This window comes from Dyella sp. 2RAB6, assembly GCF_052115385.1.
Taxonomy (GTDB): domain Bacteria; phylum Pseudomonadota; class Gammaproteobacteria; order Xanthomonadales; family Rhodanobacteraceae; genus Dyella_D.
On the sequence record NZ_JBFRGP010000005.1, the window covers coordinates 167,579 to 281,366 of the forward strand.

Annotated in this window: 95 protein-coding genes, 1 pseudogene and 1 riboswitch; of the genes and pseudogenes, 45 read left to right on the forward strand and 51 right to left on the reverse strand. The window is 67.5% G+C overall.

The window, feature by feature from the left end; translation table 11 throughout:
• Window positions 1-6 precede the first annotated feature (6 nt).
• Window positions 7-2,214, forward strand: coding sequence for a DNA helicase II (uvrD, locus tag AB4083_RS10705; RefSeq protein ID WP_441607785.1), 2,208 nt, complete (start codon window positions 7-9; stop codon window positions 2,212-2,214).
• A gap of 114 nt (window positions 2,215-2,328) precedes the next feature.
• Here uvrD and AB4083_RS10710 read toward each other — a convergent pair whose 3' ends face one another.
• Window positions 2,329-2,547 carry a hypothetical protein gene (locus AB4083_RS10710; protein ID WP_441607786.1) on the reverse strand — a complete coding sequence of 73 codons (219 nt, stop codon included), beginning with the start codon at window positions 2,545-2,547 and terminating at the stop codon, window positions 2,329-2,331.
• 42 nt (window positions 2,548-2,589) lie between these two features.
• Window positions 2,590-4,200, reverse strand: coding sequence for an alpha-glucosidase (locus AB4083_RS10715; RefSeq protein WP_441607787.1), 1,611 nt, complete (start codon window positions 4,198-4,200; stop codon window positions 2,590-2,592).
• A 449-nt stretch (window positions 4,201-4,649) separates the two neighbouring features.
• Between AB4083_RS10715 and AB4083_RS10720 the strand changes: the two genes are divergently transcribed.
• From AB4083_RS10720 to AB4083_RS10745, 6 genes are all read left to right on the forward strand, one after another.
• A complete protein-coding gene (locus AB4083_RS10720) occupies window positions 4,650-7,520 on the forward strand; it encodes a TonB-dependent receptor (protein WP_441607788.1) in 2,871 nt (956 codons plus the stop codon).
• Window positions 7,521-7,804: 284 nt separating this feature from the next.
• Window positions 7,805-9,319 carry an alpha-amylase family glycosyl hydrolase gene (locus tag AB4083_RS10725; RefSeq protein ID WP_441607789.1) on the forward strand — a complete coding sequence of 505 codons (1,515 nt, stop codon included), beginning with the start codon at window positions 7,805-7,807 and terminating at the stop codon, window positions 9,317-9,319.
• Window positions 9,320-9,405: 86 nt separating this feature from the next.
• Window positions 9,406-11,646 carry a glycoside hydrolase family 31 protein gene (locus AB4083_RS10730; protein WP_441607790.1) on the forward strand — a complete coding sequence of 747 codons (2,241 nt, stop codon included), beginning with the start codon at window positions 9,406-9,408 and terminating at the stop codon, window positions 11,644-11,646.
• A 147-nt stretch (window positions 11,647-11,793) separates the two neighbouring features.
• Window positions 11,794-13,797, forward strand: coding sequence for a glycoside hydrolase family 13 protein (locus AB4083_RS10735; protein WP_441607791.1), 2,004 nt, complete (start codon window positions 11,794-11,796; stop codon window positions 13,795-13,797).
• A 42-nt stretch (window positions 13,798-13,839) separates the two neighbouring features.
• Window positions 13,840-16,032 carry a Six-hairpin glycosidase-like protein gene (locus AB4083_RS10740; RefSeq protein WP_441607792.1) on the forward strand — a complete coding sequence of 731 codons (2,193 nt, stop codon included), beginning with the start codon at window positions 13,840-13,842 and terminating at the stop codon, window positions 16,030-16,032.
• Complete coding sequence (locus AB4083_RS10745) at window positions 16,029-17,507, forward strand: MFS transporter (protein ID WP_441607793.1); 1,479 nt, start codon at window positions 16,029-16,031, stop codon at window positions 17,505-17,507. The genes AB4083_RS10740 and AB4083_RS10745 overlap by 4 nt, the downstream gene beginning before the upstream one ends.
• Here AB4083_RS10745 and AB4083_RS10750 read toward each other — a convergent pair whose 3' ends face one another.
• Together AB4083_RS10750 and polA are read right to left on the reverse strand one after the other, a co-directional pair.
• Window positions 17,508-18,542: a LacI family DNA-binding transcriptional regulator gene (locus tag AB4083_RS10750; RefSeq protein ID WP_441607794.1), complete on the reverse strand. Its 1,035-nt coding sequence runs from the start codon at window positions 18,540-18,542 to the stop codon at window positions 17,508-17,510. It lies immediately after the preceding gene.
• 330 nt (window positions 18,543-18,872) lie between these two features.
• A complete protein-coding gene (gene polA / locus AB4083_RS10755; RefSeq protein ID WP_441607795.1) occupies window positions 18,873-21,599 on the reverse strand; it encodes a DNA polymerase I in 2,727 nt (908 codons plus the stop codon).
• A gap of 162 nt (window positions 21,600-21,761) precedes the next feature.
• On the opposite strand from polA, the gene AB4083_RS10760 reads away from it, so the two are divergent.
• Complete coding sequence (locus AB4083_RS10760; RefSeq protein ID WP_441607796.1) at window positions 21,762-22,214, forward strand: DUF2782 domain-containing protein; 453 nt, start codon at window positions 21,762-21,764, stop codon at window positions 22,212-22,214.
• 7 nt (window positions 22,215-22,221) lie between these two features.
• Window positions 22,222-22,653, forward strand: a complete 432-nt coding sequence (locus AB4083_RS10765) for an EamA family transporter (RefSeq protein ID WP_441607797.1) — start codon at window positions 22,222-22,224, stop codon at window positions 22,651-22,653.
• 114 nt (window positions 22,654-22,767) lie between these two features.
• Here AB4083_RS10765 and AB4083_RS10770 read toward each other — a convergent pair whose 3' ends face one another.
• Together AB4083_RS10770 and AB4083_RS10775 are read right to left on the reverse strand one after the other, a co-directional pair.
• Entirely contained in the window at window positions 22,768-23,472 is a 705-nt protein-coding gene (locus AB4083_RS10770; RefSeq protein WP_441607798.1) for a glutathione S-transferase, read from the reverse strand.
• A gap of 43 nt (window positions 23,473-23,515) precedes the next feature.
• Window positions 23,516-24,430, reverse strand: coding sequence for a LysR family transcriptional regulator (locus AB4083_RS10775; protein ID WP_441607799.1), 915 nt, complete (start codon window positions 24,428-24,430; stop codon window positions 23,516-23,518).
• Window positions 24,431-24,525: 95 nt separating this feature from the next.
• Here AB4083_RS10775 and AB4083_RS10780 point away from each other — a divergent pair, with 95 nt between their 5' ends.
• On the forward strand, window positions 24,526-25,527 hold the full coding sequence (locus AB4083_RS10780; protein WP_441607800.1) for a bile acid:sodium symporter family protein: 1,002 nt from the start codon (window positions 24,526-24,528) through the stop codon (window positions 25,525-25,527).
• A 100-nt stretch (window positions 25,528-25,627) separates the two neighbouring features.
• On the opposite strand, the gene purH is transcribed toward AB4083_RS10780, so the two are convergent.
• The 12 genes from purH to AB4083_RS10840 form a co-directional block, all read right to left on the reverse strand.
• Entirely contained in the window at window positions 25,628-27,238 is a 1,611-nt protein-coding gene (purH, locus tag AB4083_RS10785) for a bifunctional phosphoribosylaminoimidazolecarboxamide formyltransferase/IMP cyclohydrolase (protein WP_441607801.1), read from the reverse strand.
• Window positions 27,239-27,298: 60 nt separating this feature from the next.
• Window positions 27,299-27,748 carry a GNAT family N-acetyltransferase gene (locus AB4083_RS10790; protein WP_441607802.1) on the reverse strand — a complete coding sequence of 150 codons (450 nt, stop codon included), beginning with the start codon at window positions 27,746-27,748 and terminating at the stop codon, window positions 27,299-27,301.
• Window positions 27,749-27,799: 51 nt separating this feature from the next.
• On the reverse strand, window positions 27,800-28,087 hold the full coding sequence (locus tag AB4083_RS10795; RefSeq protein ID WP_441607803.1) for a helix-turn-helix domain-containing protein: 288 nt from the start codon (window positions 28,085-28,087) through the stop codon (window positions 27,800-27,802).
• Between the two features lie 167 nt (window positions 28,088-28,254).
• Window positions 28,255-29,049 (reverse strand): zinc-ribbon and DUF3426 domain-containing protein, encoded by a 795-nt coding sequence (locus AB4083_RS10800; protein ID WP_441607804.1) that lies wholly within the window; start codon window positions 29,047-29,049, stop codon window positions 28,255-28,257.
• A 184-nt stretch (window positions 29,050-29,233) separates the two neighbouring features.
• A complete protein-coding gene (gene prmA / locus AB4083_RS10805; RefSeq protein ID WP_441607805.1) occupies window positions 29,234-30,136 on the reverse strand; it encodes a 50S ribosomal protein L11 methyltransferase in 903 nt (300 codons plus the stop codon).
• A 243-nt stretch (window positions 30,137-30,379) separates the two neighbouring features.
• Window positions 30,380-31,741, reverse strand: a complete 1,362-nt coding sequence (gene accC, locus AB4083_RS10810) for an acetyl-CoA carboxylase biotin carboxylase subunit (protein ID WP_441607806.1) — start codon at window positions 31,739-31,741, stop codon at window positions 30,380-30,382.
• Between the two features lie 19 nt (window positions 31,742-31,760).
• Window positions 31,761-32,213: an acetyl-CoA carboxylase biotin carboxyl carrier protein gene (accB, locus tag AB4083_RS10815; protein WP_441607807.1), complete on the reverse strand. Its 453-nt coding sequence runs from the start codon at window positions 32,211-32,213 to the stop codon at window positions 31,761-31,763.
• Window positions 32,214-32,277: 64 nt separating this feature from the next.
• On the reverse strand, window positions 32,278-32,727 hold the full coding sequence (gene aroQ / locus AB4083_RS10820; protein WP_441607809.1) for a type II 3-dehydroquinate dehydratase: 450 nt from the start codon (window positions 32,725-32,727) through the stop codon (window positions 32,278-32,280).
• Window positions 32,728-32,877: 150 nt separating this feature from the next.
• Entirely contained in the window at window positions 32,878-33,423 is a 546-nt protein-coding gene (locus AB4083_RS10825) for a peroxiredoxin family protein (protein ID WP_441607810.1), read from the reverse strand.
• A complete protein-coding gene (locus AB4083_RS10830; protein WP_441607811.1) occupies window positions 33,423-35,606 on the reverse strand; it encodes a protein-disulfide reductase DsbD family protein in 2,184 nt (727 codons plus the stop codon). Before AB4083_RS10830 ends, AB4083_RS10825 begins: the two co-directional genes overlap by 1 nt.
• A gap of 103 nt (window positions 35,607-35,709) precedes the next feature.
• The gene (locus AB4083_RS10835) at window positions 35,710-36,609 is read right to left on the reverse strand and encodes a DMT family transporter (RefSeq protein WP_441607812.1); all 900 of its coding nucleotides are present in this window, start codon (window positions 36,607-36,609) and stop codon (window positions 35,710-35,712) included.
• A 169-nt stretch (window positions 36,610-36,778) separates the two neighbouring features.
• A complete protein-coding gene (locus AB4083_RS10840) occupies window positions 36,779-37,483 on the reverse strand; it encodes a glutathione S-transferase N-terminal domain-containing protein (RefSeq protein WP_441607813.1) in 705 nt (234 codons plus the stop codon).
• A 109-nt stretch (window positions 37,484-37,592) separates the two neighbouring features.
• On the opposite strand from AB4083_RS10840, the gene pdxR reads away from it, so the two are divergent.
• The 3 genes from pdxR (at window position 37,593) to AB4083_RS10855 (ending at window position 40,611) form a co-directional block, all read left to right on the forward strand.
• Window positions 37,593-39,050 (forward strand): MocR-like pyridoxine biosynthesis transcription factor PdxR, encoded by a 1,458-nt coding sequence (gene pdxR / locus AB4083_RS10845; RefSeq protein WP_441607814.1) that lies wholly within the window; start codon window positions 37,593-37,595, stop codon window positions 39,048-39,050.
• 98 nt (window positions 39,051-39,148) lie between these two features.
• Window positions 39,149-40,162, forward strand: coding sequence for a TlpA family protein disulfide reductase (locus AB4083_RS10850; protein ID WP_441607815.1), 1,014 nt, complete (start codon window positions 39,149-39,151; stop codon window positions 40,160-40,162).
• 11 nt (window positions 40,163-40,173) lie between these two features.
• Entirely contained in the window at window positions 40,174-40,611 is a 438-nt protein-coding gene (locus AB4083_RS10855) for a cupin domain-containing protein (RefSeq protein WP_441607816.1), read from the forward strand.
• Here the strand turns inward: AB4083_RS10855 and cutA are convergent.
• The gene (cutA, locus tag AB4083_RS10860) at window positions 40,560-40,898 is read right to left on the reverse strand and encodes a divalent-cation tolerance protein CutA (protein WP_441607817.1); all 339 of its coding nucleotides are present in this window, start codon (window positions 40,896-40,898) and stop codon (window positions 40,560-40,562) included. The genes AB4083_RS10855 and cutA overlap by 52 nt on opposite strands.
• Window positions 40,899-41,126: 228 nt before the next feature.
• On the opposite strand from cutA, the gene groES reads away from it, so the two are divergent.
• The 3 genes from groES (at window position 41,127) to AB4083_RS10875 (ending at window position 44,581) form a co-directional block, all read left to right on the forward strand.
• Window positions 41,127-41,420 (forward strand): co-chaperone GroES, encoded by a 294-nt coding sequence (gene groES / locus AB4083_RS10865; protein WP_026634928.1) that lies wholly within the window; start codon window positions 41,127-41,129, stop codon window positions 41,418-41,420.
• A gap of 57 nt (window positions 41,421-41,477) precedes the next feature.
• Complete coding sequence (groL, locus tag AB4083_RS10870; protein ID WP_441607818.1) at window positions 41,478-43,121, forward strand: chaperonin GroEL; 1,644 nt, start codon at window positions 41,478-41,480, stop codon at window positions 43,119-43,121.
• Window positions 43,122-43,378: 257 nt separating this feature from the next.
• Window positions 43,379-44,581, forward strand: coding sequence for a Fic family protein (locus tag AB4083_RS10875; protein WP_441607819.1), 1,203 nt, complete (start codon window positions 43,379-43,381; stop codon window positions 44,579-44,581).
• A gap of 167 nt (window positions 44,582-44,748) precedes the next feature.
• On the opposite strand, the gene AB4083_RS10880 is transcribed toward AB4083_RS10875, so the two are convergent.
• Window positions 44,749-45,135: a hypothetical protein gene (locus AB4083_RS10880; protein WP_441607820.1), complete on the reverse strand. Its 387-nt coding sequence runs from the start codon at window positions 45,133-45,135 to the stop codon at window positions 44,749-44,751.
• Window positions 45,136-45,352: 217 nt separating this feature from the next.
• Complete coding sequence (locus AB4083_RS10885) at window positions 45,353-47,245, reverse strand: LTA synthase family protein (RefSeq protein ID WP_441607821.1); 1,893 nt, start codon at window positions 47,243-47,245, stop codon at window positions 45,353-45,355.
• Between the two features lie 238 nt (window positions 47,246-47,483).
• On the opposite strand from AB4083_RS10885, the gene glnE reads away from it, so the two are divergent.
• Window positions 47,484-50,333 carry a bifunctional [glutamate--ammonia ligase]-adenylyl-L-tyrosine phosphorylase/[glutamate--ammonia-ligase] adenylyltransferase gene (gene glnE, locus AB4083_RS10890; protein WP_441607822.1) on the forward strand — a complete coding sequence of 950 codons (2,850 nt, stop codon included), beginning with the start codon at window positions 47,484-47,486 and terminating at the stop codon, window positions 50,331-50,333.
• 110 nt (window positions 50,334-50,443) lie between these two features.
• Here the strand turns inward: glnE and AB4083_RS10895 are convergent, their stop codons facing one another.
• Complete coding sequence (locus AB4083_RS10895) at window positions 50,444-51,427, reverse strand: mitochondrial fission ELM1 family protein (RefSeq protein WP_441607823.1); 984 nt, start codon at window positions 51,425-51,427, stop codon at window positions 50,444-50,446.
• Between the two features lie 132 nt (window positions 51,428-51,559).
• On the opposite strand from AB4083_RS10895, the gene AB4083_RS10900 reads away from it, so the two are divergent.
• Window positions 51,560-52,156 carry a malonic semialdehyde reductase gene (locus AB4083_RS10900; RefSeq protein WP_441607824.1) on the forward strand — a complete coding sequence of 199 codons (597 nt, stop codon included), beginning with the start codon at window positions 51,560-51,562 and terminating at the stop codon, window positions 52,154-52,156.
• Between the two features lie 52 nt (window positions 52,157-52,208).
• On the forward strand, window positions 52,209-52,793 hold the full coding sequence (locus tag AB4083_RS10905) for a YceI family protein (protein WP_441607825.1): 585 nt from the start codon (window positions 52,209-52,211) through the stop codon (window positions 52,791-52,793).
• Window positions 52,794-52,883: 90 nt separating this feature from the next.
• Here the strand turns inward: AB4083_RS10905 and AB4083_RS10910 are convergent, their stop codons facing one another.
• Entirely contained in the window at window positions 52,884-54,134 is a 1,251-nt protein-coding gene (locus AB4083_RS10910) for a Yip1 family protein (protein ID WP_441607826.1), read from the reverse strand.
• Window positions 54,135-54,329: 195 nt separating this feature from the next.
• On the opposite strand from AB4083_RS10910, the gene AB4083_RS10915 reads away from it, so the two are divergent.
• The 4 genes from AB4083_RS10915 (at window position 54,330) to AB4083_RS10930 (ending at window position 58,038) form a co-directional block, all read left to right on the forward strand.
• Entirely contained in the window at window positions 54,330-54,539 is a 210-nt protein-coding gene (locus AB4083_RS10915) for a zinc-finger domain-containing protein (RefSeq protein ID WP_441607827.1), read from the forward strand.
• Between the two features lie 98 nt (window positions 54,540-54,637).
• Window positions 54,638-55,765 carry a glycosyltransferase gene (locus AB4083_RS10920; RefSeq protein ID WP_441607828.1) on the forward strand — a complete coding sequence of 376 codons (1,128 nt, stop codon included), beginning with the start codon at window positions 54,638-54,640 and terminating at the stop codon, window positions 55,763-55,765.
• Between the two features lie 226 nt (window positions 55,766-55,991).
• The gene (locus AB4083_RS10925) at window positions 55,992-57,257 is read left to right on the forward strand and encodes an O-antigen ligase family protein (RefSeq protein ID WP_441607829.1); all 1,266 of its coding nucleotides are present in this window, start codon (window positions 55,992-55,994) and stop codon (window positions 57,255-57,257) included.
• Complete coding sequence (locus AB4083_RS10930; RefSeq protein WP_441607830.1) at window positions 57,247-58,038, forward strand: glycosyltransferase family 2 protein; 792 nt, start codon at window positions 57,247-57,249, stop codon at window positions 58,036-58,038. The genes AB4083_RS10925 and AB4083_RS10930 overlap by 11 nt, the downstream gene beginning before the upstream one ends.
• Before the next feature lie 8 nt (window positions 58,039-58,046).
• On the opposite strand, the gene AB4083_RS10935 is transcribed toward AB4083_RS10930, so the two are convergent.
• Together AB4083_RS10935 and lpxL are read right to left on the reverse strand one after the other, a co-directional pair.
• Window positions 58,047-58,961 carry a VirK/YbjX family protein gene (locus AB4083_RS10935; protein WP_441607831.1) on the reverse strand — a complete coding sequence of 305 codons (915 nt, stop codon included), beginning with the start codon at window positions 58,959-58,961 and terminating at the stop codon, window positions 58,047-58,049.
• A gap of 67 nt (window positions 58,962-59,028) precedes the next feature.
• Window positions 59,029-59,955, reverse strand: coding sequence for an LpxL/LpxP family Kdo(2)-lipid IV(A) lauroyl/palmitoleoyl acyltransferase (gene lpxL, locus AB4083_RS10940; RefSeq protein WP_441607832.1), 927 nt, complete (start codon window positions 59,953-59,955; stop codon window positions 59,029-59,031).
• Between the two features lie 116 nt (window positions 59,956-60,071).
• Between lpxL and waaA the strand changes: the two genes are divergently transcribed.
• Window positions 60,072-61,337: a lipid IV(A) 3-deoxy-D-manno-octulosonic acid transferase gene (waaA, locus tag AB4083_RS10945; RefSeq protein WP_441607833.1), complete on the forward strand. Its 1,266-nt coding sequence runs from the start codon at window positions 60,072-60,074 to the stop codon at window positions 61,335-61,337.
• A 70-nt stretch (window positions 61,338-61,407) separates the two neighbouring features.
• Here waaA and AB4083_RS10950 read toward each other — a convergent pair whose 3' ends face one another.
• From AB4083_RS10950 to AB4083_RS10960, 3 genes are all read right to left on the reverse strand, one after another.
• A complete protein-coding gene (locus tag AB4083_RS10950) occupies window positions 61,408-62,724 on the reverse strand; it encodes a TolC family outer membrane protein (RefSeq protein WP_441607834.1) in 1,317 nt (438 codons plus the stop codon).
• A gap of 41 nt (window positions 62,725-62,765) precedes the next feature.
• On the reverse strand, window positions 62,766-63,425 hold the full coding sequence (locus tag AB4083_RS10955) for a protein-L-isoaspartate O-methyltransferase family protein (RefSeq protein ID WP_441607835.1): 660 nt from the start codon (window positions 63,423-63,425) through the stop codon (window positions 62,766-62,768).
• A gap of 168 nt (window positions 63,426-63,593) precedes the next feature.
• Window positions 63,594-63,929, reverse strand: coding sequence for a hypothetical protein (locus tag AB4083_RS10960; protein ID WP_441607836.1), 336 nt, complete (start codon window positions 63,927-63,929; stop codon window positions 63,594-63,596).
• Window positions 63,930-64,018: 89 nt separating this feature from the next.
• Here AB4083_RS10960 and AB4083_RS10965 point away from each other — a divergent pair, with 89 nt between their 5' ends.
• From AB4083_RS10965 to AB4083_RS10975, 3 genes are all read left to right on the forward strand, one after another.
• Window positions 64,019-64,669, forward strand: coding sequence for a TetR/AcrR family transcriptional regulator (locus tag AB4083_RS10965; RefSeq protein ID WP_441607837.1), 651 nt, complete (start codon window positions 64,019-64,021; stop codon window positions 64,667-64,669).
• A 63-nt stretch (window positions 64,670-64,732) separates the two neighbouring features.
• A riboswitch (TPP riboswitch) is annotated at window positions 64,733-64,827 on the forward strand.
• Window positions 64,828-64,907: 80 nt separating this feature from the next.
• On the forward strand, window positions 64,908-66,788 hold the full coding sequence (gene thiC / locus AB4083_RS10970) for a phosphomethylpyrimidine synthase ThiC (protein WP_441607838.1): 1,881 nt from the start codon (window positions 64,908-64,910) through the stop codon (window positions 66,786-66,788).
• Window positions 66,789-66,931: 143 nt separating this feature from the next.
• Window positions 66,932-67,942: a DUF2333 family protein gene (locus tag AB4083_RS10975; RefSeq protein WP_441607839.1), complete on the forward strand. Its 1,011-nt coding sequence runs from the start codon at window positions 66,932-66,934 to the stop codon at window positions 67,940-67,942.
• Between the two features lie 96 nt (window positions 67,943-68,038).
• On the opposite strand, the gene AB4083_RS10980 is transcribed toward AB4083_RS10975, so the two are convergent.
• The gene (locus AB4083_RS10980) at window positions 68,039-68,929 is read right to left on the reverse strand and encodes a LysR substrate-binding domain-containing protein (protein WP_441607840.1); all 891 of its coding nucleotides are present in this window, start codon (window positions 68,927-68,929) and stop codon (window positions 68,039-68,041) included.
• A gap of 117 nt (window positions 68,930-69,046) precedes the next feature.
• On the opposite strand from AB4083_RS10980, the gene AB4083_RS10985 reads away from it, so the two are divergent.
• Both AB4083_RS10985 and dkgB read left to right on the forward strand, forming a co-directional pair.
• Window positions 69,047-70,258: an MFS transporter gene (locus tag AB4083_RS10985; protein ID WP_441607841.1), complete on the forward strand. Its 1,212-nt coding sequence runs from the start codon at window positions 69,047-69,049 to the stop codon at window positions 70,256-70,258.
• 27 nt (window positions 70,259-70,285) lie between these two features.
• A pseudogene (gene dkgB, locus AB4083_RS10990) lies at window positions 70,286-70,963 on the forward strand (2,5-didehydrogluconate reductase DkgB); the annotation flags it as partial.
• Between the two features lie 178 nt (window positions 70,964-71,141).
• On the opposite strand, the gene AB4083_RS10995 reads toward dkgB, so the two are convergent.
• Both AB4083_RS10995 and AB4083_RS11000 read right to left on the reverse strand, forming a co-directional pair.
• Window positions 71,142-72,044 (reverse strand): SDR family oxidoreductase, encoded by a 903-nt coding sequence (locus AB4083_RS10995; protein WP_441607842.1) that lies wholly within the window; start codon window positions 72,042-72,044, stop codon window positions 71,142-71,144.
• A 32-nt stretch (window positions 72,045-72,076) separates the two neighbouring features.
• On the reverse strand, window positions 72,077-72,814 hold the full coding sequence (locus AB4083_RS11000) for an SDR family oxidoreductase (protein WP_441607843.1): 738 nt from the start codon (window positions 72,812-72,814) through the stop codon (window positions 72,077-72,079).
• 138 nt (window positions 72,815-72,952) lie between these two features.
• On the opposite strand from AB4083_RS11000, the gene AB4083_RS11005 reads away from it, so the two are divergent.
• The 3 genes from AB4083_RS11005 to AB4083_RS11015 all read left to right on the forward strand — a co-directional run bounded on the left by AB4083_RS11005 (window position 72,953) and on the right by AB4083_RS11015 (window position 75,807).
• A complete protein-coding gene (locus AB4083_RS11005) occupies window positions 72,953-73,861 on the forward strand; it encodes a LysR family transcriptional regulator (RefSeq protein ID WP_441607844.1) in 909 nt (302 codons plus the stop codon).
• Window positions 73,861-74,676, forward strand: a complete 816-nt coding sequence (locus tag AB4083_RS11010; protein ID WP_441607845.1) for a methyltransferase domain-containing protein — start codon at window positions 73,861-73,863, stop codon at window positions 74,674-74,676. The genes AB4083_RS11005 and AB4083_RS11010 overlap by 1 nt, the downstream gene beginning before the upstream one ends.
• A 252-nt stretch (window positions 74,677-74,928) precedes the next feature.
• Window positions 74,929-75,807 (forward strand): TolB family protein, encoded by an 879-nt coding sequence (locus AB4083_RS11015; protein ID WP_441607846.1) that lies wholly within the window; start codon window positions 74,929-74,931, stop codon window positions 75,805-75,807.
• Window positions 75,808-75,824: 17 nt separating this feature from the next.
• Here AB4083_RS11015 and AB4083_RS11020 read toward each other — a convergent pair whose 3' ends face one another.
• The 8 genes from AB4083_RS11020 to AB4083_RS11055 form a co-directional block, all read right to left on the reverse strand.
• On the reverse strand, window positions 75,825-76,424 hold the full coding sequence (locus AB4083_RS11020) for a DedA family protein (protein WP_441607847.1): 600 nt from the start codon (window positions 76,422-76,424) through the stop codon (window positions 75,825-75,827).
• A gap of 7 nt (window positions 76,425-76,431) precedes the next feature.
• Complete coding sequence (locus tag AB4083_RS11025; protein ID WP_441607848.1) at window positions 76,432-77,019, reverse strand: class I SAM-dependent methyltransferase; 588 nt, start codon at window positions 77,017-77,019, stop codon at window positions 76,432-76,434.
• A 54-nt stretch (window positions 77,020-77,073) separates the two neighbouring features.
• The gene (locus AB4083_RS11030) at window positions 77,074-78,432 is read right to left on the reverse strand and encodes a sensor histidine kinase (protein WP_441607849.1); all 1,359 of its coding nucleotides are present in this window, start codon (window positions 78,430-78,432) and stop codon (window positions 77,074-77,076) included.
• The gene (locus AB4083_RS11035; RefSeq protein ID WP_441607850.1) at window positions 78,429-79,100 is read right to left on the reverse strand and encodes a response regulator transcription factor; all 672 of its coding nucleotides are present in this window, start codon (window positions 79,098-79,100) and stop codon (window positions 78,429-78,431) included. Before AB4083_RS11035 ends, AB4083_RS11030 begins: the two co-directional genes overlap by 4 nt.
• Window positions 79,101-79,194: 94 nt before the next feature.
• Window positions 79,195-80,964 (reverse strand): chloride channel protein, encoded by a 1,770-nt coding sequence (locus AB4083_RS11040; RefSeq protein WP_441607851.1) that lies wholly within the window; start codon window positions 80,962-80,964, stop codon window positions 79,195-79,197.
• A 344-nt stretch (window positions 80,965-81,308) separates the two neighbouring features.
• Entirely contained in the window at window positions 81,309-82,028 is a 720-nt protein-coding gene (locus AB4083_RS11045) for a hypothetical protein (RefSeq protein ID WP_441607852.1), read from the reverse strand.
• A gap of 96 nt (window positions 82,029-82,124) precedes the next feature.
• The gene (locus AB4083_RS11050) at window positions 82,125-83,234 is read right to left on the reverse strand and encodes an S-(hydroxymethyl)glutathione dehydrogenase/class III alcohol dehydrogenase (protein ID WP_441607853.1); all 1,110 of its coding nucleotides are present in this window, start codon (window positions 83,232-83,234) and stop codon (window positions 82,125-82,127) included.
• Window positions 83,235-83,289: 55 nt separating this feature from the next.
• Window positions 83,290-83,565: a metal/formaldehyde-sensitive transcriptional repressor gene (locus AB4083_RS11055; RefSeq protein WP_441607854.1), complete on the reverse strand. Its 276-nt coding sequence runs from the start codon at window positions 83,563-83,565 to the stop codon at window positions 83,290-83,292.
• A 191-nt stretch (window positions 83,566-83,756) separates the two neighbouring features.
• Here AB4083_RS11055 and AB4083_RS11060 point away from each other — a divergent pair, with 191 nt between their 5' ends.
• Window positions 83,757-84,305, forward strand: coding sequence for an ester cyclase (locus AB4083_RS11060; protein ID WP_441607855.1), 549 nt, complete (start codon window positions 83,757-83,759; stop codon window positions 84,303-84,305).
• Between the two features lie 93 nt (window positions 84,306-84,398).
• Window positions 84,399-85,190: an SDR family NAD(P)-dependent oxidoreductase gene (locus AB4083_RS11065; protein WP_441607856.1), complete on the forward strand. Its 792-nt coding sequence runs from the start codon at window positions 84,399-84,401 to the stop codon at window positions 85,188-85,190.
• A gap of 69 nt (window positions 85,191-85,259) precedes the next feature.
• Here AB4083_RS11065 and ppa read toward each other — a convergent pair whose 3' ends face one another.
• From ppa to AB4083_RS11095, 6 genes are all read right to left on the reverse strand, one after another.
• Window positions 85,260-85,799, reverse strand: coding sequence for an inorganic diphosphatase (ppa, locus tag AB4083_RS11070; protein WP_441607857.1), 540 nt, complete (start codon window positions 85,797-85,799; stop codon window positions 85,260-85,262).
• A gap of 115 nt (window positions 85,800-85,914) precedes the next feature.
• Window positions 85,915-86,751 carry a 2OG-Fe(II) oxygenase gene (locus tag AB4083_RS11075; RefSeq protein ID WP_441607858.1) on the reverse strand — a complete coding sequence of 279 codons (837 nt, stop codon included), beginning with the start codon at window positions 86,749-86,751 and terminating at the stop codon, window positions 85,915-85,917.
• A 109-nt stretch (window positions 86,752-86,860) separates the two neighbouring features.
• A complete protein-coding gene (locus AB4083_RS11080) occupies window positions 86,861-88,969 on the reverse strand; it encodes a prolyl oligopeptidase family serine peptidase (RefSeq protein WP_441607859.1) in 2,109 nt (702 codons plus the stop codon).
• Window positions 88,970-89,141: 172 nt separating this feature from the next.
• The gene (locus tag AB4083_RS11085; RefSeq protein ID WP_441607860.1) at window positions 89,142-92,264 is read right to left on the reverse strand and encodes a TonB-dependent receptor; all 3,123 of its coding nucleotides are present in this window, start codon (window positions 92,262-92,264) and stop codon (window positions 89,142-89,144) included.
• Window positions 92,265-92,696: 432 nt separating this feature from the next.
• Window positions 92,697-94,748: a sodium-translocating pyrophosphatase gene (locus AB4083_RS11090; protein WP_441607861.1), complete on the reverse strand. Its 2,052-nt coding sequence runs from the start codon at window positions 94,746-94,748 to the stop codon at window positions 92,697-92,699.
• Window positions 94,749-94,939: 191 nt separating this feature from the next.
• Window positions 94,940-95,407, reverse strand: a complete 468-nt coding sequence (locus AB4083_RS11095; RefSeq protein WP_441607862.1) for an RcnB family protein — start codon at window positions 95,405-95,407, stop codon at window positions 94,940-94,942.
• Between the two features lie 231 nt (window positions 95,408-95,638).
• On the opposite strand from AB4083_RS11095, the gene AB4083_RS11100 reads away from it, so the two are divergent.
• From AB4083_RS11100 to AB4083_RS11110, 3 genes are all read left to right on the forward strand, one after another.
• Window positions 95,639-97,243, forward strand: coding sequence for a methyl-accepting chemotaxis protein (locus tag AB4083_RS11100; RefSeq protein WP_441607863.1), 1,605 nt, complete (start codon window positions 95,639-95,641; stop codon window positions 97,241-97,243).
• Between the two features lie 67 nt (window positions 97,244-97,310).
• Entirely contained in the window at window positions 97,311-97,850 is a 540-nt protein-coding gene (locus tag AB4083_RS11105) for a hypothetical protein (protein WP_441607864.1), read from the forward strand.
• Window positions 97,851-98,618: an alpha/beta hydrolase gene (locus AB4083_RS11110; RefSeq protein WP_441607865.1), complete on the forward strand. Its 768-nt coding sequence runs from the start codon at window positions 97,851-97,853 to the stop codon at window positions 98,616-98,618. It abuts the gene before it with no gap.
• Window positions 98,619-98,772: 154 nt separating this feature from the next.
• On the opposite strand, the gene gcvA is transcribed toward AB4083_RS11110, so the two are convergent.
• Window positions 98,773-99,672: a transcriptional regulator GcvA gene (gcvA, locus tag AB4083_RS11115; protein ID WP_441607866.1), complete on the reverse strand. Its 900-nt coding sequence runs from the start codon at window positions 99,670-99,672 to the stop codon at window positions 98,773-98,775.
• A gap of 83 nt (window positions 99,673-99,755) precedes the next feature.
• On the opposite strand from gcvA, the gene AB4083_RS11120 reads away from it, so the two are divergent.
• Window positions 99,756-100,475 (forward strand): FMN-dependent NADH-azoreductase, encoded by a 720-nt coding sequence (locus AB4083_RS11120; RefSeq protein ID WP_441607867.1) that lies wholly within the window; start codon window positions 99,756-99,758, stop codon window positions 100,473-100,475.
• Here AB4083_RS11120 and AB4083_RS11125 read toward each other — a convergent pair.
• Window positions 100,465-101,736 carry a 6-phosphofructokinase gene (locus tag AB4083_RS11125; protein WP_441607868.1) on the reverse strand — a complete coding sequence of 424 codons (1,272 nt, stop codon included), beginning with the start codon at window positions 101,734-101,736 and terminating at the stop codon, window positions 100,465-100,467. The genes AB4083_RS11120 and AB4083_RS11125 overlap by 11 nt on opposite strands.
• A gap of 198 nt (window positions 101,737-101,934) precedes the next feature.
• Here AB4083_RS11125 and AB4083_RS11130 point away from each other — a divergent pair, with 198 nt between their 5' ends.
• On the forward strand, window positions 101,935-102,519 hold the full coding sequence (locus tag AB4083_RS11130) for an adenylate kinase (RefSeq protein WP_441607869.1): 585 nt from the start codon (window positions 101,935-101,937) through the stop codon (window positions 102,517-102,519).
• A 95-nt stretch (window positions 102,520-102,614) separates the two neighbouring features.
• On the forward strand, window positions 102,615-103,985 hold the full coding sequence (mpl, locus tag AB4083_RS11135; RefSeq protein ID WP_441607870.1) for a UDP-N-acetylmuramate:L-alanyl-gamma-D-glutamyl-meso-diaminopimelate ligase: 1,371 nt from the start codon (window positions 102,615-102,617) through the stop codon (window positions 103,983-103,985).
• Window positions 103,986-103,988: 3 nt separating this feature from the next.
• On the opposite strand, the gene AB4083_RS11140 is transcribed toward mpl, so the two are convergent.
• On the reverse strand, window positions 103,989-105,401 hold the full coding sequence (locus AB4083_RS11140; RefSeq protein ID WP_441607871.1) for a hypothetical protein: 1,413 nt from the start codon (window positions 105,399-105,401) through the stop codon (window positions 103,989-103,991).
• Window positions 105,398-106,321, reverse strand: coding sequence for an ABC transporter ATP-binding protein (locus tag AB4083_RS11145; RefSeq protein ID WP_441607872.1), 924 nt, complete (start codon window positions 106,319-106,321; stop codon window positions 105,398-105,400). The genes AB4083_RS11140 and AB4083_RS11145 overlap by 4 nt, the downstream gene beginning before the upstream one ends.
• Window positions 106,322-106,428: 107 nt before the next feature.
• Between AB4083_RS11145 and AB4083_RS11150 the strand changes: the two genes are divergently transcribed.
• The 5 genes from AB4083_RS11150 to AB4083_RS11170 all read left to right on the forward strand — a co-directional run bounded on the left by AB4083_RS11150 (window position 106,429) and on the right by AB4083_RS11170 (window position 111,796).
• Complete coding sequence (locus tag AB4083_RS11150; protein ID WP_441607873.1) at window positions 106,429-107,022, forward strand: LON peptidase substrate-binding domain-containing protein; 594 nt, start codon at window positions 106,429-106,431, stop codon at window positions 107,020-107,022.
• Between the two features lie 129 nt (window positions 107,023-107,151).
• Window positions 107,152-107,970: an SDR family oxidoreductase gene (locus AB4083_RS11155; RefSeq protein ID WP_441607874.1), complete on the forward strand. Its 819-nt coding sequence runs from the start codon at window positions 107,152-107,154 to the stop codon at window positions 107,968-107,970.
• Between the two features lie 12 nt (window positions 107,971-107,982).
• Window positions 107,983-108,405 (forward strand): VOC family protein, encoded by a 423-nt coding sequence (locus AB4083_RS11160; protein ID WP_441607875.1) that lies wholly within the window; start codon window positions 107,983-107,985, stop codon window positions 108,403-108,405.
• Between the two features lie 214 nt (window positions 108,406-108,619).
• Window positions 108,620-109,957: a sigma 54-interacting transcriptional regulator gene (locus tag AB4083_RS11165; RefSeq protein ID WP_441607876.1), complete on the forward strand. Its 1,338-nt coding sequence runs from the start codon at window positions 108,620-108,622 to the stop codon at window positions 109,955-109,957.
• 603 nt (window positions 109,958-110,560) lie between these two features.
• Entirely contained in the window at window positions 110,561-111,796 is a 1,236-nt protein-coding gene (locus tag AB4083_RS11170; protein WP_441607877.1) for an acetylornithine transaminase, read from the forward strand.
• Between the two features lie 52 nt (window positions 111,797-111,848).
• On the opposite strand, the gene hemL is transcribed toward AB4083_RS11170, so the two are convergent.
• Window positions 111,849-113,129 (reverse strand): glutamate-1-semialdehyde 2,1-aminomutase, encoded by a 1,281-nt coding sequence (gene hemL / locus AB4083_RS11175; protein ID WP_441607878.1) that lies wholly within the window; start codon window positions 113,127-113,129, stop codon window positions 111,849-111,851.
• Complete coding sequence (thiE, locus tag AB4083_RS11180) at window positions 113,126-113,764, reverse strand: thiamine phosphate synthase (RefSeq protein WP_441607879.1); 639 nt, start codon at window positions 113,762-113,764, stop codon at window positions 113,126-113,128. The genes hemL and thiE overlap by 4 nt, the downstream gene beginning before the upstream one ends.
• Between the last annotated feature and the right edge of the window lie 24 nt (window positions 113,765-113,788).

The window sequence follows — 113,788 nt, forward strand, 5'->3', positions numbered from 1 at the left end:
TGCCGGATGGATGTCTCGCATTTGATCGACAAGCTCAATGACGCGCAGCGCGAAGCCGTCTGCGCGCAACCCGGGCACTATCTCGTGCTCGCCGGCGCCGGTTCCGGCAAGACCCGCGTGCTGACCCACCGCATCGGCTGGTTGACCCAGGTGCTGCAGGTGCCGCCGTGGGCGATCCTGGCGGTGACCTTCACCAACAAGGCCGCCGGCGAAATGCGCGGGCGCCTGGATGCCTTGATCGGCGCCGGCACGCAAGGCCTCACCGTCGGCACCTTCCACGGCATCGCGCATCGGCTGCTGCGCCGGCACTGGCGCGAGGCGGGACTGCCGGAAGGTTTCCAGATCCTCGACGCCGACGACCAGCAGCGCATCGTCAAGCGTGTGGTCGCGGGGCTGGGCCTGGACGAGGCGAAGTTCCCGCCGCGCCAGGCCACCTGGCAGATCAACAGCTGGAAGGACGAAGGCAAGCGTCCGGACAGCATCGAGCATCGCGATCATCCGGTGACGCGCGCCTTCGTGCAGATCTACCAGGCCTATGAAGAAGCCTGCCAGCGCGCCGGCCTGGTCGACTTCGCCGAGCTGCTGCTGCGCGCGCACGAGCTGTGGCTGAAGAACCCCGCGGTGCTGGAGCATTACCAGCAGCGCTGGCGTTATCTGCTGATCGACGAATTCCAGGACACCAACACGCTGCAGTACGCATGGATCCGCGTGCTCGCCGGCAGCGCGGGACAAGTGTTCGTGGTGGGCGACGACGACCAGGCCATCTACGGCTGGCGCGGCGCCAAGGTGGAGAACGTGCAGCAGTTCCTGCGCGATTTTCCCGGCGCCAGGACCATCAAGCTGGAACAGAACTACCGCTCCACTTCCACTATCCTCAAGGCCGCCAACGCGGTGATCGCGCGCAACGGCAGCCGCCTCGGCAAGCAGCTGTGGACGGACGGCGAGGACGGCGAGCGCATCGCGGTGTATGCCTCGTACAACGAGCAGGACGAGGCGCGCTATGTGATCGAGCGCATCCGCGAATACATCGCCGAACATGGCAACGCGCGCGACTGCGCCATCCTGTACCGCTCCAACGCGCAGTCGCGCAACTTCGAAGAGCAGCTGATCCAGCGCGACATCCCGTACCGCGTGTACGGCGGCCTGCGCTTCTTCGAGCGCGCGGAAATCAAGGACGCACTGGCCTACCTGCGCCTGTCCGCCAACCGTCACGACGACCCGGCCTTCGAGCGTGCGGTGAACACCCCGCCGCGCGGCATCGGCGACCGCACGCTGGACGCGCTGCGCAAGCGCGCGCGCGGCGAAGGCACGTCGATGTGGGAAGCGGCGTTGAACGAGTTGACCACCGGCCGCGAACTGGCCGGCCGTGCCAAGAACGCGGTGAAAGCCTTCCTGCAGATGATCGACGAGATGGCGCGCACCTTCGCGGGCAAGGCCGACGGCGACACGGAAGCGACCGCGCTGGCGCTGTCCGAGCAGATGGAACACGCCATCGCGCACACCGGCCTGCGCGACTTCTACGAGAAGGACAGCCGCGGCAATGCCGAGTCGCGGGTGGAGAACCTGGACGAGCTGGTCAACGTGGCCAGCCGCTTCGAGCCGACCGCGGAAGATATCGAAGCGGGCCTGAGCGAGTTGTCGGCTTTCCTCTCGCATGCGGCGCTGGAAGCCGGCGAAGGGCAGGGCGAATCGTGGGACGACTGCGTGCAGCTGATGACGCTGCATTCGGCCAAGGGCCTGGAGTTTCCGGTGGTGTTCCTGGTCGGCATGGAAGAAGGCCTGTTCCCCAGCCAGCGTTCGGTCGAGGACGAGGGCCGGCTGGAAGAGGAGCGCCGGCTTGCCTATGTCGGCATCACGCGTGCGCGCGAGCGGCTGGTGATCACCTATGCCGAGTCGCGCCGCATGCACGGCGTGGAGATGCTGGCGCGGCCGTCGCGCTTCCTGGCCGAGGTGCCGCCGGACCTGATCGACGAAGTGCGCCCGCGCGTGCAGGTGACGCGACCGTTGTATGCGGGACGTTTCGCCGAGCCGGCGGCGTCGCTGCAGGAGGATCTGCCGGTGAAGCTCGGCCAGCGCGTGAGCCATCCGAGCTTCGGCGAAGGCGTGGTGGTGAGCGCGGAAGGCAGCGGCGCGCATACGCGCCTGCAGATCAATTTCGAGGATGCGGGCAGCAAGTGGCTGGTGGCGGCGTACGCCAACCTCACGCCCTTGTAGCGGCGCCGGCGTAGGTTGGGGTGAGCGCAGCGAACCCCAACATTGGCAACGCCGGAACGCAGCGAACGTTGGGGTTCGCTGCGCTCACCCCAACCTACGTCCGACGTTTTCGCTTCAACCCTTGCGCACGAAGCCGCCGATCGCCAGCAGCGCACCGACCACGATCCCTGCAATCCCCATCCACGTCGGCACCGCCTTGTCATGCGTGGCGGTGATCTTCGCCGAGCCCAGCTGCACCAGCGTATCGGTCTGCTGGTAGGTGGCTTGTCCGGCCAGCACCCAGATACCGGCGGCGACCAGGACCAGGCCAAGAACGATCAGGACTGCGCGCATGTTGAAGCTCCTTTCGACACGATGCGCCGATCATAACCCCGCTCAGGAAATGCGGGCGAACAGCAGGCCGTGCGGCGGCAGGCGCAGCAGGCCGTGTTCGAGCGTGCCCTCGGCCAGGCCATGGCCATCGATGCGCTCGCCGGATACGGGCAGCGCCACTTCGACCAGCGACGGACCGAGATTGAACGCCGCCAGCACCGTCTGGCCCGCATGCGTGCGCGTGAAAGCCAGCACCGGCTCGGGCGTATCGAGGAAACGGATCTCGCCCCAGCGCAACTCGGCCTGTGCATGCCGCCATTGCATGAAGCCACGGAAACCGTGCAGCGCCGAGGCCGGATCGAGCTCCTGCCGCGACACCGCCAGGGCGCGATGGCCGGCCGGCACCGGCAGCCACGGCGCGCCGCTGCTGAAGCCGGCGTGGGCCGACTCGTCCCAGGGCATCGGCGTGCGGCAGCCGTCGCGGCCCTTGAAGGTGGGCCAGAAGGTGATGCCGTAAGGGTCCTGCATCGCTTCGTACGGCACGTCCGCTTCGGTCAGCGCCAGTTCTTCGCCCTGGTACACGCACACCGAGCCGCGCAGCGAACACACCATCGCGGTGAGCATGTTGGCCAGGCGCACCGACGCATCGCCGTTGCCCCAGCGACTGAGCACGCGCTCCACGTCATGGTTGGAGATGGCCCAGCACGGCCAGCCTTCGGTCATCTGCGCTTCGAGCTGCTCCACCGTGCCGCGGATATGCGCCGCGCTGAAATCGTTGGTGAGCAGTTCGAAGCTGTAACCCATGTGCAGGCGATGGCCGCTGGTGTATTCGGCCATGGTCGCCAGCGAGTCCTCCGACGAGATCTCGCCCAGCGCCGCAGCACCGGGATAGCGGTCGAGCAGCCCGCGCAGCTCTTCGAGAAACGCCAGGTTCTCCGGCTGCGTGTTGTTGTAATAGTGGTACTGGAACGCGTACGGGTTATCCGGACTGAAACCGCGGCCCACGCGCATCGCCTGCGGCTTGGGCGGGTTGTCGCGCAGCTGGCGGTCGTGGAAGCAGAAGTTGATCGCGTCCAGGCGCAGTCCGTCCACGCCCTTGTCCAGCCAGAACTGCACGTTGTCCAGCACCGCGCGCTGCACGTCGGGATGGTGGAAGTTGAGATCCGGCTGCGAAGTCAGGAAGTTGTGCAGGTAGTACTGCCCGCGCCGCGGCTCCCACTGCCAGGCCACGCCGCCGAACAGCGACATCCAGTTATTGGGCGGCGTGCCGTCGTCCCTCGCGTCGGCCCACACGTACCAGTCGGCCTTGGGGTTGTCGCGGCCGCTGCGGCTTTCCTTGAACCATGCGTGCTGGTCGGAGGTGTGGCTGAGCACCTGGTCGATCATCACCTTCAGGCCCAGCGCATGCGCCTTGGCCAGCAGGCGGTCGAAGTCTTCGATGCTGCCGAACAGCGGGTCCACCGCGCGGTAGTCGGCGATGTCGTAGCCGAAGTCGGCCATCGGCGAACGGAAGAACGGCGCGATCCAGATCGCATCCACCCCTAAGCCCGCGACGTAGTCCAGGCGCTCGACGATGCCGGGCAGGTCGCCCACGCCATCGCCATCGGTATCCAGGAAGCTGCGTGGGTAGATCTGGTAGATGACGGCTCCGCGCCACCAGGGTGTTTCACTCATGTCCCGTCGTCCCGAAGCTCTTTTCGCGCACACGGCGGCAAGCCGTTGCGCAGGTTGCGGGGCAGCTTAAAGGCAGCTCGTGGCGGCGACGGGTTTCATGCATACGTATTCAGGAAATGAGGATTTTGCAGCGCAGCAGCGCGCGTGCATGGCTTTGGCGCCGCGCGTCGGCTCATCGCTTGGATCGTGGCAAGTACGGAGTCGCGAGCGATCGATCGGCGCTGTCGAAGGTGCTTGCACAGATCGCACATGGCGTCTGCGCCGCAAGCTTTTTGTCACGACTGCACAAAAAAACCGACCTATGAATACGTATGCATAACTGCATCCCCCTCGGAAAGCCGGGCCTACCATGGCCGCCACGTGAAAGCGCGATTCACACGACAAGCCGGCCGCAACACCCGTGCGAGCCTGCACCGCAGTAACGATTCAAACCCTGGGGAGGGGACAAGGTGATCCTGAAACGCAACGTATTGGCCATGGCGCTGGCATCGGCCGGCTTGTGCTTCACCTTCGGCATCCAGGCGGCTCCGGCCGGCACGGATAACGGCACGCCCGCCGCGGCGCCGCCCGCCGCCGCGCCCGCCCAGGACGCAGCGTCCACCGACCAGGACGGCCGCAAGAAAAGCAGCGAAGAGCAGCTCGCCAAGAGCCTCGCCGGCATCACCGTGACCGGCTACAGCAACAGCGTGCAGAAGTCGATCGACTACCAGCGCTACGCCGACACCATCCAGAACGTGATCACCTCCGCCGATATCGGCGGCCTGCCCGACCAGTCGATCGCCGACGCGCTGACCCGCCTGCCGGGCGTGTCCGCCGAGCGCATCGCCGGCCAGGCCTCGCAGGTGAACATCCGCGGCCTGTCGGGCAACTTCATCCAGACCACGCTCAACGGCCGCGAGCAGCCGTCGACCAGCGGCAGCAACTACATCCAGTTCGACCAGTACCCGTCCGAGCTGATCAACATGGCCACGGTGTACAAGTCCACCCAGGCCTCGCTGATCACCGGCGGCGTGGGCGGCACCATCGGCATGCAGACGGCCAATCCGCTGGAAGCACCGAAGGAGCAGAACTTCAACGTCGATGCGCGCGGCAGCTACAACGACCGCGCCAACGACGTGGCCGGCGCCAGCTCGAAGGGCTATCGCCTGAGTGCGGCCTACCAGGGCAAGTTTCTCGACAACACCCTGGGTGTAGGCCTGGGCGTGGCGCAGATGTATCAGCCGCATGTGTCCGAGCAGTTCGTGGGCGAGGCCTCCGACGGCAACAAGTACACGCTGTCCGACGGCCGCCAGGCTTACCTGACCCAGGGCCTGCAGCTGCAGCAGAACGGCGGCAGCGAGCGCCGCACCGGCGAGATCGCCACCATCGTGTGGAAGCCCACCGATGAACTGACCCTCAGCGGCGACGCGTTCTACTCGAAGTTCAAGAACGCCTCGTTCGGCTACGGCTTCCGCACGCAGAACATCTACCAGAGCGGCGCCACCGTCACCAACGGCGTGCTCGGTCCGCACGGCACGCTGACCGGCGGCACGGTGACCGGCACCGGCGGCAACCAGCAGTTCTCCAACGAGACCACCGCCGACAACTACACCACGCGCACCAGCGTGTTCACCAGCGGCTTGAATCTGAAGTGGAACCACGGCAACTGGCACGTGAATTCGGATGTGTCGCTGTCGCGCGCCTCCAGCCATGAGATCAACGTGGACACCACGGCCGATCCGTACGTCGGCCTGGGCACCGCCAATCCGACGCTGGCGGCGCAGTCGGTCACCTATCAGCTGCGTGGCCGCCAGCTCGGCGACGTGGCCTACGGCAATCCGGGCCAGTACACCGACCTGGGCACGCTGGGCCTGTCGCGCTATGGCGTGTATCCCTACATCTACCACGACAAGATGAAGGCGTTCCGCAGCGACGTGAAGTACGACCTGCCCAACAGTTCGTTCCTGTCGGCGATCGAATTCGGTTTCTACGCGAACAACCACAACTACAACGCCGACCGCGAGGTCTACGTGTACGGTTCGGAGTGGGGCACCGACAAGAGCAAGGGCGGGCCGCTGAGCATTCCGGCCGGCGCGGCCAAGCTGACCTGCTGGAAGGGTGACTTCTCGCGCTATCCCTGCTTCATGCAGCTCAACGGCCCGGCGATCCTCGCCGCGCACGGCATCACCGCCAACCCGGTAAAGAACATCACCGACCAGAGCTGGTCGATGATCCAGAGCGGCCAGGTGAACGAGCAGACGCGCGACCTGTACTTCATGGCCGACATCGCCACCCAGTTGTTCGATCACGACCTGACCGGCAACATCGGCGTGCGTTACTCGCACCAGAAGCAGGACAGCTACGGCCTGCAGCAGGTCGGCAACGGCGCCGGCGTGCCGATTACCGATGGCAACGGCAATACCAGCCTCGACTACGCGCCGCTCACTGTCGGCAAGAAGTACTCCGACTGGCTGCCCTCGCTGAATCTGATCTACCACGTTACCGACAACGACCAGGCGCGCTTCTCCGCCGGCAAGGTGCTGGCCCGCCCGCCGATCAACCAGATGATGGCCGGTTCCGGTTCATGGGTGGACAACGGTCACTACAACGTATGGGGTGGCACCAGTCCGCTCCTCGATCCGCTGCGCGCCACCCAGTACGACGCCACCTTCGAACACTACTTCGACGACTCCACCGGCGTAATCAGCGGCGGCGTGTTCTTCAAGAAGATCAAGTCGTTCATCCAGGCGGTCACCTACAACAACTACGACTTCGCTTCGGCCGGCATCACCGTGCCGATCGACCCGACGACGCAGAAGCCGTATCTCAACGGCCAGTACCAGACGGCTTACAACGCCAAGGGCGGCCTGGTGCGCGGCGTGGAAGCGTCCTTCTCCAAGACCGGCTTCCTGCCGGGCATGTGGAAGGGCCTTGGCGTGCAGGCCAACGTGGCCTATACCGACAGCTCGGTCAGCAATCCGACCACGCTGGGCGGCCCGACCTCCTACATCGGCCTGCCGGGCCTGTCCAAGCGCGTGGCCAGCCTGGCGGTGTTCTACGACAACGGTCCGTTCTCGGCGCGCCTGTCCGGCAACTATCGCTCGAAGTTCGCCTCGGACACGCAGATGTCGGTGACTAACCAGATGGTGACCTTCGCCTCGGAGACGGTGTACGACCTCCAGGCCTCGTACGACGTCAACAAGCAGTGGCGCATCGTCTACCAGATGCTCAACCTCAGCGACCAGCCGACCAAGACTTACTTCGGCTCGGATCCATCGCAGACCGGGACCATCCAGTACTTCGGGCGCACCAGCTATCTGGGTGTGGAGTTCAAGCTGTAAGCGACGATCGGGAGAGTCGCGTGTTCATTTGCGCGCACTCTCCCGAGTGATTTTCTTCTCCCATTGGGAGAAGGTGCCGGCAGGCGGATGAGGGTGCGGCGAAGCCTCAACGTTGCGCGCTGGCCGAACCCTCACCCGCCTGCCGGCACCCTCTCCCGATGGGAGAGGGATTCCTTAGCCAGGCATCGAGGCTCGGCCTGGCGTACTGATTGGAGCAAGCCATGTCGTTTCGCGCACTAAGTCGTCTGACCGTTGCTTTTGTTCTCGCGCTTGGCGCCAGTGTCGTGCACGCCGCCGACTCCACCCCGCTCGCCACCGCTCCCACCACACCGAAAAGCCAGGGCTCCGGCGTGTGGTACGAGATCTTCGTGCGCGCCTGGTACGACACCAACGGCGACGGCATCGGCGACCTCAACGGCGTGACTGCCAAGCTCGACTACCTGCAGTCGCTCGGCGTCAGCGGGATCTGGCTGATGCCGATCAATCCCTCGCCCAGCTATCACGGCTACGACGTCACCGACTACCAGGGTATCAACCCGCAGTACGGCAACATGGCCGATTTCGAGCGCCTGCTGAGCGAAGCGCACAAGCGCGGCATCGAGGTGATCATCGACCTGGTGATCAACCACAGCAGCGACCAGCATCCGTGGTTCAAGTCCGCACTCGATCCGAAAAGCCCGTACCGCCATTGGTATACCTGGGCTGGCAAGGACACCGACCTGAAGGCGATCAGCGCGGTGGATGGCCCGGCCTGGCATGCCAATGGCAAGCAGCATTACCTGGGTGACTTCACTGGTGCGATGCCGGACCTCAACTACGACGAACCGGCAGTGCGCCGCGAGATGATCTCGATCGGCAAGTTCTGGCTCGACAAGGGTGTGGCCGGTTTCCGCCTCGATGCCGCGCGGCATATCTACGACGACTTGAAGAGCGACAACGGCCAGCCGGCGGTGATCCGCAAGAACGCCCAGTGGTGGAGCGAATTCCGCCAGGGGCTGCGGCAGGCGCAGCCGGATGTGTATCTGGTCGGCGAGGTGTCGGCGAAGCAGCCGGGCGAACTGGCGCCTTATCTGCCGGCGCTCGGCTCGGTGTTCGACTTCCCGCTGGCGGAACAGTTGATTGCCAGCGCGAAGCAGGAACAGGCCGGCAAGCTGCCGGCGTTGCTGACGGAGACCTATGCCGCGTTCAACGCCGCCGCGGGCAACGGCTACACCGACGCACCGTTCCTCACCAATCACGACCAGGAACGCGTGCTCAGCCAGCTCGGCGGCAACCTGCGCCATATGCGCACCGCCGCGGCGCTGCTGCTGACCCTGCCGGGCCGGCCGTACATCTACTACGGCGAGGAGCTGGGCATGCTCGGCCGCAAGCCGGACGAGAACCTGCGCGAACCGATGCGCTGGCAGCGCACGGCGGCGGCGCCGGGCGACAGCCGCTGGAAGTCGTACAGCGAGAAGCAGGGCGGCGAGGTGTCGGTGCAGGCCGAGCAGGACAAGGCGGACTCGTTGCTCAATCTGTATCGCACGCTGATCCACTGGCGTGTGGAAGTGCCGGCTCTGCGCGATGGAAGTCTGCGCGTGGTCGCCACCGGCAAGCCCGCGCTGGTGGCCTATGAGCGCGCTACGGCCGACAGCCGTGCGCTGGTGGTGCACAACCTTTCGGGCCAGCCGGGCAGCTTCAAGCTCGATGCGGATAGCGCCAAGGTGTTCTCCGCCATTCGCTTGCATACCGTGCCGGGCGCGACGCTGGCCAACGGCGAACTCAGCTTGCCTGCGTATGCCACGGTGGTGCTGCAGTGAGCATGCGCCACCGCGCGTTGACTCTTGCCTTGCTTGGAGCGTTCGCGATGACGGTGGCGGCTCAACCCGCGGACGATGCGCGGCAAGTGAAAACGTCAGCAGCGTTCCAGCTGGCGCAGGGCACGGTGACGGTGCACTACCTCTCGCCGGATATCGCCAGGCTGTCGTTCGTGCCGAAAGATGGCGCGAAGGCGGCGTCCACGGTGGTAGTCGATCCCGCACTCGATGACCATGCGCCCTCCGGAAGCGATGCCAACCCGGCTTTGCGCTGGATGCTGCGCGACGGCAGCCTGGTCGCGCTGCGCGATGGCCATGAACTGTTGAGCGTCGAGCTTGCCGCGCTGGGGCGTGGCGAAGTGCAGGCCGGCCATGCCGCGGCCGATCCGCTGTACGGCATCCACGGCTACGGTGCCTTCGAGCGCGCCGACGCTGGCCTGCAGCGCGCCGGCAAGCAGATGGCCAAGGCGGGCGAGCAAGGGTTTGCCGGTGCGCCGTTCGTGTGGAGCACGGCCGGTTACGGCCTGCTTGCCGATGCCGAGGGCGCGAGCTTCGAATTGGATGGCGGCAGTGTTCGCGCGCGTGGCCGAAACGGGCAGGCGATCCACACTGTGTATGTGTTCCTGGGTCCGCCCAAGGCCGTGTTCGCGGCATTGGCGCGGGTGAGCGGGCGTTCGCCGTTGTTCCCGAAATGGGCCATGGGCTTCACCAACAGCCAGTGGGGCATCGACCAGCGCGAGTTGCTGCAATTGGTGGATACCTATCGCACCAAGCACATCCCGATCGACAACTTCACCCTGGATTTCGACTGGAAGGCCTGGGGCGCCGATCAGTACGGTGAGTTTCGCTGGAACCCCGACAAGTTTCCCGGCGGTGCCAACGGCAGCCTGAAAACGGCGCTCGAGGCGAAAGGCATGCACCTGACCGGTATCATGAAGCCGCGCCTGCATGTGGATACGATCGAAGGCCGCTACGCCACCGAGCACGGCCTGTGGTCGGCGCAGAGCAAGCCGGCGCCGGATTATTTCTCGCACAAGGCCGTGCGCGATCTGGACTTCGACCTGCCGGCGGCGCGCGCCTGGTTCTTCAACGACACGCTGAAGCACTCCTTCGATACCGGCATGGCCGGCTGGTGGAACGACGAGGCCGACACGCTCGACAGCGACACACAGTTCCTCAACATGCAGCGTGCGCTGTACGAGGGGCAGCGCGCCTATAGCGACCATCGCGTATGGTCGATCAATCGCAACTTCTACCTGGGCGCGCAGCGTTACGCCTATGGACTGTGGTCCGGCGATATCGCCACCGGCTTCGCCAGCATGAAGGCGCAACGCCAGCGCATGCTCAGCGCGATCAATGCCGGCGCCATGCAGTGGGGCATGGATGGCGGCGGCTTCCAGAAAAGCAGCAAGCAAGCCGATCCGGTAACCGGCGGACTGACGCCGGAGAACTACGCGCGCTGGATCCAGTTCGGTGCGTTCACGCCGATCTTCCGCGTGCATGGCGAGCTGGGCATCAAGCGCCAGCCATGGGTATATGGGCCGGTGGCGGAGAAGGCTGCAGCCGCAGCGATCCGCCTGCGCTATGCGCTGCTTCCGTATATCTACAGCTACGAATACCAGCGCCGCACCACAGGTGTGGGCCTGGTGCGGCCGCTGTTGTTCGACTGGCCGGGCGACACGAACGTGCGCGAGGACGTGGATGCCTGGATGTTTGGCGATTATTTGTTGGTGTCGCCGGTGGTGGATCAGGGACAGCCCACGAAAGACATCTATCTGCCGGCGGGACATTGGTTCGACTACGCCAGCGGCAAGGCCTACGCAGGCGGGCAGAAGATCCATTACGCGCTCGACGCGAAGACCTGGACGGATATCCCGCTGTTCGTGCGCGACGGTGCGATCGTGCCGATGCAGGCGCCGATGGATTACGTGGGGCAGCAGCCGCTGCGCGAAGCCGAGCTGGAAGTGTTTCCGTCCGGGCAGCGCACCAGCTTCCCCTATTACGACGATGACGGCGCGACCTACGCGTACGAGCACGGCGACTATTTCCTGCAGACGCTGGCTGTGCAGCGCGCGGAGCAGGGCGTGAACTTCGAAACCGCCGCGCCGCAAGGAAGCTTCAAGCCCGCACTGGCCTGGTACCTGGTGAAGATGCACGGCATCGCTGCAGCTGCGGTGAGCGAGGACGGCAAGCCTTTGAGCGATGCAGGAAGCGAAGAGGCATTGCGCAAGAGCGACGGCGCGGGCTGGGCGCGCGGCAGCGACCGCTTCGGTCCGGTGACCTGGGTGCGCGTGCCGGCCGGGCAGGCAAAGCACATCGCGCTGCGCTGAATGCGTAGGTTGGGGTGAGCCGCAGGCGAACCCCAACATGGCGCGGCGTTGGGGTTCGCCTGCTGCTCACCCCAACCTACGCCGTTCCGCCGCGCGATGGCATTCAAGTGAAAGGGGGTTGTTCCATCCACCGATGAGAGGGGCAACATGATGCGTTCGATCGAAGCGATGCACCGTTCCAGACTCGGCCTTGCATTGGCCTGCGCCCTGCTGGCCCTGCCCTTGGCGGCACAGGCGGCCAGCAACGACAACAACGTCGAATGGGCCGGCCTGTTCCACGACCAGGGGCCGCTGTTCGTCGACCACCCCGAGCCCACGGCCGCACAGACCGTCACGCTCACCTTCCGCACCTACAAGAGCGATATCACCAGCGCCAATATCAAGTACTACGACAGCGCCGACGGCACCTTCCACTGGGTGGCGATGCACTGGGCGTCGAACGACCCGACCGGCACCTTCGACTATTGGCAGGGCACCGTGCCGGCCAGCTCGTCCGAGAAGTACTACCGCTTCCAGCTCAACGACGGCAGCGCGACCGCCTGGTACAACGCGGCGGGCACCAGCAGCAGCGAACCTTCGTCCGGCGACTTCTACCTGATCCCCGGTTTCAAGACGCCGGACTGGATGAAGAACGGCGTGATCTACCAGATCTTCCCGGACCGCTTCTACAACGGCGACAGCAGCAACGACGTGCAGACCGGCCAGTACAGCTACGGTGGGCAAGCCACCCAGAAAGTCGCCTGGGGCGGCAGCGTGTTCGCCACCGGCAGCGGTTCCAACAACCTGGTGTTCTTCGGCGGCGACCTGGCTGGCGTGGACCAGAAGCTGGGCTATATCAAGCAGACGCTGGGCGCGAACATCGTCTATCTCAACCCGGTGTTCACTTCGCCGACCAATCACAAGTACGACACCGAGGACTACTACCACGTCGATCCGGCGTTCGGCAGCAACACCACGCTGCAGGCGCTGATCGCCGACGTGCATGCCAGCAGCAACGGGCCGAGGGGCTATGTGATGCTGGACGGCGTGTTCAATCACACCGGCGATACCAGCCAGTGGTTCGATCGCTATAACTGGTGGAGCACGCAGGGCGCGTATGAGTCCACCTCCAGCCAGTGGTACGGCTACTACACGTTCCAGCAGTGGCCGAACAGCTATTCGAGCTTTTATGGCTATTCGACCATGCCCAAGCTCGATTACGCCGCCAGCGGCTCGGCCGTGCGCAACCAGATCTATGGCAGCGCCAGCTCGGTGGTGAAGAGCTGGCTCGCTTCGCCCTACGGCATCGACGGTTGGCGCCTGGACGCGCCGCAATATATCGACGCCGGTGGCAACAACGGCAGCGACGCCACCAATCACCAGATCATGGCCGAGCTGCGCACGGCGGTGAAATCGGTGAATGCGAACGCGGAGATCCTCGGCGAGTTCTGGGGCAATGCCAACCCGTGGACCGGCAACGGCAAGGAATGGGATAGCGCGCTGAATTACGACGGCTTCACCCAGCCGGTCTCGGAATGGATCACCGGCCTGGATTACAGCGGCAATGCGGCCTCGATCCCCGCCAGTCAGTTCGACAGCTGGCTGCACGGCACGCGTGCCAACTATCCGGGCAACGTGCAGCAGAGCATGGCCAACTTCCTCAACAGCCACGATATCCAGCGCTTCGGCCAGCGTGCCGGCGGGGATATCTGGAAGACCTATCTGGCGCTGATCTTCCAGATGACTTACGTGGGCACACCGACGATTTTCTACGGCGACGAGTACGGCATGCAGGGCGGCAACGATCCGGACAATCGCCGCACGTTCGACTGGAGCCAGGGCACCACTACCAATGCGGCGGTGGCGCTGACGCAGAAGCTGATCGGCATCCGCAACCAGTACGCGGCCTTGCGCACCGGTTCGTTCATGAGTCTGCTTACCGACGACGGCAACAAGCTGTATGCGTATGGCCGCTTCGATGCCAGCCATCGCATTGCGGTGGCACTTAACAATGACAGCGCCGCTCATTCGGTCACGGTTCCGGTTTGGCAGCTCAGCATGGCGAACGGAAGTACCGTCACCGATCTTCTCAGCGGCAACACGTACACGGTGAGCGGCGGCAACGTGGTGGTGTCCGTCAACGGGCATTACGGCGCGATCCTCGCGCAATGACCAGAGACCGATGACGATGCAGAGCAAGTGCAAGGTGTCCGCATGCTGACGGTGGTACTGCTGGCCGGTGTGCTTTCCGCCAGCGCGGGAGCGGCGGACCGCTGGCGCGATGGCGTGCATTGGCAGGACAAGGAGGCGGCCATCGCGGCCGCCTCCGACGGCAGCTATGTGCTGCGCGGCCCCTTCGGCGAACGCCTTATCGGCAAGCAGAAGCTGGTGGCGCACACCGCCAGCCCGCTGTTCGATGGGCTGTTCGCCATGGCGCAGGACGACTTGCGCCTGGATTCGGTGCAGGCGATTCGCGACGACGCCTTCGATCGTGGCAAGGCGATTCCCTGCGCCTGCTTCGAGACGGGTGAGAAATGGCATTACGTATGGACGCGCGACCTGTCGTACGCGGTGGATCTCTCGCTGTGGCGTCTTGATCCCGTGCGGGCGAAAGCCTCGTTGCGCTTCAAGCTTTCCGATGTGCGCGCACCGGGCGTGCCGAACGGGCTGTACGCGATGCAGGACACCGGCTCCGGCGGCAGCTGGCCGATCAGCACCGATCGCGTGGTGTGGTTCCTGGGCGCGCGGCATCTGCTGGACGATCCGGTATTCGCCGACGAGACCTGGCGCGCGCTGCTGGATACGCTGGCGCAGGACCGGCGCTACGTTTTCGATGAAACGTTGGGGCTGTATCGCGGCGAGACCTCGTTCCTGGATTGGCGCGAGCAGACGTATCCACAGTGGACGAAAAACAACGTGGCTTTCATCGGCCAGTCGTTCTCGCTGTCCACCAACGTGCTGCACTACGAAGCGCTGCGCCTGGCCGCGAAGCTGGCGCCGCGGCGCGGCGGATCGGCCGCCACTTACGAGGCTCAGGCCGGGGCGCTGAAGAAGTCGATCAATACGCACTTCTGGCGTGCCGACCGCGGCATGTACATGAGCTACATCGGCGGCGCGGATCATCCGGTGCCGTACGAGGCCTACGACCTGCTCGGCCTGTCGCTGGCCATCACCAGCGGCGTGGCCAGCCCGGAGCAGGCGCGCTCCGCGCTGGCGGCGTATCCGACATGGCCTGCCGGCAGTCCAGTGATCTGGCCCGAACGCAAGGACCAGCCGATCTATCACAACCGCGCGATCTGGCCGTTTGTGAGCGCCTATGCGCTGCGCGCCGCGCGCACCGTGAACGATCCGGCGCGGATCGAGCACGAGTTGCGCTCGCTGATGCGTGGCGCCGCGCTGGCCGGATCGAACATGGAGAATTTCGAGCTGGCCACGCAGGCCGTGCATGTCGACGAAGGTGCGCTCAGCGGGCCGGTGGTCGATTCGCCGCGGCAGCTGTGGTCGGTGGGCGCTTATCTGGACATGGTGATCCAGGGCGTGTTCGGCCTGGGCGACGATGGCAAGCTCACGCCCAAGTTGCCGGTGGCGCTGGTGCCGATGCTGTTCGGCGACGGGCAGCGGATCAGCCTGGCGCTGGGCGGGCAGGAGATCGTGCTGGTACGGCCGGCGACGCTGGACGGCAACTTGCTGGTGAGCGGCAGCGAGAAGCGCGAAGGCAAGCGCATCCAGATCGCACTGAAAGCGGTGCAGGTGGATGCGCCGCCGCTGCGCCAGGACGCGCCGCTGAATGCGCCGGCCACGCCGGAGGCGCCCAAAGTAACGGCCGACGGCAAGCGCTGGCAGATCCAGGCGGATGGCGAGCTGATCTTGTACGTCAACGGCACGCGCCGCGGCGCCGTGCGCGACGCTGTGCTCGATCGCACCGCCGCGCAGCAATGCTTCAGCGTGACGCGCGTCGACGCGCATGGCATCGAATCGCTGCACAGCCCCAGCGTATGCAAGGGCGAGGAAGCGCGCGTCGGCGGCACCTGGCCGCGCAGCTGGACGGCGCCATCCAGCGGCCGCTTCCAATTGTCGCTGGAGTACGCCAACGATCACGGCCCGATCAACACCGGCATTACCGCCAACGTGCAGATCGCCAGCGTCAGTTGCGAAGGCGCTCCGGCGCAGCCGGTGGTGCTGGTACTGCCGCACAGCGTGGGGCGGCAGCGCTCCACCAGCGGCAGCTTCGCGGCGAAGCAGGGGCAGCATTGCAGCGTGGAACTCGCGCCGGGCTTCAATATGTCGTACCTCAGCCACTTCGCCCATTACACCGGCGGGCAGGGTGGCGAGGGCGGGCCGCTCAACCGGGCCGAGGTCGGCGATATGCTGATCGCTCCTCTGGCGCCCGGAAGCACCGCCCCATGACGAGCAGGACGATTGGAAAACCCGCGCTGTCGTTCTGGCAGATCTGGAACATGTGCTTCGGCTTTCTCGGCATCCAGTTCGGCTTCGCGCTGCAGAACGCCAATGTCAGCCGCATCTTCCAGACCCTCGGCGCCGAGGTGGGCGACATCCCCATGCTGTGGGTGGCCGCGCCGCTGTCGGGGCTGATCGTGCAGCCGATCGTCGGCTATCTGTCGGACCGCACCTGGACGCCGCTGGGCCGGCGCCGGCCGTACTTCCTGGTCGGCGCGGTGCTGGCCACGCTGGGCCTGCTGTGGATGCCCAACGCGCCCGCGCTGTGGGTGGCGGCGGGGTTGCTGTGGATCCTGGATGCCTCGATCAATATCTCGATGGAGCCGTTCCGCGCCTTCGTCGGCGACCAGCTGCCGCCGCGCCAGCGGCCGCTGGGCTATGCGATGCAGAGCTTCTTTATCGGCCTGGGCGCAGTGGTGGCCTCGGCGTTGCCGTGGATCCTGGAGCGCCTGGGCGTCAGCAATGCGCCGGGGGTCAGCGGCATTCCGGATACGGTGCGCTACGCGTTCTATGCCGGCGGCGCCGTGCTGCTCGGCTCGGTGCTGTGGACGGTGTGCTCCACCCGCGAATATCCACCGGAGGAATTGACCGCGTTCGACAGCGCCCCGGTGGAGGAAACGGTGGTCGATCGCCCCGCCGCCTCCCGCTGGGGGCTGCGCTGGCTGGCCGCGGGCGTGGCGCTCACCCTGGTGGTGGCGGCCTTAAGGCTGGAGAAGGAGCTGTACCTGCTGACCGGCGGCATGAGCCTGTTCGGCCTGGCGCTGCTCTGGCTGGGCCGCACGGCCAGCCGCGGGCCGACGGCGCAGGTGCTGGGCGATCTGTTCGGCATGCCCGAGGCGATGCGCCGGCTGGCCTGGGTGCAGCTGTTTTCCTGGTTCGCGCTGTTCGCGATGTGGATGTACACCACCGCCGGCGTGACCCAGCTGCATTTCGGCAGCAGCGATCCGCGTTCGGCCGCCTATAACGAGGGTGCCAACTGGGTGGGCGTGCTGTTCGCCGCCTACAACGGTTTTGCCGCGATCGCGGCGATCGTGATTCCGTGGATGGTGCGGCGCTGGGGCATCCGCATCAGCCACCTGGTCAATGTGTGGCTGGGCGGCGCGGGCTTCTTGTCCATGCTGCTGATCCACGACCCGCGCTGGCTGCTGCTGTCGATGGTCGGCGTGGGCTTCGCCTGGGCCTCGATCCTGTCGCTGCCCTATGCGCTGCTGTCGGACAACCTGCCGGCGCACAAGATGGGCCTGTACATGGGCATCTTCAATTTCTTCATCGTGATTCCACAGCTGCTGGCGGCGAGTGTGCTGGGCTTGCTGCTGCGGGCGTTCTTCCACAGCCAGGCGATCGATGCGCTGGTGCTGGGCGGGGGGAGCCTGTTCGTGTCGGGGTTGTGCGTGTTGCGGGTGCGCGAGCCAGGTGCGGCGTAGTCAGCGTTCGCGCAGGCTGGATTTCCGCACCACCAGTTTCACCGGCAGCATGGCGCTCTCGGCCGGCTCGTCGCGAATCAGCCGTAGCAGATTGTCGACCAGCGCCTCGCCGGCCTGGCGCGTGTCCTGCCGCACGGTGGTCAACTGCGGGTTGACGAAGCTGGCCATCGGGATGTCGTCGAAACCGGCCACGGCGACGTCGCCGGGGATGCTCCGGCCCTGGTCGGCCAGGGCCCGCATGGCGCCGATGGCGATCAGGTCGCTGGCGGCGAATACCGCATCGAACTGCGCACCGCGGGCCAGCAGCGTTTCCAGCGCGGTATAGCCGGACTGCTCGGTGCTTTCGCCGTTGACCTGCAGGGCCGGATCGACGGTGAGGCCGGATTTCTCCAGCACGTCGGCATAGCCGCGATAGCGGTCGAAGAATTCGGGGTAGTGGCTGGAGGCGTCGCCGAGGAAGGCGATGCGGCGGCAGCCTTGCGCCAGCAGATGGGTGGTGACGTCCTGGCCGCCGCGGAAGTTGTCGCAGCCGATCGAGACATCCGGCTGGTCCGGCAGCACCGCGCCCCAGCGCACGCAGTGGGTGCCTTGGGCCACCAGTTTTTCCAGCTTGTCGCGATAGGCCAGGTAATCGCCATAGCCGAGCAGCAGGATGCCGTCGGCCTTGCGGGTGTCCGCGTAGTCGGCATGCCAGTCGTGCGAGAGCTGCTGGAACGAGACCAGCAGGTCGTAGCCGCGCTGGGCGCAGGCGCGGGTGATCGAGCCGAGCATCGACAGGAAGAACGGGTTGATGTGCGAGTCGTCCGCGGTGGGGTCCTCGAACAGCAGCAGGGCCAGCGTGCCGGAGTGGCGGGTGCGCAGGTTGGAGGCGTTCTTGTCGACCTTGTACTTGAGCTGGGTGGCCGCCTCCTCGATGCGCAGGCGCGTCTCCTCGCTCACCAGCGGGCTGCCGCGCAGGGCGCGCGACACCGTGGACTGGGAGACGCCCGCCAGGTGGGCGATATCGAAGGAAGTGGCTTTGCCTTTCTTCTGCACGTGGCGCGACCTTTCGCTTGCCCGGCGGAGGCATGGGCCGGGTCAGGCGGGGATGCTAGCGGCTTTGGGCTTTCGGCGTCTTTTCGGCGGGGGTAAAAAAACGCGCCTGAAAAAGAAAGCCCCGAGGGCTAGGGGGGAGCCCTCGGGGCGTGGCTGCGGATCCCAGGGGAAGGTCCGCCTTGCCGATGGCTCATCCAGGGAGGTGAGTGAGCCGCGGACGCCGTTGCGTGCGTCCGTGTCTATAGAACGTCCGAGCGAGGAAAAGTTGCAGCAAGATTCCGAAAAAAATTCATTGGCGGTTCATTTGGAAATTCCAAATGCCGCGCAAGCTCAGTGCGCCTCGTCCCAGTTCGCGCCCACGCCGGCCTCGACCAGCAGCGGCACGCGCAATGGCGCGGCGCCGGACATGCGCTCGACCACTGCGGCGCGCACTTCCTCCACCGCGTCCTCGCGCACCTCGAACACCAGTTCGTCGTGCACCTGCATCAGCATGTGTGCGTCGTCGCGTCCCTTCAGCCAGGCGGCCATGGCAATCATGGCGCGCTTGATGATGTCGGCCGCGCTGCCCTGCATCGGCGCGTTCACTGCCGCGCGTTCGGCGCCGGCGCGCAGCGCCTGGTTGCGGTTGGTGAGGTTCTCCAGGTACAGGCGGCGGCCGAAGATGGTCTCGACATAGCCGTCGCGGTGCGCCTGTTCGCGGGTGGCATCCATGAAGGCATGCACGCCGGGGTAGCGGGCGAAATAGCGCGCCATGTAGTCACTCGCCTCGCCGCGATCCACGCCGAGCTGGCGCGCCAGGCCGAACGCGCTCATGCCGTACATCAGGCCGAAGTTGATCGCCTTGGCCGCACGGCGCTGGTTGGCGCTGACTGCTTCCGGCGCCAGCCCGAATACTTCCGCAGCGGTGGCGCGATGCACGTCGCCGCCTTCCTGGAACGCGCGCAGCAGACCTTCGTCGCCGGACAGGTGGGCCATGATGCGCAGCTCGATCTGCGAGTAATCCGCCGCAAGCACCTTCCAGCCCGGCGGCGCGATAAAGGCCTGGCGGATGCGCCGGCCTTCCTCGGTGCGCACCGGGATGTTCTGCAGATTGGGATCGGACGAGGACACGCGCCCCGTCGCCACCGCGCCCTGGTGATAGCTGGTGTGCACGCGGCCGGTGCGCGGGTTGACGATCTCGGCCAGCTTCTCGGTGTACGTCGAACGCAGCTTGGCCAGGCCGCGGTAGTCGAGGATCAGGCGCGGCAACGGATGCTCGTCGGCGATCGCTTCCAGCGCTTCTTCGTTGGTCGACGGCTGGCCGGTCGGCGTGCGCAGCTTGGCCGGCAGGCCCAGTTCGTCGAACAGCACGTTCTGCAGCTGCTTGGGCGAGTCCAGGCTGAAGTCGTGGCCGGCCGCTTTCCACGCCTGCTGCTGCAGCTCGAGCATGCGCTTGCCGAGTTGCTGGCTCTGCAGGCGCAGGCTGGATACGTCGATCAGCACGCCGTGCTGCTCCATGCCGGCGAGCACCGGTACCAGCGGGATCTCGATGTCCTCGTACACGCCGAGCAGCTTCGGCACGGTCTGCAGCAGCGGCCACAGCGCGTGGTGCAGGCGCAGGGTGATGTCGGCGTCTTCGGCGGCGTAGCGGCAGGCGGTGTCGATGTCCACCTGCGAGAAGGAAATCTGCTTGGCGCCCTTGCCGGCCACTTCCTCGTACTTCACCGTTTCGTAGCCGAGGTATTTGCGCGCCAGCGAATCCATGTCGTGGCGCGTGGCGGTGGCGTTCCACACGTACGACTCCAGCATGGAGTCGTGCTTGAGCCCCTGCAGCACGATGCCGTAGTGCGAAAGAATATTGATGTCGTACTTGGCGTGCTGGCCGAGCTTGGGGCGTGCGGGGTCTTCGAAGATCGGCTTGAGCCTCGCCAGCACTTCATCGCGCGGCAGCTGCGTGGGCGCGCCGGGATAGTCATGGGTCAGCGGCACGTAGCAGGCTTCGCCGGTCTCGACCGAGAGGCTCAGGCCGACGATCTCCGCGCGCATCGAATCGATGCTGGTGGTCTCGGTGTCGAAGGCGATCAGCTCGGCCGTGCGCAGCTTGTCGAGCCAGGCGTCGAGTTGCGCTTCGGTGGTGACCAGTTCGTAGCGGCCCGGGCCGCTGAGATCGCCTGCGGGCTGCACGGCGGCGGCGACAGGCGTGGTGGCGGCCGGTGCGGATGCGGCGGCGGATTCGCCGCTGTCCATGTCTTTCAGCGCGGCCTTGAACTCGTAGCGGGTATACAGCTCGCGCAGTTGCCCGGTGTCGCGCTCGCGCAGCTTCAGCTCTTCCACGCCCTGCTCGAGCGGCACGTCCAGCTTGATGGTGACCAGCTCGCGCGACAGCGGCAGCTGCGGCAGCGCCGCGCGCAGGCTCTCGCCGATCTTGCCGCCGACCTTGTCGGCATTGGCGATCACGCCGTCGAGGGAACCGTATTCGGCCAGCCACTTGGCGGCGGTCTTGGGGCCGCACTTGGGCACGCCGGGGACGTTGTCCACCGAGTCGCCGACCAGGGTGAGGTAATCGATGATCTGCGTGGGCGCCACGCCGAACTTCTCCATCACACCGGCGTCGTCCATGGTGGTGTTGGTCATGGTGTTGACCAGGGTGATGCCGGGACGCACCAGCTGGGCGAGGTCCTTGTCGCCGGTGGAGATCTCCACTTCGATGCCGCGCGCGTGCGCCTGCTCGGTCAGCGTGCCGATCACGTCGTCGGCTTCCACGCCGCTCACGCGCAGGATCGGAAAACCCAGTGCGCCGACGATCGCCAGCATCGGCTCGACCTGGGCGCGCAGCTCGTCCGGCATCGGCGGGCGGTTGGCCTTGTACTGGTCGTAGAGCGCATCGCGAAACGTGGGGCCGGGCGCGTCGCTGACGAAAGCCACGTAGGCGGGCTTCGCCTTCAGCGTGGCGCGCAGCATGTTGACCACGCCGAACAGCGCGCCGGTGGGCTCGCCCTGCGCATTGGTCAGCGGAGGCAGCGCGTGGAAGGCGCGGTAGAGATACGAAGAGCCGTCGATGAGGATGAGCTTGGACATGGACGCCACGGAAGCCTGGGAAGGGAAGGCCAGCCGCGCGCCATGCGGGCGGTCGCCGGCCGAAGGAAAGGGCGGAGTGTAGCGCCGATGCGCCGTGTTGCCGCGCTTCACGGCGCAGCACGAGGCCGCTGCTATGCTCGGGGCTTCGCGAGGAGATCCGATATGAAGCCTGCCGCCTTGTTCATTGCCCTGGGTGTCGTTGCCGCCGCGCCGGTGTTCGCGCAGTCCGCCCAGTCCCTGCCGCCGGCGCCGCCGCCGCCGGGGATGAACGACCCGGGCGTCAAGGTGACCCTGCCGCCCAAGCCGGCCACCGCGGAGAGTTCGCCCAAGGCGCCTGCCGCGAAACCCGCCGCCAAGAACGGCGAGGAACCGAAATTGACCGAGTGCACCAAGGACGACAACACCATCCAGGAATACCGCCGCAGCGGTGCGCTGTACCAGGTGGTGGTGAAGCCGAAGTTCGGTCCCGAGCAGGTCTATCTGGTCGATCCCAAGGGCAACTACAGCCAGGTCAGCCAGAGCGGTCCGCGCGAACCGGTCAAGCCGGTGATGTACAAGGTGCTGGAATGGGGCAAGAGCCGTCCCGCCGAGGACCAGCCTTCCTGCAGCCCGTAAGTCCGGCATGAACCTGCGCGAGAGCTGGCTGCTGTTTGCGCTCGGCTCGGCGTTCTTCGCCGCGCTGACCGCGCTGTTCGGCAAGCTCGGCGTCGCGGGGATCAATTCCAACCTCGCCACCTTCATTCGCACCGTGGTGATCCTGCTGGTGACGGCCGGCATCCTGAGCCTGCGCAGCGAATGGGCGCGGCCGGCGGGGCTGTCGTGGCAGACGTGGCTGTTCCTGGTGCTGTCCGGCATCGCCACCGGCTTGTCGTGGCTGTGCTATTACCGCGCGCTGCAGCTGGGGCCGGTGAGCAAGGTGGCGCCGATCGACAAGCTCAGCGTGGCGTTCGTGATCGTGCTGGGTTTGCTGGTGCTGGGCGAAAAGCCGAGCTGGCCGATGCTGGTGGGTGGCGGGTTGATCCTGGTCGGGGCGCTGGTGATCGCGATCTTCTGAAATACCTGTCAACGCATGGCGTAGGTTGGGGTGAGCCGCAGGCGAACCCCAACGGTGCAAAACGTGTGCAGCGCCCATGTTGGGGTTCGCCTGCGGCTCACCCCAACCTACGCATTACGCATCCAGTTCCGGGTAATGCCGGAAGATGCCCATCTCGTTGAACGCAAGGCGCCGCGGCGAAGCCAGATACGCCGCGAGGCGCGGCCGTTCGGCGACGCGCTCGCTCAATCCGCTCAGCAACGGCAGCTTCCTGCGCATGCGCTTCATCGCGGCAGGGAACGCGTAGGAAAGCCCGCTCATCACCTGGAACAGCGAAAGGTCGACATACGAGTGGCGGCCCAGTGCGTAATGGCCGCCGGCCTTGTCCAGCACCTCTTCGAAATAGCCGAGATACTTCGGCATGCGGTGCGTGCGGAAATCCTCCGCACGCAGCTTCGCGGCCGCTCGTTGATCCTCGTAATAGAGGCCGCTGGCGATGGGATGGTGGGTGTCGTGCGCCTCTACCACGAGGTCGGAGAGGGTCAGCTCCAACTGGTGCGCGTACAGGCGCGCCGCTTCACTGTTCGGCACCAGCGCATGGCGCGGCCCCAGCCAACGGAGGATTTCCGCGGTCTGCGCAATCACCAGCCGCCCGGCCTTGAGGAACGGCGGCGCGAACGGCCGTGCACCGGGCCGCTCGCCGCGCAGGAACGGCATCATCGCGTCGTCGCCTTGCTCGCGTGCGACATCGACGTAATCCGCGCCGGCATCTTCCAGCGCCAGGCGCACGAATTCGCCGCGGCCCTGGATGCCGCTCCAGTAATAGAGCTGGTAGCGCATGGCGTGCTCCTGCGGGGAAACGCCGACGCTAGGCGCGCGCGGCTCAATGGGGCGTGATCTTCCGGCGCGTGTCGGCCAGCGTCGCCGCGGTGTCGCGGATGCGTTCCCACACCAGCGCCGCCACCGGCGACAGCGAGCGATGGCGGCGGCGGATCAAGGTGACGGCGCGATGCACCACCGGCACCAGCGGCCGCGCCACCAGCGCGCCGGGCGCCGGCAACGACAACTGCGGCGCGACGCTTACGCCGAGGCCTGCCTCGACCATGCGGAACGCGGTGAGCGTGTGGCCGGCCTGCTGCGCCACCTCGGGCTCGATGCGTTGCGCGGCGAGCTGGCGGTCGATCAGGCGGCGGCTGCCGGAGGTCTGGTCGAGCAGCACCAGCGGCTGGCCCTTGAGCTTCTTCCACGGCACCTCGGCCAGTGCGGCGAACGGATGGTCGGCGCGGCAGACCAGCACGAACGGGTCGTCCAGGATGGTTTCCGTATCGAAGGATTCGCGGTCCGCCGGTTCGATGGCCAGGCCGAAATCCACTTCGCCGCTGCGCACGCTGTCCAGCACCAGGGTCTGCGCCTGGTCGTGCAGTTGCACGGTGAGCTGCGGATAGTCGCGCGCACAGGCCGCGATGCTGGCTGGCATCAGCCCCGCCGACAGCGTGGGCACCGAGGCCACGCGCACCTTGCCGCGCCGCCGCTCGCTTTCCGAATGCACGTGGGCGAGCACGCCTTCCAGTTCGTCCAGCACGCGCTCTACCGCACCTTGCAGATAACGGCCGGCTTCGGTGGGCACGACTTCGCGCGTGTTGCGGTCGAACAGGCGCACGTCCAGTTCGGCTTCGAGTTCGGCGATATGCCGACTGATCGCCGGCTGGGTCAGGTGCAGGCTCTCGGCGGCGCGCCGGAAGTGCTGCAGGCGGGCCACGGCGAGGAAGGCGCGGAGCTGGCGCAGGCTGACATTCATGCGCTTATCGTATCAGTGAATAATATAAAACGATTTGATTTATCAATGGCCGGGCGCTGCAATAGCCGCCATTCCTGCCCGGCCCGGCCTCCGCCATGTCCTTCCGCCGTTTTCTCCCCGACCGCTTCACCTGCGCGCTGATCGTCACCGTGGCGCTGGCCACGCTGCTGCCCTGCCGCGGCGGCGCCGCCAGCGTGTTCGAAGTGCTGACCGACGTGGCGATCGCGCTGCTGTTCTTCCTGCACGGCGCCAAGCTGTCGCGCGAGGCGGTGGTGGCCGGCGCCACCCACTGGCGGCTGCACCTGACCGTGCTGGCCAGCACCTTCGCGCTGTTCCCGCTGCTGGGCCTGCTGCTGCGTCCGCTGCTGGCGCCGCTGGTGACGCCGGAGCTGTACCTGGGCGTGCTGTTCCTGTGCGCGCTGCCGTCGACGGTGCAGTCGTCGATCGCCTTTACCTCGATCGCGCGCGGCAACGTCGCCGCGGCGATCTGCGCGGCCTCGGCCTCCAGCCTGCTCGGCATCGTGGTCACGCCGCTGCTGGTGGGCCTGATGCTGGAATCGCACGGCCAGGGCGGCATGTCCTGGAATGCGATCGGCTCGATCACCTTGCAGCTGTTCGTGCCGTTCGTGGCCGGCCAGATCGCGCAGCGCTGGATCGGCGGCTGGGTGGCGCGGCATCGCGGCCTGGTGTCCTACGTGGACCAGGGTTCGATCCTGCTGGTGGTGTACACCGCGTTCAGCGCGGCGGTGCTGCAGGGCCTGTGGAAACAGGTGCCGCTGCCGGTGCTGGGCGGCCTGCTGGTGGTGAACGCGGTGCTGCTGGCGATCGCGCTGCTGATCACGCGCTATGGCGCACGTGCGCTCGGCTTCGACCGCGCGGACGAGATCACCATCGTGTTCTGCGGCTCGAAGAAGAGCCTCGCCAGCGGCGTGCCGATGGCCAAGGTGCTGTTCGCCAGCCATCCGCTGGGCGCGATCGTGCTGCCGATCATGCTGTTCCACCAGATCCAGCTGATGACCTGCGCGGTGCTGGCGCGGCGCTATGCGGCGCGATCAGAGGAATGGAAGGGTGCCGCGGAAACGCGACCCTCGGCGTAGGTTGGGGTGAGCCGAAGGCGAACCCCAACGTTGTGGTGCGCTTGAAGGTGGCGATGTTGGGGTTCGCCGTTGGCTCACCCCAACCTACGGATGCGCGGGTTCAGTGGCGGAAGTGGCGCATCCCGGTGAACACCATCGCCATGCCGTGCTCGTCGGCGGCCGCGATCACCTCGGCGTCGCGCATCGAGCCGCCCGGCTGGATCACTGCGGTAATGCCGGCCTGCGCCGCCGCATCGATACCGTCGCGGAACGGGAAGAACGCATCGGAGGCCATCACCGAGCCGCGCACTTCCAGCTTCTCGTCGGCCGCCTTGATGCCGGCGATGCGCGCGCTGTACACGCGGCTCATCTGGCCGGCGCCGATGCCGATGGTCTGGCGGTTGCGCGCGTAGACAATGGCGTTGCTCTTGACGTACTTGGCCACCTTCCAGGCGAAGATCAGGTCGTGCACTTCGGCCTCGGTCGGCGCACGCCTGGTAGCCACTTTCAGATCCTCGGCGGTGACCATGCCGCGGTCGGCGGTCTGGATCAGCAGGCCCGAACCCACGCGGCGTACGTCGCTGCCTGGATGGGGGTTGCGCAGATCGCCGTCGGCCGGCGGCGGGATCAGCAGCACGCGCACATTGCCCTTCTTGGCGAAGGCCCGCAGCGCGTCTTCCGCGTACGCCGGCGCCAGCACCACTTCCACGAACTGGCGCTCGACGATGGCGCGCGCGGTGGCGCCGTCCAGCTCGCGGTTGAAGGCGATGATGCCGCCGAAGGCCGAGGTCGGGTCGGTCTGGTAGGCCAGGTCGTAGGCGCGGCCCACGCCTTCCAGGCTCACCGCCACGCCGCAGGGGTTGGCGTGCTTGACGATCACGCAGGCCGGCTTGGTGAAGCTGCGCACGCATTCCCACGCCGCGTCGGCGTCGGCGATGTTGTTGAACGACAGTTCCTTGCCCTGGAGCTGGCGGAACGTGGCCAGCGTGCCCGGCGCCGGATACAGGTCGCGGTAGAACGCGGCGTGCTGGTGCGGATTCTCGCCGTAGCGCAGATCCATCAGCTTGACGAAGCGGCCATTGGCCTGGGCCGAGAACAGGTCCTTGCTGGCGATCGCATCCTGCGTCTCGTTGAGATGGATCGACGACAGGTAATCGCTGATCGCAGCGTCGTAGTTGGAGACGCGATTGAACGCGGCCACCGCCAGCTTGAAGCGCGTGGCGCGCGACAGGCCGCCGTGCTGCTCGATCTCCTGCAGCGCTGCTTCGTACTGGTCGGGCGAGGTGAGCACGCCGACGTCGTTCCAGTTCTTCGCTGCCGAGCGCAGCATCGCCGGGCCGCCGATATCGATGTTCTCGATGGCCTGCTCCAGCGTGCAGTCCGCGCGGGCGACGGTGGCCTCGAACGGATACAGGTTCAGCACCAGCAGGTCGATCGGTGCGATCTCCAGCTGCGCCATCACCGCGTCGTCGGTGCCGCGGCGGCCGAGCAGGCCGCCATGCACCTTCGGGTGCAGCGTCTTCACGCGGCCGTCCATGATTTCCGGGAAACCGGTCAGCTCGCTCACGTCCTGCACCGGCAGGCCGGCCTCGCGGATCGCCTTGGCGCTGCCGCCGGTGGACAGCAGCTCGACGCCCCTGGCCGACAGGCGGCGGGCGAGGTCGATCAGGCCGTGTTTGTCGGAGACGCTGAGCAGGGCGCGGCGGATCGGCGCCGTGGAAGCTGCGGACATGGGGCGGGTTCCTGCGGGAAAGACGCAATTATAGCGCCGCGGGTCCCCGGGTTGGCGCGCTCAGCGGCGCAGCACCAGGTGCAGCAGGGGGAATGGACGTCCGCTTGCGTCCAGCTCCGAGCGGCCGATGCGCACGAAGCCGTAGCGCTCGTAAAACCGCGTGGCGCCGGGGTTCTGCTCGTTCACGTCGACCGTCCATGGCACGCGCGGATCGGCCGAAATCACCGTATCCAGCAGCAGCCGGCCGATGCCGCGCTGGTGCAGCGAGGGGTCGACGAACAGCGCTTCGATATGCCGCTCCGAGAGGCCGACGAAGCCGGCCACGCGGCCGTCGAGCTCGGCGACCTGGACGTTTAGATGTCCAAAGATGCCGGGCAGGAAGCCGCGGAAGAACACGATGTCTGCTTCGGTGAGGAAATCATGCGTGGCGCGTACCGCCGCTTCCCACAGCGTGACGATCGCAGCGTGGTCGGCATCGGTGATGGGGCGGATCAGAGCGGCAGCGGACATCCTGGTCCCTGGATGCGGCATCGCGCCGCGTCGAACTTCAGAGGTCGACCTTCAGAGCAGGCCGTGGGCGGCGAGCTTCTTGCGCAGCGTGGCGCGATTGATGCCGAGCGCGGCGGCGGCGCGGCTCTGGTTGCCGTCGTGCCAGGCCAGCACTTCGCGCAGCAGCGGACCTTCCACTTCGCGGATGACGAGCGCATGCAGACCTTCCGCGCATTCCGTGTCGCCGATATCGGCGAGATAGCGACGGACGGTGCGGGTAACGCATTCGCTCAACGCGCTCTGCGACGAGGACTCCTTGGCGGCCTCGGCAGCAGGCAGTCTGACGGCGTTCACGGACATCTCCCTCACATGACTACGCGGCGACTGCATGGGTCGCCACATGTTGCTTTGGCTGGTACCGCGGGCGGCGGCTCGCATGGAACGCCGAATGCAGCAGTCGAAGGGGTGAGAGTTTACCCCTGTGACCGAAGAATTTTAAGTGCTGATTTTCTGGCGGACGGTCCGGCTCATTCGAAACCGATCTCGAAAGCCACCGCCTTGTTGCCCGGATCTTCGACTTCCAGCACCAGGGCGGCGTTGTCGCCGGCCGGCAAGCCGCGCGTGGCCACCGCACCATCGCCCAGGTATTCGGACGGACGCAGGCGGCGCATGGCGAGGCGCTTGCCGTCGACGTCGGACAAGGTCACCACCACCACCGGCCAGGGCTGGTCGAACGTCGCGTCGTTGTGCACGGTGGCGCTGATCAGCAACGCGCCGGGCACCGAAGGGTGGGCTTGCACGTCGCGCGCCAGCAGGCGCAGGCGCGCGGTGTCCTGCACCAGCGGCAGGCGACAGCCGAAACCTTCGCAGAGCTGGCGCAGCACGGGGCCGGTGCTGGCATCGGCGACCAGTTCCTCGCGCTTGGCCCAGGCCAGCTGCGCGCACAACAGCAGCAACAGGATCAGGCACGCGACCAGCCAAGGCCAGCGGCGCACGCCGCTGCGCCGCGCTTCGCGCGCGAAGCGTGGCGAGAAGGTCAGTTGCGTGAAGTCTTCGCCGGCGCCAGGTGTGACGGACTCGGCCGCGAATGCCGGCGCTTCGGGGCGCGGCCGGTAGACCGCCGACTCCACCCGCGGCGGCGCGCCCGGCACGCTGCGCTCAGGCAGGCGCTGGAACGGTTCCGGCGGCAATTGGCCGCTGAGATTGTCCAGCGCGTCGAACGGGGTCTGGCAATGCCCGCACACGACCCGGCCGCGCGCCTGCGCAAGGGTTTCCGCATCCATCGAGAACACGGTCAGGCAGTCGGGGCATTGGGCGTACATGCGGCAAGTAGAGTCGGTCGCGCGGCGACCTGTAAAGGGTAATGGCAAAAGGCGGCTTGAATGTGCAACGTCGTCGGCGCTTTGCCGCGTGCAGGTTGGGGTGAGTGCAAGCGAACCCCAACAGAGCCATCGACCGTGCCTTCGTTGGGGTTCGCTTGCGCTCACCCCAACCTGCGCGGACGTTTCAGACGGCGCGGCGGCGTCCGCTGATGCGCACCCAGTCCTCGCGCGTGTCCACGCGCAGTTCCTCGAACCATTCGGCGTAGCGCTCGAGCAGTTCGTCTTGCTGGCCCTTGAGGATGCCCGAGATCGCGAACGGCGCGCCGTGCTTGGCCGCTGCGGCAAAGGTCGGGGCCAGTTCCGCCAGCGGGCCGGCCAGGATATTGGCGATGAAGACGTCGGCGGGCGACGCGTCATGATCTTCCGGCAGAAACAATGCCAGCCGCTCGGCCACCTGGTTGCGCTCCGCATTGTCGGCCGACGCGGTCAATGCCTGCGGGTCGTTGTCCACGCCCACCGCGCTGGCCGCGCCGAGCTTGAGCGCGGCGATGGCGAGGATGCCCGAGCCGCAGCCGTAGTCGACCAGGGTACGGCCCTGCAGCGCCTGCGCATCCAGCCATTCCAGGCACAGCGCCGTGGTGGGATGGGTGCCGCTGCCGAAGGCGAGGCCGGGATCGAGGCGCACCACCACGGCCTGGTCATTCGCCGGCGGTTCGATGTTCCACGGATAGATCCACAGCCGGCGGCCGAACTGCATCGGCTTGAAGGTATCCATCCATGCGCGTTCCCAGTCCTGGTCGGCGACGTCGCGGTATTGCACCTGGTCCGGTTCCAGCCATGGCAGCAATTCGCTCAGCGCCTCGGTGAGGCCGCGCCGGTCGGTGTGCTCGTCGAACAGCGCATTCATGACGATGGTCGGCCACAGCGGCAGCTCGCCCACGCCCGGCTCGAAGATCGCCTGCTCGTCCGGCGTTTCCGCATCGGCATCCTGCAGGGTCACGGACAGCGCGCCGATATCGTCGAGCGCTTCTTCCACGCGCGGCTGGTGTTCGGAGCGGACGGTGAGGGTCAGTTCGAGAAAGGGCATGGATCGCAACGTAATGATGGAGCCGTAGGAGTCGGCTCTCAGGTATGAGAAGCGCTAGTGAGTGCCTCGACATAAAGCCCCTCTCCCTCCGGGAGAGGGGTGAGGGTACGGGCGCAGTGGAGCGCACCACTTCGCCCGTACCCTCATCCGCCTGCCGGCACCTTCCTCGCTCCTCAAAGGCGGGCACATCCCTGTGCCCTCCCCGCGTGCTCCCGGAGGGAGAAGGGTTCCCAGCATCGGAGGTCAGTGTTGCTGCTGTTCCTTCTGCTCCGCCATGCGCTTCTCCAGATAGTGGATGTTCTGTCCACCATGCTGGAAGCCGGCGTCGGCCATGATGCGCTGCTGCAGCGGGATATTGCACTTCACGCCTTCGATCACCGTCTCGGCCAGGGCCAGGCGCATGCGCGCGATGGCGGTCTCGCGGTCCGGGCCGTGCACGATCAGCTTGCCGATCATCGAATCGTAGTTCGGCGGGATCTTGTAGCCGTCGTACAGATGCGTGTCGACGCGCACGCCGGGGCCGCCCGGCGCTTCGAAGCGCTTCACGGTGCCGGGCGAGGGCAGGAAGTTGTCCGGATCCTCGGCGTTGATGCGGCATTCGATCGCGTGGCCGTGGATCTTGATGTCTTCCTGGCGGATCGACAGCTTCTCGCCGCCGGCGATCAGCAGCTGCTCGCGCACCAGGTCGATGCCGGTGATCAGCTCGGTCACCGGATGCTCCACCTGGATGCGGGTGTTCATCTCGATAAAGTAGAAGCGCCCGTTCTCGTACAGGAACTCGAAGGTGCCGGCGCCGCGATAGCCGATACGCAGGCAGGCGTCGACGCAGACCTTGCCGATCTGTTCGCGCTGTTCCGGCGTGATGCCCGGCGCCGGTGCTTCTTCCACCACCTTCTGGTGGCGGCGCTGCATCGAGCAGTCGCGCTCGCCCAGGTGGATGGCGTGGCCCTGGCCGTCGGCCAGTACCTGGATCTCCACGTGGCGCGGGTTCTCCAGGAACTTCTCCATGTACACCTGATCGTTGCCGAAGGCCGCCTTGGCCTCCTGCTTGGTCATGGTGACGGCATTGCCCAGGTGCGCCTCGGTGCGCACCACGCGCATGCCGCGGCCGCCGCCGCCGCCGGCGGCCTTGATGATCACCGGGTAGCCGATCTCGCGCGCGATGCGGATGTTCTCGTCCACCTCGTCGCCGAGCGGGCCGCCGGAGCCGGGCACGCAGGGCACGCCCGCGGCCTTCATGGCGCGGATCGCTTCGACCTTGTCGCCCATCAGGCGGATCACGTCCGCGGTCGGGCCGATGAAGATGAAGCCCGACTGTTCGACCTGTTCGGCGAAGTCGGCGCGCTCGGACAGAAAGCCGTAACCCGGGTGGATGGCCTGGGCGTCGGTGATTTCCGCCGCGGCGATGATGCGCGGGATATTGAGGTAACTGTCGACCGACGGCGCCGGGCCGATGCAGATCGACTCGTCGGCCAGGCCGACGTGCTTGAGGTTGCGGTCCGCGGTGGAATGCACCGCGACCGTCTTGATGCCGAGGCTATGGCAGGCGCGCAGCACGCGCAGCGCGATCTCCCCTCGGTTGGCGATGACTACTTTTTCCAGCATGGGCATGGTCGTCGGCCGCTCAGGCGATCACGAACATGGGCTGGTCGAATTCCACCGGCTGGCCGTTGTCGACCAGGATGGCCTGCACCGTGCCGCCGACGTCGGCTTCGATCTGGTTGAACATCTTCATGGCTTCGATGATGCCCAGCGTCTCGCCGGCCTTGACCTGCTGGCCGATCTTGACGAAGGCGGCCGCACCGGGGGTGGCCGAGGCGTAGAAGGTGCCGACCATGGGCGCCTTCACCACGTGGCCGGCCGGCAGCGTGCTGACCGGGGCGGCTTCGGCGACGGGCGCCGGGGCGGCGACCGGGGCGGCCTGCATCACCGGCGCCATGACCGGGGCAGCGACGTTCATGGTTCCCTTGGGCACGCGCGAGAGGCGCACGACTTCCTCGCCTTCCTTGATCTCGAGCTCGGCGAGGTTGGATTCCTCGAGCAGGTCGATCAGTTTCTTGATCTTGCGCAGGTCCATCGGTCAAACCTTTTCGTTGGTGCCGCCGTGGCGGCAGGGAAGAGAAAACCGGTGCGGCGGCCGCTCAGGCGGCAGACCGTTCCAGGCGGCTGAGGGCCGCTTCCAGGGCCAGCCGGTAGCTGTCCGCGCCGAAGCCGCAGATCACGCCCACGGCGATGTCGGCCAGGTAGGAGTGGCGGCGGAACGGTTCGCGGGCGTGCACGTTGGACAGGTGCACTTCGACGAACGGGATCGCCACCGCCGCCAGCGCGTCGCGCAGCGCGATGCTGGTGTGGGTGAAGGCGCCGGGGTTGAACAGGATCGTCGCCACCTGCTCGTCGCGGGCCTGGTGGATGCGGCCGATCAGCTCGTGCTCGGCATTGGACTGGAACCAGGCCAGTTCGTGGCCCGCAGCCTGGGCGCGGGCGGCGAGGGCGGCGTTGATGTCGGCCAGGGTGGCGTGGCCATAGATGTCCGGCTCGCGCGCGCCCAGCAGATTGAGATTGGGTCCGTGCAGGACCAGGATCTTCGCCACGCCGAAACCTTCACGGGACCGGGCAGGGCCCGGCGACCGGCGGGAGTGTGCGCGCAGTCGGCAATGTTGTCTAGTTCGGCGCAGATCGGCGATGTTCGGCGGAGAAGTTCACGTTAAAACGTGCGGCGCCGTATTGCTGCCGGAATGGCCTCAGGGCGCGGCCGGCGCTGCCAGCCAACGCTCCAGGGTGGCCGCGTCCAGGGCGCCGCGGCGCGTGTCGAGGATGCGGCCGTCCGCATCCAGCAGCACGCTGTAAGGCAGGACTTCGCCGATATTGCCCAGCCGCAGCGAGGTGCTGGGGCTGTCGAGGCGGCCGATCAGGATGGGATAGCCGACCGGATGAGCGGCCAGGAATTCGCGTGCCCGCGCCGGTTCGTCCATGGCGATGCCGACGACGATCGCGCCCTGATCGCCGAACTTCGCCTGCGCTCTGGCCAGCGCCGGCATCTCGTCCAGGCAGGGGCCGCACCAGCTGGCCCAGAAGTTGAGCAGCACGCGGCGGCCGTGGAACTCGGACAGCCGGTGCTGCTTGCCGTCCAGGCCCGGCAGGGCCAGGTCCGGCCGTACATCGCCGACCTTCGCCACTTCCACGCCGGCCGGTGCGTGCGCTTGCCGGCTGGCGTGCTGCAGCCAGCCGCCCAGCGCGGCGACCAGCACCGCCGCGCCGAGGATCAACCAATTGCTGCGGCTGAGCATTACTTGGCCGCCTCGGTCAGTGCTTCATCGACCAGCGAGGAGGTCAGCACCGTCGGCAGCTTGCGGCCTTCTCCGCCGTTCTTCGGAAACACCACGTACAGCGGCACGCCCGGGGTGTGGTACTGCTGCAGGAAGGCGGTAATGTCCGGGTCCTCGTTGGTCCAGTCGCCCTTCATATAGACGGCGCCGGTGCGCTTGAGCAGGTCGCGGAAGGCGTCGGTGGCGAGCACCGCGTGTTCGTTGGCCTTGCAGGTGATGCACCAGTCGGCGGTCATGTCGACGAAGACCGGGGTGCCGGCCTTGCGCAGTTCGGCCAGCCTGGCGGGGGTAAAGGCGACCGTGCCTTCAGCAGCGGCGGCGGCTACCGGGGCCGGCAGGTGGGCCAGGTAATACAGCGGCGCCAGCGCCAGCAGCAGCGGCAGCACCGTCAGGATGCGCGCGCCGGTGCTGCGATAGCGGGCGCGTTCGAACCACCACAGCGCCATCGCCAGCATCACGCTCGCCACCAGCAGCAGGCCCACGGCGTCGGCGCCGCGCTGGTTGGCCAGCACCCAGGCCAGCCAGGCGGCTGCCAGGTACATCGGGAAGGCCAGCACCTGCTTGAGCGTGTCCATCCACGCGCCGGGCCGTGGCAACAGGCGCGCCAGCGCCGGCACATAGCCCACGGCGAGGAAGGGCAGGGCCAACCCCAGGCCCAGCATCACGAAGACCAGCATCGCCTGCGCGGTCGGCGCGGCCAGCGCATAGGCCAATGCGCTACCCATGAACGGCGCGGTGCAGGGACTGGCCACCACCACCGCCAGCACGCCGGTGAAGAAGTCGCCGACCAGGCCGGCGCGGCTGGCCAGCCCGCTGCCGGTATTGCCCAGCGAGGCACCGAACTGCACCACGCCGGACATCGACAGCGCCACCGCCAGCATCACCAGCGACAGCGTCGCCACCACCAGCGGCTTCTGCAGCTGCGCGCCCCAGGCCGCCTTCAGCGACAGGATCACCAGGCCCAGCACCACGAAACTCACCAGCACGCCGGCGGTATAGGCCAGCGCATGGCGGCGCCGGTGCGCCGGGCTTTCGCCGCTTTCGATCAGGCCGACCGCCTTGATCGACAGCACCGGCAGCACGCACGGCATCAGGTTCAGCACCAGGCCGCCGCCCAGGGCGAGCAGCAGCGCGGCCCACAGGCTTACGTCCAAGGTGGCGGCGGGGCGCGCTTCCGGCGCGGGGCCGGCCACGGCCTCGCCGGTGGCGACGGCGCCGCCGGCCAGGTCCACGCTCACCGCGCGGGACATCAGCGGGTAGCACAGCCCACCGTCCTGGCAGCCCTGGAAGCTGGCTTCGATCGCGACCTGCTTGAGCTTCGAGGTGTCGCCTTCGATCGCCACCGGCAGCTCGACCTGGTCGAAGTACACGGTGACGTTGCCGAAGTGCGGATCCTGCTTGACGGTGCCCTGCGGCCACTGCGGCTGGCCGAGCTTGAGGCCGGCGGCATTCAGATGCAGCGAGGTCTGGTCGCGATACAGGTAATAGCCCTTGGGCATGGTCCAGCGCAGCAGCAGCTGGTTCGGCGCGCGGGCCAGGGCTTCGAAGCGGAAGGCCTGTTCGGCCGGCAGCGCCGCGGCGTCGGTGCCGGGCGTGCTCGCGGAGGTGCCACCAAGTTGGGCCAGGGCGGAGCCGAGCGTCTGCGGCGCGGCCGTGTCGGCCTGCGCGGTGCCGGCGGGCAGCGCCAGGTCGAGCTGTTCGGTATGCGGCGGATAGCAGATCTTCGGCTCGACTTCGTGGCAGCCCTGGTAGCGCACGGCGATCTTCAGCCGCTGCGTGCCCGGCGCCACGGTGTAGGGCACGCTGGCTTCCACTTCGTGGTGGTAGATCTCCACGTCGCCGAGGTATTCGTCGTGATGCTTGGCGCCGTCGGGCAGCCTGGCTTCGCCGGCGGTGACGCCGTCGGCGCCGGTGAACTTCATGCGGCCGCGATAGAGGTAGTAGTCCGGTGCGATATCCCAGTGCAGCTTCAGCACACCCGGGGTGGAGGCGTCGGCCTTCAGCTTGTAGGCCTCGGTCACCGGCAGGATGTTGTCGTCGTCCTGCGCCCAGGCGCTGGACATGCCCGACAGCAGCAAGGCCAGCAGTAGCCAGGCGAGGGCGATGAAGCGCGCCGTCGGTCGGATGAAGCGGATCGGTTGCATTGCGGCTCCAGCGAAGGGAGTGCCCGGCGCGGGGACGCGGGCGATCTCGGATTATGGCGCAGCCAGCCCGCGAGGCGCCGGCTGCGGGGAGACAGTCAGAGGGTCAGGCTTGTTCCGGCGCCGCGGCGGCGATCGTGCGCGGGCGGACCAGGCCGGTGGTCAGCGCCACGCCGAGCAGGATCACCACGCAGCCGCCGGCCATGGCCAGGGTGACCGGCTCGCCCAGGAACAGCAGGCCCCACAGCACGCCGAACACCGGAATCAGGTACAGCACCGCCAGCGTGCGGGTGGAACCGATGCGCGCCATCAGGCGGTAGAACAGGACGTAAGCCAGCGAGGTACAGGCCGCGGCCAGGCCGAACATGGCGAACCAGGCCTGCGTGCCCGGCATCTTCGCCGGCCACAGCACGATGGTGAGCGGCAGCAGCACGGCCGCGGCGACGAGCTGGCTGCCCGTCGCCACCGCCAGCGGCGACACCCCGCGCAGGCGGCGCTGGCCGTAATGCGCGCCGAAGGCGTAGCAGACATTGGCGGCGACGCAGGCGGCCATGGCCCAGGCCGAACCGCTGCCATGGCCGAAACCGACGCTGCCGGCGATCAGCCACACCACGCCGGCGAAACCCACGGTCAGGCCAAGCGTGCGGGTGCCGTCCAGCTTCTCGCCCAGCCACAGCCAGCCCGACAGCGCCACCAGCAGCGGCCCGATCGCGTCGGAAATGGCCGACACGCCGGACGGCAAGCTGGTCGCCGCGTACGAGAACAGCACGAACGGCAGCGCCGAATTGCTCATGCCCACCACCGCGATCGGCCGCCAGTGCCGACGCATCTCCGCCAGCCGTTCGCGCGAGGCCAGCAGCGGCAGCGAGCACAGCGCCGCACCGATCGCGCGCAGCCCGGCCAAGGCCATGGCGCCGAACTGGTCCGCGCCCATGCGCATGAACAGGAACGACGCGCCCCACAGGGCACCGAGCGACAACAGGGCGATGAGATCGGACTTCTTCATGGCGTGGGGCTCATGCGGGAAGGTGTGGAAGTTGAAGCCCCTCTCCCTCCGGGAGAGGGGTTGGGGTGAGGGTACGGGCGGAGTGAAGTGCACCACTTCGCCCGTACCCTCATCCGGCTGCCGCCACCTTCTCCCGGAGGGAGAGGGATTCCTGGACGGCGCTGGTCGATCAGTTGGCGGCGGTAGGCGACTTGCCCTGGCCGAACAGCACCTGGCGCTCGGCTTCCGTCAGCGCCTGCTTCGGTGCGTAGGCGTTTTCCACGCCTTCGTAGGTGCGCACCGTGGCGGGGCGTTCGGCCATCGTGCGGAACCAGCGCGCGAGATTCGGAAAGTCGGCCAGCTCCTGGCCATGCGCTTCGTGCGGCACGATCCACGGATAGCAGGCGATATCGGCGATGGAGAATTCGCCCGCGATGAATTCGCGGCCTTCGAGCTGGCGATCCAGCACGCCGTACAGGCGGCGGACTTCGCGGGTGTAGCGGTCGATGGCGTAGGGCACCTGCTCCGTCGCATACACATTGAAGTGCCCGATCTGCCCGGCCATCGGGCCGAGGCCCGCCATCTGCCAGAACAGCCACTGCAGCACCTCGGTGCGACCGCGCAGGTCGGCAGGGATCAGGCGGCCGGTCTTCTCGGCCAGGTAGAGCATGATCGCGCCCGACTCGAACATGGTCAGCGGCGCGCCGCCGTCGGCGGGCTCGTGGTCGACGATCGCCGGGATCTTGTTGTTCGGCGAAATGGCCAGGAACTGCGGCTTGAACTGCTCGCCCTTGCTCAGGCTGACCGGAACCAGCCGGTACGGGATGCCGGCCTCTTCCAGGAACAGGCGGGCCTTCAGGCCATTGGGGGTGGCGGCGTAGTAGAGCTCGAGCATGGCGGCGATCCGGTGGCTAAGGACGATGGGTGCAGGCTAGGGGGTCGGATGGTCTGGCAAAAGGACCACAATGCGACAATTATTGGGGTCCACTTAAGCGGGGCGCGCCATGGATCATCCCTTCGAAGACCATCCGTTCGAGTTCTGGCTGGAACTGCCGGGCAAGGGCTCCCGCCAGCGGCAGGCCGCGCTGCATGCGCAATTGCGCGCGGCGATCCTGGACGGACGCCTGAAAGCCGGCCTGCGCCTCCCCGCCACGCGCGAACTGGCGCAGGCGCTGAAGCTGTCGCGCAACACCGTGGTGGCGGCCTACGACCTGCTGCTGAGCGAGGGTTACGTGGTCGCGCGGCGCGGTGCCGGCAACTATGTGGCCGACCTGATGGAACGCCGCGCCCGTGCGCGCTCCACCACGGCCGAGGCCGGTGGCGACCGGCGGCTGGCGCCGTATTGGCGCGAGGCGCATCCGCCGACACCATCGCCGCCGCCGGGTGCGTTCGCCCACGATTTCCGCCTCGGCGTGCCGGATACGCGGCAGTTTCCGTTCGAGGTCTGGCGCCGCCTGTCGGCGCGTGCCCTACGTGGCATTTCGCGGCTGCCGTCGATGTCGGGCCAGTCGCGCGGGCGCCAGGTGTTGCGCGAGGCGATCGCGCAGCACGTGTCGTTTGCCCGCGCGGTGGCCTGCGATCCGGACGACGTGATGGTGACCAGCGGCGCGCAGCAGGCCTTCGATCTGCTGGCGCGCGTGCTGGTGACGCCGGGCCGCACCGTGGTGGCGGTGGAGGACCCCGGCTATACGCCGCTGCGCGCCGCATTCGCTGCGGTGGGCGCCAAGGTGGTGCCGGTGCCGGTCGACGACGAAGGCATCGTGGTGGAGCACATTCCCGCCGAGGCGCGGGTGATCTACGTGACGCCGTCGCATCAGTTTCCGCTGGGCATGTCGATGTCGCCGCGCCGCCGCGCGGAACTGCTGGCGCTGGCCGCGGCGCGCGGCGCCACCGTGATCGAGGACGACTACGACGGCGAATTCCGCTACGGCGGCCGCCCGCTGGACGCGCTGCAGACGCTCGATCGCGAAGGCTCGGTCTGCTACGTCGGCACCTTCTCCAAATGTCTGTTCCCCGCGCTGCGCATCGGCTACGTGGTGGCGCCGCCGTGGCTGCTGCCGGCGCTGGCGGCGGCGAAGGAACTGGCCGACTGGCATTGCGACGTGCCCGCGCAGGACACCTTGGCAGCGTTCATCGCGGAGGAACACCTGGCGCGCCACGTGCGGCGGATGCGCAATATCTATGCGGAGCGGCGCGAGGCCTTGCTCGATGCCCTGGCGCGGCACGGGTTGGAGGCCTGGCCTTCTGACGCGGGGCTGCATCTGTCCGCCAAGCTGCCACCCAAAGTGCGCACCGATGTGCTGGTCGAGCAGGTGGCCGGGCAGGGCGTGCGCATCGAGGGATTGGATGGCTATACGTTCGGACCCGTCAGCTCGAACGGGCTGGCGCTGGGCTACGGCCTGATCGAGGCCTCGCGCATGGAGGAAGCGGTGCGCCAGATCGCCAGACGGCTGCCGGGCTGAGCAAAGTGGTCCCGTAAAATTGCCAGGAAGTGGCCCTTAAAGCCGGACCACAGGGAGCGGAGCATGGCCTCCACTCTCACCCTGGGATCCTCCCCGCCATGCATCGCCTCCTCCTTTGCTGTTTCCTCCTGCTGGGCCTGGCCGCCGCGCCCGCCTGGGCGCAATCCGGCCAGCAGCGCGCCGAAGCGGCCGGCAAGAGCCTGGTCGGTACGCCGGCGCCGCACGTCGTCCTGAAGACCATCGACGGCAAGACCATCGATCTGGCCAGCCTGGTCGGCAAGCAGGCCATCTACCTCAAGTTCTGGGCCACCTGGTGCGTGCCCTGCCGCGAGCAGATGCCGCATTTGAAGAAGACCTACGAGGAAGCCGGCCCCGACCTGGCGGTGATCGCCATCAGCGTCGGCTTCGACGAGACCATCGATGACGTGCGCAAGTACCGCGACGAGATGGGCCTGAAGATGCCGCTGGTGTTCGACGATGGCTCGCTGGGCGAGGCTTTCCATCTGCGCGTGACGCCGCAGCACGTGGTGATCGGGCGCGACGGTCGCATTCTGTATGTCGGCCATGAGGCGAACGCCAAGCTGGACGCCGCGCTGCAGGCCGCGCGCAGCAGCACCGGCGTGGCCGCCGCCGGCGCGGTAGCGCCGAAAGACGAAGCGCATTACGACACCGGCGACCGCGTGCCCGCGTTCGACGCCGCCCTGCTGGACGGCAAGCATCTGTCGCTGCCGCAGGCGGGCAAGCCGACGGCGCTGGTGTTCCTGTCGCCCTGGTGCGAGTCCTACCTGGCGACCAGCCGGCCGGAGCTGTCCAAGAGCTGCCGTGCGATGCGCGAACAGGTCACCGCGCTGTCCGCGCACGATACGAAGCTGCGCTGGGTCGGCGTCGCCTCCGGCCTGTGGGCCGCCCGCGACGAGCTGGCCAAGTACCGCGACGAGCACCGCATCGGCATGCCGCTGACCTTGGACGATTCCGGCGCGCTGTTCCGCCGCTTCCGCGTGACGCACGTGCCGACGGTGCTGCTGTTCGATGCGCAGGGGCGCATCACCGCCCGCGTCGAACAGGCTGGCGCGCCGCTGGACCAGGCGCTCAAGACCTTGACCGCACACTGATGGTGGCCGCCATGTCTGTCCTGTTTCGCTATGCCTTCGCGCTTGGGCTGGCCGCCGGCAGCGTCATGCCGGCGCTAGCCGCCGAGGAACACCCGCTGCTCACCGCGCCGCTGACCCAGGCGCCGGGCAAGCAGCTGATCGCGCTGACCGTGACCTTCGCGCCTGGCCAGCAATCCAAGCCGCATCACCACGAGGCCGACGCCTTCGTTTACATGTTGTCGGGCCGGGTGCGCAGCCAGGTCGACAGCGAGCCGGCGCGGGAATACGGCCCCGGCGAGAGCTGGTTCGAACCGGCCGGGGCGCATCACGTGGGCACCGCCAATGTCAGCGGCACCGAGCCGGCGACGTTTCTGGTGGTGTTCGTGGCCAAGCCGGACGCCCGGCTGACCGTGCCGGATCAGGCCGCGCCAGTTGAGCCCCGCACACCGGCCCGGACCCAGTCCAGATAGGCATCGTGGCCGCGCTCCACGGGCACCGCGATCAGCTCCGGCAGCGCGTAGGGGTGCAGTTCCAGCAGGCGCGTCTTCAGGGCATCGAAGCGCGCCGCGGTGGTCTTGATGAGCAGCAATTCCTCGACATCGGTGCAGACCTTGCCCTCCCAGCGGTAGGTCGAGCGCACTCCCGGCAGGCGGTTGATGCAGGTGGCCAGCCCTTCTTCCACCAGGGTTTTGGCGAATCCGGCGGACTTGGGGGAGTCCGGATAGGTGCAGTAGCAGAGCAGGACGGGGTCGGTCATGGCGGGGAGCCTAGCGCGGCGCCCCCTGCCACCACATGCCCCGCCGCCCCTTGAAAGCCCCGGCGGGTTTCCCCATTAGCCTCTCAGCTTCGGAACAAAGCCTCTTTGCGGGGGATTCCTGCGCCGCTAGTATTGGCACTCGCTCACCCGGAGTGCTAACAGCGCGGCAGGTGCCGTTCCGGGGACACCTCTTTCGATCCACTCAAACCCAAGCTGGAGCCCATCACCATGAGCAAGCTGCGTCCGCTGCACGACCGCGTCATCGTCAAGCGTCTCGAAGAAGAGCGCGTCTCCGCCGGCGGCATCGTCATCCCCGACAGCGCCACCGAGAAGCCGACCCGCGGCAAGGTCATCGCCGCCGGCGCTGGCCGCATCCTGGAAGACGGCAAGGTCCGCCCGATGTCGGTCAACGAAGGCGACGTGGTGCTGTTCGGCAAGTACGCCGGCCAGGAAATCAAGATCGACGGCGAAGAGCTGGTCTTCCTGAAGGAAGACGACATCGTTGCGGTGATCGAAGGCTAAGCAGCCTCTCCCGCTTCTCTTCCCTCTCCTCATTCAAGCATTCAAAGGAATAAAGACATGGCTGCAAAAGAAGTCCGTTTCGGCGAAGACGTCCGCGCCCGCATGCTCAAGGGTGTCAACACCCTGGCCAACGCGGTCAAGGTGACCCTGGGCCCGAAGGGCCGCAACGTGGTGCTGGAAAAGAGCTTCGGCGTTCCGACCGTGACCAAGGACGGCGTCTCCGTCGCCAAGGAAATCGAGCTGGCCGACAAGTACGAGAACATCGGCGCGCAGATCGTCAAGGAAGCCGCTTCCAAGACCTCCGACGTGGCCGGTGACGGCACCACCACCGCCACCGTGCTGGCCCAGGCGTTCATCCAGGACGGCCTGAAGGCGGTCGCCGCCGGCATGAACCCGATGGACCTGAAGCGCGGCATCGACAAGGCCGTGATCGCCGCCGTGGAAGAGCTCAAGAAGCTCTCCAACCCGACCGCCGACGACAAGGCGATCGCCCAGGTCGGCACCATCTCCGCCAACTCCGACGCGGTCATCGGCGAAATCATCGCCACCGCCATGAAGAAGGTCGGCAAGGAAGGCGTGATCACCGTCGAGGAAGGCTCGGGCCTGGACAACGAGCTGGACGTGGTCGAAGGCATGCAGTTCGACCGCGGCTACCTGTCGCCGTACTTCATCAACAACCAGCAGTCGCAGCAGGTCGAACTGGATGACCCCTTCATCCTGCTGTACGACAAGAAGATCTCCAACGTGCGCGAGCTGCTGCCGATCCTCGAGGGCGTGGCCAAGGCCGGCAAGCCGCTGCTGATCGTCGCCGAGGAAGTGGAAGGCGAGGCGCTGGCGACCCTGGTGGTCAACACCATCCGCGGCATCGTGAAGGTCGCCGCCGTGAAGGCCCCGGGCTTCGGCGACCGCCGCAAGGCGATGCTGGAAGACATGGCCATCCTGACCAACGGCCAGGTCATTTCCGAGGAAGTGGGCCTGCAGCTTGAGAAGGCCACCATCCAGGACCTGGGCCGCGCGAAGAAGATCGTGGTCACCAAGGAAAACACCACGATCATCGACGGCGCCGGCGAAGCCGAGAAGATCCAGTCGCGCATCGGCCAGATCAAGGCGCAGATCGAGGAGACCTCCTCCGACTACGACCGCGAGAAGCTGCAGGAGCGCGTGGCCAAGCTGGCCGGCGGCGTGGCCGTGATCAAGGTCGGCGCAGCCACCGAAGTGGAAATGAAGGAAAAGAAGGCCCGCGTCGAAGACGCCCTGCACGCCACCCGTGCGGCCGTCGAAGAAGGCGTGGTGCCGGGCGGCGGTGTCGCCCTGATCCGTGCGCTGAAGGCCGTGGTCGGCCTTAAGGGCGCCAACGAAGACCAGAACCACGGCATCAAGATCACCATCAGTGCACTGGAAGCCCCGCTGCGCGCGATCGTGGCCAATGCCGGCGAAGAGCCCTCCGTCATCGCCAACAAGGTGAAGGAAGGCCAGGGCAACTTCGGCTACAACGCCGCCACCGGCGAGTTCGGCGACATGATCGCCTTCGGCATCCTGGACCCGACCAAGGTCACCCGTTCGGCGCTGCAGTACGCCGCCTCGGTGGCCGGCTCGATCATCACGACCGAAGCGGCCGTGACCGAGCTGCCGAAGAAGGAAGAAGGCCATTCGCACGGTGCGGGTGGTGGCATGGGCGGCATGGGCGGCATGGATTTCTGATCCGTTCCACCCCGGTTGCTTGTTTGGAGAAAACCCCGCCTTGTGCGGGGTTTTCTTTTTTTACGCCATGGTTCCTCGAGCTGCCGGCCCTGCAGCAGGAAAGCGGGGATGCCGTCTGATTTCGCCATGGCAGGTATGCCCCGGGCCGACCGGGTTTCCTATCATTGGCTGCCTTGCATATAGCGCCAAAGCGTCCCTATATTGCAGTCTGCGTTTAATATGGAAAGAAAATCCACCTATATGCAAGTCAGCCTTGTATGAACAACCCTGACAGCCGCACCCCGGCCGACGAACGGCGTCAGCGCGCCGGGCGCTACATCGCCCAGCCCCGCGGTTACCGCGCTTTTCATCCGAACCCTTTGCCACCCCAGCCGCCGCTGCAACTGGAGGGTGAGCTGCAGGCGTTGTTGTCACTGGCCGACCGGGCGCTCGGTCGCCTTGACGGTTCGATCCAGACCTTGCCCAACCCCGACTTGTTCGTCTTCATGTACGTGCGCAAGGAGGCGGTGCTCTCCAGTCAGATCGAAGGCACGCAGAGCTCGCTACAGGACCTTTTGGCCGCCGAAGCCCACATCCTGGCGCCGGATCGGCCGCGCGATGTCGATGAAGTGGTCAACTACGTCAGCGCCATGAACTACGGCCTGGCCCGACTCGGGGAGCTGCCGGTTTCGGTGCGCCTGATTCGCGAAATCCACGAGCGCCTGTTGCAAGGCGTGCGCGGCATGCGACTGACGCCTGGTGAACTGCGTCATTCGCAGAACTGGATCGGCTCCGCGGGATGCACCTTGAGCGAAGCCAGCTTCGTTCCGCCGCCGCCCCACGAAGTGCCGATCGCGCTCGGTGCACTGGAAACCTTCCTGCACGCCGAGAGCGATTTACCGCCATTGATTCAAATCGGCCTGGCCCACGCACAGTTCGAAACCATCCATCCTTTCCTCGATGGCAATGGACGCGTTGGCCGCCTGCTCATCACGTTTCTGCTGTGCCAGCGGGAGATCCTGGGCAAGCCCGTGCTGTACCTCTCGCACTTCTTCAAGCAGCACCGCACCGAATACTACGAACGCCTGCAATCCGTGCGCGACACGGGTGATTGGGAAAGCTGGCTGGCGTTCTTCCTGCGCGGCGTGGTGAGTGTCAGCCGCGAGGCGACGGAGACGGCGCGACGCATCCTTCTGCTGCGCGAGGATCATCGCGCCAAGGTTACCGAGGGGCTGGGACGCGCCGCCGGCAATGGCCACAAGCTATTGGAATACCTGTATCGGCGCCCGATCGTTTCAGTGGCCGACGTGCAGACCCTGACTGCCACGACCTACACCGCGGCCAACAACCTGGTTTCGCGGCTGGTTGCGCAGGGCATCCTTGCGGAGGCCACGGGCTATCGGCGCAATCGGTTGTTCCACTATCAGGCCTATATCGAGCTGTTCGGTGAATCCAGGGATGCGGAGGCGGCGGCAAGATGATTGAGTGACATGACCGCCGTGGACTTTCGCTTGGTCTGTCCGCTGCATCGACACCAGAAAATCCCCGCCGAGACGGTTTTCTTTTCGCGCAAAAGAAAACCCCGGGAGTCCACCTCCCGGGGTTGGTTCGCACGCGTCGCGCCCTTGGCGCCGCGTCGCTCTATCGCTTACTTGCCGCCGGCTTGTGCCTTGGCGTCGGTCTTCGCGCCGACCGCGGCGCCGGCAACCGGCGTTTCGACCTTCGCATCGGCCTTCACCGAGGTGGCGCCTTCCGCGCCGGCAGCGGCGTCGGTAGTGGCCGACTCGGTGGTCTTCGCCGCCTTGTGGCCGGCGTGCTTGGCCTTGTGCGCGGCCTTCTTCACGGTGTCGCCCGCGCTGGTCGCGGTGTCGCTGGTCTTGGTGGCGGCCGCGTCGGCCGTCTTGGTGGCGTCCTGCACGGCAGCGCCGGCGTTGACGCTCGCGTCGGCCTTGGCGGCGGCCTGGGCCTGGGCGAAGGCGGGGGCAGCCAGCACGCTGGCGGAAAGGACGAGAGCAGCAAGCAGGGTCTTACGCATGGGGTAAACCTCCGATGTGATTGCCGCGACGCAACGTGCCGCGGTGGAATCACGCTAGAGGCGGATTACCTGCTGAATCCTGAATTTTTTCGGGCGTCGCAGGTTTGCTTAAGCCGGCGGACATCTCGCTGAATCGCTGGTACGTGTTGGTAAAAAACACGTTCCGCGCACTCTTGTTTTTCTTCGCGCTGCTAGTGGGAATGCGCTTTGCGCGGGATTACTGATGCGCGCCTTCGGTCGCCGCGGCGGGCGGCGCGCCTTCCTGCGCGAAGCCGGTGTGTTCCGTCAAGGCATTCGCGCGCGGCAGCATCCGGTCGAGTTTTCCCTTCAGCCGCAGCAGCGCGACGCTTTCCATGGCCGCATCGGTGTGCTGCTCGGCGCCGTCCTCCGCTTGCGGCGGCGCGCCCGGCGCGCGGGTGAGCGCGGCGAGCTGCGGAGCCAGCACCTGGGTCAATGCGAAGTAGGCATCGTCATGGATGCCGGCCTGTTCCAGCACCTTGCCCGGCAGCATCCACGAGGCGAGATCCTCGCGCTGCGGCTGCACCTGATTGCGCGGATCGACCAGCAGCCAGGTGCCCGGTTCGCTCAGCATGTCCTTGCCGTCGACGAAGCCGAGCGTTTCGAACGCGCCGCTGAGGCCGGGCAGATGGTCGCCGTAGAACAGCAGCAGGGTCGGGCGATCGCGCTGCGCCAGCAGGCTGGCGAGGCGGCCCAGTTCCTCGTCCGCGTGTTGCATGTGATAGAGGTAGTTGCGCAGCTCGGTCTTGTCTTCGTCGGCGAGGCCGTCCGGTACCGGGATCGCATGGCGCTTGACCGCATCGGCCGGCGCCACATCGTAGGGGCCGTGCGCCTCGATGCTGATCGCGAACAGAAACTGCGGCGGGCCGGCGTCTTTCAGCTGGGCCATGATCTCGTCGGTCATCGCGCGGTCGGCCATGTACTGGCCGTCCAGGTCCTTGGCGTTGACGAAGCCGCCCTGCGAGACGAAGCGGTCGAAGCCGATCGCGCGGAAGGCCGTGCTGCGGTTCCAGAACGCCGGGTTGTTGCCGTGGATCGCCACCGTCTGGTAGCCGTGCGAACGCAGCGTGCGCACCACGCCCGGCACCACCTTGGTGTTGAGCTGCAGATACGGGAACTGCAGGTCGTCGAAGTAGCGCAGCGACAGGCCGGTCAGCACTTCGAACTCGGTGCGGATGGTGCCGCCGCCGAAGGTCGGCACGTGCAGTGCGCCGCTGTAGCCCTGCTGCGCGAGGCGATGCAGGTTGGGCGTCAGGTCGTGATACTCGAAGCCCTTGATGATGGCCGGATCGAAGAAGGATTCGCTCTGCACCACCACGATGTCCGGCATGGCGCCGGTATCGCCCGGCGCCGTGCGCATGCGTTCGCGCAGGGCGCTGTCGGCCTGGCCGATCAACTGCATCGCTGCATTAGGGTCGGCCTTCTTGCGCTGCTGGCCGAAGTGCAGGTGGAACATCATCAGCGAACTGACCAGCCCGGAATGCTGCGCGGTGGAGGAGGCCGACCACGGCTCCATCCACAGCGTCTCGCCGTCGTAGAAGCGGCCCCAGGCCGGCGCGCCGCCGAGCAGTGAACCGAGCACCAGCAGCACCGAGGCACCGGCCAGCAAGCGCTTGCCGCGGGTACGGCGCGGGAACAGCGGCAGCTCCTTGCGCCAGGCCAGCACCACCAGCGCGATGCCCGCGGCAAGCGCCAGATACGGCCACGGCGTCGCAGGCAGATAGCCGCCAAGCAGGTGCAGGCCGCCCTTGCGCAGCTGGCCGACCATGCGGAAATCGGCCGGCATCAGCGGCGTGCCCAGCTGTTTCACCTTCAGCGCATTGACGCCGTACAGCACGCCCTGCAGCAGGAAGGCCAGGCCGAACGACAGCAGCGGCCGCCGGCTCAGCACCATCAGCAGCACCGCCAGGAGCAGCCCCGGCAACGCATTGGCCAGCAGGTACAGCGGCTGCTGGAACAGCTGCTGCGGCGCGACACCTTCGCCGCCGTCCAGCCAGCCGGTGAACAACACGAAGGCCGCGGCCAGCACCAGCGGGAGGGCGACGCGTCGGGCCAGGCTTGGCCTGGCGGCTTGATTGAGAGGCTTGCTCATGGCAGTCCTTGGGGGAGTGCGCTGTCATGGCTCGGACATCGGAATGTAACGATATCGGCGTGAACCAGGTGTTCGGCGCCCGTGGCGTTTGCGTACTTTTCGAGCAGTGGCAACGTGATGGCGCAGCAGCGGGTGCACGGGCCTCATCCGTGCAGGTTTTCGCGGTCATCTGCCGGTCATCTTGGCGCCACGCCAGCGGGCGCAGACGGCGCACCGGCGCCAAGGGCACAATGTCCGGATGCAGCCCAAGGAATCCCCGGCGCTACGCGCCCTGATCGACGACCGCTACGCAGAACTGGCCGCGCGCTGCCGCCTGGCCGGTGTTGCGCTGCACGACGACGCCGGCGTGGCGGAGCGCATCCGCCGCGCCCTGCTGGCCAGCGATTTCGCCTACGACATCTGGTTCCGCCAGCCGCAGCTGCTGGCGCCGCAGGGGTTGGAACGCCTGCGTGCCGGCGGCGACGCCAGCACGCGCATCGAGGCGCTGAAGCTGGACCCGGACGAAGCCGTCTGCATGGCTGCGCTGCGCCGCTTCCGCCATGCCGAAGCGCTGCGGCTGGTGTTCCGCGACGTCAACGGACTGGACGAACTGCCCGAAACATTGTCCGCCACCAGCGTGCTGTACGAGGTGCTGCTCGGCGCCGCGCTGGGCTGGTCCGAACGCGCGCTCGCCGCGCGCTACGGCCACAGCCGCGACCACGACGGCGCACTGCAGCGCATGGTGGTGGTCGGCTTCGGCAAGCTCGGCGGCACCGAACTGAATTTCTCCTCCGATATCGACCTGGTGCTGGCCTATCCGCACGGCGGCCAGAGCGACGGCCCGCGGCCGCTCGACAACAGCGAATACTTCGTGCGCATGGGCCGCCAGCTGGTGCGCCTGCTGGCCGAGCCGACCGTCGACGGCATCTGCGCGCGCGTGGACTTGCGCCTGCGCCCGTTCGGCAATGCGGGACGCCTGGCGCTGCCATTCAGCGCGATGGAGCAGTACTACCAGAGCGAAGGCCGCGACTGGGAACGCTACGCCTGGATCAAGGCGCGCCCCGTGGCCGGCGACCGCAACGCCGGCAAGCAGCTGCAGGAATTGCTGCGCCCGTTCGTGTATCGCAAGTACCTGGACTACACCGCCTTCGCCGGCCTGCGCGAGATGAAGGCGCTGATCGACGCCGAGGTGGCGCGCAAGGACCTGGCCGACAATCTCAAGCTCGGTCCCGGCGGCATCCGCGAGGTCGAATTCATCGTGCAGCTGACCCAGCTGATCCGCGGCGGCCGCGAACCCAGCCTGCGCGTGCGCGGCCTGCTGCCGGCGCTGACTGCCTGTGAGGCGCGCGGGCATATCGCCGCCTCGCGCGCGAAGGCGCTGCGCGAGGCCTATGTGTTCCTGCGCCGGGTCGAGAACCGCGTGCAGATGCTGCGCGATGCGCAGACCCACGATATCCCCGCGGATGCACTGAGCCGCGAGCGCATCGCGCTCGGCCTGGGCCATGCCTCGTGGGAAGAGCTGGCGGCGGAGCTTGCCCGCCACCGCGCCGTGGTCAGCGAGGAATTCGCCGAAGTACTGGTGCCGCAGGGCGGCCGCACCGCGAGCGTGCCGGCGGAAGACGTGGCGCTGTGGCGGCGCGTGTGCGCCGAGGAAATCGATCCCGGCATGCTCGAAGCGGCGGGTTTCCAGCCCGGCGCCGACGCTGCCGAAGCGTTGCTGAAACTGCCGCAGGCCGCCGCGGTGCGTGCGATGCCGCCGCGTTCGCGCGAACAGCTCGACCGCCTGATGCCGCAGCTGCTGGCGCTGGCGCGCGACAGCGCGGCGCCGGTGCCGGGCCTGCTGCGCCTGTGCCGGCTGGTGCAGACGGTGGCGCGCCGCTCCTCGTATCTGGCCCTGCTGGAAGAACAGCCGGCGGCGCGGCGCCGCCTGGCGGAACTGTTCGCACGCAGCGCCTTCCTGGCCGAGCGCGTGATCGCGCAGCCGCTGCTGCTGGACGACGTGCTCGATCCGCGCATCGACCAATTGCCGTTGAAGCGCGCCGATATCAGCGCGGAAATCAGTCGCGTGCTCGGCACGCTGGACGAGCGCGAGGCGGAAGCGGAGCTGGAGCGCATCAACGAATTCAAGGCCAGCACCGCGTTCCGTCTGGGCCTGGCCTTCAACGACGGCCGCGCCGACGCCGTCGCCACCGCGCGCCGCCTGGGTGCGCTGGCCGAGTCGGTGGTGATCGCGGTAACGGCCTTGGCCGAGCGCGAACTCACCGAACAGCACGGCCGCTTGCCGGGCGAGGGCAGCGGCTTCGCGGTGCTGGGCTACGGCAGCCTGGGCGGCGAGGAACTGGGCTTCGCCTCGGACCTGGACCTGGTCTTCGTCTACGACACGCGCCGCGCGCATGTCATGAGCGACGGCGCGCGCCCGATCGAAGGCTCGCGCTGGTACCAGCGCCTGGCGCAGCGGGCGATGAACTGGCTCACCGTGCTCACCCGCGCCGGCCGCCTGTACGAAGTGGATACGCGCCTGCGTCCGGACGGTTCCAAAGGCCTGCTGGTGAGCAGCCTGGAAGCGTTCGCCGAATACCAGCGCAGCCGCGCCTGGACGTGGGAACACCAGGCGCTGCTGCGCGCGCGCCCGGTGGCTGGCGATGCGGCGCTCAATGCCGAGCTGCTCGAGGTGCGCCGCGAGATCCTCGCCGTGCCGCGCGAGCGCGCCCGCGTGCTGGCCGACGTCAGCGACATGCGCCGGCGCTGGCGCGCCGAGCGCGAGCGCTCCGACGAGCGCCTGTTCGACCTGAAGCAGGGCCCCGGCGGCCTGCTCGATATCGAATTCGCGCTGCAGGGCCTGGTGCTGGCGCATGCGGCGGAGCGGCCATCGCTGCTGGCGTCCACCGCGAACGCGGCCTTGATCGAAGCCTGCCGCGCGGCTGGCCTGCTCGATACGGCGCAGGCCGAGGTGTTCGCGCGGGCGCATGGCGAGCTGCTGCGCCGCGCGCTCGCCTGCACGCTGGACCTGCGTTCGCGCATCGCGCCGCGCGAGCCCGCACTGGAAAGCCTCAGCGAAGAAGTACGGCGCGTCACGGCGGAACTGGGCTTCGCCTTCGACTGGACGTAGACGTAGGTTGGGGTGAGCCGCAGGCGAACCCCAACATGGCGGTGCATCCGGATGTGGCGATGTTGGGGTTCGCCTGCGGCTCACCCCAACCTGCGCCCAGTTACGTCCGGTTATGCGCGGCTCGCGTTGCGCGCCGCGATGCGCTGGCGCACCGTCTCGGCGATCGCGCGCGTTTCGCGCAGCGGCGTCTGCCGTGCGCTGATGTCGTCATCGAGATCGTGCAACAGCCCTGCCTCGCGCAGCGCCCGATGGAACCTGGCGAACTTGCCCGGCAACGGTGCGCGCACCAGGGTCTGCACCGGACAGCCGACGGCGCAGGCTTCCGACAGCATGTTGATCGAGTCCGGCGTCACCACCAGGCGATCGGCCCAGCCCATCGTGGCGGGGTAGGGATTGGCGCCGTCTTCCTCATTGCTCCACACCACACCAGGGATGCCGGCGAGGCGCTCGCGCAGTATCGCGACGACCGGCGCCGGCGTGCGCCGCGAGGCGAGCACCAGCAGGCTGCCGCCATCGCGCCGCTGCTGCGCCACCAATTGGGTGGCCAGCGCCTCGGCGTAGGCCGCATCGATCGGGATGCCCTTGCGCGGGCCACCCACCAGCACGGCCACGCGCGGCTGCGGCAGATCGCCGAAGGCGGGGCAGACTTCGCGGCCTTCGGCCAGCCAGGCCTCGTCGACCGGATTGAGCGAGCCCAGCGGACGCAGCACGTTCGGCCCGTCCAGGCCGTCGTGGCGCGGCGCGATCACGGTGTCCCACAGCAACGGATCGAGGCGCGGGTCCAGTATCTGCACGGCATAGCTGCCGCCTTCGGACAATTCGCGCACCAGCCGCGTGTAGTACGCCGCCGTGCGGCCGCAGCCTACGACCACCGCCGGCCACGGCGGCACCACGATGCCCCGGCGCTGCGGCGCGGGCAGGGCGAAGCGCCCGCCCGGCAGCAGCCGCGGCGCGAACCACGACCACGGCGGGCGCAGGCCCAGCACCAGATGGCGGAACGGCAGGCCCAGCGCTTCGGCCAGAGCCAGGGCCTGGCGGTCGTTGCCGGCACGGCCGTCGGTGACCACCCAGCATTCGCCGTGCAGCCTGGTCATGTGAGGCACGGGCCCGTGATTGTTTCGATTCTCGCCACAGTACGTTCTGTCCGGCCCAGTCCTGTTCGCCCCTGCGTGCCCGTACACTTCGGGGTCACGGCGCCGATCGGCGCATTTCTTCGAAGGATACCCATGAGCGAGTTGCTTTCCGAGGCCGCCCTCAACCAGCTGTTCCGCGAGGCGCGCACCTACAACGCCTTCCTGGACAAGCCGGTGAGCGACGAACTGCTGCGCCAGGTCTACGAGCTGGCCAAGTTCGGTCCGACCAGCGCCAATTCCTCGCCGGCGCGGATCGTGTTCGTGAAGTCGGCCGAGGCCAAGGCGAAGCTGGAGCCGTTCCTGTCCGAAGGCAACCGCGCCAAGACCATGAAGGCGCCGGTCACCGCCATCGTGGCGATGGACCACGAGTTCTACGAGCACCTGCCCAAGCTGTTCCCGCACGCCGATGCGCGCAGCTGGTTCGTCGGCAACCAGCCCTCGATCGAGACCACCGCGTTCCGCAACGGCACCTTGCAGGGCGCCTACCTGATCATGGCGGCGCGCGCGGTGGGGCTGGACTGCGGCCCGATGTCCGGCTTCGACAATGCCGGCGTCGACCAGGCATTTTTCGCCGACACGCCGAACATCAAGTCCAACTTCCTGATCAATCTCGGTTACGGCGATGCCAGCCGCGACCTGTTCCCGCGCAGCCCGCGCCTGTCGTTCGAAGAGGCGTGCCGGATCGCCTGAGCGCGATGCGTCCGCCTTCATACCGCAGCCCCTCTTCCACGGAGATCTACCCATGCGTGCACTTCGTTATCTCGTTCTCGCCAGCCTGATGGGCGCCGCCGTCACCGCGCAGGCTGACCCGGTCACCTACAAGCTCGACCCGGGCCACACCAACGTGCTGTTCAGCTGGAACCACTTCGGCTTCTCCAACCCGACCGCGAACCTGGGCCTGGGCGAAGGCACCCTGGTGTTCGACGAGAAGGACGCCGCGAAGTCCTCGGTCGACGTGACCCTGCCGCTGGCCAACCTGGACACCCACGTGTCCAAGCTCGACGAGCACCTGAAGAAGCCGGATTTCTTCGACGCCGACAAGTTCGCCAACATCACCTTCAAGAGCACCAAGGTGCAGTCGCTCGGCGGCGGCAAGTACAAGGTGACCGGCGACCTGACCGTGCACGGCGTGACCAAGCCGGTGGTGCTGGACGCCAAGCTCAACAAGAGCGGCGTGCACCCGATGCTGAAGGTGCAGACCGTGGGCTTCGACGCCACCACCACGGTGAAGCGCTCGGACTTCGGCATGGGCGCCTACGTGCCGAACGTCAGCGACGAGATCAAGATCCGCATCACCACCGAGGCTTCGGTGCCGAAGGCGGATTGATTTTCGCGGGCGCTGATCGCGGCGCCCGTGGAAACGAAAAAGCCCGCGCCGTGATGGCGCGGGCTTTTTTTGTCTGGTGCTGTCGGGCGTTCAGTTCTTGCTGACGCCTTCGTTCTTCAGCGACTCCAGCTTGCTCAGGTCGACGCTGTTGACGGCGTCCTTGAGCTGGTCGATCTCCGCGTTGCCGCTGGCCTTCACCGAGAAGCGCTGGCCGACCACCACGGTGTATTCGCCGCTCTTGCTGGTCTTGTCCCAGGCTTCGTGCACCAGGCGGCCGTCCTTGCTGTAGGTCTTCTCGTAGCCGTTGTCGGTCTGCTGTTCGGACTCGGCAGCGAACGCGTTGGCCACCGCCATCATGCCCTTCATGCTGCCGGTGTCGGAGACTTCCAGCTCGATGTTGTGGTTGCCGTCGCCGTACTGGCCGTGCGCGACGGTGATCTGCACGCCCACACCCGCACTGCGTTCGGCCGACAGGCTCTGGCGCTTGAGGCCGGCGGCGCTGTCGGGCAGGAAGGCCTTGATCTGGTCGGCGGAGAGCGACTGCACGTTGCCCTCGTTACCCATCATCTTGCTCATCGCGGCCTGCTGGGCGGCGGTGTCGCCGGACTTCTGCGCGGCTTCGAGCTCCTTGCTCGCCTGCTCGGCGCGCTGGCCCATGGCGGCCAGCTTGCCGGCGGCGCTGTCCTTGTCGACGGTGATACTGCCGTTGTCACCGCCCAAGGTGACGTGGCCGCCGCTCATGGCGGCGCCGGTCAGCGCTGCGGTGCCGACCACGCCGGCCACGACCATGCCGACGATCCAGCCCAGCACGACGCCGATCACGATGCTCACGGCCGTATAACCGGGCGTTTTCTCGGTGGGGCTGCGCATGGTGGCCGACAGGCCCAGGTACAGCAGGTAGATCGAGTAGATGCCGCCGGCCACGGCGATCAGCCAGCCGATCCAGGGCAGGATCACCGCCACGCCGGCGACCCAGCTGGCGGTCCAGGCGTAGGCCACGGTCTTCAGGGCCTGCACCGGATCCTTCTGGCCACCGAAGGTGGGCGCCAGCGCGTTGACGATCAGCGACATCACATAGACCAGCACCAGCGACAGCAGGTACTGCAGCACCATGCCGGCCAGGCCCGAGCCGAACGGTGCGCGCCAGGTCACGCCCAGCATGCTGATGCCGATCAGGCTGTTCTTGATGAAGCCCGCGATCGCCGGCAGTGCGGCGACGATCAGGATGTAATTCGTATACAGGCCCTGGACGGTGGCCGGCTCGGCGGCGATGACCGGCCATTCGGTCTTGGGCGTGGTGAGGATCGCGCGCGCGCGCGCCATGATCTTTCCAAAATCCATTCGGTGTTCCCCTTCAAGCTGGATGGTGCGGCGGTGGACCGCCGGGACGATGATGGAGCCGTCCTATGACAGCTGCCCCATAACGATCGGCATAGAGCCGGTTCACAGCGTGTTCTTCCCTGTCCCGCCGCGCTGGCCGGGCGGTGCAGCCTGCTACCATTGCCGGCCCGATGTCCAGTCTGGAGCTTGCCCCCCATGCCGCGTTCCCCCGCCGAGCCCGTACGGCAGATTTTGGCCAATGCCGAAAATCGTTATGAAGTGACGCGCAAGGACCTCCCATTGTCCTGCCCGCTGCCGGGCATGGCGCTGTGGAACTCGCATCCGAAGGTGTACCTGCCGGTGGTCGAAGATGGCGGCGAGTCCACCTGCCCCTACTGCGGCGCGCGTTACGTCCTGAACGACTGAGCCGGCCGGAGCCAGGCAAGGCTCCGCCTCGAATGAACGGCGGTAATCGGCACGATTGCTGCTTGTCCCCAAGGATGAAGGCTTTACTCGAACCGTCCATGTCCGCCGTTGCCGCGCCAGTCCGGTCGCTGACCGTCGTCCAGCTGATCCCGGCCCTGCAGTCCGGCGGGGCCGAGCGGTCGGCGTTGGAAGTCGCGCGCGCGCTGGTGCAGGCCGGTCACCGCTCGGTGGTGATCTCCGCCGGTGGACGCCTGGCCGGCCAGCTGCAGGCCGAAGGCAGCGAGCACATCGCCCTGGATATCGGCCGCAAGTCGCTGCGCACCCTGCTGCGGGTGGGCGCACTGCGCCGCGTGCTGGCGCAGCTGAAACCGGACATCGTGCACGCCCGCTCGCGCCTGCCGGCCTGGCTGGGCTGGTGGGCGATCAAGGGGCTGGAGCGGCGCCCGCATTTCGTCACCACCGTGCACGGACTCAATACACCCGGGCGCTACAGCTCGATCCTGCTGCGCGGCGAGCGCGTGATCGCGGTCTCGCAGACCCTGCGCGACTACGTGCTCAGCCACTACCGCTGGTTGGAGCCGTCGCGGGTGCGGGTGATCCCGCGCGGCATCGACCCGGAGGCGTTTCCCTACGGCCATCGCCCGGACGATGCCTGGCAGAAGGCGTTCTTTACCGAATTCCCGCGCCTGGCCGGCGCGCCGCTGCTGACCCTGCCGGGCCGCGGCACGCGCCTGAAGGGCCATCACGACGCGGTCGAGCTGATCGCCGAACTCAAGCGCCGCGGCATCGATGCGCGCCTGCTGCTGCTGGGCGTGATCGAGCCGGGTCGCGAAGCCTATGTGGCCGAGCTGCGCGAGCTGATCAGTGCGCGCGGCATCGAGTCCCAGGTGGTGCTTACCCCGCCGCGCAACGACGTGCGCGACATCTACGCGGTGTCGGCGCTGGTGCTGCAGCTGTCCAACCGGCCCGAATCCTTCGGCCGCACCGTGGTCGAGGCGCTGTCGCTGTGCCGTCCCGTGCTGGGCTATGCCCACGGCGGCGTGGGCGAGCTGCTGGCCGAGCTGTATCCGGCCGGCCGCGTGCCGGTGGGCGACCGCGAGCGCCTGGTGGAGCGAGCGGCCGAGCTGCTGCGCGTGGCGCCGCCGATCCCGATGCTGCAGAGCTATCGCCTGTCCGACATGCAGCAGGCCACGCTGGCGCTGTACGAGGAAGTGGTCGCCAGCTGAGCGGCCCGCTCGCTCGTCATCCCGGCGCAGGCCGGAATCCAGCAACGAGGCGCCACGTGAAGATGCCGGCGCCACAAAGCCTGCTCTGGAGTTTGCCGCGACCATCCGACGATAACGTCCATGGATTCCGGCCTGCGCCGGAATGACGAGCGGGGGTTCGACACCCCTCAGGCGACGGGGTGGGCAGTCCCCTACAATGCCCCGGCTTTCTCCACCGGGTTCCCGCATGCCTGTCCTCCCCGCGCTCAAGGCCGCCCTGCGCTCACCGCTGTTGCCGTTCTGGCTGGTGATCGCGCTGCTGCCGTTCGGGCGCAGTTCGGAGCTGGGCACCGCCCTGTGCCTGCTTGGCGTGATCCTGCTGTTCGCGCGGCAGCCGCAGGCGCTGGGCGAGCATCGCGGTGCGCAGCTGCTGCTGTGGCTGCTGGGGGCGTATATCGGCGCCGCGCTGCTGTCCTGCTTCGGGGCGGTGGCGCCGGGCAAGAGCTGGTCGACGGTGGCGGCGCTGCTGCGCTATGTGCCGCTGGGGCTGTACGCCTGCTTCGCGATCCGGCGCGAGAAGAAACTCGAAGCGCTTTATCTCGCCGTCGCCGCCGTGCTCGCCGTGTGGGTGCTCGATGCCTGGGTGCAGGCGCTGACCGGCTGGAGCCTGGGCGGGCATGCCGAGGAAGAGCGCGTGTCGGGCATCTTCGGCGCCGCCAATCTCAAGCTCGGACCGTCGCTGGCGGTGCTGGCACCGTTTGCATTGTGGGCGGCGCGCTGGCGCTGGGGGCGGCTCGGACTGGTGCTGGCCGGGCTGGCTTTGCTGGGGCCGGTACTGCTGTCGGGGTCGCGCGCCTCTTGGCTCACTTATGCGCTGGTGGTGCTGGCCTTCGCCTGGCGCGAGGCGGCTTCGGCGAAACGATTCGCGCTGATCTGCTGCGCCGGTGCGCTGATTGCCGTGGCGGCCGGCGGGCTGGCGTGGAAGACCTCGGAACGTTTCCACGCGCGCATGGAAAAAACCATGCTGGCCCTGCAGGGCTCCGGCCAGGCAGTGGATACGGCGCTGAGCGGACGGCTGGATATCTGGCGCACCAGCTGGTGGATGTTCGAGGCGCATCCGGTCAACGGCGTCGGCGTGCGCGGCTATCGCTATGCCTACCGGCAGGTGGCGCCGGCGGACGATCACTTCGTGGCGACCGGCGAAAACTGCGGCGCGGGCGAGGGCGCCTGCCATGCGCATCAGCTGGTGCTGGAAGTGCTCAGCGAAACTGGCGCCATCGGACTCGCGCTGTGGCTGGCTGCCGCCGTGCTCGCCTTGCGCCGCTGGCGCGCGGTGGGGCCGGCCGCGCGCCAGCGGGCGTTTCCCGCCACGGTGGCGCTGGGGGTGATGCTGTTCCCGCTCAACACGCACCTGGCGTTCTATTCGGCCTGGTGGGGGCTGTTGTTCGCCTGGGTGCTCGGCCTGTGGTGCGCCAGCCTGTATGTGGTCGCGGAGGACGCCGATGGCGCATGAGCCCCTTTCGGTGGTGGTGACGGCCTTCAACAGCGCCGCCACGCTCGACGCCTGCCTGGCCAGCGTGCGCTGGGCCGACGAGCTGGTGGTGCTGGATTCGGGTTCGACCGACGCCACGCTGGCCATCGCCGCGCACTACGGCGCGCGCATCGAGTCGCAGCCCTTCGCCGGCTACAGCGCGCAGAAGCAGGCGGCGATCGATCTCGCGCGGCACGACTGGGTGCTGTTGCTCGACTCCGACGAGGCAATGCCGGCGAGCGCCGCCGAGACGATCCGGCGCCTGCTGGAGCAGCCCGCACACGCCGGCTACCTGCTATGGCGCCGCGAATGGATCTTCTGGCAATGGCAATCGCCGCGCAGCCGCCTCAATCACTATGTGCGCCTGTTCGACCGCCGCCGCGCGCGCATGAGCGGCCACCGCGTGCATGAGGAAGTCGCGGTGGACGGCAGCGTCGGCGTGCTGGATCTGGTGATGGATCACTACGGCGAGCGCGATATCGCCGGCCGCGTGGACAAGGCCAACCGCTATTCCAGCCTGCAGGTGGCCGACCTCGCCGGCCGCGGCGCGCGGGGCTTGCGCCTGCGCATGCTCACCAACGCGTGGGCCGCGTTCTTCCGCTATTACCTGCTGCGCGGGCATTACCGTTCGGGCTGGGCCGGCCTTATCGCCGCGCGCATCCACGCGTTCTACGCGTTCCTGAAATACGCCAAGCTGTATGAGGCGACACGGGTCGCGTCCACGCAGACGCGCATCCCCGAGTCGGACCGCAACGACGTTTAGCCGTCTATTTAAGCGGCGCGTTCCAGCGGCCAGGCGTGGCCGCGCAGCGCGGTGACCAGCAGGCCGCAGGCTTCGCGCCGCAGCGCCTCGCGCTTGCGGAAGGCGGAACGGTGCTTGCTCTCCACCTGGGTCTCGTCGCGCAGCGGCTCCTGCGCGGGCAGTGCGTAGAAGCCGTCGGTGAGCGGCTCGCCCTGGCATTCCTGCCAGAACGCGTCGTAGTCGGCCTTGATCTTGTCCGCCTCGCCGGCGAACGGATGCGCCAGGTTGGCCACGCCGCGCACGCGCTCGATGCCGTATTCGGCGGCGAAGGCCAGCAGCAGCGAGAACAGCAGGTTCTTCGGGCGCAGGCCGTGGCATTGCTTGGTGAGTTCGCGCACCGCCTCGCGGCCCAGTTCCGCCGACGCACCCTGCATGCAGCCGATCAGCAGGGCACTGCCTTCGTCAGCCACGGTGAACACCGCGGAAGACAGCACCTGCTCGGCGCTATTGGTCAGGCACAGTGCCACTTCGCCTTCGCGGCTGCGGCCGGTGGGGCGGCGCAGTTCGATGCGCAGCTCGCTGCCGTCCTTGAGCAGCAGCGTGCCGATGCGATGGCGGCCATGCAGATAGACGCCGTCGGCCATGTCCTCGGGCAGTTGCACGAACACGAAGCGGAAATGGTCCGCCGCAATCTCCATCCGACGAGCGCGGCCGAACTGGCGATTGATGTAGTGGTGATGCCAGCGTTCGAGCAGGCGCGGATCGTGCTCGAGGATCGCGGTAAGCCGCGGCGAGCCATACACGAATTGCAGCCACGCCGATTGCTGCCGCGCCATGCGGGCGCAGCGCAGCAGGTATTTCAGCCCGGAGGCAATGCGTTTGGGCGCGGCACCGCGCCAGTCATGACGAAAGCGGAGTGAGCGCAAGAATAAACGAATGGGCATAGCGCACAAGATGAGGAAAAACGCGCTTGCCTTGTACTGGAATATTCTGTCTTGGGCCTGTCGCAGCTCAGTAAACTTCTGGGCTATGCGGCGGGCGCGTCTTGAAGCGCTTGTGCACCCACAGGTATTGCTCGGGTGCTTCGCGCACCATCTGCTCGATGCAGGCATTGACGCGCGCGGTATCGATCGCGGCGTCGCTGCCGGGGAAATCCTGCAACGGCGCGCCCAGGCGCAGCGCATAGCCGCCGCCGTCGGGCAGGCGGCGATGGAAGAACGGCATCACCAGTGCGCCGGACAATCGCGCCAGGTGATGCGTCGCCGTGATGGTCGCCGCCGGCACGCCGAAGAACGGCACGAACACGTTGTCCTTGCTGCGCATGTCCTGGTCGGGCGCGTACCAGAGCGTGCCGCCGTTGCGCAGATACTTCACCGTGCCGCGGATGTCGTCCTTGTCGAACATGGCGCCGGCGTAGTCCAGCCGCGCGCGCAGCACGGCCCATTCGAACACCGCCGAATCCATGCGCCGGTACATGCCGGCAATGCGGATATGCCGCGAGACCAGCCGCGCGCACAGCTCCAGGTGCGAAAAGTGGCCGCCGACCAGCAGCACGCCCTTGCCCTGCGCGTGTGCCGCTTCGAGATGCTCCAGGCCTTCCAGCGTCACCGGCACGCGCTCGATGGCGCGCTCGGTGCCCATCCAGCCCAGCGCGAACTCCATCATCATCAGGCCGATGTCGCGCAGGTGCGCGTTCACCAGCTCGGCCTGCTCCGGCGCGGACAGCTCCGGAAAGCACAGCGCGATATTCACCTCGGCGATATGCCGGCGGCGCGAGGGGAAGTGCTGGATCAGCACACCGAGGCCGCGGCCCACGGCCAGCAGCGCGCGGCGCGGCAGGCGCGCCACCAGTTTCAGGATGCCTACGCCCAGCCACGCCGGCCATTGGACCGGCGAGAGCAGCTTGGCGTGGAAGGAGGGACGAAGTGTGCCGGGCATGAGGCCGGCGATTGTAGCAAGAGCGCGGGCCGCGCCCGCCCCGTCGCCCGGCCCATCGCCCGCCCTGCGCGGGGGCACTGGCTATACTGCCGCGCCTGCCTTGCCGAGCCCCGCCGTTGCGCTATCTCTACACCCTCGCGATGTACCTGGTGACCCCGATCATCGTGATGCGGCTGCTGGCGCGCGGCGTGCGCTACCGCGACTACCACCGGCGCTGGCGCGAGCGCTTCGGCTTCTACCGCGGCCCGAACCTGCGCGGCAGCGTGTGGGTGCACGCCGTATCGGTGGGCGAGGTGAATGCGGCGGAGCCGCTGATCAAGGCCCTGCGCGAGGCCTACGTCAATGCGCCGCTGGTGGTGACCACGGTGACGCCCACCGGCTCCGAGCGCGTGCGCCAGCTGTTCGGCGACAGCGTGTACCACGTCTACCTGCCGTACGACCTGCCGTTCGCCGTGTCACGTTTCATGCAGCGGATGCGGCCGCGGCTGGCGATCATCGTGGAGACGGAGATCTGGCCGAATCTCTATTTCGCCTGCAAGAAGCGCGGCATCCCGCTGATGATCGTCAATGCGCGCCTGTCCGAGCGTTCGCTGCGCGGCTACCGGCCGCTGCAGGGCCTGGTGCGCTCCGCCTTGAGCTGCGTGCGGCAGATCGCGGCGCAGTCGCGCACCGACGCGGCGCGCTACCGGCTGCTGGGCGTGGAGCCGGCGCGCATCGTGGTCAGCGGCAATCTGAAGTTCGATATGCCGGTGCCGTACGCCGCCGTGCAGGCCGGCGAGGAGCTGCGCCGGAAATGGGGACACCTGCGCCCGGTGTGGATCGCCGGCAGCACGCACGAAGGCGAGGAGCTGCCGGTGCTGGAAGCGCACCTGCGGGTGCTCAAGCGCTTGCCGGATGCCTTGCTGCTGATCGCGCCACGCCATCCCGAGCGCTTCAAGGCGGTGGAAAGCGCGGCGCGCAGCCTGGGTTTCAGCGTGGCCACGCGCAGCGCGGACCGCGTGCCCACCGCCGCGCACCAGGTGTTCGTGATCGACGCCATGGGTGAGTTGATGCAGTTCTACGCCGCGGCCGACCTGGCCTTCGTCGGTGGCAGCCTGGTGCCGATCGGCGGGCACAACGTGCTGGAGCCGGCGGCGCTGTCGCGGCCGGTGCTGGTGGGGCCGCACACCTTCAATTTCGAAGAGATCACCCTGACCCTGATCGGCGAAGACGCCGCGGTACGCCTCAACGACGCCAAGGAACTGGGCGGCGCCGTGCTGCAACTGCTGCGCGACGCGGATCGGCGCAAGAGCATGGGCATGCGCGCCAGGGTGGTGTTCGACAGCGAACGCGGTGCGGTGCAGCGGGTGATGGAGCTGATCGACAAGCAACTGCAGGAATGAGCCCCGGCTTCGCCGCATGAAAAAGGCCGGGCAATGCCCGGCCTTTTCGTTTGGCGCCTGTCGAACCGGCTTACTGCAGCAGCGTGTTGACCGCTTCGAGGTCCGGCATGTCGATGGTGCCGGCGGCCTGCTTCAGCTGCAGCTTGTTGAGGATGAAGCCGTGGCGGGCCTGCGAGTAGCTGCTCTGCGCCTGGGTCAGGGTCTGGATCGCGTTGAGCACGTTGAGCATGGTCTGCGTGCCCACGTCGAAGCCGGCGCGGGTGGCTTCCAGCGCCTTCTGGCCGGACTCCACCGAGGCGCGGTTCGCCTGCACCTGCAGGATGCCGGCGCCGACCGAGCGGTAGTAGTTCAGCGTGTCGCGGGAGACCTGGCGGCGGGTGGATTCCAGCGAATCCTTGGCCGAGTCGCGGTCGTAGATGCTCTGGCGCACGCGCGACTGGGTGGCGCCGCCGGAGAAGATCGGCACCGACAGGCTCAGGCCGGCGGTGGTACCCCAGCGGCCGTTGCCGGGGCTGCCCACGCCGCCGTTCTCGCCCCAGGCGGTGGTCTGCCCGCGGGTCACGGTGGCATTGATGGTCGGCAGGTGGCCGGCGCGCGCAGCGCTGATGCTGTGGTCGGCGGCTTCGACGGTGTACTGCTGCGAGAGCACGTTCGGGTTGTGCTTCAGCGCCTCGTCCACCCACACGTTGGGGTCGGACGGCGAGGGCGCATCCATCGGCAGGTCGTCGCGCAGCTTCTTCAGCTCGCCGACCGGCTGGCCGGTGATCTGGCGCAGCGCTTCCTTGGAGTCGTTGAGCGTGTTCTCGGCGGCGATGGTCTGCGCCTTGGCCAGCTCGTAGTACGACTTGGCCTGGTACACGTCGGTGATCGCGGCCAGGCCGACCTTGAAGCGCTGGTCCGCCTGCTCGTACGACTGGCGGTAGGCTTCTTCGTTGGCCTTGTTGAAGGTCAGCGAGTCCTGCGCGGTGAGCACGCCGAAGTAGGCCTGGGTCACGCGCACGAACAGGTTCTGCAGCGCGGCCTGGTACAGCTGTTCCTGTGCGTCGGACTGCGAGCGGGCGGTCTTCAGGCCGGCCCACTTGCTCAGATCGAGCACGCTCTGGCTCAGCGTGGCGTTCTCGCCGCGGCTGCGCGAATGGCCGCCCTGGGTGTCCACGCTGTTGTTGCCGCTGTACTGGTTGAAGGTCAACCCGGCGCTGAGCTGCGGCAGCAGCAGTGCACGCGCCTGCGTAACGCCCTCGCCGGTGGACATGCGGGTCGCGTCGGACTGCGCCAGCACCGGATCGTTAGCGCGGGCTTCTCGGTATGCATCCAGCAAATCCTCGCTGTGACCGGACAACGGAAGCGCCGTCAGGGCCAGGGCGAGGGTCAGAAGCTTCAAACGCATGGGTTGCCTCGTGGGGAATGGAAGTCTGAAAAATTCGGGAGTCAGAATACGAACTTGCGCGGCGGCTCGGCGTGCACCAGGTAGGGCAGGTCGGTCTCGAGGATGTTCTCCTCGCGATAGCGGCCTTCGCCCTCATGGGTCAGCAGCACCATCTGCTGCACCGGCGACTCGCCGCGCACCGCCAGCAGGCGGCCGCCCGGCTTGAGCCAGCCGAGGAAACGCTGGGGAATCTCATACACCGCGCCGGTTACCACCAGCGCATCGAACTGCCCCGCAGGCTGCCAGGCGTTGACCGCCTCGCCAGTGGCCAGCGTCACATTGTCGATACCGGCCTGCGCGATGCGCTGCGTGGCGGCGGCGATGAAATCGGCGTGGATGTCCACGCTGGTGACATGGCCGGACAGGCTGGCCATGCATGCAGTGAGGAAGCCCGAGCCCGTGCCGATCTCCAGCACGTGTTCGTCTTCCTTCAGTTCCAGCGCCTGCAGCACGCGGCCTTCCAGCACCGGCTTGAGCATGTTTTCGCCGTGGCCGATCGGCAGGCCGACGTCGGCATAGGCGAGCGCGCGGTGTTCCGGGGCGACGAACTGATCACGATGCAGGCGGCCGAGCACGTCGAGCACGCGCGCGTCCAGCACCTCCCAGGGGCGCACCTGGTTTTCCACCATGTTCTGCCGCGCCTGTTCGAAGTTCATCGCCATGATCAGCCTACGTCCCGTGCAAAGTCGAAAAAAGGTCAGAAAGGATAAGCGCTTAGACCAGTCCCGACAATGTTCAAAAGCCTGGAGCTTGCCTGCTTCCCCACGAAGTGCCGGAAGTCATCGCGACGAGCTGACGGAAGTCATGCGCAGCGCGGTGTCCGCGGACACTTACGCCGTCAGACGACGGTTATCCGCCCGCTTGGCGGCGATGTCCACCGGCAGGCGTGCGAATGCATCTTCGACGGCCTGGCCGAGCGCCGCATCCAGCAAGCGGATGCGCGGCAGCAGCGCCGGCTGCCGGCGGCTTTCCGCCGCCACCGCCAGCCATGCCAGCCAGCGCGCCATGCGATGGCGCTCGGGGGCATTCAACGCGGCCAGCGCGACGCGCACGGCAAAAGCGCGGCGGCGCGCAAGCGCCTGGCCGTGCTCCACCCACGCCGCGAGGATGCGCTGCGCATGGCGATAAGGGCCGCTGAGATTGAGTTCTGCGATAGTAGTGGTCATGGGTCGGCCGTTCAGGACGGCGGTGGAAAATAAGTAAACCGGCGCGTATACTAAACCCCGGTTATCCCTTTGTGAAGGTGTAAAACGGCATGAACACGATCGCGCAAACCAAGCCCCAGGGTCCTGGCCGCCCGAAGGACATGGAGAAGCGCGCCGCGATCCTGGAAGCCGCCAAGAGCCTGTTCGTGCGCAACGCCTTCGCCGGCACCAGCATGGACGCCGTCGCCGCCGAGGCGGGCGTTTCCAAGCTCACCGTCTACAGCCACTTCGGCGACAAGGACAACCTGTTCCGTGAGGTGATCCGCGCGCACATCCAGGACCTGCTGCCGGAAGACACCTACCAGTACGACCCGGCCACGGAGATCAGCGAGCTGCTCATGAATGTCGCCATGACGCATGCCCACATCGACTGCGACCCGAAGAACGTCGGCACCTTCCGCGCCATCCTCAGCGACTGTCGCCAGGGCAATCCGCGCTACGGCAAGCTGCTCTGGGAAGAAGGCCCCACCCGCACGCACAAGCTGATGGAACGCCTGCTGGAACAGGCGGTTGACGATGGCAAGCTGGAGATCGAGAACGTCGCCCAGGCCAGCGTGCAGTTCCTCGCCCTGATCAAGGGCGACCTCGTCCTGCGCCGCATGTTCGGCTGCGACGGCTGCCAGGACGCCTTCGCCAACGAGATGGAAGCGAACGCCCGCGCCGGCGTGTCGACCTTCCTGCGCGCCTACCTGCCGCGCTGAATCCCACGCTTCTTCACGCTGCGTACTCGCCCGTATCGGGCGATTCGTGCTTGAATATCAACCTTCTGGAAGCGGGGGTGCCGACCACGGTCGGCTGAGAGAGTCCCTTCGAACCTGATCCGGTTAGCACCGGTGTAGGGAGCTTCGCCGCACGATTCCAAGCCTGATAAACCCAGGCAATTCGTGCCTCCGGCGCCGCCGCTTCGTGTTTCCCCGCCTCACGAAGGACGCCACGCCGATGAATGCCCAGCCCAACGATCTCGCGCGCGCCGCGCAGGAACTCTCCGAGGCCGTCACCCGGCCGATCCCCGGTTCGCGGAAGATCCACGTGCAGGGCAGCCGCCCCGACCTCCGCGTGCCGCTGCGCGAAATCTGCCAGGCCAGGACGCCCACCTTGTTCGGCGGCGAAGACAACCCGCCCATCACCATCTACGACACCTCCGGCCCGTACACCGACCCGGACTACCAGGTCGACCTCGCCGCCGGCCTGCCGACCTTGCGCGCGGCCTGGATCGAAGAGCGCGGCGACGTCGAGCGCCTCACCGGCCTCAGCTCCGACTTCGGCCGCCAGCGCGCCGACGACGCCAAGCTCGACCCGATCCGTTTCCGCCACCACCTGCGCCAGCCGCTGCGCGCCAAGGCCGGCGCCAACGTCACGCAGATGCACTACGCGCGCCGCGGCATCGTCACGCCGGAGATGGAATACATCGCCATCCGCGAGAACCAGAAGCTCGAAGCCCTGGCCCAGAGCGCGCTGCGCAACCAGCATCCCGGAGAATCCTTCGGCGCCGCGCTGCCGCGCCTGATCACGCCGGAATTCGTGCGCGACGAAGTGGCCCGCGGCCGCGCCATCATTCCCGCCAACATCAATCACCCGGAAAGCGAGCCGATGATCATCGGCCGCAACTTCCTCACCAAGATCAACGCCAACATCGGCAACAGCGCGGTGTCCTCCGGCATTGCCGAGGAAGTGGAGAAGCTGGTGTGGTCGATCCGCTGGGGTGGCGACACCGTGATGGACCTGTCCACCGGCAAGAACATCCACGAAACCCGCGAGTGGATCATCCGCAACTCGCCGGTGCCGATCGGCACGGTGCCGATCTACCAGGCGCTGGAGAAGGTCGGCGGCGTCGCCGAGGAACTCACCTGGCAGCTGTTCCGCGACACCCTGGTCGAACAGGCCGAGCAAGGGGTGGACTACTTCACCATTCACGCCGGCGTGCTGCTGCGCTTCGTGCCGCTTACCGCCAAGCGCGTCACCGGCATCGTTTCGCGCGGCGGCTCGATCATGGCCAAGTGGTGCCTGGCGCATCACCGCGAGAATTTCCTCTACACGCACTTCGAGGAAATCTGCGAAATCATGAAGGCGTACGACGTCTCCTTCAGCCTCGGCGACGGCCTGCGCCCGGGCTGCGTGGCCGACGCCAACGACGCCGCCCAGTTCGGCGAGCTGGACACCCTGGGCGAGCTGACCCAGATCGCCTGGAAGCACGACGTGCAGACCATGATCGAAGGCCCCGGCCACGTGCCGATGCACCTGATCAAGGAAAACATGGAGCGCCAGCTGGAGAAGTGCCACGAGGCGCCGTTCTACACCCTGGGGCCGCTGACCACCGACATCGCGCCGGGCTACGACCACATCACCTCGGCCATCGGCGCGGCGATGATCGGCTGGTTCGGCACCGCCATGCTCTGCTACGTCACGCCGAAGGAGCACCTGGGCCTGCCGAACAAGCAGGACGTGCGCGACGGCATCATCGCCTACAAGATCGCCGCCCACGCGGCCGACCTGGCCAAGGGCCACCCGGGCGCGCAGGTGCGCGACAACGCGTTGTCCAAGGCGCGCTTCGAGTTCCGCTGGGACGACCAGTTCAACCTCGGCCTGGATCCGGAGAAGGCCAAGGAATTCCACGACGAGACCATGCCGAAGGACGCGCACAAGTCCGCGCACTTCTGCTCGATGTGCGGGCCCAAGTTCTGTTCGATGAAGATCACCCAGGACGTGCGCGACTACGCCGCCGAGCACGGCGTCGACGAGACGGCCGCGCTGGACGAGGGCATGGCCGAGAAGGCCGCCGAGTTCCGCGAGCAAGGCTCGGAGGTCTACCACCGCGCCTGAGGCAGGGCGCCGTTCCGTACCGACTCAAAGCCGCGCGTCCCGTGACGCGCGGCTTTTTTTACGGCGCCGCGCTGTCTCGCTGCGTCATCCCGCGCTACCTTTAGCGCGTTCATGCCCCGACCGGAGCCCGAGGAAATCCACCGATGCAAGCGACGGACCCGACCGCCAGGCCGAACCACGCCGTCTTGAGCGTGGCTCTGGTCGCGCTGGCCCTGCCCCTGCTGATCGCCTGCATCGCCCTGTGGTGGTGGGATCGCGAGCCGAACCTGGTCAATCCCTCGACGCCGCCGCGCACCGAGCAGGTGGCGATGAAGCGGCCGATGACCCCGGGTGCCGCCACCACCATCAGCGTGATCCGCGCGGTGCAGGGCCTGGCCGGCAAGCATGCGCATCCGTTGCGCGGCCACCACCACCCGCAAGGTGCGGACATGCAGGACACGCCCGGCTGGGAGCGCGGCTCGCTGATGGCCTCGCGCGATCTGCTGCACGCCCTGCGTGAGGACTTCGCGCGGCCGAAGGCGCCGCTGATGGAAGACAAGGATCTGGCAGCCGCCGACGCGCTGCTGGAGGGCCGCCCGGGCCACCTGCCGCTGCGCAGCGCCGAGAGCCAGTACCGCAAGGCGGCCGATCATCTGCTCGACTATCTCGATCGCCTGACCGACGACGATCCGGACAACGCGCATTTCTATCTCAGCGCCGGCGCGCTGGCCGATTACCTGGAGCTGGTCTCCGACCGTCTCGACGCGCTGCAGGAGCGCCTGGCCGCCGGCATGATCCCGCCGCACCCGGGCGAATTCACCCCGCCGCGCTGGCCCATCGTCGCCTCCGCCCTGGCCATGCGCCGCGGCGGCCTGCCGTGGCGCCACGCCGACGAGACGCTGTACGAAACGCGCGGCTACACCACCACGCTGCTCACCCAGATGAAGGCGTTCCAGCACGACTTCGGCCCGACCCTGAAGAGCGAGCAGGCCAGGCAGGACTTGCGCGAGGCCATCCACGAGCTGGAAGCGCTGCAGTCCGGCCCGGCCAATCCGCTGGCGCTGGACGGCGCGCCGATGGTGCGCCTGCCCGAACACGCGCAGGCGCTGGCCGACGCGGTCGAGCGCATCGACGATGCGGTGTTCGACCTGTGCGAGGAACTACGCAAGAGCTGACCCACGGCCCGGCGTAGGTTGGGGTGAGCCGCAGGCGAACCCCAACGATGCGACGACCCGCACGCCTGTTGGGGTTCGCCTGCGGCTCACCCCAACCTACGTCGGCGTCATGGTCTCCGCGACGTAATCCAGGAAACAGCGGATCCGCGACGCCAGCTGCGTGTTGCGGTAGTACACCGCGTTGATCGGCTGGCGCACATCCAGCGTGTCGCGCGCCAGCACCTGCACCAGCCGTCCGTCGGACTGGTCCTGTGCGGTGAGGTAGTCGGCCAGGCAGGCGATGCCGTCGCCGGCCAGCGCGAGCTGGCGCAGGGTCTCGCCGCTGGAGGCGAGCAGGGTGGGCACGATGCGCAGCGCATCGCCCTGGGCGTGGCGCAGCGGCCAGTCGTTCAAGGTCTCGGTGAAGGTGAAGCCCAGCAGGCTGTGCCGCGACAGGTCGCGCACGTGGCGCGGCTGGCCGCGCTGCTTCAGATACGCCGGACTGGCCAGCACACGCAGGCGGCTCAGGCCGAGCGGGCGCGCATGCAGGGTCGAATCGCGCAGCGCGCCGATGCGGATCGCCACGTCGGTGCGCTGCTCCAGCAGATCGATGATCTGGTCGCTGGTATTCAATTCCAGCTCGATCTCCGGAAAGCGCGCGCGGAAGCCGCCGACCAGCGGCACGACCACATGCAGCATGAAGGGCGCGGCCGCGTTCACGCGCAGGCGTCCGGCCGGCTTCTGCCGGCGCGCGGTCATCTCGTCCTCGGCGTCCTCCACCGAGCCGACGATCTGGCGCGCGCGATCGAGAAAGAAGCGGCCTTCCTCGGTCAGTTCCAGCCGACGCGTGGTGCGGCGGAGCAGGGTGGTGTCCAGCTTGCCTTCCAGGCGGCTCAGCGAGCGGCTGATGCCGGAGACGGTCTGGCCCAGTTGTTCGGCGGCGGCGGTGATCGAGCCGGTATCCACCACCGTCACGAAAGTCTGCAGTTCGTCCAGGCTCGTCTTCATGCGGGGCCGGTCTTCATTATTGCTTCCGAGGCAAGACTCTTTCGCTGTTTAGCAGGTTTTTCTGAAAGAGTCCTGTGCCGACACTAGGTGCCTTCCTTGAAGCTTCGGAGCGCAACCATGCCTCTTGCCCTGCTGGCGCTGACCATCAGCGCCTTCGCCATCGGCACGACGGAATTCGTCATCGTCGGCCTGATCCCCACCATCGCCGGCGACCTCGGCGTCGACCTGCCATCCGCGGGACTGCTGGTCAGCCTGTACGCGCTGGGCGTTGCAGTCGGCGCGCCGCTGCTTACCGCACTCACCGGCCGCGTGCCGCGCAAGGCGCTGCTGCTGTCGCTGATGGTGCTGTTCACCATCGGCAACCTGCTGGCGTGGAAAGCGCCCGGTTACGAAGCGCTGGTGATCGCGCGCGTGCTCACCGGCCTCGCCCACGGCGTGTTCTTCTCGATCGGCTCGACCATCGCCACCAGCCTGGTGCCGAAGGAAAAAGCCGCCAGCGCGATCGCCATCATGTTCACCGGCCTCACCGTCGCCCTGGTCACCGGCGTGCCGCTGGGCACCTTCATCGGCCAGCACCTGGGTTGGCAGGCCACCTTCCTGGCGGTGTCCGCGCTGGGTGTGATCGCCTTCCTCGGCAGCCTGGCCTTCGTGCCGCGCGATATCCCGCACAAGGCACCGGCCTCGTTGCTGCAGCAGGCGGCCGTGCTGCGCCAGCCGCGGCTGCTGCTGGTCTATGCGATGACCGCGGTGGGCTACGGCGGCTCCTTCGTTGCCTTCACCTTTCTCGCGCCGATCCTGCAAAGCGTCACCGGTTTCAGCCAGGGCGCGGTGAGCCTGGTGCTGCTGGTCTATGGCGTGTCGGTGGCGGTGGGCAACCTGTGGGGCGGCAAGCTGGCCGATCGCCGCGGGCCGATCGGCGCGCTGAAAATCATCTTCCTCGGCCTGGCCGCCGTACTCGCCGTACTTAGCTTCACCGCGCACGTGCCGTGGCTGGCGCTGTTGACCGTTCTGGCCTGGGGCGCCGTCGCGTTCGGCAATGTGCCGGGCTTGCAGGTCTACGTGGTGCGGCAGGCCGAGCGCTATGCGCCGCAGGCGGTGGACGTGGCTTCGGGCCTGAATATCGCCGCGTTCAATCTCGGTATCGCCGGTGGCGCCTGGGGCGGCGGCTTGATCGTCGCCCGCTTCGGCCTTATCCACACCACGTGGATCGGCGCGCTGGTGGTATTGGGCGCGCTGGCGCTGACCGCATGGAGCGGACGCCTGGATCGCCGCGACCCTCAGTTCGCCGCCAGCGCAAACCGCGCTTCCGCTTATGCCGGCGGCCATTGATTTGCTTTCCCCTTACGGAGTCACCCCATGAGCATCCCCGCCTTCGGCCTCGGCACCTTCCGCCTCAAAGGCCAGACCGTCATCGACTCGGTGCGCGACGCGCTCGACGTCGGCTACCGCGCCATCGACACCGCGCAGATCTACGACAACGAAGCGGACGTCGGCCAGGCGCTGGCCGACAGCAAGCTGCCGCGCAACGAGCTGTTCATCACCACCAAGATCTGGACCGACCACCTCTCGCGCGAGCGCCTGATCCCCAGCCTGCGCGAAAGCCTCAAGCGCCTGCGCACCGAGCATGTCGACCTCACCCTGATCCATTGGCCCTCGCCCAAGGGCGCGGCGCCGCTGCGCGAATCGCTCGACGCATTGCGCGAAGCGCAAGCGGAAGGGCTGACCAGGCAGTTCGGCGTTTCGAACTTCACGATCGACCTGCTGCGCCAGAGCATCGAGCTGGCCGGCGCCGGCAACATCGCCACCAACCAGGTGGAGATCCATCCCTATCTTCAGAACCGCAAGCTGGCCGAATTCGCCAAGGCGCAGGGCATCCATCTCACCTCGTACATGACCCTGGCCTACGGCAAGGTGCTGCAGGACCCGGTGATCGTGGACATCGCCAGGCGCCATGGCGCCACGCCCGCGCAGGTGGCGCTGGCCTGGGCGCTGCGGTTGGGTTACTCGGTGATTCCGTCTTGCCAATCCGGCGAGCCTGGCGCCGGTGTGGGACTGAAACGAGACTGAGCCCCTCTCCCGTCGGGAGAGGGGTTGGGGTGAGGGTACGGGCGGAGCGCAAGAGTGATGTGCACCGCTCCGGCCGGACCCTCATCCGGCTGCCGCCACCTTCTCCCGGAGGGAGAAGGCATCCAGTTTGAAAAACTGAGGCGGATTACTGCGCCACCCCCCGCGGCGACAACAACGCCTCCTGCCCGATCCTCCGCAGGAAATCCACGCGAATCCGATCCGCCACCGCAGCCACCACCGCCGCGCCGTCATCCGCCGGATCGACATGCACGCGGAACGGTCGCTTGCCGAACGGCAGGTTGACGATGTCGACCATCGCATCGGCCACCGTGGCCACATCCGCATCCGCCGGTTCGCACGCGGCCAGCCCGCGCAGGATCTCGTCTTCGAAACCCTTGTACGGACCTTCCGTGTACTGCGCCGCGCGCACCTGGTCGGCCGGCGTGCCGGAATGCGCGAAGTGGTTGGTGCCCTTGGTGAACGCGCCGGGCACCATGATCGACGTCTCGATACCCCAGCGCGCCAGCTCGCCCGCATAGCTCACCGCCACCGAATCCATCGCCGCCTTGGCGGCGAAGTAGGGTGCCAGATAAGGCGGCGTGCCCCCGCGCGTGCTGCTGCTGGAAACCCACAGCAACAGTCCCTTGCCCTGCTTGCGCAGCTGCGGCAGCGCGGCGCGGTTGACGCGCTGCGTGCCGAGCACGTTCACGTCGTAGAGCTGGGCGAACTGTTCCGGCGTAAACGCTTCGGCCGGGCCGAACACCATATGGCCGGCGTTGTGCACCACCACGTCCAGGTGGCCGTGCGCGGCGACGATCTGCGCGATGGCGGCGTCGGCGGAGTCCTGCGCCTGGACGTCCAATTCAAGCGTGTGCAAATCCACGCCATGCTCCTTCGCATAGGCGTCCGCTGCTGCCACCTGCGGCGCATTGCGCCCCTTGATGTCGCGCATGCTGGCGTAGACGGTGTGGCCGGCGCGGGCCATGGCGCGGGCGGCGAGGGCGCCGAAACCGCTGGAGGCGCCGGTGATCAGGATGATCTGCTGCATGGGGGTTTCTCCTCGATGCTGGATGTGGGGTGTCAGACCATGCCGCCGTTCACGCGCAGCACCTGCGCGTTGACCCAGGCGCCATCCGGGCCGGCCAGGAAGGCCACGGCGCGCGCGATGTCTTCGGGCGTGCCCAGGCGCTCCATCGGCGCGAGGTTGGCGATCTGGGCGATCTGCTGTTCGCTCTTGCCCTGGTAGAACAGCTCGGTGCCGACCGGGCCGGGAGCGATCGCGTTGACCGCGACGTTGCGGCCGCGCAACTCATTGGCCAGCACATGCACCAGCCCTTCCACACCCGCCTTCGAGGCGATGTACGGACCGTAGGTGGGGAAGGCCTTGCCGATCACGCTGGTGGACAGCGCGATGATCCGGCCACCCGACGGCACCCGCTGCGCCGCCTCGCCCAGCACCACGAAGGCGCCGCGCAGATTGGTGCGGAGCAGGCGGTCGAACTGCGCCAGGTCGCCGCCGGCGATCGGCAGGTTGCTCATGATGCCGGCGCTGTGCACCACCACGTCGACCGCGCCGGTGAGCTGTGCGGCGGCCTCGAACACGCCGCGCATATCGTCCGGTTCGGCCACGTCGCCCTGCATCGCGACGGCGCGGCCGCCGGCCTGTTCGATCTCCTTCACCACCTGGTTGGCGGTGTCGGGGTTGCCGGCGTAATGCACGGCGATGGCAAAGCCGTCGGCGGCGAGGCGCAAGGCGATGGCACGGCCGATGCCGCCCGAGGCGCCGGTGACCAGGGCTGTCTGATGCTGCTGACTCATGGGAATGCTCTCCGAGGGTGGTTGGCGGCCCGCGACCGGGCCGGGGGTTTGGCGTGGGAGCATTCTTTTGTTTTGACGGGCGCGGATAAATCGCCTGAAACTGGCATATCTATTCAATTGAATTGAATAATCAGTCCCATGGACCGCCTGGACGCCATGCGCCTGTTCACCCGCATCGTCGAGCTCGGCAGCTTCTCCCGCGCCGCCGACGAGCGCGGCCTGCCGCGCGCCACGGCCACCTACGCCATCAAGGCCATGGAAGCCCGCCTGGGCACGCGCCTGCTCGAACGCACCACCCGCCAGGTACGCCCCACCCTGGACGGCCAGGCCTACTACGAGCGCTGCGTGCACCTGCTGGCGGAGCTGGAAGACGCCGAATCCGCACTCGGCCACAGCGCCGCCAACCCGCGCGGCACCCTGCGCCTGGACCTGCACGGCGCGCACGCCACCCATATCGTGCTGCCGCGGATCAACGAATTCCGCATGCGCTATCCGCACATCGAGCTGAAGATCAGCAGTGGCGACCGCCTGGTCGACCTGGTGCGCGAAGGCATCGACTGCGTGATCCGCGCCGGCACGCCGAAGGATTCCAGCCTGGTCGCGCGGCGGCTGGCGACGATGCCCGAGGCGATCTGCGCCAGCCCGGACTATCTGGCGCGCCACGGCGTGCCGGCGCATCCGGACGATCTGCTGCGCCACCAGGCGGTGGGTTTCTTCGCCAGCGGGCGCGACAGCACCTATCCATTCGAGCTGCTGGTGGATGGGCAGTTGCGCGAATACCAGCTCGCCGACTGGCTGTCGGTCAACGATGCTTCGAGTTATCTCGTCGCCGCGCAGCAGGGCTGCGGCTTGATCCAGCTGCCGCGCTATCGCGTGCAGGAGCATCTGGACGACGGCAGCCTGGTCGAGGTGCTTGCCAGCTGGCATTCGCCGGGGCTGCCGGTGTCCGCGATGTATCCGTACCACCGGCAGCTGTCGCCGCGCGTACGGGTGTTCGTCGATTGGGCGGCGATGTTGTATCGCGAGAAATTTGGAGAAGCGGGCTGATGTCGCACGATTGGTTTTTCTGCGCCGAGGGCGACGCTTCGTTGCGCGAGCCGATGCATCCACGCGAACGGTTCGACGTGCTCGATCGCCTGGAATGGCTGCTCGAAAGTGGCGTCGACCCGGCACTACTCGCACGCGCCGAAGCGCTGCGTGGCGAACTCGAAGACATCAATCGCCGCCTTTACGAAGCGCTCCGCCTGGGTATCCATGCGGGTAGCCACGTCTTCGCGCCATGGATCGATGCGTTGGAAATCGCGCCGGCAGGCGACGGCTACGACTATCGCGACGACCTGCTCAGTGGCGTGCTCGCACTGGACGAACCGGACGAGGTAGCGCCGCTGCCACCGGAGATGGTGTTCTACCAGCCCACCCCGGCGCGCCACATCTTCGAGCTGATCCGCCGCACTGCGTTGGACGAGCACGATGTGGTGATGGATCTCGGCTCCGGCCTCGGCATCGTGCCCTTGCTGGTCGCGATGACCACCGCGGCGCGCGCGGTCGGTATCGAACGCGAGCAGGCCTATGTGGATGCGGCGCGGCGGTGCGCGCAAAAACTGGGCGTTGTGCGTGCATCGTTCGAATGCCGCGATGCACGCGAGGCGGACTTCTCCGCAGCGACGCTGTTCTATCTCTACACGCCATTTACCGGCGTGGTGATGCGCAATGTACTGAACGCGATCCGGCACGAAGCCACCCGGCGTCCCTTGCGCATCGCGACCTTCGGTCCCTGCACCAAGGTGGTGGCGGCCGAATCGTGGCTGCATGCGGACGGCGCGACCCGCGCGGAAAGCCTCGCGCTGTTCCGAGCGGGTTGAGCGCCCCCAAGCCGTCATTCCGGCGCAGGCCGGAATCCAGTGGCGTCATGGCCCGATTGTCGTGACACCGCCGATGCGCTTTGCTCTGCGATAGTCGAACGCTTCCGTGACTGGATTCCGGCCTGCGCCGGAATGACGGCTTTGGGATAGCTTCCGCCAGTCATGGCTAGCCCATATGCCAGAAGTACCACGACGAACGCGTGCACCAGCGCATACCATCGCCCCACCCTGGGGAGCCAACGGTACCTTGCCATGAAGCGTCCGCTGTTCGCCTTGTTCGCGCTGCTGCTGCCGGTCTGTGCATCGGCCGCAGAAGCGCCTTCGACGGTGCATCCCTGGACACCGGTCGGCGTGTCCAGCGACCTGTTCGAATCCCACCCCGCCTTCGACCCGCGCACGGGCGATCTCTATTTCGTGCGCAGCTCCAAGGAGTTCAAAGGCTGGCGCATCCTTGCCTCGCATTGCGACGGCAAGCAGTGGTCGGCGCCGCTGCCTGCGCCGTTCGCGGCGCCGGGCGCGGAGGCGGACCCCTGGTTCACGCCGGACGGACGCAGCGTGTACTTCATCTCGACTCGCGCCACCGGCAACCAGAAGAGCAAGGACCTGGACATCTGGCGCGCGGATCGCGCTGCGGACGGTCGCTGGCAGGCGCCGGTGCGTTTGCCGGAGCCGGTGAATTCCGGCGAGGCCGAGTGGTTCCCGCGGATGGCGCCGGATGGCTGGCTGTATTTCGGTTCGAATCGCGCGGGTGGGATGGGCAAGAACGATATCTGGCGTGCGAAGGAAACCCGTCCCGGCCAGTGGACGGTGGAGAACGCGGGCCCGGCTATCAACAGCGCGGGCGACGAGTACGAACCGCTGCCGTCACCGGATGGCAAGCGAATGATCGTGATGGCCGATGGCGGCCTGTACCAATCGCGCTGGGATGGCCACCAGTGGACGAAGAAAGAAAAGCTCGGCCCCGAAGTGAACGTCAACGGCAGCGAGATCGGCGCGCTGTTTTCACCCAGCGGCAAGTCGCTGCTGTTCGCGCGCGATACGGGCGAGCCGAACTCCGGCGAGTTCTTCGTGTGGCAGCCGGATGGCAAGGAGAACTGGCCGCCGGTTTGCGGTGCCGCCAAGCACCCGTAGACGAAACGAGCGATCGCTCAACCGACCTCACCAAGCCGCTGGCGACGGCGCCACATCGCGGCGAGCAGCGCCTCGAGCATCAGCAGCACCAAGACGACAGCGATCCCGGCCTGCGCCGGATCGCTCACGTGGCGCTGCAAGGCAAAGCCCATGCCGAGGAACGTGCCGTTCCACAACGCATTGCCCAGCGCAGTGGCGGTAAGAAAGCTGCGCGGACGGACTTCGAGCACACCGGCGATCAGCGGCACGCACAGACGCACGACAGGGATCACCTGGCCAAGCAGCACCAGCACGAACGGCCGGCGCCGGCAGCGCGCCACCAGCATCGCGTAGCGCGCGGCATCCAGTCCGGCGCGACGGCCGGCGCGGACCACCAGCGCTTCGGTACGGTGCTGCCCCAGGGCGCGGCCCAACGCGTACCAGCACGCCGACGCCAGCGTCGAGCCGAGGCTGGACGCGAGCAGCGCCGCGACTAACTGCGCGGCATCGGACATGTGCATGCCGATGCCCATGTAGAGCACATAGGAGGGAAACACCGGCACCAGCTTCTCCGCAAACGCGGCCATGCAGATACCGGTGAATCCGCCGTGCAGCAGCCAGGCAAGCCAGTGCTCCATGGTGGCCTCAGGCGAAGCTGGCGGCCGGGCGCATGCGCCGGCGGATGCAGTACACGGTGGCCGGCGGCAGGTTGCGCAGCACCAGGCCGACACGGCTGGCCTCGAGCTGCAGGTCGTCGAGCAGCACTGCGGGCACGGGGCAGGCCAGGCCATAGGTGAACTGGTACAGCGCACCGTCGCCGCACAGGCTGGCGAAGGCGCCGGCCAGGATGCGCAGGCGGCTGTCCAGGCCGAGATTGCGCATGGGCAGGCCGCTGACGATGGCACCCGCGGCGAAGCGCTCCGCACGCGCCCAGCTGCTGAAACCGCCGGCATCCATGGCCAGCACATGGGCGCGAGGGAAGCGTTCGCGCAGACGCGCGGCGAAGGCTTCGTCGCGTTCGACCAGCACCAGGTTGCCCTCGCGCACGCCGCGCTTGAGCAGCGCCCGGGTGAACACGCCGGTACCCGCGCCGAACTCGGCGATGCGCCCGCTCCGTGCATGGATGCGGCGCGTGATCAGTTCCGCCAGCGCGTGGCCGGACGGTGCGATGGCGCCGACGTAACGCGGATCGGCGAACCAGCGGCGGAGGAAATGCACGGCATCGTGGGTCATGGAGGAGCTTCGTCGGTGGGGGGACGAGCCTCATCATCCGCACGAAGCTGGCGGCTACATGGCGGGCGGCGGGAAGTCGATGCGGAAGCACGCGCCGCCGCCGGGTTCGTCGCGCACCGCGATGCGCGCGCCATGGCGCTGCACGATCTCCTGCACCAGATGCAGGCCCAGCCCGGCGCCGCCGGCCTGCGGGCGCAGGCGGTGGAAGGGTTCGAAGATGCGCTCGCGATCCGCCGCGGCAATGCCCTCGCCCTGGTCGGCCACTTCCAGCGCATGTGGCGCGGGTATGCGCAGCGCGATGGTGCCGTGCCGGCCGCCATGCTGGATCGCGTTCTGCACCAGATTGGTCACGACGCGCTCCAGCGCGGCGCGATCGCCATCCACCAGCACGCTGTCGGTCTGCCGTTCCAGCGCGAGCGCGTAACCCGCGGCGATCGCCAGCGGCGCCAGATCGGCAGCGACCTGGCCGGCGAGCGCGGCCAGGTCCACCGGAGCGAAAGCGGCGTCCTGCTGGCGCAGGCGCTGCGCATCCAGCATCTGCTCGGCCAGGGTGGCCAGGCGCGCGACATCCTCCAGCAACTGCGTGCGCGGCGCGCTGTCGGCAAGTCCTTCCAGGCGCGCCTGCAGGATCGCGATCGGCGTGCGCAGCTCGTGCGCCGCATCCAGCAGAAAGCGTTGCTGCTGCGCATAGCCTTCGTCGAGGCGGGCCAGCGCAGCGTTGACCGCATGCACCAGCGGCGCCACTTCCGCCGGCACCTGTTCGGCCGGCAGGCGCACGCCGCGGCGGTCGACGTCGATGCGCGCGGCATCGGCGGCGGCGCGGTCGAGGCCACGCAGCGCCCGGCGCACCACCAGCGGCGTGACCAGCAAGGTGACCAGCGCCATCAGGCCGGCGGCCGGCAGCCCGAACGCGGCCAGCGTCAGTAGCGCCGCTTTGGCGAGTTGGCCCGCCGACAGCGGGCCGCCTGGACCGGTCATGATCTGCACCGCGCCAGCGGCTGTATCCATGCGCTTTATGCGCGCCGTCGGGCGCGCGGGATCGCCGAGGTTCCAGCCCAGCCTGGCCTGCCCGATCTCGTCCAGGGCGTGGCCGATGCGCGCGAATTCCGGCGGCACCCGGCCTTCGCTCAGCCAGTGACCCTGCGCGTCGTGGACGGAGAACCACAGGTGCGGCACCTCGGCGCGCAGTGCGGTGAGCGCGGGTGTCTGGCGCAGCACGAGCTGTCCGTCAACCCCATGCGCGACCGCATCACCCAGCACCTCCAGGACGCGGTCTTCGGTTTCCAGCGCCAGCGAATCGCCGCGCGACCACGACCAGCCGAGCAGGATCAGCAGCAGCGCCGCGAGCAGGGCGACCTGCAACGCCACCAGGCGCCGCACCAGCCGCCAGCGCAACGTGCCGCGCGTGCTCACGCCGGGACCTCGCGCAACAGATAGCCGACGCCGCGGATGCCATGAATTTCCAGTCCGGCCGGCGCCAGCTTGCCGCGCAGGCGCGACACGTGCGTGTCCAGTGCATTCGGTTGCACCGCATCGTCGAAGCCGAATACCGCTTGTTCCAGTGCACTGCGCAATACGGTGCGGCCGTGGCGCTGCAGCAGCGCTTCGAGCACCAGCAGCTCGCGTCGCGGCAGCAGCAAGGGCTCGCCTTCGATGCTGGCTTCGCGATGGTGCGGATCGAAACACAGGCGGCCCAGCTGCAGCGATTCGGCGGCCACCTGGCCGGGGCGGCGCAACACCGCGCGCAGGCGGGCCAGCAATTCCTCCACGGCGAAGGGTTTGGCCAGGTAGTCGTCGGCGCCGTGATCGAGCCCGCTCACGCGGTCTTCCAGTCCACCGCGCGCGGTCAGCACGATCACCGGCGTGTCGATCCGCCGGGCGCGCAGCTGCGGCAGCAGCTCCAGGCCATCGCCGTCGGGGAGCTGGCGGTCCAGCAGCACGGCATCGTGCACGCCGGTCGCCAGTGCGGCGCGGGCTGCGGCCAGCGTGGGCACGTGGTCCACTACGGCGTGATGGCGCGCCAGCGCCGCCGCGAGTGCGGCGGCCAGCTCGGTTTCGTCTTCGACCAGGAGTATGCGCACGCGTCCCTCGCAGCGGCCCGGCACCAGCCTGGCGCACGAACATGGCGGCTACCTTGCGTAGCCGCCGCGATCGGACGCAAGTGCCAGCCGGCGCTCAGCGCGCGGGCGCGGAGCGGCGTCCGATCACCTGGCTGGTGGTGTGCGTCTCGCGCAGGCGCCGCGCATGCGCCGCCAGCAGGTCGCCGCGGGTGATGAAGCCGACCATGCGATGGCCACCGTCCGCGCTCAGCACGATCAGGCGGCCGACATTCGCCTCGACCATGTGGTCGGCTGCTTCGCGCAGGCTGTGGTCTTCGCGCACTGCGAGCGCGGGACGCTTGACCAGTTCGCCCACCGTGCGCTCGCCGGCGATCTGGCGATCGAGCAGGTCGCGGCGCGTGACTACGCCGCGCAGCGCGCCTTGAGCATCCACTACGGGGAAGCCCTGGTGCTGCGCCTGTACGCCGCCGACTTCGAGCCATGCACGCGTCGCATCCAGCGTCTGCTCGGCCGGCAGCGTCACCACCTCGCGCGAGCAGGCGTCGCGCACCAGGATGCGGTCGAGGTAGTCGGCCGCGTAGTCGGACGGCACGCGCACGCCGCGGCGGGCGATCTTCTCGGTCATGATGGTATTGCGCATCAGCAGGCCGGAGATCAGATAGGCCGCGGCGCAGCCGGCCAGCAAGGGCAGCAGGCCGTGCGGTTCCTGGGTGGTCTCGAAGGCGAACACCACCGAGGTGAGGAAGGCGCGCGAGGCGCCGGCGAAGATCGCCGCCATGCACACCAGCGCCGCCATGCGCGGATCCACGTGTAGCCAGGGCAGGTAGGTGACGGCCAGAGTGCCGAACACGCCGCCGAGTGCGCCGCCGATGGTGAACAGCGGCGCCAGCGTACCGCCGGAGGTGCCGCTGCCCAGCGAGATCGACCACGACACCAGCTTCAGCAGGCATAGCGCCAGCATCGCGCCCAGGGTGAGCTGGCCGCCGAGCACCGCGCTGATATTGGTATAGCCCACGCCCAGCGTGCTCGGCAGCACGTAGCCGACGATGCCGGTGACCACCGCGCCCAGCGCCGGCCACCACATCCAGTGGATCGGCAGCTTCTCGAAACCGTCTTCGATCGCATAGACCATGCGCGTGATGCCGACGCTGAGCGCGCCGATGATCAGGCCCAGCACCAGATAGGCCAGCAGCGCCGGCATATCCGGCGCGGCCAGCGCGGGCATGGCGAACATCGCGCCGCTGCCTTCCAGCGCGAAGCGCACGCCGGTGCCTACTGCCGCGGCGAACGCCACCGGGATCAGCGAACGCGCGCGGCGCTCGAACAACAGCAGCTCCAGCGCCAGCAGCACCGCCGACATCGGCGCGTTGAACACCGCCGCCATGCCGGCCGCGGCGCCGGCGGCGAGCAGCGTCTTGCGCTCTTCCGCGGTGACGTGCAGCAGCTGGCCGACCAGCGAACCGAGGGCACCGCCGGTGGCAATGATCGGGCCTTCCGCGCCGAACGGGCCACCGGTGCCGATGGCGATTGCCGAGGACACCGGCTTCAGCCAGGTGATGCGCGGCGGAATGCGGCTTTCGTTGAGCAGCACCTGCTCCATCGCTTCGGGAATGCCGTGGCCACGGATCGCGCGCGAACCGAAGCGCGCCATCAGACCGACGATCAGGCCGCCGATCACCGGCACGGCGATCACCCACAGGCCCAGCTGGTTATCCGCGGGGCTGGAGAACTCGAAGCTCCAGCGACCGTAGAAGGCGAGATTGGTGACCAGCCCGATCAGCGCGGTAAGCGCGCGCGCCACCAGTGCGACGACGGCGCCCAGCAGCATGGCCAGCGCGCCGATCCACACCACGCGGGTGCTGAGCGGCCGGAACCGGCGCGGCATATGGGCATCGGCGAGCGACGGGTCCAACGAAGGGGCGAGCGGAAGCGCCGCACGCGAGTGCGGTTCTTGAGGCGTATGCATGAAGAGAAAACCCTGGGAGGCGTGCAGCCGTGCAAGGTTACGCAAAACGGAGGCGCGTAGCTGGCTGGAAAATGAACAGGGTTGGGCGCGGCTTGTTCAGCCCATCATTCCGGCGCAGGCCGGAATCCAGTAACGACACCACCTGATTGTCGCGAAAGCTCAAACCTGTGCTTTTCGGCACCACGCGCCGATGGCGGCTCATCGTTACTGGATTCCGGCCTGCGCCGGAATGACGGGCTAGGGCCGCGCCGCTATGCATGCTTCTAATGCGCCACCGGCAACTCCCCCGTGACCTTGCCGTTCTCATCCAGCGTCTGCACTTTCGGCGTGCCATCCGCGGCCACCATCAGCAACAGGCGTGGGCGGCCTTGCGCATCCATCATGCCCAGCCCGACCGTGCCGTCCTGGCCGCGGCCCATCGACATGCGCGTCTTCGACTTGCCACCGTGCGAGGCAAAGAACGCTTCGATGCGCTTGGCCTGTTCCTCCGGCGGCAGGTTCTTGATCTGGTTCTGCAACTGGATCAGCTCCAGGATGGGGAAGGGCGGCCGGTCGATCAGGGTGATGCGGTTGCTGTGCGAATCGCCTTCGTGGCTGGAGTCCAGGGTCAGGGTCTGGTCCTGTTCGTAGGCATCGAAAGACAGGTGGCCGTAGCTTTGTTTGGTCCCATCGGCGCTCTTCTCGCCGCCGAAGATCAGCCCGCCGTTTTCCGTGCCTTCGTCATTGAGGAAGATCATCCCGGCGGATTGGCGGCTGGGGTGCGGGTATTCCTTGTTCTTGATGTAGATACCCGGCGCCTTGTCGGTATTGGACACCACCAGGCGCAAGGTGCCGTCCGGTTCGCGGATATTGATGCGCTGGACGTCGAGCTGTTCGATCGAAAGCTTTTTCGGCGCGTCGACGAAGCCGCTCAACACGGTGACGGCGAATACGGCGGTGAGCACGCCGGAGTAGATCATGAGGAAGCGCTGGCTGGCGGACATCGTGGGCTCCGGAAATGAAAAGGGCGGGACCACCATCGTGTGGTCCCGCCCGCAAGGGAAACGTGATACCTGCCGCGTCGAAAGACGATGGTCTTCTCAGAAGTGGATCACGGTCCGGATCGACTTGCCCTCATGCATCAGGTCGAACGCCTCGTTGATGCGTTCCAGCGGCAGCGTATGCGTGATGAACGGATCGAGCTGGATCTCGCCCTTCATCGCCTGCTCCACCATGCCTGGCAGCTGGGTGCGGCCCTTGACGCCGCCGAACGCGCTGCCGCGCCACACGCGGCCGGTGACCAGTTGGAACGGGCGCGTGCGGATTTCCTGGCCGGCGCCGGCGACGCCGATGATCACGCTCTCGCCCCAACCCTTGTGGCAGCACTCCAGCGCGGCGCGCATCACGTCCACGTTGCCGATGCATTCGAAGCTGAACTCGACACCGCCGTCGGTCATCTCCACGATCACTTCCTGCACCGGCCTGGTGTGGTCCTTCGGATTCACGCAGTCGGTGGCGCCCATCGCGCGCGCCAGCTCGAACTTCGCAGGGTTGGTGTCGATGCCGATGATGCGGCCGGCCTTGGCCTGCACCGCACCCTGGATCACCGCCAGGCCGATGCCGCCCAGGCCGAACACGGCAACCGTGTCGCCCGGCTTCACCTTGGCCGTGTTGTGTACGGCGCCGATGCCGGTGGTGACGCCGCAGCCGAGCAGGCAGACCTTTTCCAGCGGCGCCTGCGGGTTCACCACGGCCAGTGAGATCTCCGGCACCACGGTGTATTCGCTGAAGGTGCTGGTGCCCATGTAGTGATAGACCGGCTCGCCTTTGTAGGAGAAGCGCGTGCTGCCGTCCGGCATCAAGCCCTTGCCCTGGGTGGCGCGCACGGCCTGGCACAGGTTGGTCTTGCCGGACAGGCAGAATTTGCACTGGCGGCATTCGGCCGTGTACAGCGGAATCACGTGGTCGCCGGGCTTGACGCTGGTGACGGCTGCGCCCACTTCGACCACGATGCCGCCGCCTTCGTGGCCGAGCACCGCGGGGAAGATGCCTTCCGGATCGTCGCCGGACAGCGTGAAAGCGTCCGTGTGGCAAACACCGGTATGCGTGATGCGGACCAGCACTTCGCCCTGGCGCGGCGGCGCGACGTCGATCTCGACGATCTGCAACGGCTGGCCCGGCCCGAAGGCGACGGCGGCGCGTGATTTCATGGATGTCTCTCCAGCAAACGACAAGAAGAAAAGGAATGGCGGGCGCGATGCCTGCCTACTTCAGATAAGAGCGGACCAGCTCGGTCATCTCGCGCACGCGTTCGGCGCGGCGTTCTTCGGAGCTGGCCGGCGCGCCGAATTCCTCGCGGATATGCGCCTCCATCACCTCGGCCATCAGGCCGTTGACCGCGCCGCGCACGGCGGCGATCTGCTGCATCACCGGTGCGCAGTCGGCGCCGGCTTCGAGCGCGCGCTCCAGCGCTTCCAGCTGGCCGCGGATGCGGCGCACGCGGCCGAGGACGCGCTTTTTCTCGGCGAGGGAGTGGGGCATGCTCGGGGTCTGGTATCTATACTGGGGTAGAGTATCTGCAGCGGCGTGGCGGAGGTCAACACGGCGCGGATCTTTTCTATTTTGGAAAAGCTGCCTCCTTTGCTGGCTGCTATTTGGCTGCAAATCGAAAAGCTAGGATCTCCGTCATCGACCAGCCGTATGCTGCGGCGGCGACTGACAAGGTTGATCCCATGCTTCGCTCCCTCCGCGCATTTTCCGCCGCTGCCGTTGTTTTGCTCGCCGCCAGCGCGCATGCCGAACCCGCGCTGCTGCAGCCGCATGCCCTGATCGTCGACGGCAGCCTGCCGAAAGCACAGGCCGAGGCGCAGATGCTGGCCGCGCGTCGCTACGACACGTTCTGGCATACCGGCGACGAAACGCTGGCCAAGGCTGCGCTGGCGCCGGACTTCACCGACCGCACGCCGCCACCGGGCCGCGCGCAGGGGCTGGCCTGTCCGCTGGCCGCGTCGAAGCTGATGCGCGCAGCCATTCCGGACCTGAGCTGCGAGATCGAGCAGATGCTGGTGGCGGGCGACCGCGTAGTCACGCACCTGCATTTCCGCGGGCATTTCACCGGGCACTTCAAGGGCAGCCAGGGCCGGGGCCAAGCGATCGATTTCATCGCCACCGATATCTATCGCGTGGCCGATGGGCGCATCACCGACAACTGGCATCTGGAAGACAACCTCATCTTGTTGCAACAGCTGGCTCAGCTGCCTGCGCCGGGGAAGTCTTCCTGAGCGCTGCATGCACCTCTTTGCAACACCTCCTGCGACAGGATGGCCGTTGCTGCACATCCCATCACCCGCTGATTTCCCTTCCGAGGCAAGCCCATGCATATCGATCTTTCCGGCAAGAACGCCCTGGTCACCGCTTCCACCGCCGGCATCGGCCTGGCGATCGCCACCGGGCTCGCGCAGGCGGGCGCTAACGTGATCATCAACGGCCGCCGTGCGGACACGGTGCAGCAGGTGGTCGACAAGCTGCGCAAGCAATTGCATGGCGCCAATGTCGAAGGCGCGGCGGCCGACCTGTCCACCGCGGAGGGTGCCAAGGCGCTGACCGATGCGGTACCCAGCGTGGACATCCTGGTCAATAACGCCGGCATCTTCGGGCTGAAACCGTTTTTCGATATCGACGACGCGGAATGGGAGCGTTATTTCCAGACCAATGTGATGTCTGGCGTGCGCCTGACGCGGCACTACATGCGCGCGATGATGGAGCGCGGCTGGGGTCGCGTGGTGTTCATCTCGTCCGAGTCCGGCCTGAATATCCCGGTGGACATGGTGCAGTACGGCTTCACCAAGACCGCACAGCTGTCGATCGCGCGCGGCCTGGCGAAAGTGGCCGCGGGCAGCGGCGTCACCGTCAACAGCGTGCTGCCGGGGCCGACGCTGTCGGATGGTTTCAAGGACCTGGTGCGCGAGCAGGCCGAGCGCGAAGGCAAGAGCTACGAGCAGCTCGGCGACGAGTTCGTGCGCGCGCATCGCTCCAGCTCGATCATCCAGCGCATCGCCAGCACGGAAGAAGTAGCGAACATGGTGGTGTACACCTGCTCGGCGCAGGCCTCGGCGACCACCGGTGCGGCGCTGCGCGTGGATGGTGGCGTGGTCGATACGATCTGAGGCTTGCTTTGTTCCCAACAAAAAACGCCCCGCGATGCGGGGCGTTTTTCTACAAGCGAAAGCAGTCGATCAAGCCTGCTTTTCGGCCTTGTAGCGCTCGATGCCGTTGACGATCTCGGCCTTCGCGTCCTCGGCGCCGCCCCAGCCTTCGAGCTTCACCCACTTGCCCTTCTCCAGGTCCTTGTAGTGCTCGAAGAAGTGGCCGATGCGCTCCAGCCAGTGGCCGGAGACTTCCTTGATGTCCTTGATGTGTGAGTAGCCGTTGAAGATCTTGGCCACCGGCACCACCAGCAGCTTCTCGTCGGCGCCGGCTTCGTCCGTCATCTTCAGCATGCCGACCGGATGGCAGCGGATCACCGAGCCCGGCACCAGCGGCAGCGGCAGGATCACCAGCGCGTCCAGCGGGTCGCCGTCGCCGCCCAGGGTGCCCGGCACGTAGCCGTAGTTGCAGGGGTAGCGCATCGGCGTGGAAAGGATGCGGTCGACGAAGATCGCGCCGCTTTCCTTCTCCACCTCGTACTTGACCGGCTCGGAATCCTTGGGGATTTCGATGATGACGTTGATTTCGTTCGGCACGTCGCGGCCGGCGGAGACGAGATGCAGACCCATGGGGATTCCTTGACTTTGAAAGGCTTGGGGAGAGCTCGCAAGCATACGGCAAAGGCTGCTGCGTCGCAGCAGGCCGGGCCGGCGGATTCAGGGCGGCGTCAGTGCCGCGGCCCGCTCAGCGCTGATAGGGCCGCTCGCGCAACCACTTGGTGGCAATCCATTTTTCGCCCTTGAGCACGGGCAGGCCGGCATGCAGCGAACTCTGGTCGCCGGTGTCGTAGGCGAAATAGACGGCCGAACCGCACAGCGCGGTGACGGTGAGGCCGGCGGCCGGGAAGCCGGTGCCGCCGCCTTCCTCGGGCGTGTTGAGATACATCACGATGCTGGCGATGCGCTGGCCGCCGCGCGCGGTGACCGCGGTAAAGCCCGGCTGGGTGGGATCGAACCAGTCGAAATGCGGTTCGTACTCCTGGCCGGGCAGATAGTGCAGCACCTGCAGGCCTTCGCCGTGTTCGGCCGGCAAGTCGACCAGGCTGGCGATGCGCTGCTCGATGCGTTCGATCAGCGGCGTCTCGCCAAGGCGGAAGAACATGCCGTTGCTGGTGCGGCGCTCGTCGGTCTGGTGGCGGCCCGCCTCGTCCACGGTCAGCGAGCGGGCCAGGCGCGGCGAGGCGAGCCCGATCAGCTCCGCGCATTCGCCGTCGGTGAGCAGGCCGTCGAGCACGCGCAGCACGGGGCTGTCGAGACTGGTGCTGACGCGTACCGGGTGGCCGTCCGCGATGCTGGAAGGCGCAGCTGGGTGCGTGGTGCGTTTCGCGCCGGCGCGCGGAAGCGTGGCATTCAACGCGGCCAGCGGCACGCCGAGCACTTCGGACACGGCGCGGTGGCACTGCTGCTGGTCGTAGCCGGCTTCCTGCATCAGCTTGACCACCTCCAGCGGCGTATGGCCGCCGCGGGCAGTGGCGAGGATCCAGTCGCGCAGTTCGGGGCGGGTCTTGTGGAAGGATTTCATGCGATATCGGCCGGCCGGGGCGGTGGGTAGCTTGGGGTGAGCGTAGCGAACCCCAACGTGGCGATGACCGTGCAAGGCCCGTTGGGGTTCGCCTGCGGCTACCCCCAACCTACTTCAGATGCTCCCACAGATAGGTGTAGCCGAGCGCATTCATGAAGGCCGACTGCTTGTTGTCCGCCGCCGCGCCATGGCCGCCTTCGATGTTCTCGTAGAAGGCCGCGTCGTAGCCGAGCCCGGCCAGCTTCGCGTACATCTTGCGCGCATGCACCGGGCCGACGCGGTCGTCGCGGGTGGAGGTGGTGAACAGCACCGGCGGATACTTCTGCCCGGCCCTGGCATTGGTGTACGGCGAGAAGGTCTTGATCCAGGCCCATTCCTCCGGCTTGTCCGGATCGCCGTACTCGGCCATCCACGAGGCGCCGGCGGAGAGGTGCGTGTAGCGCTGCATGTCCAGCAGCGCGACCTGGCTGACGATGGCGCCGTATAGCTGCGGATACAGCGTGAGCATGTTGCCCATCAGCAGGCCGCCATTGCTGCCGCCCATCGCGCCCAGATGCGCGGGCGAGGTGATGCCGCGCTTGAACAGGTCCTGCGAGACCGCCGCGAAATCCTCGTAGGCGCGCAGGCGCTCGGCCTTCAGCGCGGCCTTGTGCCAGCGCGGACCGTACTCGCCGCCGCCGCGGATATTGGCGATCACGTACACGCCGCCCTGGTCCAGCCAGGCGCGGCCCACGCTGCCGCTGTAGGCCGGCTGCAGCGAGATCTCGAAGCCGCCGTAGCCGTACTGCAGGGTGGGGTTCTTGCCGTCGGCCTTGAGGTCCTTCGAGGCGATCTCGAAGTAGGGCACGCGCGTGCCGTCCCTGGACGCGACGAAATGCTGGCTCACGCGGTACTTCGAAGCATCGAAGAAGGCGGGGCTGTGCTTGATCGCGCGCGGCTCGCCTTGGCCCAGGGCGCCGGTGTACAGTGTGGTCGGCTGCAGGAAGCCGCTGACGGTGAGGAAGTAATCGTCGCTGTCGTCCGCATCGATGCCGGCGGCGCCGATGGTGGACAGTTCCGGCGCGCCGCCGAGGCTTTCGCGCTTCCACGCGCCGGCCTGCGGCGTAAGCACTTCCAGCCGGTTCACCACGTTGTCCATCACGTTGAGGATCAGGTGATGGCGCGTCCACGAATGCGCATCCAGCGCGGTGCTGTCGGTGGGCTCGAACAGCACGGTCAGCGGCCGCTTGCCGTCCTTGTACTTGCCGGCCATGTAGTCGTCGAAGTGGGCGGCGAGCAGCGAGCCGGATTTGTAAGTCTTGCCGCCGAGCGCCCAGTCGCTGCGCGGGGTGATCAGCAGCCATTCGCGCTGCACGTCGGTGCTGGCGTCATTGGGCACGTCGATGCGCGCGAGCTTGCCGTCCTTGCCGCGCAGGAAGGTCTCGCTGTCGTAGAAGGCGAGCTGGCGATGCACGAAGTCGCGCTCGAAACCGGGCGTGTGATCGCGCTCGGCCGAGATGCTCATGTCCTCGTGCTTGCCTTCGTACACGGTAGCGGCGGCGGACAGGGGCGTGCCTCGTTTCCATTCCTTGACGATGCGCGGGTAGCTGGAAGCGGTCATCGAGCCGGGGCCGAAATCGGTGGCCACGTACAGCGTGTCCTGGTCCTTCCAGGTGACCTGGGTCTTGGCCTCGGGCAACGCGAAGCCGTCCTTCACGAACTGCCTGGAGGCAAGATCGAACTCGCGCACCACGTCGGCATCGGCGCCGCCGCGCGAGAGCATCAGCAGGCAGCGCCGGTTGGCGGGCTTGAGGCAGTCGGCGCCGTGCCACACCCAGTTTTCCTGCTCTGCCTTGGACAGCGCGTCGAGGTCGAGCACGGTCTCCCACGCGGGCTGCTCCTTGGCGTACTCGGCGGGCGAGGTGCGTCGCCACAGGCCGCGCGGATGTTCCTTGTCGCGCCAGAAGTTGTAGTAGTGGTCGCCGATCTTCGCCACGAACGGAATGCGTGCGTTGGAGTCGAGCACTTCCAGGAGGCGTGCGTCGAGCTGTTTGAACTCGGCCGTGTCCGCGTACTTCTTCACCGTCTCGGCATTGTGCTGGCGCACCCAGTCGAGCTGTTTCGCGCCGTCGATGTCTTCCAGCCACAGGTTGGCATCGGCGGTGGCTGGGGGCGTGGCGGCGTGGACGATGCCGGTCATGGAAAGGACCATCAAGAGGGAAAGGGAAAGCTTGTTCACCGGAATTCCTTGTGGGGGACGCGGTCGGGCCATTCAAGCAGGTCGGGACGGAACGGGGAACCGGTCCGCCCCACAAAAAAAAGCCGCCGGTGGATACCGGCGGCACTCGGGGAGACCCGAGGCCTCGGCGCCATGCCTGGCGCCGGGCTCGGTTGTTGTGTAATGCCTGTGCTTAGAAGTCGTAGCGCGCCGTGATGCGGAAGTAGCGCGGGTCCGACACGTTCAGCTCACGCAGGTACAGCTGGTTCGGCGTGTTACGCGAGCTGGTCTCGTAGCGATAGTTGTAGGCCGTGGCCACCTGGCGGTTCAGCACGTTGATCACGTCCAGCTGCAGCGTGAAGTCCTTCAGCCATGCCGGCTGGTAGGCCACGTTGAGGTTCAGCTGGTAGGTCCACGGGGCCGAGCCGTGCGAGCCGCGCGGCGAGAAGGCGTAGTCGGCCGACGGCGCGACGTAGCCCGCGCTGCCCGGCGCGGTGCCCGAGCCGGACAGGCCGCAGAACCAGTAGGCCGCACCGCTGTACAGGCCCTTGTCGGCCGTCGGGTAGTGGCTGGTGCAGTTCTTCGGACGGCCCGAGGCGGCGACCAGCGTCGCGCCGAAACGCCATTCCTCGGTGGCCTGGAAGTAGCCGTAGGCCTTGATCTGGTGCTTGCGGTTGTTCGGCAGCAGGCCGTTGGAGCCGACCATCAGCTGCGGCAGATCCCAGTCCTGGGTGGTCGACACGTCGGCCTGGCCGCCGTTGCCGGTATCCAGGTCGGAGGCCAGCTGGCCCTCGGTGTTGCCGTAGTTGCGCGAGTAGGTGTAGTCGATGCGGCCGTACCACTTGTCCGCGAACGGATGCTCCAGGAACAGGTCAAGCGCGTAGTACTTGCGCTTGAGTTCGGGCAGGCCCAGCTGCTCGCGGCTGTAGTGGACTTCCTTGAAGCTGCCGTCAGTCTGTTCTTCCAGGAAGGTGTTGCCGGTGCCGGGATTGAACAGGAAGCAGCGGCCGCCCAGTGCGGGGGCGCAGGTGTCGTCGATCGCGCTGCGCAGCTTGCGGTAGGTCAGCTTGGCGCCCCAGTTGTAGGTCGGGCTCAGCTGCTGCTCCAGGCCGGCGATGTACTCGTCCTGGAAGTGCGACTTCAGGCCCTTGGCCGCCACGGTGCGCGGATCGGGTGCGTCGCCGCATTCCAGATTGGCGGAGATGGCATTGGTGTTGCCGCAGGTGTAGCCCTTGCTGTGGTCGACCGCGACCGGGGTGAGGCCGGTCGGCGCACCGGTCTTCGGATCGACGCCGGTGTAGGTGTAGTACTCGTTGGTGATCAGCGAGCCGGAAGCGCCGCGCACCGCGACGTTGTTCGGCATGGCCAGGTGGTAGCGGCCGGCGTTGGCGAACAGCTTCAGCGAGGAATCGCCGAACACGTCCCACGCCGCGCCGATGCGCGGGGCCAGCTGGTGGCGCTGGCGCGCGTAGGGCTGGCCGGCGCCGTTGTAGTTGGTGAACTGCTCGTTGCGCAGGCCGAGCGAGACCAGCCAGCGATCGGTGATCTGCCAGCGGTCTTCGATGAACTGCGCCTGCTGATCGGTCTTCACCTTGGCGTTCTGCGTGTTGTAGGCGCGCGAGACGTAGTAACCCTTGGTGCCCAGGCCGCCGGCCGAGCCCGGCGAGGCGACGCCGTGGCTGGCGTCGATGCCGATGTTCGGGTTGGCCTGCCAGCCGTAGATCCAGGCGTAGTCGCCGGGATAGGCCGAACCGGTGAGCGACTCGGCCGTCTGTGCGTCGTAGCCCGCGCGCAGGGTGTGGTCGCCGAGGCGGTACTCGATATCCAGACGCCAGCCGTGGGTCTTGTCGTTGGCGCCCGGCAGCAGCAGCGAGGAAACCGCGCCCTGCTGGCAGGCGCCGTAGTTCAGGCCCGGAGCCTGGCTGGTCGCGGTGGAGGAGATGTACGGGCAGCTCGGGTCATAGCCGAACGGCTGCTGCAGATGCTCGAGATTCTGCTTGCCGACCAGCGCCGACACGGTCAGGTCGTCGGTGATGTAGCTGGTGTACTTGGCGATGTAGAGGCGGCTGCTGTCTTTCTGGTGCACGCCGCCGTTCTTGACCGCGCCGTGCGAGGAGTCGTTGTAGTTGAACGAGTAGCGGCTGGAGTCGTAGACGATGTTGTCCTGGACGCCGGTGAATTCCAGGATATTGCTGTCGGTGATGTTCCAGTCGATCTTCGCCGTCCAGCGCGGCATCTTGTAGGTGTAGTCGTTCCAGCCGGTCTTGGCGGTGGTGCTCGACGAGTTGGAGAACGAGGCAACCGAGTTGCCGTCCTGCTTGGTCATCTCGCCGTCGACGTAGAAGAACAGCTTGTCCTTGATCAGCGGGCCGCTGAAGTAGGCGCCGTAGGTGTTGTACGAGTACTGGTTCTTGTTGCGGTACCAGTACAGCGTGCCGTCGGTGGGCGTCGCCTTGCCCGGGCCGTAGTAGCCGGTATTCGGGAAGTAGTTGTTGCGCGGATTGGCGCGCAGCGCTTCCGGACGCAGGATGGCGTAGACGCCGCCCTTCCACTGGTTGGAGCCGCGCTTGGTGACGATATTGATCACGCCGCCGGTGGAGCGGCCGAACTCGGCGCCGTAGCCGCCGGTGAGCACCTGCTCCTGGTCGATCGCGTCGAACGGCAGGGTGGTGGCGCCCAGCGACTGCAGCGGGTTGGTCACCGCGTAGCCGTTGATGTAGTACGCGTTCTCCGAGGAAGCGGCGCCGCCGAAGCTCGGGATGTTGCCGAAGCCGGTGGTGCTGTAGCTGGAGTTCTCCACCACGCCCGGGGCGAGCAGGGCGGCGGCGCCGACGCTGCGCCCGATCGGCAGCTTGTTGAGCTGCTCGGAGGTGAGCACGGTGCGCGTGTCGACCGAGGACACGTCGATCGCCGGCAGCGCAGTGGCGATGACGGAGACGCCTTCAAGGTTCTTCGCATCGTTGGCCGCGCCCGCCGCGCCGAAGGACACTTCGGCACCGCTGGCGATGGCGACCACGATGTTGTCGCGGCTGCTGACGGTGCTGCCGTTGTTCTGCAGGGTCACCTTGTACTTGCCCACCGGCAGGGTGGAGAAGCGGTAGCGGCCGCTGTCGTCGACGCTGACGGTGCGGCTGAAGCCGTTCTCGGTGTTCTCGGCGACGACGGTGGTGCCTTGCTTGGCGGCCACCTGGCCGAAGATCGAGCCGGTGGTATTGGACTGCGCGAGCGCGCCGGTGCTGGCGAACGCGAGGCCCATGGCGAGCGTCAGTGCGGAATAACGCAGCGAACGGGACGCCGAAAAAGTGGTGATGGTCATTACAACAGACTCCCCCAGGAGATGATTCGAAAAGCGCGGTTCATGGGTTGCCGCGCGGTCAAGAAGAAAGGCATCCCGGGTGCGACAGGCCGCAAGAACCTGCTCCGGTCCCTCCCCAGGAACCAGAAATGCGCGTCGGGATTGCGTTTTTCCCCTGGCCGGATGACTTCCGGCCTACTTCGGTTCTAGCGAAGACTTACGAAAGGGTCAACATGTTCGTAACAAAAAACGTCTAGGTATTTTTCACAGTGCTTTGACGTCAATGGTTTGCAACGACATGCGCTGCCGTAGGGCCTTGCGTGGCGATCGCTGAAACTTACGGCGAACTTGCTATCCGCTTGCGTGAATGTGACGGCCAAAGAAAAAGCGGCCCGTGCGGGCCGCTTTCTGGTCTGGACGTCCAGAATTTGGACGTCTAAATGCGTGCCGGATTCAGAGCAGCGGAATCAGCAGCAGCGCCACGATGTTGATGATCTTGATCAGCGGGTTCACCGCCGGGCCGGCGGTGTCCTTGTAAGGATCGCCCACGGTGTCGCCGGTGACGGCGGCCTTGTGCGCATCCGAACCCTTGCCGCCGTGGTGGCCGTCCTCGATGTACTTCTTGGCGTTATCCCAGGCGCCGCCGCCGGTGGTCATCGAGATGGCCACGAACAGGCCGGTGACGATGGTGCCGATCAGCACGCCGCCCAGCGCCTGCGCGCCGGCCTCGGCGCCGCCCAGCCACTTGAAGCCGAACACCACCAGCACCGGCACCAGCACCGGCAGCAGCGAGGGCACCAGCATTTCCTTGATCGCCGACTTGGTCAGCATGTCCACCGCGCGCGAGTAGTCCGGCTTGGTGGTGCCTTCCATGATGCCCTTGATCTCGCGGAACTGGCGGCGCACCTCTTCCACCACTGAGCCCGCCGCGCGGCCCACGGCTTCCATCGCCATCGCGCCGAACAGGTAGGGGATCAGGCCGCCGATCAGCAGGCCGATGATCACGTAGTGGTTGGACAGGTCGAAGCGGAAGTCGCTGATCCCGAGATGCTGGCTGAGGTTGTGCGTGTAGTCGGCGAACAGCACCAGCGCGGCCAGGCCGGCCGAGCCGATCGCATAACCCTTGGTCACCGCCTTGGTGGTGTTGCCCACCGCGTCGAGCGGGTCGGTGACGCCGCGCACTTCCGGCGGCAGCTCGGCCATCTCGGCGATGCCGCCGGCGTTGTCGGTGATCGGGCCGTAGGCGTCCAGCGCCACCACCATGCCGGTCATGCTGAGCATGGCCGTGGCGGCGATGGCGATGCCGTACAGGCCGGCCAGCGCGAACGCGCCCCAGATCGCCGCGCACACCGCCAGTACCGGCAGCGCGGTGGACTTCATCGACACGCCGATGCCCGCGATGATGTTGGTGGCATGGCCGGTGGTGGAAGCCTGCGCCACGTGGCGCACCGGGGCATATTCGGTGGCGGTGTAGTACTCGGTGATCACCACCATCGCGCCGGTCAGGGCCAGGCCGATCAGCGCGCAGCCGTAGAGCTTGCCGACGCCAAACGCCGACTCGGCCATCAGCTGGCTGGTGATCGGCCAGAACATGATTGCCGCGAGCACGGCGGAGACCGCCACGCCGGCATATAGCGCATTCATGATCTTGCCGCCCGGGCGCGAGCGCACGAAGAAGGTGCCGACCACCGAGGCGAGGATCGAGGCGCCGCCCAGCAGCAGCGGAAACAGCACGCCGTTGGCGCCGGTCTGCTCGGCCATCACGCCGCCCAGCAGCATGGTCGCGATCAGGGTCACCGCGTAGGTTTCGAACAGGTCGGCGGCCATGCCGGCGCAGTCGCCCACGTTGTCGCCCACGTTGTCGGCGATCACCGCCGGGTTGCGCGGGTCGTCCTCGGGAATACCGGCTTCGACCTTGCCGACCAGGTCGGCGCCGACGTCCGCGCCCTTGGTGAAGATGCCGCCGCCCAGGCGCGCGAAGATCGAGATCAGCGAAGAGCCGAAGGCCAGGCCGACCAGCGCATGCAGGGCATGCATGCTCTCGTAGCCGAGATGGCGCAGTACCGCGTAGTACGCGGCCACGCCCATCAACGCCAGGCCGACCACCAGCATGCCGGTGATCGCACCGCCGCGGAACGCCACGTTGAGCGCCGAGGCCAGCCCTTCGCGTGCCGCTTCGGCGGTGCGCACATTGGCGCGTACCGAGACGTTCATGCCGATATAGCCGGTGGCGCCGGACAGCACCGCGCCGATGGCGAAACCGATTGCCGTGCCCCAGTCCAGGGCCAGGCCGACGACGAAGAACAGCACCAGGCCGACGGCACCGATGGTGGCGTACTGTCGGTTGAGATAGGCCCGTGCACCTTGCTGGATCGCCGCGGCGATCTCCTGCATGCGCTCGTTGCCCGGTGATTTCGCCAAAATCCAGCGCACCGAGAGCGCGCCATACAGAACTGCCACGACCGCACATGCAAGCACGATCCACAAGCCATACTGCTGCAGCATCGAAGCCTCCCCATCCCGGTTGTAGTGACCGCCCTTTGCGGGCGGGTCCGGCGAGTATAGGCAGAGGTCGGCGGGGCTTATGTTGTGCGACGCAACGCATATGCCGATGCGGTGTGTGCGGGCCGCGCATGAGCGCAAGAAAAAGGCGGTGTCCGTAGACACCGCCTTCACCTGCTCCGCGTGGTGGCTGCTTAGTTGAGCACCATGTCCAGGATGATGCCGGTACCCACGGCCACCAGCAGATAGCCGCCGTCATCGCGCACCCAGTGATAGCCGTACGGCGGCGAGCGCAGGCGGTAGTAGCGGTAGTCGTTCACCACATAGACCGGACCGTAGTAGCGCTCGCCGCGCGCCCAGCGATGGTGAGGGCGATAGTGGCCGCCGTAGTAGCGGCGGTCGTCGTGCCAGCCGCGGTCCGGGCCACGCCAGTGGTCGCGGCGGTCCCAGTCACGGCGGCCGCCATCCCGATGGCTCCAGTCCCGGCGCTCCCAGTTGCCGTGTCCGCGGTCGCGGTCGTAGTGGCCATGGCGGTCGCCGCGATCGCCGCGATCGTGCTCGCGGCCGTGGTCGTTGTCGGCCAGCGCGACGCCGCTGCCGGCCAGCAGCAGGCCGGCGATCAGGGCCAGCTTGCCGAGGAACTGTTTGGTCAGAGTCTTCATATGCGCTCCTCCCGACGGACTGCCGTCGTTATGAAAGATCGTAGAAAGCTGCGTCTGAACGCCGGGGCTTATCCGTCACAGGACCTTCATCTGGCGGTCAGCCGTGTCACCCTGGCGACACCGTTGTTATATCGAATTGAAATAATTGATTTAAAACAAGATTTTTCCTAAAGCGCTGCATCGTCCGGCCGATGCAGGGGCCATCCCCCGCTCCCCAAGCAAAGGTCACCCATGCGTTTTCCCCTGACCCTGGCCCGCCCCCGGTGGGCAGCGTCGCCTGCGCTTTCCCTGCGTGCCCGCCTGATCCTGCGGCTGGGCGGCCTGTTGCTGCTGATGCTGCTGGTCGGCAGCGCCGCGGTATGGGCGCTGCTGCATGCCGACCGGCGCATGGGCGCGTTGGTCGCCGACGCGCTCAGTCCCGTCTCTGACGTAGGCCGTATCCAGAACGACTACAACGACAGCCTCAATGCTCTGACCCATGCCGGCCTCACGCGCCTGCCCTCGGCGCTGGACGAGGCCAAGACCTTGATCCAGTCCAATCGTGTCGATATCGAGCGGACCTGGAAGCATCTGCAAGCCAGCGGCCTGGCGCGCCAGGAAGCGCAATTGCTCGGTGTGACCGACGCCCACCGCAAGGCGGCCGAACAAATAGTCGACGAGGCGATCAAGCAACTGGAGGCCGAGCAATACGACATCGCCCAGGTGCAGATCGCCTCGGATGTGCAGCCGGCCTTCGTGCCGCTGCATGCCGACTTCGCCAATCTGTTCGCCAAAGCTTTGCAGGCGGGCGATGCCGCGGCTGCGGACGCGCATCGGGAAAGCCGGCGCGCGCTGGCGGTGCTGCTCGCCGTGCTGCTGTCGGGGCTGGGCGCGGCGGCGCTGGTCGACAGCTTGCTGATCCGCACCGTCACCCGCTCGCTGGGCCAGGCGGTGACGGTGACGCAGCGCATTGCCGACGGCGAGCTTGGCCACGCCATCGAGCCCGGCCATCACGACGAGATAGGCAGCTTGCTGCGCGCGCTGCAGCGCATGGACCGGCGCCTGGCCGTGGTCGTCCGCCAGGTGCAGCAGAACGCCGCCGGCGTGACACACGCGGCCGATCGCCTGGCCCATGGCAATGACACCTTGCGCCAGCGCACCCAGGCGCAGGCGGAAAGCCTCGCCGGCACCGGCGCCTCGATGAGCCAGGTCACCGATGCCGTGCGCCGCAATGCCGACAGCGCGGCTTTGGCCGATCGCCTCGCCGCCGCCGCACGGCTGCAGGCCGAGGACGGCAGCGGACTGGTGGCGCAGACGATGCGCTCGGTCGATGCCATCGATGCGGCCAACCGACGCATGACCGATATCGTCGGCGCGATCGACACGCTGGCCTTCCAGACGCGCCTGCTGGCGCTCAATGCGACAGTGGAGGCCGCACACGCCGGCGAGCACGGCCGCAGCTTCGCAGTGGTCGCCGACAAGGTGCGCCAGCTGGCCCAGCGCAGCGCCGAGGCGGCGCGCGATATCCGGCATCTGATCGAAGACAGCCGAAGCACGGTCGAGGCCGGCGCGGTCCTGGCCGACCGTTCGGCCCAGGTGCTGGAGCGCATCGTGGAGAGTGCAGTGGAAGTGTCCCGCACGGTGGCCGCGATCAGCACCAACAGCCGCGGCCAGTCCGACGGCATCGGGGCGATCGGCGGCGCCGTGCGCCATATGGATGAGACGACCCGCCAGAACGCGGCCCTGGTCGAGGAGGTGGCGGGCGCCGGCGCGGCCCTGCGCGAGCAGGCGGACGGCCTGCGCCGGCTGGTCGGGTTCTTTCGCTTTGCTGGCGAAATGGCCGATGCGGAAGCGTGACGCGGCTCGCGCGTCCTTGCCGAAAGGCGTACTGGCGCCCGCAAGACCTTGTGGCAAGCTGCGGCCCATGAAGCGGACAGCGAAAGGCTTTGCGCGCAGGTGGACGGGACGGCTGGCGCTGTCCTGCCTGCTGCTGCTCATGCTCTTGCCTTGGGCGGCGCAGGCGCTGCCACCGCCCGAACGGCTGGAATGGCATGGCCGTACCTATGCGGTGCTGGGCGACCCGCTGGCGCAGCGCTACGCCGGGCGCGACCGTCCGCGCTTCATGCCGGCGCCGCTGCACACGGCGACCGACGAGGAGCGTGGCTATTCCGGCCGCTGGCGCCTGGAGGACGACCGCCTCTACCTGGTGGATATCGACAGCTGGCTTTGCATCGACGCGGCCGTCTATGCCGGCGAATGCCACCGCGTCACCTTGCCGGAACTGTTCGGCGTAGCGCCGGGCAAGCCGGTGTTCGCCGACTGGTACAGCGGCGAGCTGGTGCTGCCGCCGGATGCGCTATCGTCGCGTGCCAGGGAGCGGACCATCCGCATCACGTTGAAGGCGGGCAAGGTGACACGGATCGAGACGGTCGACGAGGCACAGCCGGCGGCAAGGGATCACTGAGTGTTCTTGCGCGTCATCGGCGTGATGGCCGTACTGGTGGTGCTGCTCTATCTGGCTTTCGCCGCCGCGCTGTACTTCAACCAGCGCTGCATGATCTACCACCCTGAGTTCAGCTGGCGCGTCGCGCATGCGCCGGATATCGCGCTGGTCAATCAGGGCGTGACCTTGCGTGGCTGGGTGGTGAACCCCGGCAAGCCGCGTGCGCTGCTGTATTTCGGCGGCAACGGCGAGCGCGTCGAGGATGCGCGCGAAGAGCTGGCGCGCTGGTTTCCCGAACGCACCGTCTATCTGCTGCCGTATCGCGGTTATGCCGCCAGCGATGGCGAGCCTGGCGAGCAGGCTTTGGTTGCCGACGCGCTGGCGTGGTTAGATCGCGTGGCAAAAGATCATGCTGCCGTGGCGGTGCTGGGGCGCAGCTTGGGTAGTGGCGTCGCGGTGCAGCTGGCGGCGCGGCGGCCGGTCGAGCGGCTGGCGCTGGTTACGCCGTTCGACAGCCTGGTGCGTGTCGCACAGGGTTTCTATCCGTGGTTTCCGGTGGACTGGCTGGCGCGCGACCGCTTCGATTCCTGGCGCTACGCGCCACAGGTCCATTGCCCGGCGCTGATCGTGCGAGCAGGGCAGGACGAGCTGGTGCCGGCCGAGCGCACCGCTGCGCTGGCGGCCAGCTTCGCCACGCCGCCGCTGCAGCAGGTCGTGCCCGAGGCGGGGCATAACGATATCCAGGACTATCTGGAGTACCGAGCTGGCCTCACGCGCTTTTTTCCGTAGCGCGCTCGATTCAACTCAAATTGATTTGAAGAAGCCCGTCGGCTCGCTGATTGGAAGAAACACACTCAATTCAATTTGATTTGAAGAAGCGTGTTGAGTTGAAGAAACACACTCAACTCAAATTGATTGAAGAAACTTCGCGTCGAAGAACCGCTCAACTCAAATTGAATAACCAATCGCGCAGTGCCGCGAGCGCCGGATCGTGCTCCGCCGCCTGCGGATACACCAACTGGTAGTCCAACCCATCCAGCTGAGGCCCGAACGGCTGCACCAGTGTCCCGCGCGCCAGCTCGTCCGCAACCAGCGCGGTGTTGAGCAAGGCCACGCCCTGGCCGGCGATCGCCGCATCAATGGCGTGCGTCTCGTCGCTGAAGGTGACACCGCGGGCAGCGTCCAAGGTGCGCAAACCGGCCGCACGCTGCCACGCCATCCAGTCCGGCGGCTCACGAAAACTCGGTTGCCATTGGAAATGCAGCAGCGGATGACGCGCGAGATCCCTGGTCGTGCGCAATTTCAGCGCGGGGCTGCACATCGGTGCAAAGCGCGTGTGCAGCAGCGGTTCGTTACGCAAGTCGCGATACGGTCCCTTGCCATAGCGGATCGCCGCATCAATCTGCTGCGCAGCGAAATCCACCGGCTGCGTGGACGCATGCAGGCGCAGGTCCAGTTCGGGATGGCTGGACTGGAACGCCGCCAGCCGCGGCACCAGCAGACGCGCGACGAAGGCTGGTGTGGCGGAGACGGTGAGCATGCGCCGCCGCTTCGGCCGCAGCAGTGGTGCGACGGCGGCCGCCATCAGGTCGAAACTCTCGCGCAGCGCGGGAAACAGCAGGCGTCCTTCCGCCGTCAGCGTCACCTTGCGTACCTGCCGCTCGAACAGCGTGACGCCGAGCAGGCGTTCGAGCTGGCGGATCTGATGGCTCACCGCGGTGGCGGTGACGGAGAGTTCTTCCGCGGCCATGCGGAAACTCTGATGGCGCGCGGCGGCTTCGAACGCGCGCAGCGCACCCAGCGGCGGCAGGCGGCGGGCGATAGATGAATTTGATTCACGCATCGGGTGAGAAACTATCGTTTTTAAGCGGTAGTAAGGCTGCATAGCATGCGCTTCATTCTCCATCACGTGAATGGAGTTCATGCATGGGAAGCTTTATGACCGCCCTGCTGCACCTCGACGCCAGTGCCCGCCCCGGCCGCTCCGATCTCCACGCCCATGGCTCGCACACACGCCGCTTGAGCGCCCGTTTCACCGCCCGCTGGCATGCCGCGCGTACCACGGACAGCTTGCTTTACCGCGACATCGGCCAGAATCCTCCCGCCCACGTCGATGGCGCCTGGATCCATGCCGCGTTCACCCCGGAACCGGCGCGCGCACCGTGGATGCACCAGCGCCTCGCCGAAAGCGACGCACTGGTGAACGAGCTGATCGCCGCCGACCTGATCGTCGCCGGCGTGCCCATGTACAACTTCGGCGTGCCAAGCGGCTTCAAGGCTTACATCGACAATATCGTGCGGGTAGGGCGCAGCTTCGGCTTCGACCGCGCACGCGCCGGCGAACCTTATTGGCCGCTGCTGGACGAACGCCCCCGGACCCTGGTGCTGCTGGGTTCGCGCGGCGACTACGGCTACGGCCCCGGTGGTCGCATCGAAGCGATGAATCACGTCGAGCCCGCCGTGCGCACCGCCTTCGCGTACATCGGCATCACCGACGTACGCAGCGCGGCGGTGGAGTACGACGAATTCGGCGGCGACCGCCTGGCCGCCTCGCTGCGCACAGCAGAGGCGGCCGTCGATGCGCTGGTGGACACGCTGCTGGCCGAACGCGCAGCGCGCGCCGGCCAGCAGCTCGTCATGGCTTGAAGGCGGGCAACTGCTTGGCCACGGCCAGGTTCTTGAGCTGCACGTACTTCGGCAACCCGTCCTTGCCATAGGGCAGCGGCGCCTCGCCCTGGATCAACGGGGCGAGGTAGCGCCGCGCGGCGGCGGTGATGCCGAAACCGTCGCGGGTAAGGAAGGACGCCGGCATCTTCTTCTCGCGGTTGGCGACCTTGCTCAGCGGAGCGGACTCGATCTTCCAGCGATACGGCACGTCCGCCGTGCGCACGATCACCGGCATCACCGCATTCTGGCCGGCCAGCGCGTACTCCACCCCGGCCTTGCCCACCGCATAGGCCTGGTCGGCGTCGGTCTTGGAGGCGAGATGGCGGGCCGAGCGCTGCAGATAATCCGGCAACGCCCAGTGGTACTTGTAGCCGAGCTTTTCCTTGACCAGCGCGGCCAGCACCGGCGCCACACCGCCGAGCTGCGCATGGCCGAAGGCGTCGCGCCCGCCGGCCTCGGCGAGGAATTGGCCCTCAGCGTTGCGAATGCCTTCGGAAGCCACCACCGTGCACCAGCCCACGCGCTCGACCGTGGCCTTCACCTTGGCCAGGAAGGCCGCCTCGTCGAACACCCGCTCCGGGAACAGGATCAGATGTGGCGGCGCGTCGGCACTGTTACCGGCCAAGCCAGCAGCTGCGGCGATCCAGCCGGCGTGGCGGCCCATCACTTCCAGGATGAACACCTTGGTCGAGGTGTCGGCCATCGAGGCCACGTCGAGGCTGGCTTCGAGCGTAGCGACGGCGGTGTACTTCGCCACCGAGCCGAAGCCGGGGCAGCAGTCGGTGACGGCCAGGTCGTTGTCCACCGTCTTGGGCACGCCGATGCAGCGGATGTCGTAGCCCAGCGCTTTGCCGATCTGCGAGATCTTCAGCGCCGTGTCGGCCGAGTCGTTGCCGCCGTTGTAGAGGAACCAGCGGATGTCGTGCGCACGCAGCACCTCGATCAGGCGCTCGTACTCGGCGCGGTTGGCTTCCAGCGACTTGAGCTTGTAGCGGCAGGAGCCGAATGCGCCGCCGGGCGTGTGGCGCAGGGCCGCGATGGCGGCTGCGGTTTCCTTCGAGGTGTCGATCAGTTCCTCGCGCAGCGCGCCGAGGATGCCGTTGCGCGCGGCATACACCTGCACGCCCTTGGCGCGGGCGGCCTCGATCACGCCGGCGGCGGTGGCATTGATCACCGCGGTCACGCCGCCGGACTGGGCATACAAAAGGCGGCCGGCGGGGGATCGAGACGAACGCTTCATGAGCTAGCTCCTAGGATGATCGTGCAGTGCGGCAATCGTACGCGGGTGGGAGAACGCTTTTACAACAGTGACTTGGCGCAAATGAGAGCGCCATCTCGTTTGACGGCACCCCCCGCAGACGTTAACGTGACTGTCAATTTTCTTTTTTCCGACGGCTGGCGGCAGCGTGCCGCAGCAACCCGGAACCCTTGGAGCATTATGCGACTCGTCCTTCTTGGCCCGCCCGGCTCGGGCAAAGGTACCCAGGCTGCGCGCCTCAAGGTTGAACTCGGCGTGCCGCACATTTCCACCGGCGACATGCTGCGCGCGGCCGTGGCCGCCGGCACGCCGACCGGCCTGAAAGCCAAGGCGGTGATGGACGCGGGCAAGCTGGTGTCCGACGACATCCTGCTGGCCATGCTGGAAGAACGCCTGTCGCAGGACGACGTGAAGAACGGCTTCATCCTCGACGGCTATCCGCGCAACGTGGCCCAGGCCGAAGCGCTGGGCCACCTGCTGGTCAAGATCGGCCAGCCGCTGGACGCGGTGGTGAAGCTGGACGTGCCCGACGAAGCGATCATCGGCCGCGTCGAGATCCGCTTCAAAGCCGAGCACCGCAAGGACGACGACCCGGTGGTCGTGCGCGACCGCCTGAAGGTCTACGCCGAGCAGACCGCGCCGGTGGCGGATTTCTTCGCCAAGCGCGGCCAGCTGCAGGTGGTCGATGGCGTCGGCGAACTCGACGAAGTCACCGCACGCGTCAAGCGCGCTCTCGCGCAGGAATCGGCAGCCGCCAACGGCTGATCCGGACACGGGCCGCCACGAGCGGCCCGTTCTTCATCCGGCTTCTCTCTTTTCGTGACGGCCACCCGCCGCGCCACGCGTTCGACAGGTTCTCCATGCGTCTGCACATCCTCGGCATCTGCGGCACCTTCATGGGCGGCGTCGCCGCACTGGCACGCGAGCTCGGCCTGCCGGTCGAGGGTTCCGATGCCAACGTCTACCCGCCGATGAGCGACCAGCTGCGGGCGCTGGGCATCACCTTGATGCAGGGTTATACGGCCGAACATCTGCAGGCCTCGCCGGGGCGCGAGCAGCCGGACCTGATCGTGGTCGGCAACGCGATGACGCGGGGCAACCCAGCCATCGAATACATGCTCGACCAACAACTGCGCTACGTCTCCGGCCCGCAATGGCTGGGCGAAACGCTGCTGGCCGGGCGCGAAGTGCTGGCCGTCGCCGGCACTCACGGCAAGACCACCACCACCAGCCTGCTGGCGCACCTGCTGGAAAGCGCGGGGCTGGCGCCAGGCTTCCTGGTCGGCGGCGTGCCGGGCAATTTCGGCATCTCAGCGCGGCTGGGCGGCGGCAAGCCGTTCGTGATCGAGGCAGACGAGTACGACAGCGCGTTCTTCGACAAGCGCTCCAAGTTCGTGCACTACCGCCCGCGCATCGCCATCCTCAACAACCTCGAATACGACCACGCCGACATTTTCCCCGACGTCGCCGCGATCCAGCGTCAGTTCCATCACCTGGTGCGCACCGTGCCCGGCAACGGCCGCCTGATCGTCAACGCGCATGACGAGCGCCTCGCCGAAGTGCTGGCGATGGGTTGCTGGACGCCGGTTGAAAGCTTCGGCATCGGGCAGGGCGACTGGCAGGCCGAGCTGATCGAAGCGGACGGTTCGGCCTTCGCCGTGCGCCGCAGCGGCGAACGGCTGGGCGAAGTGCGCTGGCCGCTGCTGGGCAATCACAGCGTGATGAACGCGCTGGCCGCACTCGCCGCCGCGACGGCGGCCGGCGCCGATCCGCGCGCGCTGCTGCCGGCCTTCGCCAGCTTCGAAAGCGTCAAGCGGCGCATGGAGCTGGTGGGCGATGTGGCGGGCGTGCGCGTGTACGACGATTTCGCCCATCACCCGACCGCGATCGCCACCACCCTGGCGGGCCTGCGCGCCAAGGTGGGCAAGGCACGCATCCTGGTGGCGCTGGAGCCGCGCTCCAATTCGATGCGCCTGGGTGCGCATGCCGAAGGGCTGGCGCCGTCGCTGGCCGATGCGGATGGCGTGGTGTTCCTGCATCGCCCCGAGCTGCCGTGGGACGCCAAGCGCGTCACCGGGGCGCTGCAAGGCCGCGGCGCCACCGTGCCGAGTGTCGACGCACTGGTGTCCTCGCTGCGCGCGCAGGTGCGCGACGGCGACCACGTGGTGTTCATGTCTAACGGCGGTTTCGAGAACGCGCCGCGCCGTTTCGTCGAGGCGTTGCGCAGCTGAGCGTCAGCCCAGCGGCGCGTCGAACCGCGGCGCCCGCCGCTGGTACTCGCGCTGCGCGGCATACCACACGCCGCCGCCGAAACTGATCGTCACCGTGCCCAGCGCCAGCGCGCCCCAGGCCAGGCCGAGCGCGCCGAGCAGCCAGTAGCCGCCCCAGTACGCCGCCATCGCGCCGAAGATCAGCACCAGGTTCACCGCCCCGCGGCCGAAGCTGCCTTCCGGCCCGATCAGATGCACGGCCAGCGCCACCAGGCTGGCCGATGCAGCCACGATGGCGGCGGTGAGCAGCATGCGCGCCGGCTCCGCCGCATGCGCGAGCACACTGCCCAGCAAGGTATAGGTGAGCGCGGTCAGCACGCTCACCGGCACCAGCAGCACCAGCGCGTCGACGATGATCTTCTGGTATTCGCCGCGTGTGGCCGGCGCCAGGGTCAGATAGAGATCGGCCAGGTTCGGCCGCATGCGCAACATCCCGCGGCCGAGCTGCGGGAAGCGCGCCATGGTGAGCAGGATGGCGTAGGCGCCGATCACCGCCGCATCGAAATGCTGGCGATGCATCACCGCCAGGAAATAGATCGCCACCATGCCGGCTACCAGCACCAGGCGCAGGGCGATCGCCTGCGGATTGTCGTGCGGCAGCAGCAGGCGCCGCACCAGCGCGAGGCGGCCAGCCGCGCTGGCATGGCGGCGATACGCCTGCAGGCTGCGTTCCAGCGCGCGCTCCGCGGCGCGGTCGAACAGTTCGCCGAGCCAGCGATTCCAGCGGCCGCGCCGCGCTGGCGTGTCGTCCAGCGCCGACTGGCTGCTGCGGCCGATGCTCGCGTTCTCCAGCGGCGAGGTCGGCGTGTCGGCATCCTGCACGCGCAGCAGCGGCGTCAACGCGTAGTAGATCAGCAGCGCGGCGCACAGCAGCAGCAAGGGTGCGGTCAACGGCGAAGCGACTGCCACCGCGACCACCTGCGAGGCGAGCCGCGGCATCCAGCCGGCCGCGATGAAGACCGCCCAGATCGCCAGGCTGACGCGCCGCCCGCAGCCCAGCGCCAGGCCCAGCGACGCGACCACGAACAAGCCGGCGATGATCAGCGCGCCATGCGGCGGTCCGGCCAGCACCAGCAGCACGCCCGGCAGCAGCACCCACTGCACCACGCCGGCCACGCCCAGCCAGGCCAGCCGCGAGCGGAAATCGGGCAGCAGAAAACTTTCCGGCCGGCACACGCCGCGCAGCACCTGGCCCAGGCCGATGTGCCAGAACCACGAGGCGAAGGCGACGAAGCCCATGCCGACATAGGCCACCCGCGCATCCAGCATCGCGATCAAGGCCAGCACCAGTCCGGTCAGGCACATCAGCATGGCCAGCACCGCCAGTACCGGCATGCGCGTCCACAACTGCAGCCACAGTTGCCAGACCGCTCTCATGCGAGTTCCACGAACAGGTCTTCGAGCGAGGGCGTTTCGATGCGCAAGGCGGCGCCGGCCTCGTCGGCCAATGCGCGCAGCGTCGCCAGATCGACATCTTCGAGCAGCATCTGCAATTCCGCACCGGCCACGCTGGCTTTCAGCAGCCCGGCCACGGTGGGCGTTTGCGGCCAGCCTTCGGCACGCGTCAGCACCGCGCGCACGAAGCGCTCGCGCAGTTCCGCCAGCGGACGGGTGAACTGGATGCGGCCATCGCGCAGCAAGGCGATATCGGCGCCGGCGCGTTCCAGGTCGGCGGTGATGTGGGTGGAGAAGATCACCGTCTTGCCGGGGTGGCGCATCAGCTCCAGCAATTCCGTCATGAACGCGCGCCGGGCCTGCGGGTCGAGGCTGGCGACGGGTTCGTCCAGCACCAGCAGGTCCGGCTGCGGCGCGATCGCGCGCACGATCGCCAGCTTCTGGCGCTGGCCCTGCGAGAGCTGGCCGATCTTCTGCTTCGGATCCAGCTCCCAGCTTTGCAGCAGGCGCGCCGTCAGTGCGTGGTCCCACTTCGCGTAGAACGCCGCGGTGAAATCCAGATAGGCGCGCACCTTCATCCACGGAAACAGATCGAAGGTCTGCGGCACGAAGCCGATCCGATGCATGCGCTCGCCGCCGGGCTCGGTCATCGGCGCGCCGAGCAGTTGCACTTCGCCATGGTCGATCGGCGACAGCCCGAGCAGGCAGCGCAGCAGGGTGGTCTTGCCGGCGCCGTTGCGGCCGAGCAGGCCGATCACGCGGCCGGCCGGCACCGTCCAGTCCACGCCGCACAGCACGTCGCGTTTGTCGAAGGCTTTGACCAGGCCTTGCACGTGCAGTACCGGTGCGGCGGGCAAGCCGACGGGGTCGACGAGGGTGAGGGGCAGTTCGGCGGTGGACATCCGGCTGATTCCTGAGGGGACGGGCTCTTCGCGGGTCCGAACACTGTGCGGTGCGGGGCATGCCGCCGTCCAGTGATGGCAACTGGCTACACTCTTTCCCCATGTCCATGCCGCTGCCAGACGAACTGCCGCTGTTCCCGCTCTCGACCGTGCTCTATCCGGGCGGGCATCTGCAGTTGCGGGTGTTCGAGCGGCGCTACCTGGACATGGTGCGCGACTGCTCGCGCCGCGGCACCGGCTTCGGCGTGTGCCTGATCCTCAAGGGCCAGGAAGTGGGCGAGCCGGCAATGCCCGCGGCGGTCGGCACGCTGGCGCGGATCATCGACTTCAGCCATGGCGACGACGGCCTGCTCGGCATCGTCGCGCAGGGCGAGCAGCGTTTCCGCGTGACGCGCACGCGCGTGCGTTCCGACGGGCTCGTGACCGGCCAGGTGGAACACTGGCCGGCCGAACGCCGCGCCACCGTGCCGGTGGAGTTCGCCCTGTTGCAGACCATCCTCGGCCGCCTGCTCGAACATATGGCGCCGCAATGGCGCCATGCCACCACGGCCGATTACGACGACGCGAGCTGGCTCGGCTTGCGCCTGGCCGAGCTGCTGCCGCTGGAGCTGGAAGAGCAGCAGCGCATGCTGGAGCTGACCGATCCGCTGCATCGCCTGGCCGAGCTGCAGCACATCCTGCCGCGCTTCCAGAAAGCGTGATCGGGCAAGCCTGATCCAGCAGGTCTGATCGAACAAGCGTAAGCGTTTAAAACTTGCCCGATGCTCCGCGCGCTTTGCGCCCGCGTTGGCGGCTCCTACACTGGGTGTTTTCCAGCAGGAAGGCATGCCATGGCCAGCTTGAAAGGCAAGACCTTATTCATCACCGGCGCCTCGCGCGGCATCGGCCTGGCGATCGCGCTGCGCGCCGCGCGCGATGGCGCGAATGTCGCCATCGCGGCCAAGAGCAGCGTGCTGAACCCGAAACTGCCCGGCACCATTCACAGCGCAGCCGCCGAAGTGGATGCCGCCGGCGGCAAGGGGCTGGCGCTGAAGTGCGATATCCGCGAAGAGGACGAGGTGAAAGCGGCCGTCGCCGCCACCGTCGAAGCGTTCGGCGGCATCGATATCCTGGTCAACAACGCCAGCGCGATCTGGCTGGCCGGCGCGCTGGACACGCCGATGAAGCGCTTCGACCTGATGCAGCAGGTGAATGCGCGCGGCTCCTTCCTGTGCGCACAGGCGTGCCTGCCGCATCTGCTGAAGTCCGCCAACCCGCACATCCTCACACTCGCGCCGCCGCCGTCGCTCGATCCGACATGGTGGGCGCCGCACACCGGCTACACGCTGGCGAAGATGGGCATGAGCTTCGTTACGCTCGGCCTGGCCGGCGAGTTCGGCCCGCAAGGCGTGGCGGTGAACGCGCTGTGGCCGCGCACCATCATCGCCACCGACGCGTTGAACATGATTCCCGGCATCGACCTGCCCCGCTGCCGCAAGCCGGAGATCGTGGCCGACGCCGCGCATGCGGTGCTGGTGCGGCCGGCGGCGGGCTTCCATGGGCGCTTCCTGATCGACGAAGAAGTGCTGCGCGAAGCGGGTGTCACCGATTTCGCGCCGTATGCGGTGGACCCGTCGAAGTCGCTGCTGCTCGATTTGTTTCTGGATTGAAGAGGAACACCCATGAAGTACCTGCACAGCATGGTCCGCGTGCGCGACGTCGACGCCAGCCTGCGTTTCTTCTGCGAAGGCCTGGGCCTCAAGGAAACGCGCCGGATGGAAAGCGCCGCCGGCAAGTTCACCCTGATCTACCTCGCCGCACCGGCTTCGCCGGAAGCGGAAGTGGAGTTGACCTACAACTGGGGCTCCGAGGAGGATTACGGTAGCGCGCGCAATTTCGGGCACCTCGCGTTCGAGGTCGATGACATCTACCGGACCTGCCAGCACCTGCAGGATCTGGGCTACACCATCCATCGCCCGCCGCGTGACGGCCACATGGCGTTCGTGCGCTCGCCGGACCTGATCTCGATCGAACTGCTGCAGCGCGACGGCCATCTGCCGCCGCAGGAGCCGTGGGCCTCGATGGCCAATACCGGCGTCTGGTAAGCGTTTTTCCGCGGTGCGGGCCGCGTGCCCGCTCCCCCATCTGGCTGACCCTGCGCCGTCCATTCGGCCGGTGCCCATGGCGCGCACGAACCTATAACGTGTCAGGCATATCACACTTCTGTAGCAACCCCGGGGGAAGGGACTGCGGAACGTGACCGCAGGGTGCGGCTGGGAGACCGCGCCACGTCCGAGACCGGTGACGGGGGATAGGCCCATGGCTGTGAGCAAGGCAGACGCCAAGCGCTGCGTCGTGTGGTTCGGCCAGCCCAGCGCCACCGAGCGGATGCGCCTGAACCGGGCCGGCTGGTACGTACGCGTCGCCGACGCCGCTGCGGTGGGCGGCATCGGCACCCGCGGCGGCAATACCGTGGTGGCGATGGCGGATCTGCGCGAAGCCGATGCCGCGAGCATGACCGCGATGGCGCTGGTGATGGATGCGCACCCGGGCCTGCCCTGGCTGGCGCTGATGCCGGCCGAGATGCCGGCCGGCGAGCCGGTGCTGGGCGGCATGATCGATACCTGCGTCGACGTGTTCACCGCACCGGTCGACGTCGACCGGCTGCTCGATTCCCTGGGTTATCTGGGCGGCGACATCGCCGCGGTGGAACCGGACGACCTCGGCATCACCGGTCACAGCAAGGCCACGCGGGCGGTGATCGCCAGCGTGCGCAAGTACGCGCCGGTGGATCTGCCGGTGCTGATTACCGGCGAAACCGGCACCGGCAAGGAAGTGGCGGCGCGTGCGCTGCACAGCCTGTCGCGGCGCGCCGGGCGGCCGTTCGCGGCGATCAACTGCGGCGCGCTGCCGCCGAACCTGGTGCAGTCCGAACTGTTTGGCCATGAGCGCGGCGCGTTCACCGGTGCCAATGCGCGCCGGCTGGGACATTTCGAAACCGCAGCCGGCGGCACGGTCTTTCTCGACGAAGTGGGCGACCTGCCGGCCGATGCGCAGACCAGCCTGCTGCGCTTCCTGCAGGAAGGCACGCTGGAGCGCGTGGGCAGCAGCCAGTCGATCACGCTCGATGTGCGCGTGCTGGCGGCCACCCATGTGGATCTGGAGCGGGCGGTGGAGCAGGGGCGCTTCCGCGAAGACCTGTACTACCGCCTCAATGTGCTGCGTCTCCATATGCCCGCCCTGCGCGAGCGCGAGGACGACGTGGTGCTGCTGGCCCAGCATTTCCTCGACGCGTTCCGCGAGCACCACGGCAGCCATGCACGCACTTTCAGCAGTGCGGCGCGGCAGGCCATGCGCCACTTCGGCTGGCCCGGCAATGTGCGCGAGCTGCTCAACCGCGTGCAACGCGCGGCGGTGGTGGCCGAGGATGCGCTGATCACGCCGGAAGACCTGGACCTGGCCCACGTCTCGCAGATGCCTTCGGGCCGCGCGACGCTCGGCGGCGCGCGCGTGGCGGCCGAGCGCGAGGCGGTGATCAGCTGCCTGCGCGAATGCCATTTCAACGTGAGCGAATGCGCGCGGCGGCTGAAGGTCTCGCGCGTCACCATCTATCGCCTGTGCAAGAAGCATGGGCTGGCGTTGGAGCAGTTGCGCTGATCGCAGCTCGTCATTCCGGCGTCGCGCCGTAGGTTGGGGTGAGCGCAGCGAACCCCAACAAGGCCGCATCCAGACGTCTCGCACTGTTGGGGTTCGCCTTTGGCTCACCCCAACCTGCGTCTATGTCCGGAATGCCGGCAAGAAGAGACGGAGGGCCCCCGACCTACAGGGGTCGGTCGGGGGCCTCCGTTGGTGCCCGGCCACAGGGATCGCCGGGTTACCGCCCGCGTCGCCACCTGAGAGATGGCTTTGAACTGGGTCGATGATTCATAGGGCAAGTCGCGTGCCAGCTTCTCCGACGGTGTCGGGTCAAGGAAATTCAACGACTTGCGAAAACGCTCCCGGGAGCAGGTGTAACGCCGCCGTTGCACTTGTTGTGGCGCGTGGCGCGGCGGAATGGCCTGTGGCAAGGCGCCGTGTCCCGGCGGCGGGGTGTAACAGCGCCGTGCCGCTGTAACGCCCGGGCGAACAACGCCCGCGCACGGCGCGTGGAAATGCGCGGTCGCTGGTTCTACGATGCAGGGCGCCCCGCTCCCTGGCGGGCGCATTCCCCACTCAACCATTCGATGGTGTTGCCCGAATGGCAACGCCTGGAGTCCCTTCATGCACGCGCAGGATTCATCGTCGTCCCTGATCGATCTCGGCAAGCGCTACTGGCTGCCGGTGTACCGACCGCGCGAGGTCGTACTGGATCACGGCAAGGGTGCGCGCGTGTGGGACACCGAGGGGCGCGACTACGTGGACCTGGGCGCCGGCATCGCGGTGAACGCGCTGGGCCACCAGGATCCGGACCTGCTTGAGGCGCTGGTGACCCAGGCGCACAAGCTCTGGCACAGCAGCAACGTGTTCTACACCGAGCCGCCGCTGCGCCTGGCCGAGGAGCTGGTGCAGGCGTCGGGCTTTGCCGAGCGCGTCTTCTTGTGCAATTCCGGCACCGAGGCGAACGAGGCGGCGATCAAGCTGGTGCGCAAATGGGCGGCCTCCAAGGGCCGCGCGCCGGAGCAGCGGGTGATCCTGACTTTCCGCGGCTCCTTCCACGGGCGCACCCTGGCCGCGGTGACCGCCACCGCGCAGCCGAAGTACCAGGAGCATTACGAGCCGCTGCCGGGCGGTTTCCGCTATCTGGATTTCAACGACGTCGCCGGCCTGGAAGCGGCCTTCGCCCAGGGCGACGTGGCCGCCGTGATGCTGGAGCCGGTGCAGGGCGAGGGCGGCGTGGTGCCGGCGTCGCCGGCCTTCATGCGCCGCGCGCGCGAGCTGTGCGACGCGCACGAAGCGCTGCTGGTGCTGGACGAGATCCAGTGCGGCATGGGCCGCACCGGCAGCTTGTTCGCCCACGCGCAGGACAGCGTGACGCCGGACATCGTCACCCTGGCCAAGGCGCTGGGTTGCGGTTTCCCGGTCGGCGCCCTGCTGGCCGGCCCCAGGGTGGCCGAGGTGATGCAGTACGGCGCCCACGGCACCACCTTCGGCGGCAATCCGATGGCGGCCGCGGTGGCGCGCGTGGCCTTGCGCAAGCTGGGTTCCGCCGAGCTGATGGCGAATGTTGCGAAGCAGGCGCAGGCGCTGCGCGACGGGCTGGCGGCGATCGATGCGCAGTTGAAGCTGTTTGACGGTGTGCGCGGCCGCGGCTTGATGATCGGCGCGGTGCTGGCGGAGGCTTACAAGGGGCGCGCGGGCGAAGTGCTCGATCACGCTGCCGCGCATGGGCTGCTGCTGTTGCAGGCCGGCCCGGATGTGCTGCGCTTCGTGCCGCCGCTGAACATCACGGACGCGGAGCTGGCCGATGGCCTGTCGCGTCTGCGTGCGGCGCTGGCCGACTTCGTCGCCAAGCGCTGATCGATGCGCGTCGTGAGCGGGCGCCGCGTGCGAACGCGGCGCCCGTTTCGTTTCAGGCGCGGGAAGTGCGCAGGGTCTGGCGGGCGGCTTCGAGTGTGGCCGCGATGTCCTCGTCGCTATGCGCGCTGGACAGGAAGCCGGCCTCGAACGCCGACGGCGCCAGGTACACGCCGCGCTCCAGCATGCCGTGGAAGAAGCGGTTGAACGCGGCGGTGTCGGCCGCGGTGGCCTGGGCGTAGCTCTCGACCTTCTCCTTGGTGAAGAACAGGCCGAACATGCCGCCCACGCGGTTGGTGCTGAACGGCACGCCTTCGCCGTCGGCCACTGCCTGGAAGCCGTCGGCCAGCAGGCGGGTGCGCGCGGCGAGGCGGTCGTAGAAGCCCGGTTCCTGGATCAGCTCCAGCATGGCCAGGCCCGCCGCCATCGCCACCGGATTGCCGCTCAGCGTGCCGGCCTGGTAGATCGGGCCGGCGGGGGCCACTTGTTCCATCAGCTCGCGCTGGCCGCCGTAGGCGCCCACCGGCATGCCGCCGCCGATGATCTTGCCGAAGGTGCTCAGGTCCGGCGTGATGCCGTAATGCGCCTGCGCGCCGCCCAGCGCCACGCGGAAGCCGGTCATCACCTCGTCGAAGATCAGCAGCGCGCCGTGGCGCGTACACAGCTCGCGCAGGCCCTGCAGATAGCCGTCCTTCGGGGCGATGCAGTTCATGTTGCCGGCGACCGGCTCGATGATCAGGCCGGCGATATCGTCGCCGTGCTCGGCGAACAGCGCCTCGGCAGCGGCCAGGTCGTTATAGGCGAGGGTGAGCGTGAGGTCCGCCGCCGCTTTCGGCACGCCGAGCGAGGTGGGCACGCCGAAGGTGAGCGCGCCGGAGCCGGCCTTCACCAGGAAGCTGTCGCCGTGGCCGTGGTAGCAGCCCTCGAACTTCACGATCTTGTTGCGGCCGGTGGCGCCGCGGGCCACGCGGATCGCCGACATGGTGGCTTCGGTGCCGGAATTGACCATGCGCACCATCTCCACCGAGGGCACCAGGCGGGTGATGGTCTCGGCCATGGTGACCTCGGCCGGGCAGGGCGTGCCGAACGAAAGGCCGTCCTTGATCGCACGCTCGACCGCTTCGCGCACGCGCGGGTGGTTGTGGCCGACGATCATCGGGCCCCATGAACCCACGTAGTCGATATAGCGCTTGCCTTCCACGTCCCACAGATAGGCGCCGTCCGCGCGCGCGGTGAAGAACGGCTCGCCGCCGACCGATTTGAAAGCACGCACGGGCGAGTTCACGCCGCCGGGCATCAGTTGCTTGGCGCGCTGGAAGAGTTCGTGGTTGGTCATCGCGGGGTTCCGGCAGCAGAGGGGTACAGATCGGTGAAGGTTTGCGCGGCGGCGCGCACGTCGGCGGCGCCGAACAGGGCGGAGATCACCGCCAGATAGTCGGCGCCGGCGTCCACCAGAGAGCCGGCATTGTCCGGCGTGATGCCGCCGATCGCCACACGGGGCAGGCCCAGCGCGGCGCTCTGCCGCAGCAGCTCGGGCGCGGCGCGGCGGGCCAGCGGTTTGGTCGGCGAGGGGAAGAACGCGCCGAAGGCGAGGTAGTCCGCGCCGCCGGCGGCCAGGTCATGCGCGCGCTCGAGCGAGTCGTAGCAGGAGACGCCGATGATCGCCTGCGCGCCCAGCGCCGCGCGGGCGGCGGCGAGCGCGGGATCGTGCTCGCCCAGGTGCACGCCGTCGGCCTGGATGGCGACTGCCAGTTGGATATCGTCATTGATGATCAGCGGCACGCCGTGGCTGGCGCAGAGCTGCCGCAAGGCGGTGGCTTCGGCCTGGCGGCGGGCGTGGTCGGCGGTCTTGTCGCGGTACTGGACCAGGCGGGCTCCGCCGTCCAGCGCCTGGGCCACGGCGGCCAGGAGATCGTCGCGGGGGCCGTCGGTAATGGCGTAGAGGCCGGGGGATCTGAGCTTCGGATGCATGGATATCGTGGTGGATTGCCGCCG

Excerpts from the sequence above, each read along its gene's own strand:
- AB4083_RS11050 (WP_441607853.1), bottom strand. The coding sequence starts at position 83,234 with ATGAAATCACGCGCCGCCGTCGCCTTCGGGCCGGGCCAGCCGTTGCAG.
- AB4083_RS11145 (WP_441607872.1), bottom strand. The coding sequence starts at position 106,321 with ATGTCCACCGCCGAACTGCCCCTCACCCTCGTCGACCCCGTCGGCTTG.
- AB4083_RS11165 (WP_441607876.1), top strand. The coding sequence starts at position 108,620 with ATGGCTGTGAGCAAGGCAGACGCCAAGCGCTGCGTCGTGTGGTTCGGC.
- AB4083_RS11085 (WP_441607860.1), bottom strand. The coding sequence starts at position 92,264 with ATGACCATCACCACTTTTTCGGCGTCCCGTTCGCTGCGTTATTCCGCA.
- prmA (WP_441607805.1), bottom strand. The coding sequence starts at position 30,136 with ATGCCCTTTCTCGAACTGACCCTCACCGTCCGCTCCGAACACCAGCCG.
- AB4083_RS10745 (WP_441607793.1), top strand. The coding sequence starts at position 16,029 with ATGACGAGCAGGACGATTGGAAAACCCGCGCTGTCGTTCTGGCAGATC.
- AB4083_RS11100 (WP_441607863.1), top strand. The coding sequence starts at position 95,639 with ATGCGTTTTCCCCTGACCCTGGCCCGCCCCCGGTGGGCAGCGTCGCCT.
- AB4083_RS10905 (WP_441607825.1), top strand. The coding sequence starts at position 52,209 with ATGCGTGCACTTCGTTATCTCGTTCTCGCCAGCCTGATGGGCGCCGCC.
- AB4083_RS10835 (WP_441607812.1), bottom strand. The coding sequence starts at position 36,609 with ATGAAGAAGTCCGATCTCATCGCCCTGTTGTCGCTCGGTGCCCTGTGG.
- AB4083_RS10790 (WP_441607802.1), bottom strand. The coding sequence starts at position 27,748 with ATGTCCGCTGCCGCTCTGATCCGCCCCATCACCGATGCCGACCACGCT.
- accB (WP_441607807.1), bottom strand. The coding sequence starts at position 32,213 with ATGGACCTGCGCAAGATCAAGAAACTGATCGACCTGCTCGAGGAATCC.
- AB4083_RS10975 (WP_441607839.1), top strand. The coding sequence starts at position 66,932 with ATGCAAGCGACGGACCCGACCGCCAGGCCGAACCACGCCGTCTTGAGC.
- AB4083_RS11120 (WP_441607867.1), top strand. The coding sequence starts at position 99,756 with ATGGGAAGCTTTATGACCGCCCTGCTGCACCTCGACGCCAGTGCCCGC.
- glnE (WP_441607822.1), top strand. The coding sequence starts at position 47,484 with ATGCAGCCCAAGGAATCCCCGGCGCTACGCGCCCTGATCGACGACCGC.
- AB4083_RS11055 (WP_441607854.1), bottom strand. The coding sequence starts at position 83,565 with ATGCCCCACTCCCTCGCCGAGAAAAAGCGCGTCCTCGGCCGCGTGCGC.
- thiC (WP_441607838.1), top strand. The coding sequence starts at position 64,908 with ATGAATGCCCAGCCCAACGATCTCGCGCGCGCCGCGCAGGAACTCTCC.
- gcvA (WP_441607866.1), bottom strand. The coding sequence starts at position 99,672 with ATGCGTGAATCAAATTCATCTATCGCCCGCCGCCTGCCGCCGCTGGGT.
- AB4083_RS10830 (WP_441607811.1), bottom strand. The coding sequence starts at position 35,606 with ATGCAACCGATCCGCTTCATCCGACCGACGGCGCGCTTCATCGCCCTC.
- AB4083_RS10995 (WP_441607842.1), bottom strand. The coding sequence starts at position 72,044 with ATGCAGCAGATCATCCTGATCACCGGCGCCTCCAGCGGTTTCGGCGCC.
- AB4083_RS11000 (WP_441607843.1), bottom strand. The coding sequence starts at position 72,814 with ATGAGTCAGCAGCATCAGACAGCCCTGGTCACCGGCGCCTCGGGCGGC.
- AB4083_RS10825 (WP_441607810.1), bottom strand. The coding sequence starts at position 33,423 with ATGCTCAGCCGCAGCAATTGGTTGATCCTCGGCGCGGCGGTGCTGGTC.
- AB4083_RS11155 (WP_441607874.1), top strand. The coding sequence starts at position 107,152 with ATGGCCAGCTTGAAAGGCAAGACCTTATTCATCACCGGCGCCTCGCGC.
- AB4083_RS11040 (WP_441607851.1), bottom strand. The coding sequence starts at position 80,964 with ATGCCGCGCCGGTTCCGGCCGCTCAGCACCCGCGTGGTGTGGATCGGC.
- AB4083_RS10910 (WP_441607826.1), bottom strand. The coding sequence starts at position 54,134 with ATGGATTTTGGAAAGATCATGGCGCGCGCGCGCGCGATCCTCACCACG.
- AB4083_RS11170 (WP_441607877.1), top strand. The coding sequence starts at position 110,561 with ATGCACGCGCAGGATTCATCGTCGTCCCTGATCGATCTCGGCAAGCGC.
- AB4083_RS10740 (WP_441607792.1), top strand. The coding sequence starts at position 13,840 with ATGCTGACGGTGGTACTGCTGGCCGGTGTGCTTTCCGCCAGCGCGGGA.
- AB4083_RS11095 (WP_441607862.1), bottom strand. The coding sequence starts at position 95,407 with ATGAAGACTCTGACCAAACAGTTCCTCGGCAAGCTGGCCCTGATCGCC.
- polA (WP_441607795.1), bottom strand. The coding sequence starts at position 21,599 with ATGTCCAAGCTCATCCTCATCGACGGCTCTTCGTATCTCTACCGCGCC.
- AB4083_RS10875 (WP_441607819.1), top strand. The coding sequence starts at position 43,379 with ATGAACAACCCTGACAGCCGCACCCCGGCCGACGAACGGCGTCAGCGC.
- AB4083_RS10760 (WP_441607796.1), top strand. The coding sequence starts at position 21,762 with ATGAAGCCTGCCGCCTTGTTCATTGCCCTGGGTGTCGTTGCCGCCGCG.
- AB4083_RS10915 (WP_441607827.1), top strand. The coding sequence starts at position 54,330 with ATGCCGCGTTCCCCCGCCGAGCCCGTACGGCAGATTTTGGCCAATGCC.
- AB4083_RS11045 (WP_441607852.1), bottom strand. The coding sequence starts at position 82,028 with ATGTCCGCCAGCCAGCGCTTCCTCATGATCTACTCCGGCGTGCTCACC.
- AB4083_RS10965 (WP_441607837.1), top strand. The coding sequence starts at position 64,019 with ATGAACACGATCGCGCAAACCAAGCCCCAGGGTCCTGGCCGCCCGAAG.
- AB4083_RS10920 (WP_441607828.1), top strand. The coding sequence starts at position 54,638 with ATGTCCGCCGTTGCCGCGCCAGTCCGGTCGCTGACCGTCGTCCAGCTG.
- lpxL (WP_441607832.1), bottom strand. The coding sequence starts at position 59,955 with ATGCCCGGCACACTTCGTCCCTCCTTCCACGCCAAGCTGCTCTCGCCG.
- purH (WP_441607801.1), bottom strand. The coding sequence starts at position 27,238 with ATGTCCGCAGCTTCCACGGCGCCGATCCGCCGCGCCCTGCTCAGCGTC.
- AB4083_RS10710 (WP_441607786.1), bottom strand. The coding sequence starts at position 2,547 with ATGCGCGCAGTCCTGATCGTTCTTGGCCTGGTCCTGGTCGCCGCCGGT.
- mpl (WP_441607870.1), top strand. The coding sequence starts at position 102,615 with ATGCGTCTGCACATCCTCGGCATCTGCGGCACCTTCATGGGCGGCGTC.
- uvrD (WP_441607785.1), top strand. The coding sequence starts at position 7 with ATGGATGTCTCGCATTTGATCGACAAGCTCAATGACGCGCAGCGCGAA.
- pdxR (WP_441607814.1), top strand. The coding sequence starts at position 37,593 with ATGGATCATCCCTTCGAAGACCATCCGTTCGAGTTCTGGCTGGAACTG.
- AB4083_RS11075 (WP_441607858.1), bottom strand. The coding sequence starts at position 86,751 with ATGAAATCCTTCCACAAGACCCGCCCCGAACTGCGCGACTGGATCCTC.
- AB4083_RS10840 (WP_441607813.1), bottom strand. The coding sequence starts at position 37,483 with ATGCTCGAGCTCTACTACGCCGCCACCCCCAATGGCCTGAAGGCCCGC.
- AB4083_RS11150 (WP_441607873.1), top strand. The coding sequence starts at position 106,429 with ATGCCGCTGCCAGACGAACTGCCGCTGTTCCCGCTCTCGACCGTGCTC.
- AB4083_RS10955 (WP_441607835.1), bottom strand. The coding sequence starts at position 63,425 with ATGGCGATGAACTTCGAACAGGCGCGGCAGAACATGGTGGAAAACCAG.
- AB4083_RS11015 (WP_441607846.1), top strand. The coding sequence starts at position 74,929 with ATGAAGCGTCCGCTGTTCGCCTTGTTCGCGCTGCTGCTGCCGGTCTGT.
- AB4083_RS11125 (WP_441607868.1), bottom strand. The coding sequence starts at position 101,736 with ATGAAGCGTTCGTCTCGATCCCCCGCCGGCCGCCTTTTGTATGCCCAG.
- AB4083_RS11105 (WP_441607864.1), top strand. The coding sequence starts at position 97,311 with ATGAAGCGGACAGCGAAAGGCTTTGCGCGCAGGTGGACGGGACGGCTG.
- AB4083_RS11020 (WP_441607847.1), bottom strand. The coding sequence starts at position 76,424 with ATGGAGCACTGGCTTGCCTGGCTGCTGCACGGCGGATTCACCGGTATC.
- groES (WP_026634928.1), top strand. The coding sequence starts at position 41,127 with ATGAGCAAGCTGCGTCCGCTGCACGACCGCGTCATCGTCAAGCGTCTC.
- AB4083_RS11005 (WP_441607844.1), top strand. The coding sequence starts at position 72,953 with ATGGACCGCCTGGACGCCATGCGCCTGTTCACCCGCATCGTCGAGCTC.
- AB4083_RS10985 (WP_441607841.1), top strand. The coding sequence starts at position 69,047 with ATGCCTCTTGCCCTGCTGGCGCTGACCATCAGCGCCTTCGCCATCGGC.
- AB4083_RS11060 (WP_441607855.1), top strand. The coding sequence starts at position 83,757 with ATGCTTCGCTCCCTCCGCGCATTTTCCGCCGCTGCCGTTGTTTTGCTC.
- AB4083_RS10980 (WP_441607840.1), bottom strand. The coding sequence starts at position 68,929 with ATGAAGACGAGCCTGGACGAACTGCAGACTTTCGTGACGGTGGTGGAT.
- AB4083_RS10850 (WP_441607815.1), top strand. The coding sequence starts at position 39,149 with ATGCATCGCCTCCTCCTTTGCTGTTTCCTCCTGCTGGGCCTGGCCGCC.
- AB4083_RS10925 (WP_441607829.1), top strand. The coding sequence starts at position 55,992 with ATGCCTGTCCTCCCCGCGCTCAAGGCCGCCCTGCGCTCACCGCTGTTG.
- AB4083_RS10715 (WP_441607787.1), bottom strand. The coding sequence starts at position 4,200 with ATGAGTGAAACACCCTGGTGGCGCGGAGCCGTCATCTACCAGATCTAC.
- accC (WP_441607806.1), bottom strand. The coding sequence starts at position 31,741 with ATGCTGGAAAAAGTAGTCATCGCCAACCGAGGGGAGATCGCGCTGCGC.
- AB4083_RS11090 (WP_441607861.1), bottom strand. The coding sequence starts at position 94,748 with ATGCTGCAGCAGTATGGCTTGTGGATCGTGCTTGCATGTGCGGTCGTG.
- AB4083_RS10795 (WP_441607803.1), bottom strand. The coding sequence starts at position 28,087 with ATGTCCGTGAACGCCGTCAGACTGCCTGCTGCCGAGGCCGCCAAGGAG.
- AB4083_RS11130 (WP_441607869.1), top strand. The coding sequence starts at position 101,935 with ATGCGACTCGTCCTTCTTGGCCCGCCCGGCTCGGGCAAAGGTACCCAG.
- AB4083_RS11140 (WP_441607871.1), bottom strand. The coding sequence starts at position 105,401 with ATGAGAGCGGTCTGGCAACTGTGGCTGCAGTTGTGGACGCGCATGCCG.
- AB4083_RS10765 (WP_441607797.1), top strand. The coding sequence starts at position 22,222 with ATGAACCTGCGCGAGAGCTGGCTGCTGTTTGCGCTCGGCTCGGCGTTC.
- AB4083_RS11065 (WP_441607856.1), top strand. The coding sequence starts at position 84,399 with ATGCATATCGATCTTTCCGGCAAGAACGCCCTGGTCACCGCTTCCACC.
- AB4083_RS10775 (WP_441607799.1), bottom strand. The coding sequence starts at position 24,430 with ATGAATGTCAGCCTGCGCCAGCTCCGCGCCTTCCTCGCCGTGGCCCGC.
- AB4083_RS11160 (WP_441607875.1), top strand. The coding sequence starts at position 107,983 with ATGAAGTACCTGCACAGCATGGTCCGCGTGCGCGACGTCGACGCCAGC.
- AB4083_RS10780 (WP_441607800.1), top strand. The coding sequence starts at position 24,526 with ATGTCCTTCCGCCGTTTTCTCCCCGACCGCTTCACCTGCGCGCTGATC.
- AB4083_RS10770 (WP_441607798.1), bottom strand. The coding sequence starts at position 23,472 with ATGCGCTACCAGCTCTATTACTGGAGCGGCATCCAGGGCCGCGGCGAA.
- AB4083_RS10885 (WP_441607821.1), bottom strand. The coding sequence starts at position 47,245 with ATGAGCAAGCCTCTCAATCAAGCCGCCAGGCCAAGCCTGGCCCGACGC.
- hemL (WP_441607878.1), bottom strand. The coding sequence starts at position 113,129 with ATGACCAACCACGAACTCTTCCAGCGCGCCAAGCAACTGATGCCCGGC.
- AB4083_RS10895 (WP_441607823.1), bottom strand. The coding sequence starts at position 51,427 with ATGACCAGGCTGCACGGCGAATGCTGGGTGGTCACCGACGGCCGTGCC.
- AB4083_RS11025 (WP_441607848.1), bottom strand. The coding sequence starts at position 77,019 with ATGACCCACGATGCCGTGCATTTCCTCCGCCGCTGGTTCGCCGATCCG.
- groL (WP_441607818.1), top strand. The coding sequence starts at position 41,478 with ATGGCTGCAAAAGAAGTCCGTTTCGGCGAAGACGTCCGCGCCCGCATG.
- AB4083_RS10960 (WP_441607836.1), bottom strand. The coding sequence starts at position 63,929 with ATGACCACTACTATCGCAGAACTCAATCTCAGCGGCCCTTATCGCCAT.
- AB4083_RS10855 (WP_441607816.1), top strand. The coding sequence starts at position 40,174 with ATGTCTGTCCTGTTTCGCTATGCCTTCGCGCTTGGGCTGGCCGCCGGC.
- AB4083_RS10735 (WP_441607791.1), top strand. The coding sequence starts at position 11,794 with ATGATGCGTTCGATCGAAGCGATGCACCGTTCCAGACTCGGCCTTGCA.
- AB4083_RS10950 (WP_441607834.1), bottom strand. The coding sequence starts at position 62,724 with ATGCGTTTGAAGCTTCTGACCCTCGCCCTGGCCCTGACGGCGCTTCCG.
- AB4083_RS10800 (WP_441607804.1), bottom strand. The coding sequence starts at position 29,049 with ATGTACGCCCAATGCCCCGACTGCCTGACCGTGTTCTCGATGGATGCG.
- AB4083_RS10930 (WP_441607830.1), top strand. The coding sequence starts at position 57,247 with ATGGCGCATGAGCCCCTTTCGGTGGTGGTGACGGCCTTCAACAGCGCC.
- AB4083_RS10935 (WP_441607831.1), bottom strand. The coding sequence starts at position 58,961 with ATGCCCATTCGTTTATTCTTGCGCTCACTCCGCTTTCGTCATGACTGG.
- AB4083_RS10900 (WP_441607824.1), top strand. The coding sequence starts at position 51,560 with ATGAGCGAGTTGCTTTCCGAGGCCGCCCTCAACCAGCTGTTCCGCGAG.
- AB4083_RS11010 (WP_441607845.1), top strand. The coding sequence starts at position 73,861 with ATGTCGCACGATTGGTTTTTCTGCGCCGAGGGCGACGCTTCGTTGCGC.
- ppa (WP_441607857.1), bottom strand. The coding sequence starts at position 85,799 with ATGGGTCTGCATCTCGTCTCCGCCGGCCGCGACGTGCCGAACGAAATC.
- thiE (WP_441607879.1), bottom strand. The coding sequence starts at position 113,764 with ATGCATCCGAAGCTCAGATCCCCCGGCCTCTACGCCATTACCGACGGC.
- AB4083_RS10880 (WP_441607820.1), bottom strand. The coding sequence starts at position 45,135 with ATGCGTAAGACCCTGCTTGCTGCTCTCGTCCTTTCCGCCAGCGTGCTG.
- cutA (WP_441607817.1), bottom strand. The coding sequence starts at position 40,898 with ATGACCGACCCCGTCCTGCTCTGCTACTGCACCTATCCGGACTCCCCC.